Origin of the sequence: Pseudomonas sp. DTU12.1 (genome assembly GCF_009873475.1) — a bacterium.
Taxonomy (GTDB): Bacteria; Pseudomonadota; Gammaproteobacteria; order Pseudomonadales; family Pseudomonadaceae; genus Aquipseudomonas; species Aquipseudomonas proteolytica.
Genome location: NZ_CP045254.1, coordinates 5,641,115 through 5,753,957 on the forward strand (window position 1 = coordinate 5,641,115; position 112,843 = coordinate 5,753,957).

The window sequence follows — 112,843 nt, forward strand, 5'->3', positions numbered from 1 at the left end:
CATCCAGGCCCTGGTACTGGCGGTCGATGCAATAGTTGGCGCCGACGCACTGTTTGATCTGGTCGATCTGGCCCATCTTGATCTTGGCGATCAGGTGCGGGTCGGCCATGTGCGCACGGGTCATGCCGACCATGTCCACGTAGCCGCCTTCGAGGATGCGCGTGGCCTGGTTCGGGTCCTTGATGTTCTGCGCGTGCAGCACCGGGGACTTGACCACTTCCTTGATCCCGGCCGCCAGGTGCAGGAACGGCTCCGGCGGGTAACTCATGTTCGGGATCACGTTGGCCAGGGTGTTGTGGGTGTCGCACCCCGAGCCGACCACCCCGATAAAGTCGAGCATGCCGGTGTCGTCGTAGTACTTGGCGATCTGCTTCATGTCCTCGTGGGACAGGCCGTCCGGATGGAATTCATCCCCGCACAAACGGATGCCCACGCAAAAATCCGGGCCGACTTCCGCACGCACGGCCTTGAGCACTTCGAGGCCGAAACGCATACGGTTTTCGAAGCTGCCGCCCCATTCATCGGTCCGTTTGTTGACCCGTGGGCTCCAGAACTGGTCGATCATGTGCTGGTGCACCGCCGACAGCTCCACGCCATCCAGGCCACCGGCCTTGGCCCGGCCTGCAGCGCTGGCGTAGTTGCCGATCACCCGCCAGATTTCTTCCGGCTCGATGGTCTTGCACGTCGCACGGTGTACCGGCTCGCGCACCCCCGACGGCGACATCAGGGTCGGCCAGTTGAAGCCATCCCAACGCGAGCGACGGCCCATGTGGGTAATCTGGATCATGATCTTGGCGCCATGCTTGTGCATCGCGTCAGCCAGGTTCTGGAAGTGCGGGATGATGCGGTCGGTGGACAGGTTCACCGAACTCCACCACTCCTGCGGGCTGTCGATCGCCACCACCGAGGAGCCGCCACAGATCGCCAGGCCAATGCCGCCCTTGGCTTTCTCTTCGTAATACTTCACATAGCGGTCGGTGGTCATCCCGCCGTCGGTGGCATACACCTCGGCGTGGGCGGTACTGAGCACGCGGTTGCGGATGGTCAGTTTGCCGATCTGGATCGGCGCAAACATTGCTTCGAAAGCCATGGCACGGTCCTCGGCTTACAACGGCTTGACGGTGAACAGACCGTCGTCATGGCCCTCTTCGGAGCCTCCGTAGACTTGTTCGGCGACGGTGCGGATGTTGCTGCCGCGCGCCTGCAGAATCTGGTCCATGGCGCCGGCAAACCAGCCGGTGAACATGTAGTCGACCTTGCGCCCGACCTTGCCGTACACGTAGACGAATGCCGAGTGTTCGAGCTTGACGCTGGCGGTGCCTTTATCCAGGTCGATGTCCTGGATCTTGAACAGGCCCCAACCGCGCTGCGACAGGCGCTTCATGTAGTGCTCGAACACTGCGACGCCTTCCAGGCCGTGGCATTCGGCTTCTTTTTCACACCAGTGCCAGGCGGATTTGTAGCCGGCCTTGTAGAGGATTTCGGCGTAGGCATCAGCGCCCAGCACCTCTTCGATGCCCATGTGATTGTTGACGAAGAAATGACGCGGTACGTACAGCATCGGCAAGGCGTCGGAGGTCCAGACACCGGTTTCGCTGTCGACTTCGATTGGCAATTGCGGGGCGATCTTGGCCATGGAAACTTAACTCCAGAAAATTCTTGGTAATGCCCCGGCACGAATGGCCGGGGGAGAAAAAACGGTGGCTTATTCGCCCCAGACGTCTTTCAACACGTTGACCCAGTTCTCGCCCATGATCTTGCGTACTACGCGCTCGCTGTGGCCGCGCTTGAGCAGGGTCTCGGTCAGGTTGGGGAACTCGCCCACGGTGCGGATGCCCAGCGGGTTGATGATCTTGCCGAAGCTGGTCAGGCGGCGGGCGTAGCCCTTGTCATGGGTCAGCATTTCGAAGAAATCCTGGCCATGGCCCTGGGTGAAGTCGGTACCGATGCCGATGGCGTCTTCGCCGACAATGTTCATGGTGTATTCGATGGCTTCGGCGTAGTCGTCGATGGTCGAATCGATGCCCTTGGCCAGGAATGGCGCAAACATGGTCACACCGACAAAACCACCGTGGTCGGCAATGAACTTGAGTTCTTCATCGGACTTGTTGCGCGGGTGCTCTTTCAGGCCGGACGGCAGGCAGTGGGAGTAGCACACTGGTTTTTTCGATTCGAGGATGACTTCTTCACTGGTCTTGGAGCCGACATGGGACAGGTCGCACATGACACCGACGCGGTTCATCTCAGCGACGATTTCGCGCCCGAAGCCCGACAGGCCGCCGTCGCGCTCATAGCAGCCGGTGCCCACCAGGTTCTGGGTGTTGTAGCACATCTGCACCACGCCGACGCCGAGCTGCTTGAAGATCTCGACGTAGCCGAGTTGGTCTTCAAACGCGTGGGCATTCTGGAAGCCGAAGATGATGCCGGTCTTGCCCTGCTCCTTGGCGCGGCGGATATCGGCGGTGGTTTTCACCGGGATCACCAGGTCGCTGTTCTCGCGGATCAGGGTCTGGCTGGCCACGATGTTATTGATCGTGGCCTGGAAGCCTTCCCACACCGACACCGTGCAGTTGGCGGCCGTCAGGCCACCCTTGCGCATGTCCTCGAACAGGTCGCGGTTCCACTTGGCAATGATCAGCCCGTCGATAACGATGCTGTCGGCGTGCAGTTCGGCTGGGCTCATCAGGCGTCCCCTTATTGGCGATTCATGCGCCGAATCGTCTGCCGGCGCTTTGGGGCCAGCATATGCCCAGGGACTGAGCGAGCCGGGTGCAAAAACGACAGGGGAATTGCCGAAAGCGTCAATCCACGACAAAGGGTGCACGGACGTGTCTGTCGTGCATCTGTTCTTTGGCCTACGCTTGAGCCAGAATTCGACCCATCCACCGATATGAGAAGGCGCAATGAAACCGATTTTCCTGGCTTTGGCACTCCTCGCCACTGGCGTCCACGCGGCCGAAGACACCGACAGCACCCCGTGTGATGGCATCGAAAACGACAAACAGACCCTGGAATGCGCCTCCTACAACAAAACCACCGCCGAGCAGTTGTTGAAAGACAACTATCAAGGCCTGCTGGAACGCATGGGTTCTACCTACGGCAGCGACAAGACCAAACTGGCGGACATTACCGCTCGTCTGAAGGATGCCCAGCAGAAGTGGGAAAAACTGCGGGATGCCGATTGCGCGGTGGACACCTTCCCGGCAGTGACCGGCACCAAGGCCTACGCCATTGCGCAGAATGACTGCCTGGCGCGGATGAGTGATGAGCGGTCGGAGTTTTTGGAGTCGATTGGCCAGGAATAAGCGACAATCGCGCGCATCCTTTCCTCTGAACCAAGGCTACCCATGACTCTGTGCGGCATCGAAATCAAAGGCAGCGAAGCCATCATCGCCGTTGCCGCCCCGGACCTGACCCACGTCACCATGGCCACCAAGAAAATCGCCCTTGAGGACGATGACGAGGCCGCCAACGTCAAAGCCTTCGCCAGCCAAGTGGCCGCGTTTGTGCGCGATAACGGCATCACCCGCATCGCGATCAAGAAGCGCAGCAAGAAAGGCGAATTCGCCGGCGGCCCGACCACGTTCAAGATCGAAGGCGTGTTGCAACTGCTGGACGGCGTTGAAGTGACCCTGCTGTCGCCGCAGACCATCAATGCGCAGTACAAGAAGCACAGCTTCGAGCTGCCGGCGACGCTGAACAAATATCAGCATGAAGCCTTTAAAACCGCGTGCTCGGCGTTGGTAAAAAAATAAGCCACCCCATACGTCCAATGTGGGAGCTGGCTTGCCTGCGAAAGCCATGAGTATCTACACAACTCGCTCTTCTGGGTATGTGTACATATCCGTTGCCGCGGTCGCGGCGGGTATGGGTTCCGCCCTTACGGCGGCTCACTTTTGAACAGCGCAAAAGTAAGCAAAACGCTCTTGCCCCACCACTCGGCACCTCGCCTAGGCTCGGTGTGCCCGTAATCCGACATTGATTTGGGGGGCCGCCGCGATGGGCCATCCATGGCCCAGCGCGGCTAAACCGGCGTCCTGCCGGTTTACCCCCCAAATCAATATCGGATGACGGCCAGCGTGGTTCAACGGGGCGCTAAGATCAAAATCACAAGCAAAGCGAGGCGGCCTGACAGCCGACCTGATCGTCGAATCGTGCGCGTACCCCTGTGGGAGCGGGCTTGCTCGCGAATGCGGTGTATCAGTCAATATATCCATCACTGACCCACCGCATTCGCGAGCAAGTCGAATCGTCGCACCGCCGCTCCCACAGGGGAATGCAGCTTCGCGCTCTGGCGTTGCTGTTGATCTGGCTTTTGATCTTAGGCGCCCCGTTAAACCACGATGGCCGCAGGCAGGTATTGCGCAGTGGGCACCCCGGCAGGATGCCGGGGTAGCCGCGACACGGCCATGGATGGCCGATCGCGGCGGGCCCACGGAGCAATGCCTGACTGCGGGCATGCCGAGCCTAGGCGAGGCACCGAGTGGTGGGGCAAGAGCGTTTTGCTTACTTTTGCGCTGTTCAAAAGTGAGCCGCCGTAAGGGCGGAACCCATGGCCGCCGTTACCGCAGCAATGGATATGCCCCCTACATCAGCCCAAAACCCAGAGCCCAGAGCCCAGAAGTATCAGAGAGTCGTGTAGATACTCATGCTGCGATAGCGGTGTATCAGTTGGCAGATAAGTTGCTGACCCACAGCGATCGCAGGCAAGCCAGCTCCCACATTTTGTGTCGGCGTATGCCCTACCGCCGCCGATCCTCCCGCGGGCACTTGGCAAACCGCGCCCGGTAGCTTCGGGTGAAGTACGACGGTGACTCAAACCCGCAGGCAATGCTCACTTCCAGCACGCTCATGCCGCTCTGGCGCAGCAGTTTTCGGGCTTTTTCCAGGCGCAGGCCGAGGTAGAAGGTGCTCGGTGTTTCGTTCAAGTGCAGGCGAAACAGGCGCTCCAGTTGGCGCCGTGTGACCTTGATCATCTGCGCCAGCGCCAGGGTGCTCAGGGGCGGTTCGGTGTGCTGTTCCATCTCGCCGATCACCTGCACCAGCTTCTGGTTGTTGATCCCGTAGCGAGTGGCGATCTGCATGCGCTGGTGGTCTTTGCGCGGGCGGATGCGGCCCAGCACAAACTGTTCGGAGACCTGGATCGCCAGTTCCGGGCCGTGGGCCTGGCTGATCAGGTCAAGCATCAAGTCGATGGAGGCGGTGCCACCGGCGCAGGTGATGCGCCGACGGTCGATTTCGAACAGTTCCTGGGTCACGGCCAGCGCGGGATAGGATTCCTTGAAGGCATCGATGGCTTCCCAGTGCAGGGTCAGACGGTAGCCATCGAGCAGGCCGGCCTGGGCCAGGACGAAGCTGCCGGTGTCGATGGCGCCCAAGGGCACACCGTCATGATCGAGGCGGCGCAGCCAGTGCTCCAGGGCTGGCGTGACGAACTCCAGCGGTTCGAAGCCGGCGACCACCAGCAAAGTCGCGCCCTTTTTCAGTGGCGCCAGCCCCTCGTCCGCGTTGACGGACATGCCATTGCTCGCCAGCACCGCGCCGCCATCCGCACTCAATACGTGCCAGCGATACAGCTCGCCGCGAAAACGGTTGGCCACGCGCAGCGGTTCAATGGCAGAGATAAAGCCGATGGCGGAAAACCCCGGCATCAGCAGAAAGTAGAAATCCTGGGACATGGTGCGCACTCGTGGGACGGGTAGCGTGGTCACTGTGATACGTCAGTTCCAACGCCCATTCAAGGGCACAGGTCGCCACAGTGCAAGATCGGGTCGCCGCCGTGCGTTTTACCGGGCATCAAGGTGGGTAACTTGGCGACACGGTGCACAAAGACGCCGGAACCCACAATAACGACCTGCCGAGGGATCCATCATGAACCGACTGATCAGCCGCTGCGTGCTCGCGCTCAGCGCCGTCCTGAGCACCAGCCTGTGGGCCGCCGATGCCGCCTCCTGTAAAAACGTGCGCATGGGTGTAGTGAACTGGACCGATGTGATCGCCACCAGCGCCATGACCCAGGTGCTGCTCGACGGCCTCGGCTACACCACCAAGCAAACCAGTGCTTCCCAGCAAATCATCTTCTCCGGCATTCGCGACCAGCGCCTGGACCTGTTCCTCGGCTACTGGAACCCGTTGATGACCCAGACCATCACCCCGTTCGTCGACGCCGGCCAAGTGAAAGTCCTCGACACGCCCAGCCTCAAGGACGCCCGCGCCACCCTCGCAGTGCCGAGCTACATGGCCGACAAGGGCCTGAAAACCTTCGCCGACATCGCCAAGTTCCACAAAGAACTGGGCGGCAAGATCTACGGCATCGAGCCGGGCTCGGGGGCCAACACCCAGATCAAGGCGATGATCGCCAAGAACCAGTTCGGCCTGGGCAAGTTCCAACTGGTGGAGTCCAGCGAGGCCGGCATGCTCGCCGCCGTGGACCGCGCCGTGCGCCGCAAGGAGGCGGTGGTGTTCTTCGGCTGGGCGCCGCACCCGATGAACGTCAATGTGCAGATGACCTATCTGTCGGGCAGCGAGGACGCCCTGGGCCCCAACGAAGGCATGGCCACGGTCTGGACCGTCACCACGCCGACCTACGCCGAGCAGTGCCCGAATGTGCATAAGTTGCTGACCAACCTGACCTTCACCGCCGCCGACGAGAGCCGGATGATGCAGCCGCTGCTGGAGCACAAGGATGCCTTGGAATCCGCCAAACAGTGGCTCAAGGATCACCCCCAGGACCAGCAGCGCTGGCTGGAAGGCGTGACGACCTTCGATGGCAAGCCGGCGGCCGCCAACCTGCAATTGACCAGCAAGTAACTTCTCCTGAATCCCCGTTTCGCGGCCATCAACGGCCGCGAACAGCACCCTCACGCCTGCAAGGAACCCGCCCCATGAACCACGACGTCATCATCACCTGCGCACTCACCGGTGCTGGCGACACGACCGCCAGAAGCCCACACGTGCCGGTCACGCCCAAGCAAATCGCCGCTGCGGCGGTGGAGGCTGCCAAAGCCGGCGCCACCGTGGTGCACTGCCATGTGCGCGACCCGCAGACCGGCAAGTTCAGCCGCGACGTGGCGCTGTACCGCGAAGTGATGGAGCGCATCCGCGAGGCGGATATCGACATCATCGTCAACCTCACCGCCGGCATGGGCGGCGACCTGGAAATCGGTGGCGGCGAGAACCCCATGGAGTTCGGCCCCAACACCGACCTGGTCGGCCCGTTGACCCGCCTGGCCCACGTCGAAGAACTGCTGCCGGAAATCTGCACCCTGGACTGCGGCACCCTGAACTTCGGCGATGGCGACACCATTTACGTCTCCACCCCGGCCCAACTGCGGGCGGGCGCCAAGCGCATCCAGGAACTGGGGGTGAAGGCCGAGCTGGAGATTTTCGATACCGGCCACCTGTGGTTCGCCAAGCAGATGATCAAGGAAGGCCTGCTCGATAACCCGTTGTTCCAGCTGTGCCTGGGCATCCCCTGGGGCGCCCCGGCCGACACCACCACCATGAAAGCCATGGTCGACAACCTGCCGGCTGATGCGGTGTGGGCCGGCTTCGGGATTGGGCGCATGCAGATGCCGATGGCGGCGCAAGCCGTGCTGCTGGGCGGCAATGTGCGGGTCGGGCTGGAAGACAACCTGTGGTTGGACAAGGGCGTACTGGCGACCAATGGGCAACTGGTGGAGCGCGCTGGGGAAATCCTCAGCCGCCTGGGCGCACGAGTGCTGACCCCGGCTGAAGGCCGCATAAAAATGGGCCTGACCAAACGCAGCTGATCCCCCTGCCGCAACCCGCTCAAAAATGTAGGAGCTGGCTTGCCTGCGATAGCGGTGCATCAGTTGATACATATGGCACTGACCCACCGCTATCGCAGGCAAGCCAGCTCCCACAATGAACCTCTTTAGCACTGGAAATTACCCAAATGAGCTTTATCACCGAGATCAAAACCTTCGCCGCCCTGGGCAGCGGTGTCATCGGCAGCGGCTGGATATCTCGCGCCCTAGCCCACGGCCTGGATGTGGTGGCCTGGGACCCGGCGCCAGGCGCCGAAGCGGCCCTGCGCAAACGTGTCGCCAATGCCTGGGGCGCCCTGGAAAAACAGGGCCTGGCACCGGGCGCCAGCCAGGACCGCCTGCGGTTTGTGGCGACCATCGAGGAGTGCGTGCAAGACGCCGACTTCATCCAGGAAAGCGCCCCGGAACGCCTGGAACTGAAACTGGAGTTGCACAGTAAGATCAGTGCCGCGGCCAAGCCCGATGCGCTGATCGGCTCCAGCACCTCGGGCCTGCTGCCCAGTGAGTTCTATGAGAGCGCCACCCACCCGCAGCGCTGCGTGGTCGGTCACCCATTCAACCCGGTGTACCTGCTGCCGCTGGTAGAAGTGGTGGGCGGTAAACACACCGCCCCCGAAGCGATCCAGGCGGCCATAAAAGTCTACGAGTCCCTCGGCATGCGCCCCTTGCATGTGCGCAAGGAAGTCCCGGGATTTATCGCCGACCGCTTGCTCGAAGCGCTGTGGCGCGAGGCGCTGCACCTGGTCAACGACGGTGTGGCGACCACCGGCGAGATCGACGATGCGATCCGCTTTGGCGCCGGTTTGCGCTGGTCGTTCATGGGCACGTTCCTGACCTACACCCTGGCCGGCGGCGATGCCGGCATGCGGCATTTCATGGCGCAATTCGGCCCGGCACTGCAACTGCCGTGGACGTACCTGCCGGCACCGGAACTGACGGACAAACTGATTGATGATGTGGTCGATGGCACCCGCGAGCAGTTGGGCAGCCATAGCATTTCAGCGCTGGAGCGCTATCGTGATGATTGTTTGCTGGCGGTACTGGAAGCGGTGAAGACCACCAAGGCCAAACACGGCATGAGCTTCACTGAATAACCCTGTGGGAGCGGGCTTGCTCGCGAAAGCGATGCATCAGCACCGAATGCACCAACTGACACACCGCTTTCGCGAGCAAGCCCGCTCCCACATTTTGACTGCGTACACCTTGGGATTCATGACATGCCAACGTTGACCACCTACACCACCAAAATCATCCCCGACTGGGTCGATTACAACGGCCATCTGCGCGATGCGTTCTACCTGCTGATTTTCAGCTACGCCACCGATGCGTTGATGGACACCCTGGGCCTGGACAGCGACAACCGCGAAGCCAGCGGCCATTCGCTGTTCACCCTGGAACTGCACCTCAATTACCTGCACGAAGTGAAGCTGGGCGCCGATGTTGAAGTGCACACCCAACTGATCGCCCATGACAGCAAGCGCCTGCATCTCTATCACAGCCTGCATCGGGTCGGCGAAGCACGGGAACTGGCGGGCAATGAACAGATGCTGCTGCATGTCGACCTGGCCGGGCCACGCTCGGCACCGTTCAGCGAGGCGGTTGCGCAGCGGTTGGCGATGCTCAGCGCCGAGCAAGCAGACCTGCCCCGGCCTGCCCTGCTCGGACGCGTCATCGGCCTGCCCCAACGCTAACCGTGTAGGAGCGAGCTTGCTCGCGAAGAACGTCAACGATAACGCGCGCTGCCTGGTTAGACGCGGCGTCCTTGAGTTTTTCGCGAGCAAGCTCGCGCCTACAAAAAAGCAGGCATAAAAAAGCCCCGATCAAGCCGTGACAAGATCGAGGCAGAGTGCTTTGTGTGAGCGTGCGTCCCGAGGGTGACCAAACCGTCAAACCGCTTGCTTGAACCTAAGTGTGCCCGCAACGCTGCCCGGTAACTGGCCCGAAAACGACCTGCTCATAGTCGTTCCAGCCATTGCGTCATTCAGCCCTTGCCGACCCGCTGGCAGCCCACCAGAATCAAAGGCTCCCCTAACCAGGATGAACATCATGATGCACGCGGATTTGATTGATCAGGATGACCTGTTGAGCCAACTGCGCTCCCTGGGTTTCGAGGTGCCCAACGGCGCCACCGCCGAGCAGGCCTGTGAATGCGCGGTACGCGGCTTGAGTGAAGCGCGGGCCAAGGCGCTCAAGGGCATGGTTGAGCAGATGTACACCGGCAGCGCGACGATTCTGCCGGCGGTGCGCCAGGCGATTGATAAGCAGTTGTTCCCGGCCCTGGTGCAGTTCAAGCAGAACTCCGGGGCCTGATACACCGCATTCGCGAGCAAGCCCGCTCCCACATTTGACTGCATTTCAAAGGTGGAACTCGGTCAAATGTGGGAGCGGGCTTGCTCGCGAATACAGACGCCTCGGTCTACAGCCTTACACTGGCAAACGTCGACTCATTGCGCGCCTGGCTCAACGCCGACATCGGCCCGGCCAACGGTGACAACACCAACGCCTGCGGGATCGGCATCATCGCCACTTGCTGGGTGGTGTTGGAACCTACGCGTTCATCCCGTGGCGGAATGCCGAAGTATTCGCGGTAGCACTTGGAGAAGTGCGGCGTGGACACAAACCCGCACACCGAGGCCACTTCGATGATCGACATCGGCGTTTGCTTGAGCAACTGCCGCGCACGAATCAGGCGCAGCTTGAGGTAGTAGCGCGACGGCGAGCAGTGCAGGTATTTCTGGAACAGCCGCTCCAGTTGACGCCGCGAGACGGCGACGTACACGGCCAGTTCATCGAGGTCGATCGGCTCCTCCAGGTTGGCTTCCATCAGCGCGACAATTTCCTGCAGCTTCGGCTGGTTGGTGCCGAGCATGTGCTTGAGCGGCACGCGCTGGTGATCCTGTTCGTTGCGGATGCGCTCGTACACGAACATCTCGGAAATCGCCGCCGACAGCTCACGACCGTGGTCGCGGCTGATCAGGTGCAGCATCATGTCCAGCGGCGCGGTGCCGCCCGAACTGGTGAAGCGATTGCGGTCGAGGGTAAACAAGCGCGTGCTCATCGACACCCGTGGGAAGGCTTCCTGCATCGATGCCAGGCATTCCCAGTGCACGCTGCAATCAAACCCGTCGAGCAGGCCGGCGCAGGCCAGGGCCCAGCTACCGGTGCACACCGCGCCGAGGCGACGGGACTGGCGCGCCTGGCTTTGCAGCCACGACACATGTTCGCGGGTCACGGTGCGCTGGATACCCACGCCACCGCAAACAATCACGGTGTCCAGGGCTGGGGCTTTGTGCATGGAGCAATCGGGGGTGATTTGCAGGCCATCGCTGGCCCATACCTGGTTGCCGTCGACGCTCAAGGTGGTCCAGCGATACAGCTCGCGGCCAGACAATTGGTTGGCCATGCGCAGCGGTTCGACTGCGGACGCCAGGGAAATCAGCGTGAAATTGTCCAGCAGCAAAAAGCCGATGGATTGAGGCGCACGGTTCTGGGGTTGGGCCCCGGAGTTGAACGACGTCATCGCGGTATCTCCTCACACAAAGCAGGTGATGGCCTCAGGCGAGGCTCTTGTTATTGCACTCTTCATCCATCAGGAGAGAGGCTTTGGATTGATAGAGCAAATGCCATGCCTAAAGTTGAATAGGTATTCAATAACTCCTGAAAACGACCTGTTGAGGTGTCTATATAAGCCCACGCCCGGCGTGAGGATATGACTCGGAAAAAGCCTACGCTCAAGGTCTGTGAGCAGATCGGTAGCACTTGTGGGAAGGCGCTTTCAGGGCGTAGGAAAAGTGTGTCACCACACGCACAGGTGACGGGTGGTAGGGAGGGAGATCGTTCGCAAGCTACTTATCTATTTGCGACGCGCTAAAAGGTGGCGATTTTGGTTGGAGTGTTCACTTTATGAGCAGTGTTGTTTGAACTACCGCCATCGCGGGCAAGCCCACTCCCACATTTGAATGTATTCACAAATTACTTTTGTGGGAGCTGGCTTGCCTGCGATGCAGGCGACTCGGTCTCAGCATTCGACGGCACTCACCGCCAACCCACCCCGCGATGTTTCCTTGTACTTGTCATGCATGTCCGCGCCGGTATCGCGCATGGTGCGGATCACTCGGTCCAGGGAGATAAAGTGCTGGCCGTCGCCACGCAAGGCCATCTGCGCCGCGTTGATCGCCTTGACCGCCGCTATCGCGTTGCGCTCGATGCACGGCACTTGCACCAGGCCGCCCACCGGGTCGCAGGTCAGGCCCAGGTTGTGTTCCAGGCCGATTTCGGCGGCGTTGCACACCTGCTCCGGGGTTGCGCCAAGAATCTCGGCCAGCCCCGCCGCGGCCATGGCGCAGGCCGAGCCGACTTCACCCTGGCAACCCACTTCGGCACCGGAGATCGAAGCGTTCTTTTTACACAGGATGCCGATGGCCGCCGCACCGAGGAAGTAGTCCACCACGTTGGCCTCGGTGACTTGCTCACTGAACTTCATGAAGTAATGCAGCACCGCCGGAATGATCCCCGCCGCGCCATTGGTCGGTGCGGTGACCATGCGCCCACCGGCGGCATTTTCTTCGTTGACCGCCAGGGCGAACAGGTTGACCCATTCCATGGCGCTCAAGGTCGAGCCGATCACATTCGGCTTGCCCAATTCCTGCAGGCTGCGGTGCAACTTGGCAGCGCGGCGGCGCACATTCAGGCCGCCGGGCAGGATGCCTTCGTGCTTGAGTCCCTGCTCGACGCAGTCCTGCATGGCGCGCCAGAGCTTCATCAGGCCACTGCGGATTTCTTCCTCCGAGCGCCAGACCTTTTCGTTGGCCAACATCAATTGCGCAACGCGCAGGTTGTGGGTGTTACACAACTGCAACAGCTCTACCGCGCTGGAAAAATCATAGGGCAACTCGGTGCGGTCCATATCGGCCACGCCGCTGCGCGCCTGGGCTTCATCCACCACAAAACCGCCCCCCACCGAATAGTAGGTATCGCGATGCAATTCGGTCTGGGCGCCGTAGACCACCAGGGTCATGGCATTGGGATGGAACGGCAGGTTTTCGTCGATCAGGCGCATGTCCCGCGCCCATACAAAGGGCACCGGCACGCGGTTGTCCAGCAGCAGCGTCTGCGTCTGGCGCAGGGTCTCGATGCGCAGGCCGATCTGCGACGGATCAATCGCGTCCGGCCACTCGCCCATCAGCCCCATGATCACCGCGTTGTCGCTGCCATGGCCGATGCCGGTGGCCGACAGCGAGCCATACAGCTGAACTTCGACGCGCTGCACCTGTTCCAAAAGAGCACGTTCACGCAGGTTTTGCACAAACAACGCCGCGGCACGCATGGGGCCGACGGTGTGGGAACTGGACGGCCCGATGCCAATCTTGAACAGGTCGAAAACGCTGATAGCCATTGCGCGAAACTCCTCGATAGCACAGTCCAGGCGCAATAACGCCTGGTGGCGGAGCTGCTACGCTCAAGTCGCCCAGATGGCCGCATCATCAAGCTTTCGCTGCGCCGTCCGGCGTCTCACACCGACATACCCATGCTCACCAGCGTCGTCCCCGCGCAATGGGGCGTAATCGCCGTTTTTGGCGGTGCAGATCGAGAAAAAGTGCAGTTTTGCCTGTGGAAAAACCTGTAAGCGACGTCACCGACACTGGATACGACCATCCCTGTACTGGATACGACGCACCCTGTAGGCGTCAGATTTTCACTGGTACATGATCAGTCTCGACTCGTTTGCAAGGCACCGAGGCGGCACCTAGCTCGCACGCCCCAACTGCAACACTTATAAGCGCGGTCAAGCACCGCCGGAAAAACACCAGGAGTCCAAACCCATGAAAGGTTCCCCCCCGTTGTTGTTGGCCGCCATGCTGAGTCTTCCCCTTGCGGCTCACGCTGCTGATCCCGAGCAGTGCAGTACCGTCAACTTCTCCGATGTCGGCTGGACCGATATCACCGTCACTACCGCCACCACCAGTGAGATCCTCAAGGGCCTGGGCTACAAGCCCCGCACCACGATGATTTCCGTACCCGTGACCTACAAGTCCCTGGCCGACGGCAAGAACATGGATATCTTCCTCGGCAACTGGATGCCGACCATGGAGAACGACATCAAGCAGTACCGTGATGCCGGCACCGTGGAAACCGTGCGCGCCAACCTGGAAAACGCCAAGTACACCCTGGCAGTGCCACAAGCGCTGTACGACAAGGGCCTGAAAGACTTCGCCGATATCACCAAATTCAAGGACGAGCTGGATGGCAAGATCTACGGCATCGAGCCGGGCAATGACGGCAACCGCACCATTCAGACGCTGATCGACAAGGATGCCTTTGGCTTGAAATCGGCCGGTTTCAAGATCGTCGAATCCAGCGAAGCCGGAATGCTCTCCCAGGTCGAACGTGCCAGCAAACGCGACAAGGCCATCGTGTTCCTCGGCTGGGAACCGCATCCGATGAACACGCGCTTCAAGATGAAATACCTGACCGGCGGTGACGATTCGTTCGGCCCCAACTACGGCCAGGCCACCATCTACACCAACACCCGCAAGGGCTACTCAGAGGAATGCAGCAACGTGGGCCAGTTGCTGAAAAACCTGGTGTTCACCCTGGACATGGAAAGCACCCTGATGGGTAACGTCCTCGACGACAAAATCAAACCCGATGCCGCCGCCAAGGCCTGGCTGAAGAAAAACCCACAAGTACTCGACACCTGGCTCGCCGGGGTCACCACCCTTGATGGCAAACCAGGACTTGCCGCCGTAAAAGCCTATCTCGACAAGTAATCGCTGACCCTGGGCCGGCGTGCCGGCCCAGGATGTTTTCCCTCTTCGCATGTGGACATTCACTACCATGCTGACTGAACAGAAAATCCCACTAGGCCAGTACATCGCTGCCTTCGTCGAATGGTTGACGCAGAACGGCGCCGATTATTTCGACGCGATCGCATCGACACTGGAAACGATGATCCACGGCGTGACGTTCGCGCTGACCTGGTTCAATCCGCTGGCATTGATCGGTCTGATTGCGCTGCTTGCACACTACATTCAACGTAAATGGGGGCTGACTGTTTTTGTCATCGTCTCCTTCCTGTTGATCCTCAACCTGGGGTACTGGCAGGAAACCATGGAGACCCTGGCCCAGGTGCTGTTCGCCACCCTGGTTTGCGTGTTGATCGGCGTGCCGCTGGGCATCGTTGCCGCGCACAAACCGATGTTCTACACGATGATGCGCCCGGTGCTCGACCTTATGCAGACCGTGCCGACCTTCGTCTACCTGATCCCGACCCTGACCCTTTTCGGGCTGGGGGTGGTACCCGGGCTGATCTCCACGGTGGTGTTCGCGATCGCCGCGCCAATCCGCCTGACCTACCTGGGCATCCGCGATGTACCGCAAGAACTGATGGATGCCGGCAAGGCCTTTGGCTGCTCGCGCCGCCAACTGCTCTCGCGCATCGAACTGCCCCACGCCATGCCGAGCATTGCTGCCGGTATTACCCAATGCATCATGCTGTCGTTGTCGATGGTGGTGATCGCAGCCCTGGTGGGCGCCGACGGCCTCGGCAAACCCGTGGTCAACGCGCTGAACACCGCCGACATTTCCCTGGGCTTTGAAGCGGGCCTGGCGATTGTGCTGCTGGCCATCATGCTCGACCGTATCTGCAAACAACCCGATGCCAAAGTAGGGGGTGATGCATGAGCATTATCCGATTCGACAATGTCGATGTGATCTTCTCCAAAGACCCACGCGAAGCCCTCAAGCTGTTGGACGAGGGGATGCACCGCAACGAAATCCTGAAAAAGACCGGGCAGATTGTCGGCGTGGAAAAAGCCAGCCTGGATATCGAGAAAGGCGAGATCTGCGTGTTGATGGGCCTGTCCGGTTCCGGCAAGTCGAGCCTGTTGCGCTGTATCAACGGCCTTAACACCGTGAGCCGTGGCCAGTTGTTTGTGGAGCATGAAGGTCGCCAGATCGACATCGCTTCGTGCACTCCGGCAGAGCTGAAAATGATGCGCACCAAGCGCATCGCTATGGTGTTCCAGAAGTTCGCCCTGATGCCTTGGCTGACTGTGCGCGAAAACATCAGCTTTGGCCTGGAGATGCAGGGTCGCCCCGAGAAGGAGCGGCGCAAGCTGGTGGACGAAAAGCTCGAACTGGTCGGCCTGACCCAATGGCGCAACAAGAAGCCCGACGAACTCTCAGGCGGTATGCAACAGCGCGTCGGCCTGGCCCGCGCCCTGGCGATGGACGCCGACATCCTGTTGATGGACGAACCGTTCTCGGCCCTCGACCCGCTGATCCGCCAGGGCCTGCAGGACGAATTGCTGGAGCTGCAACGCAAGCTGAGCAAGACCATCGTGTTCGTCAGCCACGACCTCGACGAGGCACTCAAGCTGGGCAGCCGTATCGCGATCATGAAAGACGGCAAGATCATCCAGTACAGCGTGCCGGAAGAGATCGTGCTGAACCCGGCGGATGACTATGTGCGCACGTTCGTCGCCCATACCAACCCGCTCAACGTTTTGTGCGGCCGCAGCCTGATGCGCACCCTGGACAACTGCAAGCGGGTCAACGGTTCGGTATGCCTGGATCCGGGCGGCGACTCGTGGCTGGACCTGGCCGAAGGCAACACCATCCAGGGCGCGCGGCAAAATGGCGTAGCGATGAACCTGCAGAACTGGGCGCCGGGCCAAGCCGTGGAAGGCCTGGGGCGGTTGCCGACCTTGGTGGATTCGAATATCGGCATGCGTGATGCGTTGCAGATTCGCTACCAGACCGGCAACAAGCTGGTGCTGCACGACAACAACAAGGTGGTGGGGATTCTGGGGGACAGCGAGCTGTACCACGCCCTGCTGGGCAAGAACCTGGGCTGAAGACCCAAGTGAAGGAACTGGATCAATGTAGGAGCGAGCTTGCTCGCGAAAAACTCACAGGCACCGGGTTCCTCCAGGAAACACGCGTTATCGTTGACGTTTTTCGCGAGCAAGCTCGCTCCTACATTTGACCGCATTGCCAAGTTTGAACAGGCGGTGTCAGTGACGACACCACCGGCTTTTATCAGCTATAGACACGGCCAAGGAGCTGCCGATGGCTTTCAAACTGATCGAGCACATCCCGGGTGATCTGTTCCTGGGTGAAGCCCATCAGGTCGTATTCCTGACCGCCGTTGTGCAGGTAGACCTCGGCGCGGTAGTAGCGCGCACGCTCCTCGTGCGCTTCGATCGACTCACTCGGCGCCGCCAGGTAGCCATCCAGGCTCACCTCGTAGACAAACGGGTTGCCTTCCATCTCGATCCGCACGCCAATGCAGCGCTTGGATTTACCCAACAGCGTCTGCACATCCAGCCCCTGGGCGCGCAACGCCACGGCCGCTTCTTCCAGCGCCGGGGTGACTTTCTTGTCCATGAAGCGCTGCACCACAGCCTGGCTCGGTTGCAGGTCCTGGGCAGTCAGGCGCTCGCTGAAACCACGACGGCCACGTTCGGCCAATTGCGCCTGCTCCTGTTCGATGGCCACGTCCTGGCGCATGGCCTTGTGCAAACCGAACATAAAGAAGATCAGCACCACCGAGAACGGCAAGCCCGCCAGCACCACCATGGTCTGCATGGCTTCGAAGTTACCGGCAAACAGCAAACCGATGGTCACCAGGGTGATCACCGCCGACCAGAAGATCCGCAGCCAGTGCGGCGCATCCTCATCCACGTTGCCGCCTTTGCACGACAGGTTGGCCATCATCACCGCGCCGGAATCCGCCGGCGTCAGGAACAGCACAAAGCCGACAAAGATCGACACGCCGATCACCACTTTCGACGCCGGGTAGTATTCCAGCAGCTGGTAGATCGCCATGGAGGGTTGCTCCAGCGCGGTCTTGCCCAGCTCCACGGCCCCATGGTTGAGCACCAGGTCCAGGGCCGAGTTGCCGAAGATCGACAGCCACGCCAGGGTAAAGCCCAGCGGGATCAGCAGTACGCCCGCCACCAGTTCGCGTACGGTACGGCCACGGGAAATACGCGCGATGAACATGCCCACGAATGGCGCCCAGGAAATCCACCAGGCCCAGTAGAACAGGGTCCACAGGCCCATCCAGCGCTCGGATTTCTCGCCATCGCCTTCGTACACGTACAGGTCGAAGGTCTTGAGCACCAGGCCGTTCATGTAGTCGCCGATGTTCTGCACAAAGCCGTTGAGCAGGTGCAGGGTCGGGCCAAACAGCAGCACAAAAATCAGCAGGCCGCTGAACAACACAATGTTGAGGTTGGACAGGCGGCGAATGCCGTTCTCCACGCCCGACACGGCAGCGATGGTCGCCACGGTGCTCATCACGATGATCACGATCAGCAGGTTGGTGTTGCTGTGCTCCATGCCGAACAGGTTTTCCAACCCGGACGACACTTGCATCGAACCAATCCCCAGGTTCGTCACCAGGCCCAGCAGGGTCACGAACATGCCGAAGCCGTCCACCGCGTGACCGGCCGCGCCTTTGACCCAGCGCTCGCCCATCAATGGGTACAGCGCCGAACGCAGCGCCAGCGGCTGGTTATGCCGGTAGGCAAAGTACGCCACGGCCAGGCCGACCAGCGCGTAGATCGCCCAGCCATGCAGGCCCCAGTGCAGGAAGGTCAACTGCAACGCCTGGCGCGCGGCCATATGGGTGGCGGCGGCGCCTTCAGGCGGGTTGAAGTAGTGGTCCAACGGCTCGGACGCGCCGAAGTACAGCAACGAAATGCCGATGCCCGAAGAGAACAACATGCCGGCCCAGGCGCCGTAGCTGAAGTCTGGAGTGTCGGCCTTGCTGCCCAGCTTCAATTTGCCGTAGGAGGAAAACGCCAGGCCCACCACGAATACCAGGTAGGCGGCGATGACCACCATGTAGTACCAGCCAAAGCTTTTCGAGAGCCAGGTCTGGGCGACTCCCAGCATTCTGCCGGCCTCTTGCGGGGCGATGATCAGAACGGCGGTCAACAACAGGATCAACGCGGTGGAGGTGTAGAACACCCAACCGTTGACCCGCACCTTTTCCGGTGGGGTCTTTATAAGAGAGGCAGAACTCATGGCACAGAGGCTCCGGGCAGTGCGAGAGAGGACACAAGGCAGCGCTTGACCCGCGCCATCGATTTTTCGGCAGTCGACGGACGGGTGTTATAAAGACATCCCGAAAAACCCCGAACCCCAGCCAAGCGCTGTGACGGGCTGTTTCAGGGGTTTTTACGGATGTCAGATGTGCCTGCCGACACGTAGGAAATACCTGTAGGCAGCGACCATTTGTCGCAGATCTTATTCTTTGTTGATTGAACGTTCAATCAAAACAAAATAGACTGGCCCTCAAGCCGACGAACGTTTACGCCCGTCGGCAGGCCTAAGGAGAGGTGCTACATGCCCAAGGTCGGTATGCAACCCATACGCCGCCAACAGTTGATCGAAGCCACATTGACGGCCATCGATCAGGTTGGGATGGGAGATGCCAGCATTGCGCTGATCGCCCGTCTGGCCGGCGTTTCGAACGGCATCATCAGTCACTACTTTCAGGACAAGAATGGCCTGATCGCCGCAACGATGCGGTACCTGATGAATGTGCTGATCGAGAACGTCCACGAACGCAGGCTTGCGCTGAAGGACGACAGCCCACGGGCGCACCTTCGGGTGATCATCGAGGGCAACTTCGACGCCAGCCAGGTCAACGGACCGGCAATGAAAACCTGGCTGGCCTTCTGGGCCACCAGCATGCACCACCCGTCTTTGCACAGGTTGCAGCGGATCAACGATCAACGTCTGTATTCCAACCTGTGCTGCCAGTTCCGCCGAGTGCTACCGCTGCCGCACGCACGCAAAGCAGCCCGAGGCCTGGCGGCCCTGATCGACGGCTTGTGGTTGCGCGGCGCCCTGTCGGGAGACGCTTTCGACACGGAGCAGGCGCAACGGATCGCTTACGAATACATGGATTTCCAATTGGCCAAGCAGGTGAGTTAGAGCACACATAAACGCTCAACCCCTGAACGGCTACTGAGTGGGCTGCGCCCCTCAGTGGTTAACGCCAACCACTTATGCACTTGCGAGGACTTTATGGCCCGTTTCGAACTGCAAAAACTCTACATTGACGGCGGCTACAGCGACGCTGGCAGCGATGCCACCTTCGAAGCCATCAACCCGGCTAACGGTGAAGTTCTCGCCAACGTGCAACGCGCCACTTTCGAAGACGTCGAGCGTGCCGTGGTCAGCGCCGAAAAGGGCCAGAAAATCTGGGCCGCGATGACTGCCATGGAGCGTTCGCGCATCCTGCGTCGCGCCGTGGAAATCCTGCGCGAGCGCAACGATGAACTGGCTGCCCTGGAAACCCTGGACACCGGTAAATCCTTCTCCGAAACCAAGTACGTCGACATCGTCACCGGTGCCGACGTGCTGGAATACTACGCCGGCCTGGTGCCTGCCATCGAAGGCGAGCAGATCCCGCTGCGCACCACCTCCTTCGTCTACACCCGCCGCGAGCCGCTGGGCGTGGTCGCCGGCATCGGCGCGTGGAACTACCCGATCCAGATCGCCCTGTGGAAGTCCGCCCCAGCCCTGGCTGCCGGCAACGCAATGATCTTCAAGCCAAGTGAAGTGACGTCGCTGACCACCCTGAAACTGGCCGAGATCTACACCGAAGCCGGCGTTCCGGATGGCGTGTTCAACGTCCTGACCGGCAGCGGCCGTGAAGTCGGCACCTGGCTGACCGAGCACCCGCGCATCGAAAAAATCTCCTTCACCGGCGGCACCGACACCGGCAAGAAGGTCATGGCCAGCGCTTCGAGCTCCTCGCTCAAAGACGTGACCATGGAACTGGGCGGCAAATCCCCGCTGATCATTTTCGACGACGCCGACCTGGATCGCGCCGCCGACACCGCGATGATGGCCAACTTCTACAGCTCCGGCCAGGTCTGCACCAACGGCACTCGCGTGTTTATTCCAAAGCACCTGCAAGCCGCCTTTGAAGCCAAGATCGTCGAGCGTGTTGCGCGCATCCGCGTCGGCAACCCAGAAGACGAAAACACCAACTTCGGCCCGCTGGTCAGCTTCGCCCACATGGAAAGCGTGCTCGGCTACATCGCCAAAGGTAAAGAAGAAGGCGCACGCCTGCTGTGCGGCGGCGACCGTCTGACCGACGGCGACTTCGCCAAGGGCGCGTTCGTGGCACCGACTGTGTTCACTGACTGCACCGACGAAATGACCATCGTGCGTGAAGAGATCTTCGGCCCAGTGATGAGCATCCTCACCTACGAGACTGAAGAAGAAGTGATCCGTCGTGCCAACGACACCGACTTCGGCCTGGCTGCTGGCCTGGTGACCAAGGACTTGAACCGCGCCCACCGCGTGATTCATCAGCTCGAAGCGGGTATCTGCTGGATCAACGCCTGGGGCGAGTCCGACGCCAAGATGCCGGTTGGCGGCTACAAGCAGTCGGGTGTTGGCCGTGAGAACGGGATCAGCTCGCTGAACAACTTCACCCGCATCAAATCGGTACAGGTTGAGCTGGGCGACTACGCCTCGGTGTTCTAAACCCGAGTTCTGTATTGCCTGCGAGGCCGCCATCGCAGGCAAGCCAGCTCCCACATTGGAATGCGTTCCCCTGTGAGAGCGGGCTTGCCCGCGATGGAGCCCGACCTGACCATCTCCAAAGAGGGTGCATTTATGTCCCAAGAATACGACTACATCATTGTGGGTGCCGGCTCTGCCGGTAACACCCTGGCGACCCGTCTGACCGAAGACGAAGGCGTCACCGTCCTGCTGCTGGAAGCCGGCGGCCCGGACTACCGTCTCGATTTCCGTACCCAGATGCCAGCTGCCCTGGCGTTCCCGCTGCAAGGCCGCCGCTACAACTGGGCCTATGAAACCGATCCAGAGCCACACATGGACGGCCGCCGCATGGAATGTGGTCGCGGCAAGGGCCTGGGTGGCTCCTCGCTGATCAACGGCATGTGCTACATCCGTGGCAACGCCATGGACTACGACAACTGGGCGAAACTGCCAGGCCTGGAAAACTGGAGCTACCTCGACTGCCTGCCGTATTTCCGCAAGGCCGAAACCCGCGACATCGGCCCTAACGATTACCACGGTGGCGAAGGCCCGGTCAGCGTGACCACGCCCAAGGCCGGCAACAACCCGCTGTTCCACGCCATGGTCGAAGCCGGCGTGCAGGCCGGCTACCCGCGCACTGAAGACTTGAACGGCTATCAGCAGGAAGGCTTCGGCCCGATGGACCGTACCGTCACGCCGAACGGCCGTCGCGCCAGTACCGCCCGTGGCTACCTGGACACCGCCAAGAAGCGCTCGACCCTGACCATCGTCACCCATGCCCTGACCGACAAAGTGTTGTTCGAAGGCAAGCGTGCGGTCGGCGTGCGTTACCTGATCGGTGCCGCCGAAGAACGTGTTGAAGCCCGTGCGCGCAAGGAAGTGCTGGTGTGCAGCGGCGCAATCGCCTCGCCACAACTGCTGCAACGTTCCGGTGTCGGCCCGGCCAAACTGCTGGAAAGCCTCGACATCCCGGTGGTCCACGACCTGCCAGGCGTCGGCGAAAACCTGCAGGACCACCTGGAGCTGTACCTGCAATACGCCTGCACCCAGCCAGTCTCGCTGTACCCGTCGCTGCTCTGGTACAACCAGCCGGCGATCGGTGCCGAATGGCTGTTCAACGGCACCGGCATCGGCGCCAGCAACCAGTTCGAAGCGGGCGGCTTTATTCGTACCCGTGAAGAATTCGAGTGGCCGAACATCCAGTACCACTTCCTGCCGGTAGCGATTAACTACAACGGCAGCAACGGTGTGAAAGAGCACGGTTTCCAGGCGCACATGGGCTCCATGCGTTCGCCAAGCCGTGGCCGCGTGCAAGTGAAGTCGAAGAACCCACGGGACTACCCGAGCATCCTCTTCAACTACATGGCCACCGAGCAGGACTGGCAGGAGTTCCGCGATGGCATCCGCCTGACCCGTGAAATCATGCAGCAGCCGGCACTGGACCAGTACCGTGGCCGCGAAATCAGCCCGGGCATCGAGGTGCAAACCGACGAGCAACTGGACAAGTTCATCCGCGAGCACGCCGAAACCGCGTTCCACCCGTCCTGCTCGTGCAAGATGGGCACCGACGAAATGGCCGTGGTCGATGGCGAAGGCCGCGTGCATGGCATGCAGGGCCTGCGGGTGGTCGATGCGTCGATCATGCCGATCATCACCACCGGTAACCTGAACGCGCCAACCATCATGATCGCCGAGAAAATCGCCGACAAGATGCGTGGCCGCCAGTTGCCGCGCAGCACCGCCGACTACTACGTGGCCGGCGATGCGCCAGTGCGTGGCAAGCCGTTGCGTGAAGTGGGTCCTAGCGCGCAGTAATCGTTACACCGCGGCGCCCCTTTCGCGGGCAAGCCCGCTCCCACATTTGAATGTGTTCACACATCAAAATGTGGGAGCGGGCTTGCCCGCGATGAGGCCCGTCCAGCCTACACACACCTTCCCAGACTCTTCGTACAGCGCCCCACCCTTGATCCCACCCCCCGCGCCGGCCTAATCTAGTCCCTCGCGCAAACGTTTCACCTCCCTACCGACACGCCGGCTTCTGCCTGGCCACGAGGCTTTCTCATGTTTGATGTCGTTTCTTCGAGCAAATGGCCTACCGGCTTCCTGATCAATCCAAACGTTGAACCGCTGGACCCGAAATGGCTGAAGGAATTCAGCAAGATCCCGGCCGCGGCCGTCAGCGACTGCCTGGGCCGTAACGTCGGTGGCCTGGGCCTCAAGGCCTTCCACGGCAATGCACCGATGCTCGGCAGCGCCCTGACCGTACGTGTGCGTCCCGGTGACAACCTGATGATTCTCAAAGCCATGCAAATGGCCCGCCCGGGCGATGTGCTGGTGATCGACGGCAGCGCCGACCTGACCCGCGCCGTGTTCGGCGGCATCATGCGTGCCATGGCCCTGAAGGCCGGCATTGTTGGCGTGGTGATCAACGGCGCCCTGCGCGACCTCGACGAATGGCAAACCGGCGAGCTGCCGGCCTACGCCATCGGCGGCGTACATCGGGGGCCGAGCACCGACGGCGGCGGCGAGATCAACGTACCGATCTCGTGCGCTGGCATGCTGGTAGCCCCTGGCGACCTGATGATCGGCGATGGCGACGGCGTGGTCGCCGCCTCACGCAGCGAACTGCCGGAGTTGCTGGTGCGCTGCCATGACCTGCTGGCCCGCGAGAAAGCCACACTGGCCGCTATCGAAGCCGGCACCCTGGACCCTGATCGCTTTGACGCCATCCTGCGCGCCAAGGGTTGCCCGGTCTAACCCTGTAGGAGCGAGCTTGCTCGCGAAAAACCCAAGAGCGCGGCATTTATCCAGAATGCCCGCGCCATCGTTCGCGACCTTCGCGAGCAAGCTCGCTCCTACAGCGATGAGGGCCTCCGGGCCACCGCTGCCAACAAGGAGGTCCCCATGTTCGACAAACACCCGCAACTCAAACAACATTTCGCCGCCCTGCGCACCCACGCCGAGTTCTTCTCGTTGCGCTACGTGCGCGAGTCCGGCCAGTACCTGTCGGTGCGCAAGAACGTCGCCGAGCCGCCGCACCTGAGCCGCGACGAAGGCGCCATGCTCACCGTGCGTCTCAACGGTGTCGAAGCCTACGCCGCCACCCATGATATTTCCCTGGCCGGCCTGCAAGCCGCGCTGGAGCGGGCCGAACAGCAAGCCCGTCGCATCAGGCCCCATGCCCTGCTCGACCTGCGCGACCAGCCGGTATCCAGCGACATCGCCGACTATCTGTCGCCAGAACTCGACCAACCCTTCCCGTCCCTGAGCGACTGCTACCAACTGCTCGGCGCCGAATCGGCTGCCGTGCCCAAAGATGAGCGCCTGGTGAACTGGGAGGTCAGCCTGGGCACCACTCACGTCGAGCAGATCTACCTCAACAGTGCCGGCGCCGAGTTGCGCCAGGCCCAGCGTTTTGTGTTCCCCGGTGTCGATGTCACGGCCTACGACGGCAACGACAGCCAGACCCGCACCCTGGGCGGCAGCAACTTTGGCCAGCAAGGTGGCTTTGAGGTGATCAGCCGTTTCGGCCTGGTCGGCGCCGCGCCACGGATTGCCGACGAGGCCCTGCAACTGCTGCTGGCCCCCAACACGCCCCAAGGCCCGCGCGACCTGCTGCTGATGCCTGACCAGATGATCCTGCAGATCCACGAGTCCATCGGCCACCCGCTGGAACTGGACCGCATCCTCGGCGACGAGCGCAATTACGCCGGCACCAGCTTCGTCAAGGCCAGCGACTTCGGCCACCTGCAATACGGTTCCAACCTGCTGAACGTGACCTTCGACCCCAACATTCCCGAACAACTGGCCAGCTACGCCCATGACGATGACGGCACGCCCGCCAACAAGCAGTTCCTGATCCGCAACGGCCTGCTGCTCAAACCCTTGGGCGGGGCGCTGTCGCAATACCGCTCGGGCCTGGGCGGCGTGGCCAACAGCCGCGCCAGCAGTTGGAACCGCGCGCCCATCGACCGCATGGCCAACCTCAATATCGAGGCCGGCGACCAAAGCCTGGCGCAACTGATCGGCGGTATCGAGCACGGCATCCTGATGTCGACCAACCGTTCCTGGTCAATCGACGATGCGCGCAACAAGTTCCAGTTCGGTTGCGAATGGGGCCAGTTGATCGAGAACGGCGAGCTCAAGGGCGTGGTCAAGAACCCCAACTACCGGGCGATTTCCGCGCAGTTCTGGCGCAAGCTCAGTGCCGTGGGCGATGCCAGTACCTTCAAGGTGCTGGGCACGCCCAACTGTGGCAAGGGCGAGCCGAACCAGGTGATCCGCGTCGGCCATGCTTCGCCTGCGTGTGTATTCAGCGATGTAGATGTGTTTGGGGGAGATGCCTGATGAATGCTTTCAAGGAACTGGTGGAGTGGCTCAAACAGGCCATCACCGCCGAGGAACAGTTTCATCTGGGCTACGCGGCGGAGTCGTCCGAATTCGTGCGTTTCAATCACGCCAAGGTACGCCAGGCCGGCCAGGTGCAGCAGGCCAGCCTCAACCTCAAGCTGATCAATGATGGCAGGCATGCCGACCTTGGCATCACCCTGGCCGGATCCCCCGAAGTCGACCGCCAGCGCCTGGCCGAGGGCCTGCAGCAATTGCGCGAAACCCTGCCCTTGCTGCCCAAGGATCCTTACCTGCTGCTCAATCACACGGCTTGGCAGAACATGAGCGAGCAGGCCCAGGCGTTGCCAGACCTCGATCAGGTTCTGGCCGACATCAGCCACGGCGCCCAAGGCCTGGACTTGGTCGGAATCTATGCCGCCGGGCCGATCAGCCACGGGTTCGCCAGCTCGTCGGGGGCCTTTGGCTGGCACCAGGCCAATAGCTTCAACTTTGACTTCAGCTTGTTCCATGCCAATGGCGAGGCGGTAAAGGCCAGCTACGCCGGTGATGCCTGGGACAGCGCGGCGTTTGCCCAGCGCTTGCAGCACGCCCGCGAACAACTGGAGTTCCTGGGCCGACCATTGCACGCCCTGGCGCCCGGCCAATACCGTGCCTACCTGGCGCCGGCGGCTCTGGAAGAAATCGTCGACATGCTCACGTGGGGCGGTTTTTCTGCACAGGCCATCGCCAGCAAGGGCAGCCCATTGCAACGCCTGTATGCCGGTGACCAGGCTCTGAGCCCGCTGGTGGGCATGAGCGAACAGATCACGGCCTCCCTGAGCCCGGCGTTCTCCCGTGACGGTTATCCGCGCAGCGACGTGACCTTGATCGCCGATGGCCGGGCGCAAGGGCGCCTGGTCAACTCACGCAGCGCCGCCGAATACGGCTTGAGCACCAACGGCGCCAGCGGCGATGAGTCCCCCAGCGCCTTGCAGATGACCGCCGGCAACCTGACCCAGGCCGATATCCTCAAGCAACTGGGCACTGGGCTGTATATCAGCAACCTGTGGTACCTGAACTACTCCGACCAGCCGGCGGCGCGCCTGACGGGCATGACCCGCTTCGCCACGTTCTGGGTGGAAAACGGCGAGATCAAGGCGCCGGTCAGCACCATGCGTTTTGACGACAGCGTGTACCACCTGCTGGGATCGCAGTTGGAAGCGCTGACTGCCGAGCGCGAGCTGCGGCTGTCGGCCAGCACCTACGGCGCGCGCAACACTTCATCCAGCTTGCTGCCCGGCGCTTTGGTCAAGCGTCTGACCCTGACCTTGTAAACCTTGGGCCGAGTGTGGTGAAGGCAAGCTTGTTGTGGCGAGGGGGCTTGTCCCCCGCTGGGCTGCGAAGCAGCCCCAAAACCAGCCCCCGCGGTCAACCTGACACAACTCGGTGCACCTTACTGGGGCTGCTTCGCAGCCCAGCGGGGGACAAGCCCCCTCGCCACAACAAGCTCCCTGAGAACACAGCAAGCTCCTTGGCCACACCAAACTCCCTACCCACGTTTTAGGCCGGCTCCTACAGGGCAATCCCCCGCACGCTGATGAACCTTCCCTGACAGCGCCCCGTTGGTTGGCGGGCTGTTGTCGACTCTCCAAAAGCTCGTTATAACAGTTAGTGGCATCCCGCCACCTTTCAACCCGCTTGCCCGCAAGCGATGCATGACCTCGCCCGGGATAGGGCGAGCCGGAGCGTTGACATGTACCAAGGAAGTTTTGTCATTGATAAGTTGTTCAAGCACTACAACGTTCACGTAGAGCAATTGGGTAACGATCCGCAACGCAAGACCGTGCTGTTGGTCAACGGCGCGCTGTCCACCACCCGCTCATTCGCCCGCACCAGCAAGTGCCTGGCCGAGCATTTCAATGTGCTGATGTTCGACCTGCCGTTTTCCGGCTATTCGCGCCCGCACAACACCGATCTGGACCTGGTGACCAAGGACGACGAAGTCGAGATCCTGCGGGCGCTGGTGGAGCGCTTCGAGGTCAACCATCTGGTGTCGGCCTCCTGGGGTGGCATCTCGACCCTGCTGACCCTGGCACGCAACCCGCCTTCGATCGAAAGCTCGGTGGTGATGGCCCTGGCGCCCAACCTCAACCAGGCGATGCTCGAATATGTGGAGCGGGTGCGGGTGCTGATCGAGGCCGATGACAAGTCCGCCGTCGGCCACCTGCTCAATGAAACCGTCGGCAAATTCCTCTCCAGCCGGCTCAAGCGCAACAACCATCGGCACCTGTCGACCATGGCCACCACCGAATACCGCCAGGCACGCTTTCATATTCATCAGGTACTGGCCCTGGGCGATGGCAACTACCTGCCGCAACTACGCCAGATCGAGACGCCGGTGCATTTCCTCAACGGCACCCTGGATGAGTACACGCCGGCCAATGAGGCCCAACTGTTCAAGCACTATGTGGGGCGCAGCAGCTTCGCCAGTGCCGAACACACCGGCCATTTGCTCGACCTGGAGTCGCGGGAGGCGGCGCTCGCAGTGCATCGGGCACTGATCGATTTCCTGGTGGGCAAACACGTAGCCATCGCCGATATAGACGAACCGCCAGTGGGAAAACCGGCCGAGGTTGGCGCATAATCGGCAACACATAGCCTGCTAACAAAAAGGGATCTCATGCCGAATCGTGTCGTGCTCGATGCCAAGACCGCCCGCTGGTTGCCCTGGGTGGTAGCGATTGCCTTCTTCATGCAGTCGCTCGACGGCACGATTCTCAACACGGCCCTGCCCGCCATGGCCGAGGACCTGGCGGAAAACCCGCTGCGCATGCAGGGTGTGATCATCGCCTACATGCTCACCGTGGCCTTGCTGATCCCGGCCTCGGGCTGGATCGCCGACCGTTTCGGCACCAAGAAGATTTTCTTCGGCGCGATCATGCTGTTCAGCATCGGCTCGCTGCTGTGCGCCCTGTCCAGCAGCCTGACCATGCTGGTGGGCGCCCGGGTGATCCAGGGCCTGGGCGGCGCGCTGATGCTGCCCGTCGGCCGGCTGGTGGTGCTGCGCGCCTACCCGCGCTCGGAGCTGGTGCGGATCATGGGCTTTATCACCATTCCCGGCCTGCTCGGCCCCCTGCTCGGCCCGACCATGGGCGGTTGGATGGTGCAGTACCTGACCTGGCACTGGATTTTCCTGATCAACCTGCCGGTGGGCATGATCGGCTGCTACGCCGTGTGGAAATTCATCCCCGACCTGCGCGGCACTGAGCGCACGCGCTTCGACAGCCTGGGCTTTTTGCTGTTTGGCGCGGCGATGGTGCTGATCACCATTGCCATGGAAGGCCTGGGTGAGCTGCACCTGCCGCACTTGCGCGTGATGTTGCTGCTGTTCGGCGGCATGGCGTGCCTGGCGGCCTACTGGCTGCGCGCCGGGCATATCGAAAACCCGCTGTTCTCGCCGGTGCTGTTCAAGACCCGGACCTTTGCCGTGGGCATTCTCGGCAACCTGTTCGCCCGCCTGGGCAGCGGCGCCCTGCCGTTCCTCGTGCCCTTGCTGTTGCAGATCGCCCTGGGCTATTCGCCGTCCCAGGCCGGGATGAGCATGTTGCCCCTGGCGGCGGCGGCCATGGTCGCCAAGTCCATCGCCCGGCCGCTGATCGAGCGCCTGGGCTATCGCATCGTGCTCACCGGCAATACGTTGCTACTGGGCATGATGCTGGCGAGCATGGGCCTGGTCAGCGAGCAGACGCCGTACCCGCTGCTACTGGCCATGCTCGCGGTGCTGGGGGCGATCAACTCCCTGCAATTTACCGCGATGAACACCGTGACCCTGATCGACCTCGACGATGCCCAGGCCAGCAGCGGCAACAGTTTGCTGTCAGTGGTGGCGCAACTGGCCCTGAGCCTGGGGGTGGCCTGCGCCGGCGCCCTGCTGGGCGGGTTTACCGCCGAAGCCGGTAACGATGGGGTCAATACCGTGCTTGAGGCATTCCAGTTGACGTTCCTCACCGTGGGCATCATGGCGATGCTGGCGGCGGCGATCTTCCTGCAATTGTCGCCAAAAGACGGCAAACGGATGGTCAGCCGCGAGCATGACATCGAGCATTAAGCGGCGTCTCGTCTAGAACTTGCAGGGAAATTCCCACGGGGCTGGTACACTGCGCGACATTTTGTTTTTGCAGAGCCAGTCCCGTGACCACCATCGCCACCGCTTTTAATACTTTGCCGCTCTCCGCCGCCATGCTGGCTAACCTCGACTCGCTGGGTTATGCCGAGATGACGCAGATCCAGGCGCAAAGCTTGCCGGTGATCCTCAAGGGGCTGGACCTGATCGCCCAGGCCAAGACCGGCAGCGGCAAGACCGCCGCCTTTGGCATCGGCCTGTTGAACCCGATCAACCCGCGCTACTTCGGTTGCCAGGCCCTGGTGATGTGCCCGACCCGCGAGCTGGCTGACCAGGTTGCCAAGGAAATCCGCCGCCTGGCCCGCGCCGAAGACAACATCAAGGTCCTGACCCTGTGCGGCGGCGTGTCCCTCGGCCCGCAGATCGCCTCCCTGGAACATGGCGCCCACGTCATCGTCGGCACCCCCGGCCGCATCCAGCAGCATCTGCGCAAGGGTTCGCTGGTGCTGGACGGCCTGAACACACTGATCCTCGACGAAGCCGACCGCATGCTCGACATGGGTTTCTACGACGCCATCGAAGACATCATCAGCAAGACCCCGGCCCGTCGCCAGACCCTGTTGTTCTCGGCCACCTACCCGGTGAGCATCAAGCAACTGGCCTCCAAATTCATGCGCGCGCCGCAGCAGGTCAAGGCCGAAGCGTTCCACTCCGACGAGCAGATCGAGCAGCGTTTCTACGAAATCTCCCCGGAAGAACGCATGGACGCGGTGACCAAGGTGCTGTCGCACTTCCGTCCGGCCTCCTGCGTAGCGTTCTGCTTTACCAAGCAGCAAGTGCAGGAAACCGTGGATCACCTGACCGCCAAGGGCATTTCTGCAGTCGGCCTGCATGGCGACCTGGAACAGCGCGACCGTGACCAGGTGCTGGCGATGTTTGCCAACCGCAGTACTTCGGTGCTGGTGGCCACCGACGTGGCGGCCCGTGGCTTGGACATCGACTCGCTGGACATGGTGATCAACGTCGAACTGGCCCGCGATTCGGAAATCCACATTCACCGCGTGGGCCGTACCGGTCGTGCCGGTGAGACCGGGATCGCCATCAGCCTGGTAGCACCGTCCGAAGCACACCGTGCCCAGGCCATCGAACTGCTGCAAAAAGCCCCGCTGAACTGGGACCAACTGAGCAACCTCAAATCCCAGGGCGGCGCGCCGCTGCTGCCGGTGATGAGCACGTTGTGCATTGCTGCCGGTCGTAAAGACAAGGTTCGCCCAGGCGACATCCTCGGCGCACTGACCGGTGAAGCCGGGATCCCGGGCGCCCAGGTCGGCAAGATTGCGATCTTCGACTTCCAGGCCTACGTGGCAGTGGAGCGCAGCGTCGCCAAGCAGGCGTTGCAGCGCTTGAACGATGGCAAGATCAAGGGCCGTTCGTTGCGCGTGCGGATCCTGTAAAGCTCTTCGATTCAATGGAGATCCAATGTGGGAGCGGGCTTGCTCGCGAATGCGGTGTACCAGTCGCCAGATCGGTTGGCTGACAGTGCGCATTCGCGAGCAAGCCCGCTCCCACATTTTTGATTGCATTTCAGATCAATATTTTGTGAGGACACCGTTTTGCGCTCGACCGAAGTTGTGATCATTGGCGCCGGCGCCGCAGGCTTGATGTGCGCGCTGACCGCCGCCGGGCGTGGGCGCAAGGTGATGTTGATCGACCATGCAAACAAGGCCGGCAAGAAGATCCTGATGTCCGGCGGTGGTCGCTGTAACTTCACCAATATGTACACCGAGCCTGCCAACTTCCTCTCGCACAACGCACACTTCTGCAAATCCGCCCTGGCCCGCTACACCCAGTGGGATTTCATCGGCTTGGTGGCCAAGCACGGCGTGCCGTACCACGAGAAAAAACTCGGCCAGCTGTTCTGCGATAACAAATCCAGCGACATCCTCGGCATGCTGCTCGACGAGTGCATCCAGACCGGCGTGAGCCTGCACCTGGACACCTCGATCCAGCAGATCAGCAAACTCGACAGCGGCTATCAGTTGCAGACCACCCTCGGCGAGTTGCGCTGCGAGTCGTTGGTGATTGCCACCGGCGGCCTGTCGATTCCGACCCTGGGCGCCACCGGCTTTGGCTACCAGGTGGCCAGGCAATTCGGCCATGAGCTGCTGCCGACCCGCGCCGGCCTGGTGCCGTTTACCATCACCGATCAGCTCAAGGATTTGTGTGGCGAGTTGTCCGGCACCTCGGTCGATTGCCTGGTGAGCTGTAACGACCAGAGCTTTCGCGAGAACATTCTGTTTACCCATCGCGGCCTGAGCGGGCCGGCGATTTTGCAGATTTCCTCTTATTGGGAACCTGGCGACACCGTGCAAATCAACCTGTTGCCCGACCACGACGCCCACGCCTGGCTGCAACAGCAACAGGCCGAGCGCCCCAACAGCGAGCTCAAGACCCTGCTGGGCGAGATCTTCACCAAGAAGATGGCCAACCTGCTGGCCGAGACGTGGTTTGTGTCCAAGCCGATGAAGCAGTACACCCACGCCGAACTGGCAGACATCGCCACCAAACTGGGCGACTGGCAGTTGGTCCCGGCCGGTACCGAAGGCTACCGCACCGCCGAAGTCACCCTGGGCGGGGTGGATACCCGGGAAGTGTCGTCCAAGACCATGGAATCGCTGAAAAGCCCCGGCCTGTACTTTATCGGCGAAGTGCTGGACGTGACCGGGCACCTGGGTGGGTTCAACTTCCAATGGGCCTGGGCGTCGGGCTATGCGGCGGCGCAGTACGTCTGAACCCCGCCCTCTAGAACGGTAATGCGATCACCTGTGGGAGCGGGCTTGCTCGCGAATGCGCAGTACCAGTCAACTGATCCGGTGGCTGGCACACCGCATTCGCGAGCAAGCCCGCTCCCACATTTTGATTGGGGTGTGCCAAAAACATTTTTTGCTTATGAATGTGATTGCCGCGCTTGCCGTGGCGTCATTACTGGCTCAATTTAGCGGCATCGTCCCGGAAGACCCCAGACTTCATGTCCTCGACCTCGTTCAAGCAGTCCATGCGGCGCCTTTGGGCACTGGATAAGTTCAGTTACAGCGTAAGGGTGTTTATCGCCCTCACCGGCAGCATGGCGCTGTGCTGGTACCAGGATGAAATGTCGCTGCTGATCCCGCTGTTCCTGGGGATCATCGCCAGCGCCCTGGCCGAGACCGATGACAGTTGGCAAGGCCGCCTCAACGCCCTGGCGGTAACGCTGGTGTGTTTCAGCGTGGCGGCGCTGTCGGTGGAGTTGCTGTTTCCCTACCCGTGGATTTTCGCCATCGCCATCGCCCTGGCGAGCTTCTGCCTGACCATGCTCGGCGCCTTGGGCGAGCGCTATGGGGCGATCGCCTCGGCCACCTTGATTCTGTCGGTCTACACCATGATCGGCGTGGATCAGCGCGGTGGCGCCGTCACCGATTTCTGGCACGAGCCCTTGCTGCTGGTGGCCGGTGCCGCCTGGTATGGCGCGCTGTCGGTGCTGTGGCAGGCGATGTTTTCCAACCAGCCGGTGCAGCAGAGCCTGGCCCGGCTGTTTCGCGAATTGGGGCGTTACCTCAAGCTCAAGTCGTCGTTGTTCGAGCCTATTCGCCAACTGGACGTAGAAGCGCGGCGCCTGGAACTGGCCCAACAAAATGGCCGGGTGGTGGCGGCGCTCAATGCGGCCAAGGAAATCATCCTGCACCGTGTCGGCAATGGCCGGCCGGGGTCCAAGGTCAGCCGCTACCTCAAGCTGTACTTCCTGGCCCAGGACATCCACGAACGCGCCAGTTCCTCCCACTACCCCTACAACGCGCTGGCCGAGGCGTTCTTCCACAGCGACGTGCTGTTCCGCTGCCAGCGCCTGCTGCGCCAGCAAGGCAAGGCCTGCCAGGCCCTCGCCGAGTCGATCCAGTTGCGCCAGCCGTTTGTCTACGACGCCAGCTTCGCCGAGGCCCTGGGCGACCTGAATGCATCCCTGGAACACCTGCGTATCCAGAGCAACCCGGCCTGGCGCGGCCTGTTACGCTCGCTGCGGGCGCTGGCGGCCAACCTGTCGACCCTCGACCGCCTGCTCAGTGACGCCAGCAACCCCGACAGCCTGGCCGATGCCAGCGACAGCAGCCTGCTGGACCGTTCGCCGCGCAACCTCAAGGAAATGTGGACGCGCCTGCGCACCCAACTGACCCCGACTTCGCTGCTGTTCCGCCACGCCCTGCGCCTGCCCCTGGCGCTGAGCGTGGGCTACGGCATGGTGCATTTGATCCACCCGTCCCAAGGCTACTGGATCATCCTTACCACCCTGTTTGTCTGCCAGCCCAACTACGGCGCGACGCGGCGCAAGCTCGGCCAGCGGATCATCGGCACGGCCATCGGCCTGACGGTGGCCTGGGCGCTGTTCGATCTGTTCCCAAGCCCCCTGGTGCAATCGATGTTCGCCATCGCCGCCGGGCTGGTGTTCTTTATCAACCGCACCACCCGCTATACCCTGGCCACCGCCGCCATTACCCTGATGGTGCTGTTCTGCTTCAATCAGGTGGGCGATGGCTACGGGCTGTTCCTGCCGCGCCTGTTCGATACCCTGCTCGGCAGCCTGATTGCCGGGCTGGCGGTGTTCCTGTTCCTGCCAGACTGGCAGGGCCGGCGCCTGAACAAGGTGCTGGCCAACACCCTGACCTGCAACAGCATCTACCTGCGCCAGATCATGCAGCAATATGCCGCCGGCAAGAGCGACGACCTGGCCTACCGCCTGGCCCGACGCAACGCGCACAACGCCGACGCTGCGCTGTCCACCACCCTGGCCAATATGCTGATGGAGCCGGGGCATTTTCGTAAGGAAGCCGACGTGGGCTTCCGCTTCCTGGTGCTGTCCCACACCCTGCTCAGCTACCTGTCGGGGCTCGGTGCGCACCGCGATACCCAACTACCGGCCGACATGCGCGAACACCTGATCGAAGGCGCGGGCAAGACCCTCGCCACCAGCATCGACGAAATTGCCACGGGGCTGGCGAACAAACAGCCGATCGCGGTGCAAAGCGATGCCGAGGAGGCGCTGGCGGTAGAGTTGGAGCAGATGCCCGATGAGATCGATGAGGCGCAAAGGCTGGTGCAGACGCAATTGGCGTTGATTTGCCGGCAGTTGGGGCCGTTGCGCACATTGGCCGCGCATTTGATCAAGGAAACCAGCGCGAGCAGATAGGGCTGTTGTGGCGAGCGGGCTTGCCCCGCGCTGGGCTGCGAAGCAGCCCCGGTAAGCCGAATGCGGTATATCAGAGACTCCGTAGCGGCTGGTTTTGGGGCTGCTTCGCAGCCCAACGCGGGGCAAGCCCGCTCGCCACAGGGGGGGCGTTCGTCATTGCGATGGGGCGCTGAAGCTCCCTACATCCCATGCTGTTTCAGCAGCCGCGCATAACTGCCATCCGCCTTCATCCTGCTGATCTCCCGGTCAAACCCGGCAACAATCTGCTCATGCTTGGGGTTTTTCAGGCTGACCAGGATATGCAGGCTGTTCTCACTCAATGGCTGGGGCAGGAACTCCACGGCATTGCGCACCCTGGGCGATTCCCGCGCCAGGTAAAAGCGCGCGACATACTCATCCTCGACCGTCATCCGCACGCGCTGGGCAGCCAACATGCGCACGGCCATGGCGAAGTTATGCACCGGGACTTTTTGCAGTTTGGGATCGGCATCGAAATCCGCCGAATAGGCATAGCCGCGCACTACCGCGATGGGATAGGCATGCAGTTGCTGCAAGTTCTGGTACTCAATGGGATCGTCGCGGCGCTTGATAAACCGCACGCGGTTAAGCAGATACTCGGCGGAAAACTGCCCCAACTGCGTGCGCGCCTCGTCGTACCAGGCGTTGACCAGCACGTCGTAACGCCCGTCCCCCACCCCCATCAACGCCCGTGCCCATGGCACCTGCTCGAAATCACTGGCATAGCCGGCACGCGCCAGGGCGGTGCTGACGATATCGGTGGCCAGGCCACCATTGATCAGGGTCGCATCGGTAAACGGCGGCCACGCATCCGCCACCAGGCGCAAGCGTTCCGCGGCCACCGTCGGGGCCAGCAACAGCAATACGATCAAAGCAACGGCACGAGACAATCGCAGCATGCTTAATGTCCTTGCACAGCGGGCAATTCGTTGCGGGCGATGACGCTGGCGGGAGTACTTCCAGGTTCTGACTGTAGCTTATCGCTCGAGGTGTATCGCAGATTACACAAAGAACCAGGCCGAGAAAGCACTCAATGATGGCAAATTGACGTCACTCACAAAAAACAGCGTTTTCCAGGTGTTTGCACTACCGCCCAAGACAGTCGGCGGCCAGGGCTTTACTATCCGGGTCAGGTCTTTATGTGAGATGGAACGATGACTGTCGATTGGGTTTGCAAGCACCACAATGATCTGGGCAAAGAACAGCTCTACGCCATTTTGCGTCTGCGGGCAGCGGTGTTTGTGGTCGAGCAGAAATGCGTCTACCAGGACATCGATGATCAGGACCTGGAGGGCGATACCCACCACCTGATGGCCTGGCAGGACAATCAACTGGTGGCCTACCTGCGCCTGTTGGACCCGGAGCTGAATGGCGGCGACGTGGTTATCGGCCGCGTGCTGGTGGCCGAGGCCGCGCGAGGCACCGGCCTGGGCCACCAGATGCTGGCGGAAACCCTCAAGCAGATCGACGATATCTGGCCGCAGACGCCGATCTTTCTCTCAGCCCAGGCGCATTTGCAGGGGTACTACGCAAGATATGGGTTCAAGGTCGAGGGTGAGGTCTACCTTGAAGACGACATTCCACATATTGGTATGCGGCGCGCTTGAGATCGACATCGCGGGCAAGCCCGCTCCCACATTTGATCGTTATCGACCTGTGGGAGCGGGCTTGCCCGCGATAGCGGCCCAATTTCACGGGTAACCCAACACCTGCTTGACCTGCATCAGGTTGCGCTCGATCCAGCCCCGGTCAATCGCCCCCCAGTCGCGAATCCGGTAGTGCCCGGCATGGTTGCGGGCGCCATCCTCCTGCTCGAATTCACAGACGATATCCAGGTCCGCCAACGCCGCGATGGTGTCCTGGGCCGTGCGCCGGGGCATGCCCGTCACCTCGGTCAACGCCGGGACGCTGCTGGCCAATTGGCTGTCGATCAGGTACGCCACATACAGGCGGCGGTAGAAACTGCTCTTGGTCTTGCTCACATCCATGATCGGTCGCCTTGTGTTTAGCACTTGCCCTGCAAGTCGCGATAAGTCAGGTACACCCGCAGGTCGAATTCCACCTGATGGTAGCCGGGCATCATGTATTCGCAGAGTTTATAGAACGCCTTGTTGTGGTCCGATTCCTTGAAGTGCGCCAGTTCGTGGACGACGATCATTTTCAGGAATTGCGGCGCGGCCTCCTTGAACAACGCAGCGATGCGGATCTCTTTCTTGGACTTGAGGTTGCCACCCTGCACCCGCGAGATCGTGGTGTGCAGGCCCAGGGCGCGGTGGGTCAGGTCCAGGCGGTTGTCGAACAGCACTTTGTCGATGGCTGGCGCGTTGCGCAGGTGTTCCTGCTTCAGGGCCTGGGCGTAGCTGTACAGCGCCTTGTCACTCTGCACCGCATGGCGCTCGGGGTAACGCTGGTGCAGGTAGTCACCCAGTTGATCCTTGGCGATCAATTGGCGCACTTGCTCTTGCAGGGCGGCGGGATAGGCCTGGAGGTATTTCAGCGCAGTCATGGGCTCGAACGGCAGGGGCGTGAGGCCGCCAGTGTAGCGAATTCAGCAGGGGCCTGCGCGCAGCGCGAAAGGCTGCGGCCACAGGGAAATATCTTCGGCGGTCAGGGGCAGGGCCACCAGCGGCCCCTGGATAAACTGGCAGCCATTGGCCTGCAGCCAGTGGCATTGCTCAAGGGTTTCTACACCTTCGGCAATCACCAACAAGCCGAAGTGCCCGCACAGTTCGATAATGCTGCGGGCCAGCGCGGCCTCCCGTGGCGAGCCGAGCACGCGGGCCACCAGGCCGGGGTCGAGCTTGAGGGTGTCGAACTCCAGGTCACGCAGATGGGCCAGGGAGCAGTTGCCCAAGCCGAAGTCATCCAGGGCAATGCGCACCCCCAGGCGGCGCAGCTGCTTGAGTTGCTTGATGGACTCTTCAATATTGTGCATCAGGCTTTCTTCAGCGATTTCCACCTCCAGTTGCCGCCCGTGCAGCCCATGTCGCTCCATTGCCTGCTGCATTTGAGGCGCCAGGTTGGGCATATTGAACTGGCTGCTGCTCAGGCTCACGCTGAGCACCCAGTCGTCGCTCATGACCGAGGCCCAGGCCTGGCGCGCCAATGCCACCTGATGGTAAATCCAACTGCTGAGCTGGCTGATCAGGCGCGCCTCCTCCAACAGAGGCATGAACAACCCCGGCGGCACATCGCCCACACTCGGGTGCTGCCAGCGCAACAAGGCTTCGACACCGCGCAGGTGCCCGTCCAGCAGGGACACCTGGGGCTGGTAAACCAACGTCACCTGCTTGTTGTCGATGGCCTCGCGTACGCTGCTTTCAAGCATCAGGCGCGAGCGGGCCCGGCCGTTCATTTCCTGATCGTAATAGCGATATTGCTGACGCCCTGCCCGCTTGGCTTCGTACATGGCGATATCGGCGGCACGCAGCAGGCCGGACAAATCGCGACCGCAATCGGGGAAGGTGGCAATGCCGATACTGACCCCCAGCATGACCTCCAGGCCGTCCACCTGCTGGCAGATCGACACCCGCTCGATCAACTGTTCGGCGAGCTTGGCGGCCTGTTCCGGGTATTCCAACTCCAGCAGCGCGACGAACTCATCGCCGCCAAGGCGGCCAAGAATGTCACAACTGCGCAGGCACAGTTCCAACTGCTCCGAGACCCAGCGCAGCACCCGGTCGCCGGCGTCGTGCCCCACCGAATCGTTGACCCGCTTGAAACCGTCCAGGTCCATGTAGAGCAGCACTGTGGAATGTTCGCTGCGCTCGTTGCGCAGCAGGATCGTCTCCACGGTCTGGTAGAAACCACGCCGGTTGAGCAAACCGGTGAGCGGATCGGTGACGGCCTGGGATTCCAGTTGCTGATGCAGATGGCGCACCTGGGACATGTCTTGCACCGTCACCACCATGGCCTTCTGCTCCCGGGGCAGTGGCGCACAGGACATCGCCACCGGCAACTGCTGGCCGGGTGCGGTGCGCAGGATTGCATCATGCAGGCGCCAGGTTTCGCCACGCAGGTAGCCGGTATACAGCTCGCAGCTGAACCAGTCAGGCATATGGGGTTCTTGCAGGAAGCCCAGGAACGCCTGGCCTTGCAACTCGTCCACAGTGGCATTGAGCAACCGTGAAATGGCCGGATTGGCGTAGCTGACGACTCCGTCCTCGCCCACCACCAGAATGCCCTCGGCGGCATTGTCGAGCACCGAGGCATTAAAGGCCCGGGCCGCCTCCAGGTCATGACTCAGGCGCTGCAAGGCGCGGCGGTTGCGCTGATGCTCCAGCAAGGCCTGGACCTTGGGCTTGAGAATATGCGGGTCGAAGGGTTTGAACAGATAGTCGATGGCGCCACTGGCATAGCCTTCGAGCACCGCGGCGGGCGACTGCTCAGTAGCACTCAGGAAGATGATCGGCGTCATGCGGGTGCGCTGGCTGCCGCGCATCAAGCGCGCCACTTCGAAGCCATCCATGCCCGGCATGCGCACATCCAGCAGCACCAGGTCGACATCACGCGCCAGTAGCAGCCCCAGGGCTTCCTCGCCGGAACCCGCAGTCAACACCTGCCAATCCTCGCGCTGCAGGAGCGCGCGCATGCTGATCAGGTTTTCCGGGTAGTCGTCGACTACCAGGAGCACTGAAGAGCCTTCGGCCAGGGTTGGAACGGATTCCATACTGCGTCTCTTCCTTGAGGGTTCACTCCGGTCAATTTTGAGATAAAACCGGACACTTAATGTGGAGTCACTCTAGCCTCGGATCATTTAAAGCAGAAGGCACGACCGGGCCATCATTGCGCCAAAGAGCACACAACCGACTAACGGTCAGGCGCTACAGCCCCCGAACTACGGGAAAGATGGCTTTTTGACAGACTATTGGCGCCAACAAACCGCCTAAAACTTATTAACAAACAGTTACCAGCCGCTTATAAAGAACGCGCCAACCCATGGGCCAAAGCCTTTTGACCCTTCTTCCGTACAGCAAAGGCGCACTCCATGATTGATCTGTCCACCTGGAACCTGAGCATCCCTGTTGGCACTCCGCCCGCCACCATCGACACCCCTAAACTGCTCAGCGGCTTCAAGGGCAAGTACTTCCAGGCCGAAGGCAGCAGCGTGCAATTCTGGTCCCCCGTCACTGGTACCCGTACCGAAAACGCCATCTACCCGCGCAGCGAACTGCGCGAAACCTATGCCGATGGCCGGCTGCGCAACTGGACTTACCCCGAAGCCGACAACTACCTGCGCGCCACCCTGGCCATCAACCAGGTGCCCTCCTCGGGCAAGATTGTCATCGGTCAGATCCACGCCTATGACAGCCAGAAACCGCTGGTCAAAGTCGAATACCAGTACAAGGAAAAAACCCAGACCGGCAACATCGTCGCCAAAGTGCGCATGCGCCCGGATGACAGCAAGGGCCGGGTAATTATCGTGGCCGAGAATGTGCCACTGGCGCGCAACTTCACCTACGTCATCCACCTGAACAAGGCCGGCCTGTTGAGCGTGGAGGCCGCCAACGGCCAATGGAACGAACGCCTCGGCGCGGCCTGGGGCAAAAAACCGTTGTACTTCAAGGCCGGCGTGTATGTGCAAGACAACAGCGGCGACAGCAAAGAGGGCGGCAAAGTGACATTTGCCAAGCTGGATATCGATCACAACTGACAGTCCGATCATTCTCACGACGCTTTAGGACAGAACCGCGACCCTGGGTCTCGACTTTCTTGTAGGACAATTCGAGTATGGCGCCGCGCACGCGCAATGCTTCCCTATAAGAAAGTCATGGAGACTCACCAATGCCCTTCACTCGCACCCTACTCGCCCTTTCCATGGGCATGGTTATGCTGCAAAACCCGGCCTTTGCGGCCCCGCCGTTGTCGATGACCGACGGGGTGGCCCAGGTCAATATCCAGGACAGCAACGCCTGGGTTGAAATCAGCAAAGCCGCGTTCGAACACAACATCCGCACCCTGCAAACCAGCCTCGCCGACAAGTCGAAAATCTGTGCCGTGCTCAAGGCAGACGCTTATGGCCACGGTATCGGCCTGCTGATGCCGTCGGTGATCAAGCTGGGCGTGCCTTGCGTCGGCGTAGCCAGCAATGAAGAAGCCCGCGTGGTACGTGAAAGCGGCTTCAAGGGCCAACTGATCCGCGTGCGTACCGCCGCGCTGAGCGAGCTGGAAGCGGCGCTGCCGTACAACATGGAAGAGCTGGTGGGCAACCTCGACTTCGCCGTGCGCGCCAGCCTGATCGCCGAACATCATGGCCGCCCGTTGGTGGTACACCTGGGCCTGAACTCCAGCGGCATGAGCCGCAACGGCGTGGAAATGACCACTGCCCAAGGCCGGCGCGATGCCGTAGCCATCACCAAGGTGCCGAACCTGGAAGTGAAGGCGATCATGACCCACTTCGCCGTCGAAGACGCCGCCGACGTGCGCGCCGGCCTCAAGGCCTTCAACGAGCAAGCCAACTGGCTGATCAACGTCGCCCAACTGGACCGCAGCAAAATCACCCTGCACGCCGCCAACTCCTTCGCCACCCTGGAAGTGCCCGAGTCGCGCCTGGACATGGTGCGCCCCGGCGGCCTGCTGTTCGGCGACACCGTACCGTCGTTCACCGCCTACAAGCGCGTGATGCAGTTCAAATCCCACGTGGCCTCAGTCAACAGCTACCCGAAAGGCAACACCGTCGGCTACGACCGCACCTACACCCTGGCGCGGGATTCAAAACTGGCCAATATCACCGTTGGCTATTCCGACGGCTACCGCCGGGCGTTCACCAATAAAGGCATCGTGTTGATCAATGGGCATCGCGTGCCGGTGGTGGGCAAAGTGTCGATGAACACCTTGATGGTCGACGTCACCGATGTGCCGGCCGTAAAAAGTGGCGATGAAGTGGTGTTGTTTGGCAAGCAGGGGAATGTGCAGACGACCCAGGCCGAGGTTGAGGATATTAATGGGGCGCTGTTGGCCGATCTCTACACCGTCTGGGGCAACTCGAACCCCAAAGTGCTGGTTGATCAATAAGCACCGCAAATCAAAGGTGGGAGCGGGCTTGCTCGCGATGGCGGTGGGTCAGGCAAATGTATTGGCTGAACCACCGCAATCGCGAGCAAGCCCGCTCCCACATTATTTTTCAGTGCTTGGAAGGTCGGGCTCGGCTATAAGCCGCTCATAAAAAACCCGCATCGCTGCGGGTTTCTTTTTAAACGCTTTAGGCTTAGTTCACCTTGGCGTTCAACTCACCTTTCAAATACCGCTGGTACATCGCTTCCAACGACACCGGCTTGATCTTCGAAGCATTGCCGGCAGTGCCGAACGCTTCGTAACGCGCGATACACACATCACGCATCGCGGTCACGGTGGCGCCGAAGAATTTACGCGGGTCGAACTCGCTCGGGTTGGTGGCCATCAGGCGACGCATTGCACCGGTGGACGCCAGGCGCAGGTCGGTGTCGATGTTGACCTTGCGTACGCCGTGCTTGATACCTTCGACGATTTCTTCAACCGGTACGCCGTAGGTTTCTTTGATGTCGCCGCCGTACTGGTTGATGATTGCCAGCCACTCTTGCGGTACCGAGGAAGAACCGTGCATCACCAGGTGGGTGTTGGGGATGCGTTTGTGGATTTCCTTGATGCGGTCGATCGCCAGCACGTCGCCGGTAGGTGGCTTGGTGAACTTGTAGGCACCGTGGCTGGTACCGATGGCGATGGCCAGGGCGTCGACCTGGGTGCGCTTGACGAAGTCAGCGGCTTCTTCCGGGTCGGTCAGCATCTGGCTGTGATCCAGCACGCCTTCGGCGCCGATGCCGTCTTCTTCACCGGCCATGCCGGTTTCCAACGAACCCAGGCAGCCCAGCTCGCCTTCTACCGACACACCGCAGGCGTGGGCCAGGGCTACGGTTTGTTGGGTGACGCGTACGTTGTAGTCGTAGTCGGTCGGGGTCTTGCCGTCTTCGCCCAGGGAGCCGTCCATCATCACCGAGCTGAAGCCCAGTTGGATGGAGCGCTGGCATACATCAGGGCTGGTGCCGTGGTCCTGGTGCATGCACACCGGGATATGTGGGAATTCTTCGATTGCCGCGAGGATCAGGTGACGCAGGAACGGGGCACCGGCGTATTTACGCGCACCGGCAGAAGCCTGGACGATCACTGGGGAGTCGGTCTTGTCAGCGGCTTCCATGATGGCGCGCATCTGCTCAAGGTTGTTGACGTTAAAGGCTGGAACGCCGTAGCCGAACTCGGCTGCGTGGTCCAGCATTTGACGCATGCTGATAAGTGCCATTGTGTTGTCTCTCCCGGTCGAGGGTCGTTAATCGTGCAAGCCTGCCGTAGCGGCGGCTGCTATTCAAGTTATTGCAGATCAAGGAATTGGACCTTGGCCTGCTGAATCGTTATTGCTAGTGGGCCTGACCCAACTTCCAATCTGGAACCGAATCATGTGGGAGCTGGCTTGCCTGCGATCGCGGCGTACCAGACACCGAATTCGCCAACTGACCCAGCGCTTTCGCGGGCAAGCCCGCTCCTACATGAGATTTTCAGTTCTGTATTACTGAGCCTTGCAGCCTCGGCCGATCAAATCGTCGGTGGCGACCCAATAAACCAGGCCTTCCTCACCTTTGGTATGAAATGCCAACTGCTCATTGCTATACAGCGCCCCGGAGGCCGCCACGTCTTCCTTGAGGCGATATACCTGATCGGAGCCGCCGAGGCGGACATCCACCTGCTTGCGGTCAGTATCGACAAACCGCCAGTTAACCTGGGCCTGGCTGTCGCATACCCAGGTGGTCCATGTGTCTTGCTGGGGCTCTGCCTTGTTGAACATGTTCAGGTTGGCACAACCGGCCAATAGAGCCAGTGCTGCCAGGGCGATAACGCCTTTCATTGCCAATCCTCGAACGGCGGCCTGGGGCCGCCGGTGCTATCGGTTAGTGAATCAGACCCGTCAAGGGCAACCCTGTTCCTTACCTTTGGGCGGGGAGTCGTATTTCTCCAGCCCGTCAGGCCCTATGCGCTTGCTGATCACCGGCATGGTCTCCGCCTGCCAGTCGGCCTGGTAACAGCCCTTGTGCGGCGCAGCCCCTGGGGCCTCTGCTGGCGCCTTGGGCGCGCTGCCGCAGCCGGCCAACAGGCCTGCTGCAATCACCAGCGCGAATGGCTTGATCATGGGAATGCTCCTTTTCCAGGCCGTGGGCCTCAGCCCTTGGCTCGGCTTTCCAGCACTTCAACGGCAGGCAGCACCTTGCCTTCGACAAACTCAAGAAACGCGCCGCCACCGGTAGAAATGTAGGAGATCTGCTCAGCAACGCCATATTTATCGATGGCCGCCAGGGTGTCGCCACCACCGGCAATGGAGAATGCCGAGCTTTCGGCAATCGCCTTGGCCAGCACTTTGGTGCCGTTGCCAAACTGGTCGAACTCGAACACACCGACCGGGCCGTTCCACAGGATGGTCTGGGAGGCTTTCAGCAGTTCAGCGAAGTTCGCCGCAGTTTGCGGGCCGATATCCAGGATCATATCGTCAGCGGCCACGTCAGCAATCAGCTTGACGGTGGCTTCGGCGCTTTCGGCGAACTCCTTGGCCACTACCACGTCCACCGGCAGCGGCACGCTGACCTTGGCGGCGATGGCGCGAGCGGTGTCCAGCAGGTCCGGCTCGTACAGGGACTTGCCGACCGGGTGGCCAGCAGCGGCCAGGAAGGTGTTGGCAATGCCGCCGCCAACGATCAGTTGGTTGCAGATCTGGCTCAGGCTGTTGAGCACGTCCAGCTTGGTCGACACCTTGGAGCCAGCCACGATGGCGGCCATTGGCTGGGCCGGTGCGCCCAGGGCCTTGCCCAGTGCATCCAGCTCGGCAGCCAGCAGCGGGCCAGCAGCGGCGACCTTGGCGAACTTGGCCACGCCATGGGTCGAACCCTCGGCGCGGTGCGCGGTGCCAAAGGCGTCCATCACAAACACGTCGCACAGGGCTGCGTATTGCTGGGCCAGTTCGTCGCTGTTCTTTTTCTCGCCCTTGTTGAAGCGCACGTTTTCGAACAACACGATGTCGCCGGCCTTGACCTCGACGCCGCCCAGGTAATCAGCCACCAAAGGCACTTCGCGGCCCAGGGCCTTGCTCAGGTAGTCGGCTACAGGCTTGAGGCTGTTTTCGGCAGAGAACTCACCTTCGGTCGGACGACCCAGGTGGGAGCAGACCATCACGGCCGCGCCTTTTTCCAGGGCCAGCTTGATGGTCGGCAGCGAGGCCAGGATTCGCGCATCGCTGGTGACTACACCGTCCTTGACTGGGACGTTGAGGTCTTCGCGGATCAGTACGCGCTTACCTTGCAGATCGAGGTCGGTCATCTTCAACACGGTCATGGGTCGCAGTTCCTGAATTACTGTTGAGGTTGTTTAGTAGCGATGTGCAGATAGTGCTCTGCTACGTCGAGCATGCGGTTGGCAAAGCCCCATTCGTTATCGAACCAGGCCAGGATATTCACCAGCCTTGGCCCGGAAACACGGGTCTGGCTGGCATCCACGATGGCCGAATGCGGGTCGTGGTTGAAATCACAACTGGCGTGCGGCAACTCGGTGTAGGCCAGCAAGCCTTTGAGCGGGCCGCGGGTGGCGGCGTCGCGCAGGATCCGGTTGACCTCGGCGGCATCGGTATCGCTGACGGTTTGCATGGTGATATCCAGGCACGACACGTTCACCGTCGGCACGCGCACTGCTTTGGCCTGGATTCGCCCGGCAAGTTCCGGCAGCAGGCGTTCGATACCGCGGGCCAGGCCGGTGGACACCGGAATCACTGACTGGAACGCCGAACGGGTGCGGCGCAGGTCTTCATGGTGGTAGGCGTCGATCACCGGCTGGTCGTTCATCGCCGAGTGAATGGTGGTAATCGACACATACTCCAGGCCAATCGCCTGGTCCAGCAGGCGCAACAGCGGCACGCCGCAATTGGTGGTGCAGGAGGCGTTGGACACCAACACCTCGTCACCGGTCAGGCAGTCCTGGTTGACGCCGTAGACAATGGTGGCGTCGACATCCGCCTCGCTGGCCATCGGCTGGGAAAACAGCACGCGCGGTGCGCCGGCGTCGACGAATCGCTGGCCATCGGCACGGGTGTTATAGGCACCGGAGCATTCCAACACCAGGTCGACGCCCAGCGCCGCCCAGTCGATGCCCTCGGGCGTGGCACTGCGCAAGACCTTCACGCAGTTGCCATTGATATGCAGACAATCGCCGTCGATCCGCACTTCGCCGGGGAACCGGCCGTGGGTGGAGTCGAAGCGTGTCAGGTATTCGATGCTGGCCATGTCGGCCAGATCGTTGATTGCCACAATTTCAAACCCAGCCGCCGCCCCTCGCTCGAACAGAGCACGCAAGACGCAACGACCAATGCGGCCGTAGCCGTTGAGTGCAACTTTGTAGGGACGGGGTTGAGGCATGGGGTTCTCGATTACCTTGGGTAATGGGGTGAATGTGCCGCCGCCTTCGCGAGCAAGCCCGCTCCCACAGTTGAAATGCATTCCAAATGTGGGAGCGGGCTTGCTCGCGAAGGCGTCAGTACAGCTACCCCAATCTACAGCCTTAGTCTTCCAGCAGCTCTTCAGCCTGACCCAGGATGTTTTCCAGGGTGAAACCGAACTCTTCGAACAACGCTGGCGCCGGCGCCGACTCACCGTAGGTGGTCATGCCGATCACGCGGCCTTCCAGGCCCACGTACTTGTACCAGTAGTCGGCGTGAGCTGCTTCGATGGCGATACGCGCGCTGACCTGCAACGGCAGGACCGATTGCTTGTAGTCCGCGTCCTGGGCTTCGAACACGCTGGTGCACGGCATGGACACGACACGCACGTTACGGCCCTGGGCAGTCAGCTTGTCGTACGCCTGAACGGTCAGGCCCACTTCGGAACCGGTGGAGATCAGGATCAGCTCCGGCTCGCCGATGCAGTCCTTGAGCACGTAGCCGCCACGGCTGATGTCGGCGATCTGCGCGTCGGTACGCACTTGGTGCTGCAGGTTCTGACGCGAGAAGATCAGCGCCGAAGGGCCATCCTTGCGCTCGATCGCGTGCTTCCAGGCCACGGCCGATTCCACCGCGTCGGCTGGGCGCCAGCAATCCAGGTTCGGCGTGGTGCGCAGGCTGGTCAGTTGCTCGACCGGCTGGTGCGTCGGGCCGTCTTCGCCCAGGCCGATGGAGTCGTGGGTGTACACATGGATCACACGCTTCTTCATCAGCGCAGCCATGCGCACGGCATTGCGCGCGTATTCCATGAACATCAGGAAGGTCGCGCCGTACGGCACCAGGCCGCCGTGCAGGGCAACGCCGTTCATGATGGCGCTCATGCCGAACTCGCGCACGCCGTAGTACATGTAGTTGCCGCTGGCGTCTTCAGCCGAGACACCTTTGCAACCTTTCCACAGGGTCAGGTTGGAACCGGCCAGGTCAGCCGAACCGCCGAGGAACTCAGGCAGCAACGGGCCAAAGGCGTTGAGGGTGTTCTGGCTGGCTTTACGGCTGGCGATGGTCTCGCCCTTGGCCGCGACTTCGGCGATGTAGGCCGAGGCTTTTTCCGAGAAATCGGCAGGCAGGTCGCCAGCCAGGCGGCGTACCAGTTCGTTGGCAAGTTGTGGGAACTCGGCGGAGTAGGCAGCAAAGCGCTGGTCCCACTCGGCTTCTGCGGCGCGGCCGGCTTCCTTGGCGTCCCACTCGGCGTAGATATCAGCCGGGATTTCGAACGGGCCATGGTTCCACTTCAGCGCTTCGCGGGTCAGGGCGATTTCCGCGTCACCCAGTGGGGCACCGTGGCAGTCTTCCTTGCCTTGCTTGTTCGGCGAACCGAAGCCGATGGTGGTCTTGCAGCAGATCAGGGTCGGCTGCTCGCTTTTGCGCGCGGTTTCGATGGCGGTCTTGATCTCTTCCGGATCGTGGCCGTCGACGTTGCGGATCACCTGCCAGTTGTAGGCTTCGAAACGCTTTGGCGTGTCGTCGGTGAACCAGCCTTCGACTTCACCGTCGATGGAGATGCCGTTGTCATCGTAGAAGGCAATCAGTTTGCCCAGGCCCAGGGTACCGGCCAGGGAGCTGACTTCGTGGGAAATGCCTTCCATCATGCAGCCATCACCCAGGAACACATAGGTGTGGTGGTCGACAACGTTGTGGCCGGGACGGTTGAACTGCGCCGCCAGGACTTTTTCTGCCAGGGCAAAACCCACGGCATTGGCCAGGCCTTGGCCCAGGGGACCGGTGGTGGTCTCGACGCCTGGGGTGTAGCCGAATTCCGGGTGGCCCGGGGTGCGGCTGTGCAGTTGGCGGAACTGCTTGAGGTCGTCGATGGACAGGTCGTAACCGGTCAGGTGCAGCAACGAATAGATCAACATCGAGCCATGGCCGTTGGACAGCACGAAGCGGTCACGATCGGCAAACGATGGGTTGCTCGGGTTGTGTTTCAGGTAGTCACGCCAAAGTACCTCGGCGATATCCGCCATGCCCATCGGGGCACCGGGATGGCCGCTGTTGGCTTTTTGCACGGCATCCATGCTGAGGGCACGAATGGCGTTGGCACGCTCACGACGGCTGGGCATCGCTGATCTCCTGGGGGTTGAATAAAAGAAACGGAAAAAAGGACCGGCATTTTCCCTCAGCCAAGGCCTCAGGGGCAATGACAGATACCGACTTATGTGGGTTTTTCCTGTGGTTTGGACTGCATTGACAGCAAGAACACTTCCCGCCGTTCGTCTAAAGGTTATAGCGCCTGCTTATAACCACCGATTATCGACCAATATCAAAACTTTTTGATATTGGCCTTGCGGGGATTTGACCTCATCACTAGACTGCTGGCCTTATGAACTTACCTGCGCCTTCCATTCGCCCCGACGATTGCGATGAGCTGGCGGCCCTGTGCAAGGCCGGCGGTGATCCGCTGCGCCTGAATGTACTGCGCGCCCTGGCCAACGACTCGTTTGGCGTGCTGGAACTGGCGCGGATCTTTGCCATCGGCCAGTCCGGCATGAGCCACCATTTGAAGGTGCTGGCCCAGGCCGACCTGGTAGCCACCCGCCGTGAAGGCAATGCGATTTTTTACCGTCGCGCCCTGCCCCACAACGATTTGCTGGGTGGCAAGCTGCACGCTGCATTGCTTGAAGAAGTAGACAACCTGGCCCTGCCGGCTGACGTGCAATCGCGGATCGCTCAGGTCCACGGGCAACGCGCCGCCGCCAGCCAGGACTTTTTCTCACGGGTGGCGGACAAGTTTCGCGCCCAGCAGGACCTGATTGCCGGGCTGCCTCAATACCGCGAAAGCGTGCTGGCGCTGCTCGACAAGCTGGGCTTCAACCCAGGTGCCACGGCGCTGGAAGTCGGGCCGGGCGATGGCGGGTTCCTGCCGGACCTGGCACGGCGCTTCCACCAGGTGACGGCGCTGGACAACAGCCCGGCCATGCTGGAGCTGGCGCGCCAGCTGTGCGAGCGCGAGCACTTGGGCAACGTCAGCCTGCGGCTGGCCGATGCCTTGAATGATGTAGAGCTGCAAGCCGACTGCGTGGTGTTGAACATGGTCCTTCACCATTTCGCCGCACCGGCCGATGCGCTCAAGCAGATGGCCGGTTTGCTGCAACCGGGCGGTAGCCTGCTGGTAACTGATTTATGCAGCCACAACCAGAGTTGGGCCAGGGAGGCCTGCGGTGATCTATGGTTGGGGTTTGAACAGGACGATCTGGCCCGTTGGGCCACCGCTGCGGGACTCGTTCCCGGGGAAAGCCTCTATGTAGGCTTACGTAATGGTTTCCAGATTCAGGTCCGCCACTTTCAGCGGCCATCTGGCGACACTCACCATCGGTAAATATCAGGAAAACATCGAGATGAGCGAATATTCCCTTTTCACCTCCGAGTCCGTGTCTGAAGGGCATCCGGACAAAATCGCCGACCAGATTTCTGATGCGGTGCTGGACGCCATCATTGCTGAAGACAAGTTCGCCCGCGTGGCGTGCGAGACGCTGGTGAAAACGGGCGTGGCGATCATCGCCGGTGAAGTCACCACCTCGGCCTGGGTCGACCTGGAGCAGATCGTCCGTGACGTGATCACCGACATCGGCTACACCAGCTCCGACGTCGGCTTCGACGGCGCGACCTGCGGCGTGATGAACATCATCGGCAAGCAGTCGCCTGACATCAACCAGGGCGTCGACCGTGCCAAGCCAGAAGACCAGGGCGCCGGCGACCAGGGCCTGATGTTCGGCTACGCCAGCAACGAAACCGACGTGCTGATGCCGGCGCCGATCACCTTCTCCCACCAGTTGGTCAAGCGCCAGGCCGAAGCCCGTAAATCCGGCCTGCTGCCTTGGCTGCGCCCGGACGCCAAGTCCCAGGTGACCTGCCGTTACGAAGGCGGCAAAGTGGTGGGCATCGACGCCGTGGTGCTGTCGACCCAGCACAACCCGGAAGTCTCCTACAAAGACCTGCGCGAAGGCGTCATGGAGCTGATCGTCAAGCACGTGCTGCCTGCCGAACTGCTGACCAAGGACACCCAGTTCCACATCAACCCGACCGGCCAGTTCATCATTGGTGGCCCGGTGGGCGACTGCGGCCTCACCGGGCGCAAGATCATCGTCGACAGCTACGGCGGCATGGCCCGTCACGGCGGTGGCGCATTCTCCGGCAAGGATCCTTCCAAGGTTGACCGCTCGGCAGCCTACGCCGGTCGTTATGTGGCCAAGAACATCGTCGCTGCCGGCCTGGCCGAGCGTTGCGAGATTCAGGTTTCCTACGCCATTGGTGTGGCACAGCCTACGTCGATCTCGCTGAATACCTTCGGTACCGGCAAGATCAGCGACGACAAGATCGTCAAGCTGGTGCGTGAGATCTTCGACCTGCGTCCGTACGCAATCACCACCATGCTCGACCTGCTGCACCCGATGTACCAGGAAACCGCGGCCTACGGCCACTTCGGTCGTACCCCTGAACAGAAGACCGTCGGCGACGACACCTTCACCACGTTCACCTGGGAAAAAACCGACCGCGCCGACGACCTGCGTACCGCTGCCGGCCTGTAATCGCAGCACGTAGCACCCAAAGCCCCGCCGGGTTTTCCCGGCGGGGCTTTTTATTGCCTTAAATTGTAGGAGCGAGCTTGCTCGCGAAAATCTCCAAAACCCCACGGCGCATCAGGCTTCCCGCGTTATTGTCGACGCCCCTCGCGAACAAGCTCGCCCCCTACAAGCTCACATTAATTGGATCCAACCCTTGCAGGCTAAATGATGGCCCTCTAGAATCCGCGCCCTCCCGAGCGCTCAACCACATTGGATATTGCATTGCGCCTGCTCGGGACAGCCAAGTGCGCAGGCAATCGAACATTGAGGTTTTTCATGCGTATTTCCACGTTCGCCCCTGCTGCCGTCCTGTTCAGCCTGTTCGCCCTGCCAGTGCAAGCCGCTGACCTGAGCGGCCTGACTGGCGCCCTGACGTCCCAGCTGGGCGGCGCTACCGGCAACTGCGAAAAACAGAGCCAGGAGCTGCAAGCCAAAGTCGACGCCGCCAAAGCCAACGGCGAAGACCTGAAAGTGAAGGCCATGCAGGCTGCACTGGACCAGGTAAACAAAGGTTGCAAAAAAGTCGGCGAGTCCCAAGGCAAGCTCGACGAAGCCTCGCAAAAGCAGCAGGCCAAGGCTGACAGCAACGACACCGTGAAAGCTCTGGGCGGTCTGTTCAAGTAAGCAGAAACACCCGGTAAAAAGCCTCGCGACTGCGGGGCTTTTTTATGGGCGTTTGCTTGCTTTAGGCTGGGCGCCCCTTCAGAGCAAGGATGCTCGTGATGACGCCCCGCCTGCTGCACTACCTGCTGTTGATGCTCTTCCCTATCGTCGCCTGGGCGCAGGGCTGCCCGGACTGGCCAGCCGACAAGGCCCGGGACGAAATCGCCGCCCTGCAACGGCAAATCGGCCTGTGGGATGACAGCTACCACCGGCTCGGCCAATCCCTTATCAGCGACGAGCTGTACGACCAGGCTCGCATACGCCTGGAGCAATGGCGCCGGTGCTTTGCACAGGTGGCGCCGTCTGCCGACAGCCCCCTTTCCAGCGCCGGTGGCACCATCCCCCACCCAGTGCCGCACACGGGCCTTGCGAAGCTGGTCAACGACCGCGCCGTGGAAGACTGGGTCCGCACTCGCAGCGACCTGTGGATACAACCCAAGGTCGATGGCGTCGCCATAACCCTGATCTACCGTGGGGGGCGCCTGGCCCAGGTCATCAGCCGTGGCGATGGCCTGCTCGGCCAGGACTGGACGACGTCGGCCCGCAAAATCCCCGGCATCGTGCAACGGCTGCCCGAAGCCATCGACCTGCTTTTGCAGGGCGAGCTGTACTGGCGCCTGGATGCCCATATACAAGGTGAGACGGGGGGCATGAACGCCCGCAGCAAAATCTCCGGGCTGATGAACCGTCACCAACTGAGTGACGCCGACGCCGCAGGTATCGGCCTGTTTGTCTGGGCCTGGCCCCAGGGGCCGGCGGACCTCAGGCAGCAACTGGGCACCCTCGCACGCTGGGGTTTTAGCGACAGCCAGCGCTACAGCCAACCCATCGAGAACTTCGAACAGGCGCGGCACTGGCGCACCTTCTGGCATGGGCATCCATTGCCCTTCGCCACCGACGGAGTGGTGCTGCACCAAAGCCAGCGCGCTCCGGCCGAACGCTGGCAGGCCAGTACGCCGTATTGGGCGGTTGCCTGGAAATACCCGGTGATCAAAGCCCTGGCCCATGTGCGCCAGGTGCAGTTCAAGATCGGCCGCACCGGGCGTATCACGCCGATCCTGGAACTGCACCCGGTGCTGCTCGACGACCGCCAGATCCGGCGCGTCAGCATCGGCTCCTTGAAGCGTTGGCAGGAGTTGGATATCCGTCCCGGTGACCAGATATCCATCAGCCTTGCCGGCCAAGTGATCCCAAGGCTCGACCAAGTCATCCTGCGCAGCCACCCACGCGCGGATATCACCGTGCCTGCGGCGAGCGATTTCCATCACCTGAGCTGCTGGCGACTGACCCCTGCCTGTGAGGAACAGCTGCTGGCCCGGCTGGCCTGGCTCAGTGGCAAGCAGGGGCTGGATCTGCCACACATCGGCCGCGAGACCTGGAACAGTTTGATCCAGGCCGGTCAAATCAGCGGTTTGGTGGATTGGTTGAACCTTGATGAGACAGAGCTTGCTACCATTGACGGATTCGGCGAGCGCAGCAGTGCGCGCCTGCTTGCGGGCTTGCGAGTTGCGCGCCAGCGACCGTTCGCGCAATGGCTGATGGCGCTGGGGGTTCCACCGACCGCCCGGAACAACCTCGCGGGCGGCTGGCAGGCCCTGGCCGCGCGAGACACTCAAGCCTGGCAAGCCGAAGCGGGAATCGGCCCGGGACGCGCGGCGCAGTTGAGCGCCTTTTTTCGCGACCCTCAGGTGGTGGCCATGAGTGAAACACTGCGGGCTGCCGGGATAGACGGCTTTTAGTCCCGGGCCCGTTACATTAATCGGTGCCGGCAGAAATCATCCTGCCCACCTGACAACGATCTTGTTTAATTTGGAGTCTTTATGAAGTTTCTTGCACCGCTTGCCCTGCTGACCGTCACCAGCTTAATGACCACGCCATTGATGGCTGCCGAGACGGCCCCGCAACTGACCGGCTGCGCCGCCAAGCGTCAAGCCATCAGCCTGCAGATCGAACAAGCCAAGGTCCACGGCAACAGTGAGCAACAAGCCGGCCTGGAAAAAGCCTTGAGCGAAGTCACCGCCCATTGCACCGACGCCTCCCTGAAAAAGGAACGCGAGAACAAGGTGCTGGATGCCAAACACGAAGTCAGCCGCCGTCAGGCCGACCTCGACAAGGCCATGAAAAAGGGCGACTCCGAGAAGATCAACAAGCGTAAGGACAAGCTCGCCGAATCGCGCAAAGAGTTGCAGGAAGCCCTCGACGACCTGGACAAGTAAGGCGCATTCGGCGTTCTTGCCCGATCAGGCTCAGTGGTCGCGAAACTGCTTATGACAGGCGCTGCAGGCATCTTCGACTTTCTGCACGGCCGGCCCCAGGTTACTGGCCTTGTAAGGCTGAACCTGGCTGGCGATCACCAATTCACCGGTGGCCGCCTCAAGGTTGCGCGCCAGTTCCTGGAACTGCGCCTGTTTTTGCCAGACCTCATCCTTGGCGCTGGTGTGGTCTTCTTCGCGCACCGTTGGAAAGTGCTTCCACGGCTCATGGGACAGAGCGTCGAGCTTGACCGCACCTTCGGCAAATTTCGCCCCGTCGAACGGGATGCGACCGCGCAGCATGCCACCCAGGTCTTCGCCGGTCTTGAGCATCTGCTTGAAAATAGCCTTGCGCTGGCCCAGTGGCGAGTTTGGATCAACGCCACCGCAGGCAGTCAGCGTCAGGCAGGCCAGCAATACAACAGTCAGTTTTTTAAAAGTCATGGTGGCTCAGGGTCACGGGAAACGGCGGCCAGTATCCTCGCCCCGCCCGCAAAGACCAATAGCCCTATTAATAATATGGATGCTTGCGCCACAACCTGCGCGGGCAATCGCCTTGGGAATTTACTTGCATGAATAACCTGTTGAACCCCTGGAGTCGCCGACTGGCGTGGGCTCTGCCGATGATCGCGCTGCTCGCAGGATGCGACGGCGGCAACACTCCGGCCCCCACACCTGCGCCCGAAAAACCCCACGCCGTAGCGACCTATGTCAGCGCCACCTGGGACGCCCTGCCCGTGGTTTCGGACAGCGACCTGCAAGCCGGTTTCGAATCCTGGCGCAGTGCCTGCCAACGCCTGAAGAACGATCCGATATGGGGCACCACCTGCGCGGCAGCGGTCAATGTGCCGGGCAATGCCGGCGACATCCGCGGCTTCCTCAAGCAACAGTTGGACGTCTACGGCTTGCGCTCGGCGGACAACACGCCCAATGGCCTGATCACTGGCTACTACGAGCCGGTCTATCCAGGCAGCCTCACCGAAACCAAAACCGCCCATGTCCCCGTGTTTGGCGTGCCGGACGACCTGATCATCGTCAACCTCGAAAGCATCTACCCCGAACTCAAGGGCAAACGCCTACGCGGGCGCCTGGAAGGCCGGGTCCTCAAGCCCTATGACGATGCCGGCACCATCAACCAACAAGGCTCCAGTGCCAAGCCGATTGCCTGGCTGACCCACCCGATGGACCTGCAATTCCTGCAAATCCAGGGTTCTGGCCGCATCCAGCTGGCTGATGGCCGACAACTGCGCGTGGGCTACGCCGACCAGAACGGTTTCCCCTATCGCCCGATCGGCCGCTGGCTGGTGGAGCAAGGCGAGTTGAAGAAAGAAGAAGTCAGCATGGGCGCGATCAGTGCCTGGGCCAAGGCAAACCCGCAGCGCATCCCGGAACTGTTGGCGAGCAACCCCAGCTACGTCTTCTTCAGCACCCGGCCCGATAGCAACGAAGGCCCGCGCGGCTCGCTGAACGTGCCGCTGACTGCAGGCTACAGCGTGGCGGTGGACCGCAAGGTCATCCCGCTGGGCAGCCTGTTGTGGCTGTCGACCACCCGGCCCGACGGCTCGCCAGTGGTACGACCGGTAGCGGCCCAGGACACTGGTGGTGCGATTGTCGGTGAGGTACGTGCGGACCTGTTCTGGGGCACGGGTGATGCTGCGGGCGAGTTGGCCGGGAATATGAAACAGCAGGGCCAGATCTGGATGCTGTGGCCCAAGGGCGCAGCGCTACCCAAAGTGCCGGACGCTCCCCTGTAGGAGCCGGCTTACCGGGGCAAGCGGGCTACTACTGGGGCAAGCGAGCTCACTGTGGCAAGGGGGCTTACTGTGGCGAGCGGGCTTGCCCCGCGCTGGGCTGCGAAGCAGCCCCAGTAAGTCGAATACGGTGTATCAGATAATCCGTAGCGGGTGGTTTTGGGGCTGCTTCGCAGCCCAGCGCGGGGCAAGCCCGCTCGCCACAACAAGCCTGCTCGCCACAGCAAGCGGGCGCCGACCCAGTGCTTTACATCGAGACGAAGAAAAAGCTCGCAATCAACACCATGCCCACAAACCACACCAGCGAACGCAAGATCGCCCAGTCCGCCAAATAGCAGATGATGTACAACAAGCGACTGGTGATAAACAGCACCGCCAGGACGTTGATGGTCACCAGTTCCGCGTTGCCCGCCAGGTGGGCAATGATCACCGCCGCCGCAAACGCCGGGGTCACTTCAAAGCTGTTGAGCTGTGCGCTATGGGCGCGTTTGGCAAAACCTTCCAGGGTCTCCAGGAAGGCCCGGGGGTCGTGGTTCTGCCGGGGCCCGAATTTGCCGCCACTGAACTTGGCCACGCCGGTACACAGGTAAGGCAGAAAAATTGCGATCAACACACACCAGAAAGCGACAGTCATCACTCATTCCTTTTTTAGTTTTATCCACTGGTTAGAGTTTCATCACGAGCATGCCGATCAGTACCAACCCACAGGCTAAGAGCCGGGAGCGGCCGAAAGGTTCTTTCAGATAGCGCATACCGAACAACACCACCAGGATCACGCTGACTTCCCGCAGCGCGGCGGCCTCGGCAATCGAGCCCAACTGCATGGCCCAAAGCACCAGAGCGTAGCTCAACAACACGCACAATCCCACGCTCAGCCCCAACCGCCATTGCGTGCGCCAGAACAGGCTGAACGCGGCCCGCTTGCGCACCATGGCCAGCAATGGAAAAGGCCAGGCGCTGAGCAGCGTCAGCCAGACCAGGTAGTCCAAAGGGTGCGACCAGCGCCGCAGCGCCTGCCCGTCGAGGAAGGTATAGCAGCCGATGCACAAGCCGATCAGCGCCACCACCGGCAGCATCGACCAGGGCAACCTGTCCCCGCCACCGCCCTGCCACAACAGGCACAGCATGCCGAACGGGATCAGCAGGATGCCGACAATCTGCTGGGTACTGAGCACTTCACCAGCAAACACCAGGGTCAACGCCAGCACCACCAGCGGTGATAAGCCACGCATCAACGGGTACACCAGCCCCAGGTCGCCGACGCGATAGGCCTGGATCAACAGGTACCGGTAGAGCAACTCGAACAACGCCGAAGCGATGATCCACGGCCAGATTTCCAGGGGCGGCAGTGAAACAAATCCCACCGCCAGCAGAACAAACAACAGCGCAACGCTGTCCATGCAGGCGATCACCAACAGGCGTTCGCCGCTGAATTTGATCAAGGTGTTCCACGTCGCATGCAACAACGCCGCTACCAGGACAAGGGCCGTCGCAAGCAATGGAACCTCCTTAATTGATTCGGGATGTATCAGCACATGTTTATACTAAACGCCGCTTCGGCGCACCTAGCATGCCTATGACGGCTGCCATTTCCCCTATCTGCTCTTATTTCAACCGCCTTCCAAAGGACCCCGGATGCTTGAACTTGTTGCCGCCTTCATATGCCTCACCACCCTGCTCACTTATGTGAACTTCCGGTTTATCGGCTTGCCACCGACCATCGGCGTAATGGTCACCGCGCTGATGTTTTCCCTGTTACTCCAAGGCCTGAGCTTTATCGGTTACCCCGGCCTTGAAGAGCGCGTCCAGCAATTGATCGGCCAAATCGACTTCGGCGACTTGCTGATGAACTGGATGCTGTCGTTCCTGCTGTTCGCCGGCGCCTTGCACGTCAACCTGAACGACCTGCGCAGTTATCGCTGGCCCATCGGCCTGCTGGCAACCTTTGGCGTATTGATCGCCACCGTAGTGATCGGCAGCCTGGCGTATTACATCTTTGCCCTGTTTGGCTGGCATGTGAGCTTCCTCTACTGCCTGCTGTTCGGCGCACTGATCTCGCCCACCGACCCGATTGCGGTGCTCGGCGTGTTGCGTACCGCCAATGCGTCAAAACCGCTGAAGACCACGATTGTCGGCGAATCGCTGTTCAACGACGGTACGGCGGTGGTGGTGTTTACCGTACTGCTGGGCATCGCGCAGCTCGGCGAGACGCCCACCGTAGGCGCCACTGCCATGCTGTTTGCCCATGAGGCGATTGGCGGCGTGGTGTTTGGCGGGCTGATCGGCTACCTGGTGTACCTGATGATCAAGAGCATCGAGCAGCATCAGATCGAAGTCATGCTGACCCTGGCACTGGTGATCGGCGGCTCGGCGATGGCCTCCGAGCTGCACGTATCGGCGCCGATTGCGATGGTGGTGGCCGGGCTGATCATCGGCAACCTGGGACGCAAGCTGGCGATGAACGACATGACCCGTCGCTACCTGGATGGCTTCTGGGAGTTGCTCGACGACATGCTCAACGCACTGCTGTTTGCACTGATCGGCATGGAACTACTGCTGTTGCCGTTCAACTGGCTACATGTACTTGCCGCCAGCCTGCTGGCGGTAGCGATCCTGCTGTCTCGCCTGCTGACGGTGGCCCCGGCGATCCTGTTGCTGCGGCGCTGGCGCACGGTGCCGCGCGGCACCATCCGCATCCTCACCTGGGGCGGGCTGCGCGGCGGGGTTTCAGTGGCGCTGGCCCTGGCCTTGCCGTTGGGTCCGGAGCGTGACCTGCTGTTGAGCATCACCTATATCGTGGTGCTGTCGTCGATCCTGTTGCAGGGTTTGAGCATCGGCAGGCTGGTCAAGCGCGTGACCGAGGGCGAGCCCCAGGCCACGCCTGAACATCACTGATCCTTGTCGATCTGCTGCGGATGCCTGGGATCCGCAGCCTTTTTACCCGGCAAGCTGCTTTCGCTGCGAATCTGCGCATGGCTGATCAACGCGAAGATAAAACTGCCGCCGATGATGTTGCCGGCCAGGGTCGGGCCGGCAAATATCAGCCAGAAGTCCTTCCACGGCAGCTCGCCGGCAAATACCAGGTAGGACACCTCCGCCGAACCGACGACGATGTGGGTAAAGTCGCCCAGTGCCATCAGATAGGTGATCAGGATAATGATCCACATCTTGGCGCTTTCCATGGACGGGATCATCCATACCATGGTGGCGATCATCCAACCGGAGACAATGCCCTTGGCGAACATTTGGCCGGTGTCGTTCTCCATGATCTTGCGCCCGATCTCCAAGAAAGCCAGGTCGGTCTTGGTGTCGAAGATCGGTAAGTGCAACATCACATAGGCCACCAGCAAGGTGCCACACAGGTTGCCCACCAACACCACCGTCCACAGCCGCAACAGGCGCCCGGCATTGCCCAGGGTCGGCTTGCTCATCACCGGCAGCACGGCGGTCAGGGTGTTTTCGGTGAACAGTTGCTGGCGCGCGAGGATCACCGCCAAAAAACCCGCGCAGTAGCCCAGGCTGGCGATCACCTTAAAGCCTTCGCCGTCCGGCAGGCGTGAGTTGAGCAACCCCATGGCCATCAATGACAGGCCCATGGTCAGACCCGCAGCCAGCGCTGACCACCATAACGCCGCGACGCTGCGCTCCAGCTCCTGGTCGCCCTGGGTGCGGATGATTTCATGCAACACAGCCGCCCGGGGCGGCTGGTTTTTGTCCACGTCGTGCTGTTCTTCCTGCGACAGATTGGGAGTCTTGCCGTCTTTTTGCGTGGCCATGGGCGTACCTGAACGAGGGGGCGATTTCAGGTACGACCTGTGCGCCCTCAAGAGCGTTCAATGACCACCGCTACACGGCGGATCGTTACTCGCTGTCGTCCTGGAACTGATCCTTCACGTACTTGATCTCGGTACGCCCGTGGGGCGCCGGCAGGCCGTCTTCGCCGAGGTTGACGAAGACCATTTTTTCCACGGTCAGGATGCTTTTGCGCGTGATCTTGTTGCGCACTTCACAGGTCAGGGTGATGGAGGTGCGGCCAAATTCGGTAGCGGTGATGCCCAGCTCGATGATGTCGCCCTGGCGCGAAGCGCTGACAAAATTGATCTCGGAGATGTACTTGGTCACCACTCGCTGGTTGCCCAACTGGACAATCGCATAGATCGCCGCCTCTTCATCGATCCAGCGCAGCAGGCTGCCACCGAACAGGGTGCCGTTGGGGTTCAGGTCTTCGGGTTTTACCCACTTGCGGGTGTGGAAGTTCATGTTCACTCCAAAGCGTCTTGCGAAATGATGGGCAACATCATGGCAGAGCGCCGGCCCAAGCTCTATGAGCCATTGCCTATCACAGCCATGAGCGATCTTCATGAGCCCGACAGAAAGGCTTGGGAAGTCGGGCGCAGGCGGCTATAATCGCCACCGTTTCAAAACGGTCATCTGTGATTGATACCGTTCTCCCGCCACCTGTCCGAGGGGCGCTGCAGCAGGCCCTGGCCTGTCAGGCTCGGATGGGGCGTTGCCCAGCCAGGTTGTCCTGGTTGGATACTAAACGCACAACGGCGCCCATTCGCACACTACGAATGGAGGCTCTTCATGAGCGCTGTAATCACGCCTGCAGGTTTTACCGACTACAAAGTCGCCGATATGTCCCTCGCTGCCTGGGGCCGTCGCGAAACCTTTATCGCCGAATCCGAAATGCCAGCCCTGATGGGTCTGCGCCGCAAGTACGCCGCTGAACAGCCGCTCAAGGGCGCGAAGATTCTCGGCTGCATCCACATGACCATCCAGACTGCCGTGCTGATCGAAACCCTGGTTGCCCTGGGTGCCGAAGTGCGTTGGTCGTCCTGCAACATCTTCTCGACTCAAGACCAGGCCGCTGCCGCCATCGCCGCTGCCGGTATACCGGTGTTCGCCTGGAAAGGCGAGACCGAAGAAGAGTACGAATGGTGCCTGGAGCAAACCATCCTGAAAGATGGCGCGCCTTGGGATGCCAACATGATCCTCGACGACGGCGGCGACCTGACCGAGCTGCTGCACAAGAAATACCCGGCCATCCTGGACCGCGTCCACGGCGTGACCGAAGAAACCACCACCGGCGTACACCGCCTGCTGGACATGCTGGCCAAGGGCGAGCTGAAAATCCCGGCCATCAACGTCAACGACTCGGTGACCAAGAGCAAGAACGACAACAAATACGGTTGCCGTCACAGCCTCAACGATGCGATCAAGCGCGGCACCGACCACCTGCTGTCGGGCAAGCAAGCCCTGGTGATCGGCTACGGTGACGTGGGCAAGGGTTCGTCCCAGTCCCTGCGTCAGGAAGGCATGATCGTCAAGGTTTCCGAAGTTGACCCGATCTGCGCCATGCAAGCCTGCATGGACGGTTTCGAAGTGGTCTCGCCGTTCATCGATGGCGTCAATGACGGCACCGAAGCCAGCATCGACAAGGCCCTGCTGGGCAAGATCGACCTGATCGTGACCACCACCGGTAACGTGAATGTGTGCGATGCCAACATGCTCAAGGCCCTGAAAAAGCGCGCCGTGGTGTGCAACATCGGTCACTTCGACAACGAGATCGACACCGCTTTCATGCGCAAGAACTGGGCATGGGAAGAAGTCAAGCCACAGGTGCACAAGGTTCACCGTACCGGTGCTGGTGATTTCGACCCACAGAACGACGACTACCTGATCCTGCTGGCCGAAGGCCGCCTGGTTAACCTGGGCAACGCCACTGGCCACCCAAGCCGCATCATGGATGGCTCGTTCGCCAACCAGGTACTGGCACAGATCTTCCTGTTCGACCAGAAATACGCCGACCTGTCGCCAGCCCAGAAAGCCGAGCGCCTGACCGTGGAAGTACTGCCGAAAAAACTCGACGAAGAAGTGGCCCTGGAAATGGTCCGCGGCTTCGGCGGCGTAGTGACTCAACTGACCAAGACCCAGGCCGACTACATCGGCGTGACTGTCGAAGGTCCGTTCAAGCCGCACGCCTACCGCTACTGATTTGCCTGCTGCCTGCTCCCCATGTGGGGGCAGGCTTTTGTGGGAGCGGGCTTGCTCGCGAAGGCGGTGTGTCAGTCGACTTATCTACTACTGACATACCGCCTTCGCGAGCAAGCCCGCTCCCACATTGACGGTGTGCACCTTCTGGCTTTATGAGTTTCCATAGGTATTACCATGTCCCAAGACCGTCGCTACAGCTTCGAGTTCTTCCCGACCAAGACCGATGCTGGGCATGAAAAACTGATGGCAACTGCTAAGCAGTTGGCCAGCTACAACCCCGATTTTTTCTCCTGCACCTACGGCGCAGGCGGCTCGACCCGTGATCGTACGATCAACACCGTGCTGCAGCTGGAAAGCGAAGCCAAGGTGCCTGCGGCTCCGCACCTGTCTTGCGTGGGCGACAGCAAGGACGACCTGCGCGGCCTGCTGACCCAGTACAAGGCTGCCGGCATCAAGCGTATCGTCGCCCTGCGCGGTGACCTGCCATCCGGCATGGGCATGGCCAGCGGCGAGCTGCGCTACGCCAACGACCTGGTGAGCTTCATTCGTGAAGAAACCGGTGATCACTTCCATATCGAAGTGGCCGCTTACCCGGAAATGCACCCGCAGGCACGTAATTTCGAAGACGATCTCAACAACTTCGTACGCAAGGCCAATGCCGGCGCCAACAGCGCGATCACCCAGTACTTCTTCAACGCCGACAGCTACTTCTACTTCGTCGAGCGCGTGCAGGCCCTGGGCGTGAACATCCCGATCGTGCCGGGCATCATGCCAATCACCAACTACAGCAAGCTGGCGCGCTTTTCTGACGCCTGCGGTGCAGAAATCCCACGCTGGGTACGCAAGCAGCTGGAAGCCTACGGCGATGACGTCAAAAGCATCCAGGCCTTCGGCGAGCAGGTCATCAGCGAAATGTGCGAGACCTTGCTGCAAGGTGGCGCACCGGGGCTGCACTTCTACACCCTGAACCAGGCCGACCCGAGCCTGGCGATCTGGAACAACCTCAAGCTGCCACGCTGAGGCTGCCCGTTGTGCCGTCGCCCCGGATTCCTCGCGGGTCGGCGGCACAATAAAAATTCAGGTTTGCCGCCTGAAGATCCCCGATCCAGAGCTTCTCTTTAACCTGAGACAGTCGTAACCTCAGGGTATGCCCGTCATTCTCCAGTTGTTGACCGCTGTTATTTTCACTTGCCTGAGCCTGACCGCCCATGGCGAGAAACTGCGCATTGTCACCGAACCCTGGGCACCCTACGTCTACGAAGAAAACGGCCAGATGCGCGGGCTCGACTACGAGACCACCGTGATCGTGTTCCAGCGCCTGGGGATTGAGGTGCAATGGCAGTTCCTGCCCTGGAAACGTTGCCTGGCCATGCTCGACCAGGGCCTGGCAGATGGCGCGCTGGACATTTTTCACAGCCATGAACGCGACGCAGCACTGCTTTACCCCAGCGAACCGTTGTCCCAGGTTGAGTTTGTGATGTTCTACGCCAACGAGCGCCCGCATCCATTCCGCACCCTCAACGACCTGAAAGGGCTGACCATCGGCACGTCCCCCGGTTACTTGTATAGCGCCGGGTTCAGCGAATCCTCCCTGTTTACCCGCGAGCCGGCCCCCAGCCATGAGGCCAACTTCGGCAAGTTGGCCCGTGGCCGGATCGATCTGGTGATCACCGACCGCCGGGTCGGCCAGCATGTGCTCAAGGAGTTGGGCCTGGAGCAACAAGTTACCCAGGCGTCGCCGGTGATCAGCAGCCAGAAGCAATTCCTGGCCGTACGCCGTGGCGCGGGCATGGACCTGCTGGTGCAGCGCTTTGGCGCCGAGCTCAAACGCTTCAAGCAAGAGCCCGCCTACGCGGCCCTGAGTGCAAAATATGCCGGTACCATGAGCCAAATCGCCCCGTCGCCCCTACTGGACGACACCGTTGAGCAGCAGGAAAGCAGCGCGCAGTGATTGCTCTGTTATACTCCGGCCTTTCCGCCAGGCTTACGCCCGGCCTCTGTGGTCGTATCACAGGTATCCAACCCCGCTACTGCGCAGCTTTGCAGCCCGCGCGAGCCGTTGGAGTGCCTGCCAACCCCAGCAGGACCGGACGGGATTGCGTTCCTCTAAACGCCATTCGCGCCCGGCAAGATTATCCCTTTGGGCCAAGCCCTAACTACAAACAGGATTACTCATGTCCTTTGCTTCCCTCGGTCTCTCCGAGGCTTTAGTCCGCGCCATCGAGGCAGCGGGCTATACCGAGCCTACTCCGGTGCAACAGCGGGCTATTCCCGCCGTGTTGCAAGGTCGCGACCTGATGGTCGCGGCTCAGACAGGTACTGGTAAAACCGGCGGCTTCGCCCTCCCGATTCTGGAGCGGTTGTTCCCCAATGGTCACCCGGACAAATCCCAGCGTCACGGCCCGCGCCAACCCCGCGTACTGGTCCTGACCCCTACCCGCGAACTCGCCGCACAGGTGCATGACAGCTTCAAGCTGTACGCCCGTGACCTGAAGTTCGTCAGCGCCTGCATCTTCGGCGGCGTCGGCATGAACCCACAGGTTCAGGCCATGTCCCGTGGGGTTGACGTGCTGGTCGCCTGCCCTGGTCGTTTGCTCGACCTCTGCGGCCAAGGCAGCGTCGATCTGTCCCACGTGGAAATCCTCGTGCTGGACGAAGCCGACCGCATGCTCGACATGGGCTTTGTCCATGACGTGAAGAAAGTCCTCGCGCGCCTGCCGGCCAAGCGTCAGAACCTGCTGTTCTCGGCAACGTTCTCCAACGACATCACCGCCCTCGCCGGCAAGCTGCTGCACAACCCCGAGCGCATCGAAGTCACGCCGCCCAACACCACGGTCGAGCGTATCGAGCAACGGGTGTTCCGCCTGCCAGCCAGCCACAAGCGCTCGTTGCTGGCCCACTTGATCACTGCAGGCGCCTGGGAACAGGTGCTGGTGTTCACCCGCACCAAACACGGCGCCAACCGCCTGGCCGAGTACCTGGACAAGCACGGCCTCACCGCTGTCGCCATCCACGGCAACAAGAGCCAGAACGCGCGGACCAAGGCCCTGGCCGACTTCAAGGCCGGCTCCGTGCGGATCCTGGTCGCCACCGATATCGCCGCCCGCGGCCTGGATATCGACCAACTGCCACACGTGGTCAACTTCGAGCTGCCAAACGTCGATGAAGACTACGTGCACCGTATCGGCCGGACTGGCCGCGCCGGTCGTTCGGGCGAGGCCATTTCCCTGGTCGCCCCGGATGAAGAAAAACTGCTGAAAAGCATCGAGCGCATGACCAAGCAGAAAATCGCCGACGGCGACCTGATGGGCTTCGATGCCAGCACCGTAGAAGCCGAAAAGCCGGAAGTGCGCGAGCGTCCGGATGTGCGTAACCCGCGCAACCCACGTGGTCCCAAGGGCGATGGCCCGAACGGCGGCGGTGGTGGCGGTGGTCGTCGCGACAAAGGCAAGGACAAGGGCGGCAAGGACAAGGCGCCTACCAACGGCCGTGGCGAACGCCCAGCCCGCGAGCAAAAGCCCCGCGAAGGCACCCCGGCCCGCGAACAGCGCCAGCCGAGCCAGCCACCACGCGCCGCAGCCGACCGCGCACCGGACGAGTTCCTCGACGATGATGTGGATAACTTCGGTAACCGCGTTGACTACGTGCCCCAGGCCAAACCGGCCCAGGGCCGTGGTCGCCGCCCAGGTGCCCCGGCACAGGGCGCAGGCGCCGGCGCTCCGCGCACCGGTGGTCAGCCGCAGGGTCGCCAGAATGGTCCACGCAGCAGCAACGGCGCCACCACTGGCACCCCGCCTGCCAAGCGCAATGGTCCGCGTAACGGCGCTCCGCGTGATGGCCAGGCCCGTCGCGAAGAGTCGCGCAACCGCCGCCCTGCCCGTGATGAGCAGCCACGCGCCTCCGAGCCGGCCGTGCAGAACCCGCGCAGCGGCACCACGCCGAAGATTATCCACAAGGAGTCGAAAAGCGATCGCTTCCCGACACCTGAGCAGTTGGATCAACTGCCAGGCCGCCCTCGTGGTGAAAAACCAGCGTTGCTGACCCGCAACCGCTGATTTTCATAGCGCCACGAAAAATGCCCCGGTTCGAAAGATCCGGGGCATTTTTTATGGACTGGGCATCGATCAACTGTGGGAGCTGGCTTGCCTGCGATGGCCATAGATATCTACACGACGTTGCCGCAACGCCTAAATCCATGCTGATAGCGCCGTTGTGGCGAGCGGGCTTGTCCCGCGCTGGGCTGCGAAGCAGCCCCAAAACCAGCTGCTGCGGTGTATCTGGTACAACGCATTCGGCTTATTGGGGCTGCTTCGCAGCCCAGCGCGGGACAAGCCCGCTCGCCACGGGGGAGTTCGTCAGTTTCTGAAAGTTGTGTAGATACCTATGGCCATCGCAGGCAAGCCAGCTCCCGCATTGACCGCGTTCCAGGCTAAAAAAAACCGGATCTCTCGATCCGGTTTTTTATGCAGCTTGCGAATTTACTTCGTTTTGACACCTTCCAGCGTGATATCCAGGTCTACAGTCTGGGAAGTCGGGCCTGGGCCTTTGATGCCGAAGTCACTCAGGTTCAACGTGGTCGTTGCGTTGAAGCCAGCACGTTCGCCGCCCCATGGATCCTTGCCTTCACCGTTGAAAACGGCTTTGAAGGTCACAGGCTTGGTTACACCGTGGAAGGTCAGGTCGCCGGTCACGTCAGCGGTTTTTTCGCCGGTTGGTTTAACCGCGGTCGAAACGAACTTGGCATCGGCGAACTTGGCAACGTCCAGGAAGTCCTTGCTGGCGATGTGCTTGTCACGTTCAGCGTGGTTGGACCACAGGCTGGCGGTTTTCACGTCGACGGCGATTTTGCTGGCCTCAGGCTTGGCGGCATCCCAGCTGAAAGTACCATCCCAGTCCTTGAACGTACCGTAGATGAAACTGTAGCCCAAGTGGCTGATTTTCCAATCGATGAAGGCGTGCTGGCCTTCCTTGTCGATTTTGTAATCAGCAGCCATCACCTGACCAGCAGACAGCAGAGCAGTACCGATTGCCAGAGCGGCGAGAGTTTTTTTCAACATGCTTTCTATTCCTTGTGAGTCGAGGTTGAACATCAGGCTTTGCGCCCCAGCATACGAACCAGGGTCGCGTCACGATCGATAAAGTGGTGTTTCAAGGCGGCCACGCCATGCAGGCCGGCAAACACCACCAGCACCCAGGCCAGGTACAAATGCACCAGGCCGGCTACGTCTGCCTGGTCCGGTAGACCGGAAACCACGGCAGGAATTTCAAACAGACCAAACACCGGGATCCCGACACCGTCTGCGGTGGAAATCAGGTAGCCGGCAATCATCACGGCAAACAGCCCGAGATACAGGAACGCGTGGCCAAACGCCGCGCCGATCCGGGTCATGCGGCTATAACTGGCCAGCGCTGGCGGCGGTGGGCTGAGCAGGCGCCAGACAATGCGCACCAACATCACCGCGAACAGCGTAATGCCGATGCTTTTATGCAGGTCCGGCGCGTCTTTGCGCCACATGCTGTAGTAATCCAGACCGACCATCCACAGGCCCAGCGCAAACAGACCGAACACCACCAGTGCCACGCTCCAGTGGATAACAATGCTGACCCAGCCGTAGCGGGTCGATGTGTTTCGTAGTTGCATTCCCCAAATCCCGTAAGAGCCGTGCCCAAGACTAGCGTTTTACCTATCGATATAAAGCGGAAAATTTTGCTGTGAAAGATCGATTTATCCGATCTTGAGCCTATGAACAGTAAATTAACTAAGGATTAAGGACTATTGAGCACAAACGTGACAGACCGTCCTGCATTTACTGCCAATTCATGGCTCATGGGTTGTGACACAGCCCGCCATTGCATAGGCTTGCGCGATTGTTTTGCCTGCGCAGGTCGTGGCAGCGCTTCGAGGAGACGCAAAGATGGGCTTGAATAACCAGTGGATGCAACGCGATCTTGCCGTGTTGTGGCACCCCTGCACCCAGATGAAAGACCACCAGCAACTGCCGTTGGTGCCGATCAAGCGCGGTGAAGGCGTATGGCTGGAAGACTTCGAAGGCAAGCGTTACCTCGATGCCGTCAGCTCCTGGTGGGTCAATGTGTTCGGCCACGCCAACCCGCGCATCAACCAGCGCATCAAGGATCAGGTGGACCAACTGGAGCACGTGATCCTCGCCGGTTTCAGCCACCAGCCGGTGATCGAACTGTCCGAGCGCCTGGTAAAGATCACGCCCGAGGGCCTGACGCGGTGCTTCTATGCCGATAACGGTTCGTCGTGTATCGAAGTCGCGTTGAAAATGAGCTTTCACTACTGGCTCAACCGCGGCCAGCCGAACAAGAAGCGCTTTGTCACCCTGACCAACAGCTACCACGGCGAAACCATCGCCGCGATGTCGGTCGGCGATGTGCCATTGTTCACCGAGACCTACAAGGCCTTGCTGCTGGACACCATCAAGGTGCCCAGCCCGGACTGCTACCTGCGCCCCGAAGGCATGAGCTGGGAAGAACACTCGCGCCACATGTTCCGGGCGATGGAACAGACCCTGGCCGACAACCACGACAGCGTCGCCGCCGTGATCGTCGAGCCGCTGATCCAGGGCGCAGGTGGCATGCGCATGTACCACCCGGTATACCTCAAGCTGCTGCGCGAAGCCTGCGATCGCTATGGCGTACACCTGATCCACGACGAAATCGCCGTAGGCTTCGGCCGTACCGGCCGCATGTTCGCCTGTGAGCAAGCGGGCATCCGCCCGGACTTCCTGTGCCTGTCCAAGGCCCTGACCGGCGGCTACCTGCCGCTGGCGGCCGTGGTCACCACCGAAGATGTGTACAGCGCCTTCTACGACGACTACCCGACCCTGCGCGCCTTCCTGCATTCCCACAGCTACACCGGCAACCCGCTGGCGTGTGCGGCGGCCCTGGCGACCCTGGATATTTTCGAAGAAGACAACGTCATCGAGAACAACAAGGCCCTGGCCCAGCGCATGGCTACGGCCACCGCGCACCTGGTGGACCACCCCCATGTCTCAGAAGTGCGCCAGACCGGCATGGTGCTGGCCATCGAGATGGTGCAGGACAAAGCCACCAAGACCGCCTACCCGTGGCAGGAACGGCGCGGCCTGAAAGTGTTCGAGCATGCCCTGGAGCGCGGTGCATTGCTGCGGCCCCTGGGCAGCGTGGTGTATTTCCTGCCGCCCTACGTGATTACCCCGGAGCAGATCGACTTCCTGGCCGAAGTGGCCACTGAAGGCATTGATATCGCCACCAACAGCAAAGTCAGCGTGGCAGTCCCGAAAGACTTTCACCCAGGCTTTCGCGACCCAGGCTAACCCTCAGCCCCCTGTAGGAGTCGGCTTGCCGGCGATGAGGCCCGCAAGTCTTGCGCAGACCTTGATGCCTCCATCGCCGGCAAGCCGGCGCCTACAGGAAAAGCGTCGCTCCCGCTGCATAGCAACACACACATTATTTGCAGAGAACAGAAATGAGACTGTCGCGTTTTTTCACCGATACCCCGCTAAGCCTTGGCGACCACGAACTGCCCGAAGCCCAGGCGCATTACATCAGCCGCGTGTTGCGCATGAACGAAGGCGATGGCGTGCAACTGTTTGACGGCTCTGGCCAGGAGTTTCGCGGCACGCTGCTGGAAGTCGGGAAAAAACGCGTGACCGTGCAACTCACCGAGGCCTTCGCCGGCCAGGTCGAATCGCCGCTGCACATTCATCTGGGCCAGGGATTGTCCCGTGGCGAGCGTATGGATTGGGCAATCCAGAAAGCCACCGAGCTTGGGGTCAGCGCCATTACGCCGATCTTCAGCGAGCGCTGCGAGGTGCGCCTCAAGGACGAACGCGCCGACAAACGTCTGCTGCACTGGCGCCAGGTGGCGATCAGCGCCTGTGAGCAATGCGGCCGCTCCACGGTGCCGGTGATTCACCCACCGCTGTTGCTGGCCGATTGGTTGAAACAGGCCGAGGCGGATTTGAAGCTGGTGCTGCACCCGGTGGCCGAGCCGCTGGTGAGCCATGCCAAGCCGTCGAGCCTGGCATTTTTGATCGGGCCGGAGGGTGGCTTGACCGATGGCGAAGTCGAAACTGCGAAACACGCTGGTTTCCACGCCGCACGACTGGGCCCACGGGTATTGCGCACCGAGACTGCACCGGTAGTCGCGTTATCAGTCGCTCAACAACTCTGGGGCGACTTCTAACCCTGCATGTAAACCCAATCAAAAATGTGGGAGCGGGCTTGCTCGCGATAGCGTTTTATCAGTCTGCGGATGTATTGACTGACACACCGCTTTCGCGAGCAAGCCCGCTCCCACAAGGGGATTGAGTGTTTACTCCACCGGATCACTCACCGGCTTGGCAATAATCGCCTTCAGCTCGCTGGTCATGGGGAATTCCAGGTTCAATCCCTTCGGCGGAATCGGCTGTTCAAACCAGCGCTGGTAGATCCCGTTGATTTCCCCCGAGCTGTACAGCTCGCCCAGGGTCTCGTTGACCACCGCCAGAAACTGCGGGTCGTCCTTGCGCACCATGCAGCTGTAGATTTCCCGCGACTGCTCCTCGCCCACCACCACCCACTTGTGCGGGTCCTTGGCCTTGGCGCGCTCGCCATAGAGCAACGCGTCATCCATATAGAACGCCACGGCCCGACCCGATTGCAGCATCTGGAACGCCTCGCCATGATCCTTGGCGCTGATCACCGACATATCCAGCTTGTGCTCATGGTTGTAGCTCTTGAGGAACCGCTCGTTGGTGGTGCCGGCGGTGGTCACCACGTTCTTGCCGCGCAGGTCGGCGAAGCGCTGGATACCGCTGTCGTTGGCGGTGAGCAACTGGCCCTTCACATAGATAAAGCCATAGGAAAACGCCACCTGCTTCTGCCGCTCGGCCGTCACCCCGGTGGAGCCGCACTCCAGGTCCACCGTGCCGTTGATCACCAGCGGAATACGCGTCTGCGAGGTGACCAGGTTGTACTTCACGTTGAGCTTGGGCACACCGGTCTTTTGTTGAATACGCTCGACAATCTTGCTCGCCAGGTCCACCGAATAGCCCATGGGTTTGCCGGTGTTATCGCCGACATAGGAAAACGGCACCGACGCATCGCGATAACCCAGGGTGATGCTCTTGGCATTCGCGACCTTGGCCAGGGTGCCCGTCAGCGGCGCTTCATTGGCCTGGGCCTGGGCCGTCAACAACAGCCCCAGTGCGGTACCGATCAACGTGATTTTTTGCATTGTTATTCTCCGTTGGTGTTCTTGTTATGGGCGGCGTACAGCAATCACGCTGATTTCCACCAGCACGCTCGGGCGTGCCAGTTCCGCCTGCAGGGTGGTGCGGGTCGGTGCCTGGCCGGGCGTGAGCCAGGCGGACCAGACATCATTCATCGGCGCAAAACCTTCCTGGATGTTCTTCAGGTAAATGGTCGCATTGAGCAGATGATCCTTGTCGCTGCCAGCTTGCGCCAGCAGCGCGTCAATCTTGGCCAGCACCTCGTGGGTCTGGGTGGTGACGTCCTGGCCCTGACCCGGCACTTGGCCGGAGAGGAATACCAGGTCCTGGTAGGTCACGGCGCCCGATAGGCGATTATTGCTGTCGATCCGGTTGATGGTCATTGCGGTGCCCTATGCGGCGCGGGGCGCGAGGCCCTGCATGTCAATGGAAGTGGTGTGCTGGCCGATCAGTTCGGCCAATACCTGGCCGCTGCCACAGGCCAGGGTGAAGCCCAGGGCGCCGTGGCCAAGGTTGAGCCACAAGTTGCGGTACACGCTGGCGCCAATCAGCGGCACACCGCTGGGGGTGGCCGGGCGCATGCCGGCCCATTCGATGGCCTGGCTATAGTCACCGGCCAAGGGGAACGTCTCACAGGCCTGGCGCTTGATCAGGGCCAGGCGCTTGGGCTCAAGGCCCGTATCAAAGCCGACGATGTCGACCATCGCCGCCACCCGCAGCTGTTCGCCGATCCGTGCGTAAACGATCTTGCGGTCATAGTCGGTGATGCTGATTTTCGGCGCGGCGTGCTGCTCGCCAATCGGCACACTCAGGCTGTAGCCCTTGAGCGGGTACAGTGGCAGCGCGATCCCCGGCAACGCCAGCTCAGGGCTGCGCACCCCCGCCGCCAACACCAGGTGCTGCACCGGCATCACCTCGCTACCCAACTCAATCGCCTGCACCGTGCCGTTGGCATGCCGGATACCCGTGACCTTGCGCCCCAGCACAAACCGGCAACGGCCCGACGCTTCAAGGCGCGCCGCCAGTTGCTGGCAGAAGCGGTGACAGTCCGCTACTTCTTCATTGGGCGTGTAGATCCCGCCGACAAAATCCTTCGCGCCCAGGGTCGGTTCCAGGCGCGTGCAATCGGCCGCCGACAGCACCTGTTGCTGCAGGCGATCCAGCACTTTGCCGCGGGCATGTTCGAAGGTGTGATGGCTGCGAAATGTCACCAGCTTGCCATTGCGCTGCCAGTCGAAGCCGTCCAGCCCATCCTCTTCGCGCCACTGCTGCAAGATGCCTTGGCTCAACGTGGCCAGGCGCAACAGATGGCCGGCGTTGCGCTTGTTCACCGAGGCCCGGCAAGCACCGAGGAACGCGGCCATCCAGCGCCATTGCGCGGGGTCCAGGCGCGGCCGCAGCTTCAACGGCGAATCACCGCGCAGCAGCCAGCCAATGGCTTGCAACGGCACGCCCTTGTCCGCCAGCGGCGCGACGTAGCGGTAGGACAACTGGCCGCCATTGGCAAAACTGGTCTCGCTGCCCAGGCTGTCGCGGGCCTCGACCACCGTCACGTCCATACCGGCGCGCACCAGGGCATAGGCGCTCGCCAGACCGATGACCCCACCGCCAATGATGCAAACCTGCTGAGCCATGTCGATTCCCGAGCGTTGTAATGAGCGTCCAAGGTTAGGGGCAGGTGACAGGCGCCGGACAATGAATAAAGATGGGCCACCTATAAACAAAGGTTATGGACTCGTCATGCGCTTGCGTCATATCGAAATTTTCCAGGCCATCCGCCAGACCGGCTCCGTCAGCGCCGCCGCGCAGTTGCTGCACGTCTCGCAACCGGCGGTGACCAAAGTGTTGCAACACGCCGAACTGCAACTGGGCTTCCCGCTGTTCCTGCGCATACGCGGCAAGCTGCAGCCCACTCCGGAAGCCCTGGCCCTGGAGCGTGAAGTCGATAAGGTCAGCGAAAGCCTGCAAGGCGTGCGGCGCCTGGCCCAGAACCTGCGGCGCGCGCCCGGCCAAAGCCTGCGCATCGGCGCCACGCCGGCCCTGGCCTTGTCATTGTTGCCGCCGGCAATTGGCGAGTGGACCCAGCGCTATCCGGACATTGCCTGCGAACTGTCCAGCGCCCACAGCCGTGAGCTGGTGCAGAACCTGTTGATGCGCGAGATGGATGTGGCGCTGACGCTCAAGTCCCCGGACCATCCCGGGCTCAAGGCCCAGGCGTTAGCCCACGGCGTACTGGTGGCCCTGGCGCCTCGGGGCTTCTGGCCTGCGACGGAGCTGGGCAAACCTTTGCCGTTGATGGCCCTGGCAGGCGCGCCGTTGATTGGCCTGTCCAGTGCCGACCCGCTGTCGGCGCGGCTCGACAGCTACCTTGAAGCGGTCGAGCCGCCGCCCAAGGTGCAGATCTCGGTGCAGACCTATTCCCTGGCCCGGGCCATGGTGGAGTCCGGCGCCGGCCTGGCGGTGATCGACCCCTTCACCGCCCTGGGCGCATCCACCGACAGCACCTGCATCCGCCCCCTGGCCCCGCCGCTGCCCATCACCCTGTACGCCCTGACCCGCGCGGATGAACCGCCGCCGCATATGTTGGCGAGCCTGCTGGAGATCTTTGGCAGCCGTGCCCAGGAGCAGCTAGACCGCCTCTAAAACACCGCAGAACCCTGTAGGAGCTGGCTTGTGTGGGAGCTGGCTTGTGTGGGAGCTGGCTTGCCTGCGATGCAGACACCTCGGTCCATCAGTCACACCCCAGTGATGCTATCGCAGGCAAGCCGGCTCCCACACAAAACCAGCGCCATGTGGTCTGTCAGAGCACGTAGCCCATGATCGCCACAAAGTGCAGCAGGCTGCCGCCGATCACGAACAGATGCCAGATCCCATGGGAGTGCCGCAGCCGGTGTTCCAGGGCGAAGAAGATAATCCCCACCGTGTACAACACCCCGCCCGACGCCAGCCAGATAAACCCGTCCATACCCAACGCGCCAATCAATGGCTTGACCGCCACCAACACAATCCAACCCATCACCGCATAGATCACAATCGACAAAATACGCGCCTCGGAGCGCGGCTTGATCTCCTGCAGGATTCCGATCACCGCCAGGCCCCAGACAATCCCGAACAACGTCCAGCCCCACGGCCCGTTCAGCGTCACCAGGCAAAACGGGGTGTAGCTGCCGGCGATCAGCAGGTAGATCGAGAAGTGATCGACCTTCTGCATGATTTCTTTTTTGCGCCCGCGCACGCTGTGATACACCGTCGAGGCGCTGTACAGCACCAGCAGGGTAAAGCCGTAGATCGCCACACTGACGATTTTCCACGGGCTGCCGTCCATACTCGCCACCACCAGCATCCACACCGCGCCGATAAAGGCCGCCACGGCGCCGAGCAAATGACTCCAGGCGTTGAATCGTTCTCCGTGATACATGTGTCGCCAACCTCCAAAACTGCTGCATCGACCCCGTAAGGCTCAGGCCTGACGGGCCAGAGTGCAAGACCGTTATGACGGTTGCGGCGCTTTAAGGGCACAATCGAGCGCATTCGAATAAGAGCCATCGCCATGCTGATCGACGAAGAGTTCACCCTCAAGAAGCTGGAAATCTTCCTGGCCTTCATGCGCACCGGCAACCTGGCCCGCGCCGCCGCCGAGTTGCAGACCAGCAATGTCAGCGTGCACCGGGCTATCCACTCCCTGGAGAATGCCCTGCGCTGCCCGCTGTTCAAGCACGAAGGGCGCAACCTCACCCCACTGGAAAGCGCCTACGTGCTCGAAGAGCGCGCGCAAAAACTGGTGCAGGACGTGGTCGACAGCGTGCGCCTGACCCGCGAAGCCGCTGGCTTTTCCGCCGAACGTTTCAAGCTTGGCGCCCTGTATTCGCTGACGGTCAAGACCGTGCCGCAACTGATCATGGGCCTGAAAATCCGCCGCAGCGAGCTCAATATCGACCTGATCCTGGGCTCCAACGTCGACCTGATGTACAAGCTCAAGAACATGGAAGTCGACGCGATCCTGATCTCCCTCGACGACCAGGTGATGGAGCCGGACTGCGCGCAGATCCAGCTGTTTTCCGATGACATCTTCCTCGCTACCCCCGCCGACTCGCCCCTGGACCGCGAACAGGAAATCGACCTGGCCCAGGTGCGCGACGCCACCTTCATCACCCTGACCCAGGGCTTCGCCACCCACCAGGACGGCGCACGGGTATTCAAGCAGGCGGGGTTCGAGCCGAAGGTGGCGATGCAGGTCAACGACATCTTCACCCTGCTGAGCATGGTCAGCTCGGGGGTGGGATATGCATTGCTGCCGGGAAGGATTGCGGCGGTGTATGAGAACCGCGTCAAGCTGATTCCATTGCAGGCGCGCTACCGGCTACAGCAGCACATTGGCGTGGTGTTCTTGAAGGCCAAGGAGCGCGACCCGAATTTGCTGGCGTTGTTGGCAGAGTGTCGGATGTATGCCAATCGGCAGGATTGAAACCGCGATGAGGCCCGAACATTCAATCGAGATTAGCGAATCAGCCCACCAACCCCCGCATCAGCAAAAACAACAACGAAGGCCCCAACAGACACCCCAGCGCCGTATAAAACGCCGCCGTCAGGCAGCCATAGGGCACCAGCTTCGGATCGGTCGCCGCCAACCCGCCGGCCACGCCGCTGGAGGTGCCCATCAGGCCGCCGAAGATCACCGCACTGCGCGGGCTGTTCAGGCCAATCAGCGGCGCCACGAACGGGGTCATCACCATCACCAAAATGGCCTTGATCAACCCCGCCGCAATGGACAGCGCCATCACCTCGGAACTGGCGCCAATCGCCGCCCCGGTCACGGGCCCGACGATATAGGTCACCGCCCCGGCGCCGATGGTGGTCAGGCTCACCGCATCGGTGTAGCCAAACGCCATGGCCACCCCAACGCCTGCGACAAATGACGAGCCGACGCCCACAAACAGTGCAAGCACCCCCACGTATCCGGCACGCTTGAGCTCATCGACGCTCACCCCAAACGCGGTCGCCACAATGGCAAAGTCGCGCAGCATCGCCCCGCCCAGCAGGCCGATGCCCGACAGCAGCGGGATATCCACCACGCCCTTGGCCCCGCCGGTAAACGCACCGCCCACATAGGACAGCACCAGCCCCAGCAGGATCGCGATGGCCGACCCATGCAAGCGGCCTTTGGTGAAGGTGTCGCTGATCCAGTAGGACACCCACATGGTCAGGCCGATCACCGCAAAACCACTGATCAGGCCGTAGCCGGTGATGACTTTCATCAAGGATTCGTACATGGCGCTCACCCTGCCGTCTTGGTAGGGATGACGGCATCCGGCTCACGGTTGCCGAGGCGTACCAGCACCGGCACCAGGGCAAATGCCACCACTACCGCGCAGGTGCCGGCGAGAATCGCCATGGGGCCGCCACTGATAGCGCCATAGACGTTTTGCTGGGCCGCCATGGCCACCACAATCGGGATGTACACCGCCGCCCAGAAGCTCACACCCTGCTCCGACTTGCCGGTAAACAGGCCACGCTTGCCCAGGTAACTGCCCAGGCCGATCAGCAGCAACATCGCGATGCCTACCCCGCCGACGTTGGCCGGGATGCCCATCCATTGGCCCAGCAGCTCGCCGACAAACAGGCCCGCCAGGGTACACAAGGCCAGAAACGCCACACCGTAAATAATCATGCTGGTAGTCCTCTTGATGCTTGATCGAAATTGTTGTTTTTGTGCTTCGAAAGCCAAGGTCATGCTTTATCGGTGATGGCGGCCCTCCTGCTCCAACAGGGCCTGCAAGGTGTCCAGGCGGGCACCTTCGAAGGCGATCACGGTGCCCTGTTCAAACACCCGCCGCGCCAGGCCGGTAAGCACCGCGCCCGGTGGCAGTTCGATCTGCAGGCGCACACCACGCTCATAGGCGCTTTGCACGGTGCCGCGCCAATCGACGATGCGGCACATGTTGAAGGCCAGGTCGTCGCGCAGTTGCGCGGGATCACGAATCGGCCGCGCCCGGGTGCTGCTCAGGTAGCTGATGGCCGGCGCCTTGAGCGCGACCTTGGCGAACGCCTCGGCCAGTGTTTGCGCAGGCGTGTCCAGCAGCGCGCAATGGGACGGCACGCTGACGGCCAGGCGCTTGGCCACGCCCTGGCCTTTGACGCGATCCGCGACCCGTTGCATGGCTGCGTCGCTGCCGGCAATCACGCACTGGTTGTCGGCATTGATATTGGCCAGGTACACCGGTGAATCGGGGCCATGGACTTCGGCCAGCACATTTTCGACGGTGGATAACTCCAGGCCGATCAGCGCGGTCATGCCGTAGCCCTGTGGATAAGCGCGCTGCATCAGCTCACCGCGCAGGCTGACCAGGCGCAGCGCATCGGCAAACCCCAGGGCGCCGGCGATCACCGCCGCCGGGTAAGCGCCGATGGACAGGCCCGCCACGTAGTCCGGCGTGTGCTGCAACTGACGAGCGTGGGCCACGCCTGCAATCAGCAAGCACAGTTGCACGGCGCGGGTACTGGCCAGGGCCTGTGCCGAATCGAGCTGGCGCACATCTTGCGCCAAGGCCTCGCTGGCTTCGTCGAGGACGCTGGCGGGCAACTGCTGGAGCATGCCCGGGCGCTGGGCGCCTTGCCCTGGGAACACCAAAAGGCTGCTCATACCACCGCCTGCCAAGGGTCGCTGACCAGGTGCGCGCCGCTGGCGCTTTTCAGTAGCACCCGCTGTGAAGGACCGGCCCATTCGCGCAAGGCCACCGCGCCATACGGGGTTTGCAGTTGCAGATCCACGGCACACGGCGCGGTGTCCAGCAGCGCCAGCAGATCCTTGGCATCGCCGCGATCAAGAGGCTCGAAAGTGCGCAACAACAAATCCAGATCGCTCTGGGCATGCAGCGCTTCAATGCCGGTGGCCAACTCGAAACCCGCGCTGCCCGTAATGCCCCAGACCGCCTTCGCCAGCACTGGCCGCAGTTGCGCGAGTGCCCGCAGCGCCGGCAGATCGCGGGGCGAAATCACTTCGCACAGCGCCTCGGGCACCACCCGCCGCTGCACGGCTGCAAGCGGCATCACGGCGCCAAAGCGCTGCTCACGCAGACGCCCGCGCACACCCACCGCCACATAGCCCGGTTCGGCCAGCGCCCGGCGCACCACCACCGGCTGCCCGGCACCGATCACCGCCAGTGCCCAGGCCGGTGCGTCAGCCGGCAGATGCGCCGGGGTCATGCCCCAGAGCAAGTCGTGAGCGTTCACCATTGCTCCCGCAGCAGCTCGCGTACACGGCTGGACGCCGCACGGTTGACGGCGCCCAGGCGCCCGCGCAAATCCCGCACGCCGCTGCTCTGTACGTCCTTGATCGCCTGCTGCAGGCAATCGCTGACCCGCGCCAGGTCATCGGCCGTGGGGTGTTCGATCTGGTTGACCGTGAGGGTTTCCCAGAGCAGACCGAGGCTGGCATAACTGTCGATGTCGTAGGCCATGGGCGGCACGCTGGCGGCCAGGGCCTCCAGTTCTTCGACACTGCGCAAGGTGACCCGCGCCGCCGACGCCTTGCCCATGGCGTGCACCATCACCCCAGGGTCGCGCAGGGCAATCAGGCGATTGGCTTGGTAGCCATGGGCAAGAAACGCCCCGGACATGGCCTTGCCCACCAGCAACCCGATCACCGGGTGCCCGGCCAGGCGCGCACGGGCATAACTGTCCGCCGCTGCCGCCAGGGCTTGATGAATCCCCAACGCTTCTTCGCGGCGGCCGTAGGCCTGGCTCGGTACGTCGACGATGGCAATGATCGGGCGTTGATCGCCGCTGGCGATGGCTTCATCCACCGCCTTGGCCAAACCCCAGCCTTCCAGCAAACCCACCTCACCCTGGCGCGCCCTTGGGAAGCGGTTGGCGGCATCCGGCACCACCGCGATAAACCGTACGGCTTGCTCGCCAAGCACGCCATCCGCCACTTTCAACGAAGCCGGCAGACCTGCTACCGGCGCCGCACCGGCGCTCAATGCGTTGAACCACTGCAAGCCTCTCATGGGCGTTCTCCCTGATACAGGTCACGAACCGTGGCCGGCTCGATCTGCGGTGCGGCGTCCAGCGCAGCCAGACGCGCCAGGTAATAGTCGGCCTGGCGGCTGCGTTGCGAGGCCGGTAAACCTTGCTGCAACAGTTCACTGATCTGTTGGCGGATCTGCGCCACGTCGTCCGCCACATAGCGGTCGGCCAGGCCACTGTTGAAGCGCTGCTCGCCGCCGGTCAGGCTCCAGATGAAGGGCCGGTCACGGGAGTCGTATTCTTCAAGGCCGGCTTCCTGTTCGATCACTTGCGGGCCGTTCAAGCCCAAGCGGGCTTCGCGGGTTACCAGCAGGTAACTGCACAGGCCAGCGGCAATCGACATGCCGCCAAAGCAGCCAACACTGCCGGCCACCACGCCGATCACTGGCTGGTACTGGCGCAGGTCGACAATTGCGGCGTGGATATCGGCAATCGCCGCCAGCCCGAGGTTGGCCTCCTGCAAGCGCACACCGCCGGTTTCCAATAGCAGCACAGCGCGGGTGGGGACGCCGTTGCGGTTGTCCTCGGCGGCCAGTTCCAGGGCCCCGGCGATTTTTGCCCCGCCGACTTCACCGAGGCTGCCGCCCTGGAAATTGCCTTCGATAGCGGCGATCACCAGCGGCAGGCCGTCGAGGGTGCCCTTGGCGATCACCACGCCATCGTCGGCCTGCGGGACCACACCCTGGCGGCTCAGCCACGGCGACATTACGCGCTGGAACGGGTCGATCAGTTCCCGATAGCTGCCGGCATCCAGCAACGCCTTGGCCCGCTGACGGGCGCCGAGCTCGACGAAGCTGTGTCGGTTGAGTAAGTCAGTCATGGCCAAGCTCCTCGAAACCTTGCTCCAGACGCAAGCGCACCACGCCGGGGGTGGCGCCAAAATCGTGGATCTGAATGTTCAAGGCCGGCGGTGTCTGTTCCTGGAAAAGCCGCTGGAACAGGTGTTGCCAGCGTTGCTCGGCGCCGTTGACCGAGGTTTGCACCTGGATGCTCAAGGTGCCCGCCGTGCCCGGTTCCAGCAGCACTTCAAGGTCGCCGGAACCGACGCAACCCACCAGCGCACGGCCTTTGGGCGGCTGCCCGGCGGGGAATTCAAAGGATAGGGTTTCCATCAAAACGCTCCGTCGCAAGACTCGATGCGGTCGATAAACAGGCAGGCGGCCAACAGGTCGGCGGCGCCACCGGGGGAGGCATTGAGTGCCAGCAGTTGTTGGTCCAATTCATTGAGGCGCCGCCGCCCGGCCAGGCTTGCACTGCCGCCTGCGTCCAGCACGGCCTGGGCCCCCAGTTGCATGGTCTGCAGGCCATCGGTGCCGGCGCGGTACAGCACGCAGGTATCGGCCAGTTGGGTCATGATCGCCAGCAGCGCATCGAGGCGTGCGTTCTGCTCGCCGTGTTGTTGCGCGCGGCTTGCGTGCAGTTGCGGCAGGCCACGTTGCAGTACCGCGGGGAAGCCCAGTTGCGCTTCTTCGCGGGCGCCGCGTGCGCCGTAGCGTTGGGCGACTTGTACGCCATGGCTCAACGGTTGCGGCGCATAGCGGTCGTTGAGCAAGGCCAGGCGCGCGGCGCGCAGGCTCACGGCACTGGCGTTGCGGGAGGTGGGATCCAGCGCGGTGGCAGCCACCAGCAGGCCGAGGGCCCAGATCGCGCCGCGATGGGTGTTCACGCCTTGGGTGGTGATCAGCATCGCTTGCTCACCCTCGCGCCCGATACGGCCCAGGGCTTCGCGCAGTGGCAGGCCGATTTCACCTGCCTCAATCGCCGCCTCGGCCATTTCCTTGAACGCCGGCCACAGGGACAGCGCCGAGGCATGCATCAGGCCCAGGTGCAGATCGTTGTGGGCGCCGTTGCCGCGCCGGTCCACCAACGCCGGCTTGGGCGACAGGTCCGCTTCGTCGATCAGCGCGTCGACCGCCAGGTCCGCCAGTTGCTCGGCCAGTGTCAATGTGTGCAGTTTGAGTGCGTGCATTTACCAGCTCCTGAACTTGGCGGGCGGGTTGTACAGGCCACCGGACCAGTCCACCAGGTCGGCCACGCTTTTGGCCGCCAGCAGTTCGCGGGTGGCGTCGGTGCGGCGGATGCCGAGGTCTTCGGGCAAGGCGATCAGGCCCTCGCGGCGCATGCGCGCGGTGTCCTTGGGGTTGTGGCGCAGGCCGATGGCGGTCACCCCGGCCACCGCCGCGATCATCGCCTGGCGTTCTTCCAGGGAGCGCGCCTTGTACAGGTAGGCGATGCCTTCTTCGGTGAGCAGGTGGGTCACGTCGTCGCCGTAGATCATGATCGGCGCCAGGGGCATGCCGCTTTTGCGCGCCACTTCCACCGCATCCAGGGTTTCGACGAAGGTCGGTTTGCCGCCCTCCTGGAAGGTCTCGACCATTTGCACGACGAGTTTTTTGCCGCGTTCCAGCAGGGCTTCGGGGGCATCGTCGTGGCGCATATCGAGCCAGGCCGGGGTGCCGTGACGGCGCCCGCGCGGGTCGTGGCCCATGTTCGGCGCGCCACCGAACCCGGCCAGCCGGCCGCGGGTCACGGTGGAGGAATGACCGTCGCCATCGACCTGCAAGGTGGCGCCGATAAACAGGTCCACCGCGTATTGGCCAGCCAATTGGCAGAACATCCGGTTGGAGCGCAATGAGCCGTCGCGGCCGGTGAAGAACACATCCGGGCGGGCGGCGATGTAGTGTTCCATGCCCAACTCGGTACCGAAGCAATGCACGCTTTCGACCCAGCCGCTTTCGATGGCGGGAATCAGCGTCGGGTGCGGGTTGAGGGTCCAGTTGCGGCAGATCTTGCCTTTGAGGCCCAGGGACTCGCCGTAGGTCGGCAGGATCAGTTCAATGGCGGCGGTGTTGAAACCAATGCCATGGTTCAGCGACTGCACGTTGTGTTTTTCGTAGATGCCACGGATCGCCATCATCGCCATCAACACATGCACCGGCTTGATATGCCGGGGGTCGCGGGTGAACAGCGGTTCGATATAGAAGGGCTTGTCGGCCACCACCACGAAATCCACCCAACTGGCCGGGATGTCTACGCGGGGCAAGTCGCTGACGTCGTCCACCAACTGGTTGACCTGGACGATGACGATGCCATCGCTGAAGGCCGCCGGTTCGATCAGCGCCGGGGTGTCTTCGGTACTGGGGCCGGTGTAGATATTGCCGGCGCGGTCGGCCATGAAGCCGGCGGACAGCACCACGTTGGGGATCAGGTCGACAACCAGCCGTGCATACAATTCGATGTAGGTGTGGATCGCGCCGACTTCCAGCAGGCCGTCTTCGAGCAACTGGCTGATGCGCAGGGATTGGGTGCCGGCGAAGGAAAAGTCGAGCTTGCGCGCGATGCCCTTTTCAAACAGGTCCAGGTGCTCGGAGCGCCCGACGCTGGGCATGATCATGTGCAAGTCGTGGAGCACAGCCGGGTCGGCCTTGGCCAGGGAGCGCGAGAGAAAGTCGGCCTGCTTCTGGTTATTGCCTTCCAGCACCACACGGTCGCCGGGCAGGATCAGGGCTTGCAGGGCCTCGACAATGCGTTCGGTGGGTAACACCACACCATCGGCCAGGGATGCCACCCGCGCCAGGCGCCGCTGTTTCTCATCGCGTCGCCGCGTCCAGCGCGAGTCGGGGGTTATTGTTGTTGTCATGATCGCTCCACGGGTTCGCTGTCGTGGGGCTCACCATAGGAGTGAATCGGGGGGGTATCAATCAAGCTCGGCGGCGAACCGTTACGGCTGGAGTAACGATCCCCCCTGTAGGAGCGATCTTGCTCGCGAAAAACGTCAACGATAACGCAGTGCTATCAGGTAACGCGCGGCGCCTATGCGTCCTTCGCGAGCAAGCTCGCTCCTACAACCATTCCATACGCTGGCGCCATACGGTCCAGCCCATGGCGATGCCTGCCACGGTATGAAACCCCAGCACCGCCGCCAGGCTCCAGCTCACCAGCCCCCAAATCGCCTGCACATACACCGGCAGCAGAAACAGCAATAGCCCAAACAACAGGCCCACGCCCCACTGCTCCCACTTCATTGACCGACGCAGGTAGGAAATGAACGCGCAACCCATCGCCGCGACCAGGAACACCAGCAACAAACCCGACACTGCATGCCCCGTCACCACAGGCCAACCGAAGAACCAAAAGAGCAGGCAGAGCGCAGACAAGGCGAGTGAGCACATGAGGATAAACACCAACAGGTATTCAAAGATCCTCAGGCCCCAGCCATGGATGAAATGGCGGGTCTGTTGAATGTCGGCCTTGCTCGGCCTTCGCGAGATAGCCACCGCCAGCAGGCCCGAGCCCAAGCCGCCCAGGCTCATGACCACCAGATTGATCACAACGTCCTTGAATTCTTTGTTTGTGGCGCTGAGCACCAGGGTTTCCAGATACCCCAAGATAAACACCGCGCCCACCGACGAGATCCCGAAGCCCGCGAGCTTTCCGCGCCGGGTCGGGCAATTCATCGTCACGCTGGCAGTAAGCACCAACACCAGGAACCACAACAGCAAGACGCCACTAAACGGGCTGGAGTTGTAAAACCGGACAAATACGTCAAATAGCCACATTGCGTTATTGCTTCCACCGAAATACTCCTCGGGTTATCGGCGGGTTTGCGTGGGGCTTTATCCGAGAAAGCATTTGAGCTGCGCATCCACATCACTCAACAACGCTTGTGTACTGTCGATAAGTTGCTTTAGCAGCGCCTCATCCTCATCCATATACCCTTCGTATTCCGCCAGGTTTCGCCGCTCATGACACAACGCAAACAGTCGAACCTGAACCTTTGTGGTATCGGTGGTATGAGCCAGGCATTGGAAGACCAGGTAGCGCTTGTCAGAGCGGTAACCTTGCAAGCGCAAGGCAGTCAGTGCGATGGCATGGGCGGCGTTGTAAGCCAGGTCAAAGCGACTCGAGAAGGATAGCTGCGCAGTACCCGCGTCCCTTAACCGATCCTTGCCCGAGCGCATCAAACCTTCACATTCCGTGCAATCCGGCGGCTCGGCCTTCAAGCCACCACTACGGAGCAGATTCTCCAGATTGGTTTTGCTGTCCAACCTTGGACTCCACGGGGTTCACCCCAATGAGATTGATCTTGTCTTGCTCCGCGACCCGCTGCACAAAACTGTTCCCGGCAGTCCATTTGCCAATCCAGTCCTCAGGGGTGTAGAGCGTTGGGTTGATGGTGCGGCCCAATTGTTCTTCCAGCGGCATGAGCTGCGCCATGACTTCACTGTAGTCGAGGCTTTCACCGATCAGCATCAGATCTATGTCACTGGATGAGTGCGCCTGCCCCTTGGCAATCGAGCCGTAGATAAAGGCCCAGCTCAACTGCTTGGCGAATGGCGCCAATGCGTTGCGCAGAGGTTCATCCAGGCTCAGGGTCTTGCGCACGATGTTCAGCAACTCAGCGTAAATCGGGCATTGCGGGTTGGCTTGGTAGTGGGTCTGGTTGCCCTGACGGGTCATGCTCAAGACACCCGCCCGTTGCAGGCGCTCCAACTCACGGGTCAGGCTGCCCTTGCCCACTTGGGCCCAGCGGGCTATTTCATTGGTGAAAAAGCTCTGGTCAGGTTTGCCAAAAAGCAGGCCCAGGACTTTTTGCTGGGTCACGGTAAACAGGGCTGTGCTGAGGGGCAGGGTTTGCATGGCGACGACCAAAGAGTCCCAAAAAGGGAACGATAGGTCCCTTTCTGGGACTGATCAAGTTTTACGCAGCGGGCGCCGGCGATATCTGCTCCAGCGCGTGCTCGATCAGCAGTTGGCCCCGCTCAATCATTTGTGGGATGGCGCGAAAATTTCGCGGGAAAAATCTGAAGACTGCATCCCCATCAATCATTCCTACAACCTTTTAGGGTTGTTGCTCGGATGTCGCCTCACTAGCCTTTGGGATTTGAATCATCTCACCAGCAGAACATCATGAATCTGACCCTGAAACCCGATACAAGGCCATTGCAGAGCGTGATGTATCACATCACAATCCATCCATGATCGTCAGCTGGAAACACAAGGGCTCCAGCATTTTTATGAAACAGGATCAACCAAAGGTATCAACGCGGGTCATGCGAAACGCTTGCGTCGTGTGCTGCTGATTCTGGATAGCGCAGGACACCCGAACGAATTGAATCTCCCAGGATGGCGCTTTCATCGTCTCAAAGGCGATCTGCTCGACTACTGTTCCGTCAGCATCAGCGGCAACTGGCGCATCATTTTTCGTATGCTGGATGATCACGTCGAACTGGTTGATTACCTTGACTACCACTGAACAGGGGCACGCACATGGGTATGCACAACCCACCACATCCCGGCGAAATCCTGCTTGAGGATGTGATGCCCAGCCTGGGTATCACCATTACCGAAATGGCCCGGCGGCTCGGCTTTGCCAGGGAAACATTCTCCAGGATCCTGCATGGTCACGCGCCAGTCAGCCCGGACCTTGCCGTGAGGCTGGAGCGGGCAGGCATCAGCAAAGCGCGGTTATGGCTGTCGATGCAAAGCACCTATGATCTTTGGCAAGCGGAGCACCGTGAACAACCGGTGATTGAGCGTTTTGCGCAGATTGAGTAGGGCTAGGCGCCAAGCACAATCCAATGTGGGAGCTGGCTTGTGTGGGAGCTGAGAACGGGTGTTCAGGCCAGGCCAGCCTCGACCAGCAGCGCTTCCAATCCCATCAGGTCCGGCACTTTCGCCACATGCTCGCCGACCTGTACCGCCGCCAGTTCCAGGGGCGATAGAGGCACGTCCACGTAACTCAACTGGCTGTCGAGTTTGTAGGACCGGGGAATGCCCTGGATCACCAGGGCAATGAACTTCAATGTGGGCCGCCCGCCCAGGGCGTTGAGCACGACGATCCGCGCGCGCTCGCTGACAACACTGGTGCCACCGCAGGCCGCTTCAAAGCTGATCAGCGGCAGGTGCTGGTCGCGCCAGGTCACTTGTCGCAGGTACCACGGTGGTGCGTCGCTGGCCGGTTCGCCGCGCTGGAAGTCGATCAGCTCTGCCACCGCGACGTTGGGTAGCAACAGGTGGCGGTCGGCCAGGGGCAGCAGCAAGCCGGTGAGTTGACTGGTGCGGTGGTCAAGCATGTTTCGGGCTCCAGTAGGCGATGCTTTCGAGCAACACCGACTCTTGATAGGGCTTGCCGAGGTAGTCGTTGACGCCGATCGCCATGGCTCGGTCGCGGTGTTTCTGGCCGGTGCGGGAGGTGATCATGATGATCGGCAGGCGCTTGAGCCGCGGGTCGTTGCGCACCTGGATCGCCACTTCAAAACCATCCATGCGCGGCATTTCGATATCCAGCAACATCAGGTCCGGGGTGTGTTCCTCGAGCAAGGCGATGGCGTCGATGCCGTCCTTGGCGGTCAGCACGTTCATGCCATTGCGCTCCAGCAGGCGGCTGGTGACTTTGCGCACGGTCACCGAGTCGTCCACCACCAGCACCAGCAAGCGCTGCTTTTTCTGCGGCTCGTTGACCGCCAGCACGCTGTCCGCCGCCTGGGCCGGCAAGGCCGGGGCCAGGGCGCGGATATGCGCCAGCAGGTCGATGATCAACACCACCCGGCCATCGCCAAGAATGGTCGCCCCGGACAGCCCTTGCACCGCCGCAAACTGCGGGCCCAGGCCCTTGACCACGATTTCGCGGGTGCCGGCCATGTCGTCCACCTGCACCGCAATGTGCCGCTCGTTGCATTGCATCAGCAGCACCGGCAGCGGCTGGTTTTGCCCCAGCAGCTTGGGCCGGGCCACGGTGTGCAGCAACTCGCCCAGGTAATACAGCTCGTAGCGCTGGCCCGCGTACTCATACACCGGCGGATCCAGTTGGTAGTGCCCCTCCAGCTCATTGGGCAATACGCGCACCAGGCCCTGGATGGTGTTCAGCGGAATCGCGTACTGGTCCTCCGCACACTGCACCATCAACGCCCGGTTGACCGACACGGTAAACGGCAGGCGAATACGGAAATGCACGCCCACGCCCGGCGTAGAGTCAATGAACATGCTGCCGCCCAGTTGGCGCACTTCTTCGTGCACCACGTCCATGCCCACGCCACGCCCGGAAATCTGGGTGATTTTTTCGGCGGTGGAGAACCCTGGCTGCAAGATGAACTGCAACACGTCGCGGTCGCTGATCTCCATTTCCGGGTCCAGCAGGCCGCGCTTGATCGCCTTGCGCCGCACTGCATCCAGTGGCACGCCGGCGCCGTCGTCGCGCATATCGAAGATGATGTCGCCGCCTTCGTGGCTCAGGTCCAGGGTGATCCGGCCCTTCTCCGGCTTGCCCGCCAACAGCCGTGCATCCCGCGACTCCAGGCCATGGTCGACGGCGTTGCGCAGCATATGCTCCAGGGGCGCCGCCATGCGCTCCAGCACGTTGCGGTCCATCTCGCCCTCGGCATTGCCGACGACGAATTCCACATCCTTGCCCAGCTCACCGGCCACCTGCCGCACGATGCGTTTGAGGCGCGGCAGCATGCGTTCGAACGGCACCATGCGCGTGCGCATCAGGCCTTCTTGCAACTCGGTGTTGATGCGCGCCTGTTGCTGCAACAGGTTCTGCGCGTCCTGGTTACGCTGGTCGAGGGTTTCCTTGAGGTCCAGCAAGTCCGAGGCCGACTCGGACAACGCGCGGGACAACTGTTGCAACTGGGAATGGCGATCCATTTCCAGGGGGTCGAATTCTTCGTAGCCCAGGCGCTCGGTTTCCGCGTGCTGGCGGCTGACGATCCGCCCCTGGGTCTCGGTTTCGAGGCGACGCAGTTGGTCGCGCATGCGCTCGATGGTGGTTTGCACCTCGGTGAGGGCGCTGCGGGCGTCGTTGACCTGCTGCTCGATACGCCCACGGAAAATCGAGGTTTCACCGGCGAGGTTGACCAGGTCATCCAGTAGCTCGGCGGATATTTTCACCATGTCCGCGCCCGGCTCGCTGGCCGCTGGCGCTTCGGGTTTGCCGGCGGGCATCGCGACCGGGGCAGCCTGGGTTTCGGTGGGCTGGACCAGGCTCTTGATGCGCTCGATCAGACGCTCTACGGAGCCGACCGGCAACCCCGCTGCCACCGCCTCGACCATCTGTGCCAGGCGGTCGTGGCAGCCTTGCAACAATGCAAACAGCTCGGCCGTGGGCGCCAGCAGCCCCGCCGAAAGGCCTTCGTAGAGAAATTCCAGTTCGTGGGCCAGGTCGCCGATGGGCGCAATTTCGACCATACGCGCGCCGCCCTTGAGGGTATGCAGGTCGCGCAGCAAGGTCTCGACCTCCTGGCGGTTCTGCGGCTCGGCCTGCCAACGCAACAGCGCCGCGCCGGAGCTGTCGAGGATATCGGCCGCTTCTTCAAGAAAAATATCCAGCAGTTCGGGATCGCTGCCGGCGCCCTGCGCCTCGGGTGGCGTGGGGACGGCCACCGGCGCGGCGTTCTGGCGTACCTCGCGCAAGCGGCCTATCAGGGCGCTGGAATCACTCAAGGGTTGCTGCTCTTGCAACTGCTCCAGTTGCAAGGCCAGGTGTTCATGGCTGTCCATCAACACTTGGGCCATTTGCGCGGAGTAGCTGTAGCGCCGGTCCACCAGGCCTTCGTAAAGGCTTTCCAGTTCCTGGGCCAGATCGCCCACCGGGCCGATTTCGGCCATGCGCGCGCCGCCGCGCAGGGTGTGCAGGTCGCGCTGCAGGGACGACAGCGGTGCCACGCCGTCGGGGTCCAGCAACCAGCGCTTGAGGGACTGCCCGGCGCTGTCGAGGATATCGACCGCTTCCTCAAGGAAGATCTCGACGATCTCATCGTCCACCGCCCAGTCCTGTTGCAACTGTGTGGTGGCAGCGCCCAGTTCGGCAATGCTCAGGGCGCGACTGCCATCACTTTTGATCAGGCCGGTGGCGCTGGGGTCGAGCCCTTCATCGAGCAGCTCGCGCAAGGCTTTCATACGCGCCGGCGCCGGGCTGACTTCCTGGCCGGCGGCCAGTTGGTCGAGCATGTTGATCAGGGCTTCATGGGCCAGCTCGGCCTCATGGAAAAACCGCTCGCTGACTGCCAGGCTGCTCTCTTCCACCGCCCCATACAGGTCGAGCAACGCTTCGCACAGCTCATCCATCGGGTGCAGGTCGGCCAGGTGCGCGCCCTCGCCCAGGGTGGTCAACTCGTCCAGCAATGCGCTGAGTTCCTGGCGCTCGCCGGGGTGTTGCTGCCAGCGCCGCAGCAGGCTTTCGGCGTCCAGCAGGATGTCCATGCCCTGGGCCAGGAAATTGCTGATCAACTGTGGGTCGCGCTTGACCCGCAGGCCCTCGCTCGGGGCGTTGAGGAAGGCTTCAAGCTGGCTGTCGAGACGCGCCTGGGTGCGCTCGATCAACGACTGCGCGCCGTCGATGGGTGCCAGGGGATCACTGTCCAACTGGCGCAAGCCGCGCTGGAACAGGGCTTCACCCTCCAGCAGCAGGTCGATTTCATCCAGGTCCAACGCCAGGCGATGGGCCTTGTACTCACGGGTCAGGTGGTCCAACGGCCGCGCCAGCTCGGCGATGGGCAGGACGCCCGCCATGTAGGCGCTGCCCTTGAGGGTATGCAAGGCACGTTGCAGTTCATCGCTGACGTGCAGCGGCATCTGTTCGGTGGCCTGGTGCAAAAACCGATTGAGGCTGTCCAGGTGGCTCAACGCTTCGTTGCGGAAGATCTCCAGCAGCAGCGGGTCGAGCGTGCTGTCCTCCGGTTCCACGGCAGGCGGTAACGGCGCGCCACTGGCCAGGGCATGGGCGCGTGCGGCAAGCAGGTCGACATCATCACGCTGGCGCTGGGCATCGGCGGCGAACTCGGCAATCAATGCCGGCAGCAGCAGCAATACATCATCCAGTACGGCCTGGACTTCGGCGCCCGGCGCGACCACCCGCTCCAGCACGCGGTTAAGCAGGTTTTCCACGGCCCACGCCAGTTCCGCCAACACCAGGGCACGCACCATGCGCCCGCTGCCCTTGAGGGTATGGAAGGCGCGGCGCATGTCGCTCAGGGCGGTCTTGTCTTCGAGGCTGGCGGCGCCTTGGGGTACCAGGCGCTGCAGCACTTCCAGCACTTCGGCGGTTTCTTCGAGGAACACTTCGCGCAGTTCATCGTCCACCGACTCTTCGTCGGCCGGCGGCGGCAACAGGCTGCCCGGGCGCTGCAGGGCCGGCGGGTTGAGACGTGGGGTCGGGCTGGCCAGGGCCTGCGCCAGTGTCTGGGAATCGGCCGGCAACTCATCGTGTGGTGCCGAGCGTTCCTGGCGCCAGGCTTGCTGCGCTGGCACGGGTGCGTAACCCAGGGCCGCGAGCCCTTCAAAGGCGATGTCCAGCACCCGCTCGCCCGGGGCATCCGGGTCCTGCAGCATGCGTTCCAGGTAGTGTTCCAGGCTGGTGAGCACATCGGCGCAATGTTCAAGCTGCGCCGCCGGCGGCGCCGTGTCATGGCCCATCCACTGTTCATCGACGTAAATCTTGAAGCCACGCACCAGGCCCGCCGCGCGCGGCAGCGGGATCATCGCCAGGGCACCGCGCACCTGGGTCAGCAGTTGCGGCAGGGATTCCAGGCGCTGCGTATCCCACTGCGCCTCCAGGCAATCGATGACCAACTCCCGCGCCTGCTTGAGGCACTGGCATGACTCCTTGATCACCAACTGGTGGATCTGGGTCAGGTCGGTGGTGGGCAGGCGGCTGTCTTCACGGTTTTGCGGTTCGACGGTGCCCACCATCCCGGCCAGAGTCGCTTCGACATAGAGCAACGCTCCGGCCACATCCATCAGCACTGCATCATTGGGTTCGCGCTGCCCCTGGGCCAGGCCCTGGACCACCGCCAACTGGTCGATGATCACTTTGCGCGGCTGGCCAAACCCCAATACCGCCAGGGTATCGGCGATCTGGCGCAACGGCGCTAGCAGGCTGTCCAGGGCAGAGATGTGCTGGCGGTCGCTGCGCACAAACAGGTCCAGGCGTTCCTTGACCCGCACCAACTCTTCACACAGCGCGCCGAGCACCGAGCCCATGGCGTTGCGGTCCGGGCCGGCCAGGCGCGCGCGCTCGGCATCGACCACGGTGCTGTCGGGCAAGGCTTCATCCAGGCCGTAGCGTTCCTTGAGGCTTTGCATGCGCGGCGTCGGCCGGGTGACTTTGGCGATGTAAAACAGCAGGCTCTTGAGCAGTTGATCCGGCGCCGGGGTGTTGATCCCTTCGATGCCCTGGATCTGCAGGCGCTTGAGCACCTTGTCACAGCTTTTAAGCAGGCTGCGCAACGCCGGGCTATTGGCGATAACGCCGGTGAGCATGCCTTCGGCCAATGCCGAGGTGACTTGCCACAACGCCAGCAACGGCGCGCCGTGGCATAGCGCTTCCAGTTGGGCGAAGACCCGCGCCATGTCTTCCAGGTTGCTGGGGCCATGATCCTCACGCAGCAGCCCGGCCAAACCTTGTTGCAGCATTTGCCGCCACTGCTGCAGTTGCTCGGCAAAATCCGCCGGCGCACGTTGGGCCAGGGCTTCATCCGGCAACGGTGCGATCACCAGCAGTTGCGGGCTGAACAGGCTGGTTTCCGAGAGCAGGCTTTTACCGTGCACGCTGCGCAGGTCGTTGAGCAGCGGCAACACCACCAGCGGCAGGTCGCGCCGCGCGCTGTGCACACGGTCCAGGTACAACGGCAGTTGCCCAAGGGCCTGTTGCAGCAGGCGAATGCCTTCTTCGCGCTGGCTGACATGCCCCGCTTGCAGGGCCAGGGCCAGGTGTTCCATTTCTTCGGCGAGCAGTGCCGCGCCGTAGAACTCGACCATCTGCAGGGCGCCGTGGACCTGGTGAATGCCCGCAAGGCACTGCGCGAGGGGCGCATCGCTGGAGTCGTCGGTGTAGGCGTCCAGCGCCGCACGGGCCTGTTTCAGGGTGTCGGCGATCTCGCCCTTGACCCATTCGAGGGCGACGTAGTCGTGCCGGTCAACCATAACGACTCCCGTCTGAATGGGTGAAAAGTGAGAATCCATGTGGGAGCGGGCTTGCTCGCGAAAGCGCTGGGTCAGTCGGCACATTAGGTGACTGACCCAGCGCTTTCGCGAGCAAGCCCGCTCCCACATTTAGATTGCGGTGGTTTTGGGTGGGCATGTCATTCATTGGTCTTGCGCACGGGCGGCAAGGTGAAGCCCGACACCGAACGGCGCAACTGGCTGGCCATTTTGGCCAGGTTGCCGATGCTCTCGGCGGTGGCCGTGGAGCCCGATGAGGTCTGGCTGGTGATCTGCTGGATCACGTTCATGGTCAAGGAGATCTGCCCCGCCGACGAGGTTTGCTGCTGCGCGGCGTTGGAGATGCTCTGGATCAGCGCGGCCAGGGTCTTGGACACCCCTTCGATTTCTTCCAGGGCCACCCCGGCGTCCTGGGCCAGCCGCGCGCCACGCACCACTTCGGTGGTGGTCTGCTCCATGGAGATCACGGCTTCGTTGGTATCGGTCTGGATCGCCCGCACCAGGTTCTCGATCTGCCGGGTGGCCGCCGACGAGCGTTCGGCCAGGCGTTGCACTTCATCGGCCACCACTGCAAAGCCGCGCCCGGCATCGCCGGCCATGCTCGCCTGGATCGCGGCGTTGAGGGCGAGGATGTTGGTCTGCTCGGCAATGTCGTCGATCAGGCTGACGATATCGCCAATCTCCTGGGATGACTCACCCAGGCGTTTGATGCGCTTGGCGGTGTCCTGGATCTGTTCGCGAATGTTGTCCATGCCGTGGATGGTGTTGTGCACCACCTCGTTGCCCTTGTTGGCGATCTCCACCGAACGTTCGGCCACGGCCGAGGACTCGGCGGCATTGGCCGATACCTGGTCGATGGATTGGGCCATCTGATTGATCGCCGTCGAGGCTTCGGCGATCTGCTGGGCCTGGTGTTCCGAGGCCTGGGCCAGGTGCATGGCGGTGGCCTGGGTTTCCTGCACGGCGCCGGCCACTTCACCGGCGGTGAGGTTGATGGTCGCCACCAGGTCGCGCAACTGGTCCACCGAATAGTTGATGGAATCGGCGATGGTGCCGGTGAAGTCTTCGGTCACCGAGGCGGTCACGGTAAGGTCGCCGTCGGCCAGGTCTTCGATTTCGTCCAGCAGGCGCATGATCGCGTTCTGGTTGCGTTCGTTTTTCTCGGCGGTTTCGCGCAGTTGGCGATTGGTTTCGCGCACCATCACCAGGCCGATCAGGATGATTGACGCCAGCGCCAGCAAGCCCAGGACATAGCCACCGATGGTGTCGAGGGTGCGCCCGCCCGCCAGGTTTTCAAAACCGGTGGCCAGGTGCGAAGCCTCATCGAGCAGGGTTTGCGAGAGGCTGAAGATATTGCTCGCCGAAGCGCGCACCTGGAACAGTTGCGGCGAGGTTTCGAGGATTTCATCCACGGAGCCGGAGACAAACTCGAACAGCTCGGCAATCTCCGCCAGGCGCGCACGGGCGTCCGGGTCTTGCACCTCGCTGATCTTCAGGCCAGCACTGCCCTGGAGCATACCGGCCAGGACCTGGCCAAAGCGGTTGGCATCACGGCCAAAGGCGTCGGCGGCCTTGACCGCCGTGTCATCCCCGGCCAGCACCGTGTTGACTGCTCCCAAAATGCGCTCGGCCAACAACGATTGGCGCTGGGCCACGGCCACCTGGCTGGCAGGTGCACCGCGCTGCAGCAGGATCTCGACTACCTTTTCCGACTCCAGCTGCAATTGCGGCACGGTTTCGGCCAGGGTCGCCGCCACTTGATGCAGGGACAGCACCGTCTGCTCACTGGCCAGGATCACATCGGTGTTCTTCAGCAAGGCTTCCCAATCATGCTGCACGGCGCGCATTTCGCTGCGCACGGCGCTGGGCGCGGCAGGCAGGCCGGTGGCCGGGTCGCCTTTTTTCAGGTAGCCCCAGCGCTGGGCAAAATCATTGCGCGCCTCGCTCAACAGCCTGAACGCAGCGGCCTTGCCGGCCGCAGCCTCGGTGGCGTTCTTGGCAATGCGCTGGGACAGCACCCGCAGCTCGCCGGCGTGGCCGATGTACTGCTTGTCATAGGTGGACTGGGTGTTGAGGTACGCGAAGTTGGCGAACAGCAGCATGATGAAGATGATCAGCGCAATAAACAGCACGATGATCTGCGAACGGCTACGGGAGGCTTCCTGCGGTTTGACGGGCGTGGCGGTGCTCATGCGGCAACATCCAGAAAGCCCGGGGCCTGGGCCAGGGCGAAAGGGCTGAAGACCTGCCACAGCGGCTCGCCGCTGAACTGGCCTTGGATAAATGCAGCGCTGGCGGCGGGCACACTGGCGGATACCGGGCGCAACAGGTCCTGGGCAAAATGCTGCAGGCCGACCACTTCATCCACCAACAGGCCGACAAAGGTGTCTTCGTGTTCAATCACCAGCACCCGGCGCTGCTTGCGTGCGGTCGACAGCTCATAGCCGAAAAACCCGCACAGGTTGATCACCGGCAGCAAGCGCCCGCGCAGGTTGGCCACGCCCCGGACCCAAGGCTTGACCCCGGGCATCAGGGTGCAACGCGGCTCATGCAGCACTTCGGCAACTTCGCCCATGGGCGCTACATACCAATGCCCGCCCAGGCGAAAGCCGATGCCGCTCCAGCTGTGCGAGCGGGTTTCCTGGGACGGCAGGTCGGCGGCCAGCAGGCGGCAGCGGCGGTCGATGTCCAGCAGCAGCTCAAAGGCGGTTTGCGACTCGGTCATGGGAGCGTGCCGTCAGGGTTTGAGCACCGAGTTCAGGACTTCGATCAGCTTGTCTTCTTCCACCGGTTTGGTCAGGTACGCCTTGGCGCCCTGGCGTGCGCCCCAGATCTTGTCGGTTTCCTGGTCTTTGGTGGTGACGATGATGATCGGGATGCCGTTGGTTTCCGGCTCCTTGGACAACTGGCGCGTGGCCTGGAAGCCATTGAGGCCGGGCATGACGATGTCCATCAACACCGCATCGGGTTTTTCCTGGCGGGCCAGGGCCACGCCGTCGGCGCCATTTTCGGCCTTGAGGACCTGGTGCCCGTGCTTTTCCAGCATGCCGGTCAGTTTGTACATTTCAGTCGGCGAATCGTCGACGATCAGAACGCGTGCCATGGTTTTCCCCACTACATTGGTTGACGCAAGCCCTGGGGGCTGGGTCAATGTGCTTGTTCTACTGCGGCGAAACCCGGCACGTAGGCCTTGATCGCACTCAGCAGTTCTTCCTTGCTGAAAGGCTTGGTCAAAAATTGATCGACGCCGACGATGCGCCCCTTGGCCTTGTCGAACAGGCCATCCCTGGACGACAGCATGATCACCGGGATGTCCTTGAACGCCGGGTTGTTCTTGACCAGGGCGCAGGTCTGATAGCCATCCAGGCGCGGCATCATGATGTCGACAAAGATGATGTGCGGGTGATGGTCAACGATCCTGGCCAGGGCATCAAAACCGTCGATGGCCGTGATGACTTCGCACCCTACGTTCTTCAACAGCGTTTCAGCGGTGCGGCGAATCGTTTTCGAATCGTCGATCACCATCACTTTCAAGGCGTTGGAATGCTGTTCCATATCTGCTCTACCATCGCCACAGCGAATCGGTTTTCGGTGTGTACTGCCGGGTGCTGCCTGGGACGAGCGCCAAAACCCTTGCCGTGCAAGGGCCGACACGCCATGGCAGCCTTTTTAGCACAGACTGGGGAGGCAATCTATCGGCCGACCGGCAAGGTGGTTTTTCCTTGACCCACAACAGCCGCAGCGCCACTCTGACGCCACTTTTATGCGCCCTTATTTGCTAGAGGAAATCCCCCATGAGCGTTCGCGTCGGCATTGTCATGGACCCTATCGCCAGCATTTCCTATAAAAAGGATAGCTCGCTGGCCATGCTGCTGGCCGCCCAGGCCCGCGGCTGGACCCTGTTCTATATGGAACAGCGCGACCTTTACCAGGGCGACGGCGAAGCGCGGGCGCGGATGCGTCCCCTGCAGGTGTTCGCCAACCCTGAAAAGTGGTTTGAACTGCAAGACGAGATCGACAGCCCCCTGAGCGACCTGGACGTGATCCTGATGCGCAAGGATCCGCCGTTCGACATGGAGTTCGTCTACTCCACCTACCTGCTGGAGCAGGCCGAGCGTGCCGGTGTGCTGATCGTCAACAAGCCCCAGAGCCTGCGCGACTGCAACGAGAAGTTGTTCGCCACGCTGTTCCCGCAGTGCACGCCGCCCACCGTGGTCAGCCGCCGCGCCGACGTGCTGCGTGAATTTGCCGCCAAGCACGGCGATGTGATCCTCAAGCCGCTGGACGGCATGGGTGGCACCTCGATCTTCCGTCACCGCGCAGGCGACCCCAATCTGTCGGTGATCCTTGAGACCCTGACGGCCCTGGGCACCCAGCAGATCATGGGCCAGGCCTACCTGCCGGCGATCAAGGATGGCGACAAGCGCATCCTGATGATCGACGGCGAGCCAGTGGATTACTGCCTGGCACGTATCCCGGCGGCCGGCGAGACCCGTGGCAACCTCGCGGCGGGTGGGCGTGGCGAGGCCCGTCCGCTGAGCGACAAGGACCGCTGGATCGCCGCCCAGGTTGGCCCGACCCTGCGGGAGAAAGGCCTGCTGTTCGTAGGACTTGACGTAATTGGTGAGCACCTCACGGAAATCAACGTCACCAGCCCGACCTGTATCCGTGAAATAGACAACGCGTTCGGCACCAACATCGGCGAAATGCTCATGGCAGCGATTGCCGACAAGCTACAAGCCAAGTGACATAGAACAGCCGGAGGTCAGCCAACATTGCGCTATCATGCCCCACCTGTGAAACGCGCGATGTTGGTTTTCCTGTTATGACGCTTCCGTCCGACCTGCCCCCCGAATTCAGCAACAGCGGCGTACGCCCGGCTGATCGGCTCGGATTTACCCTATTTCTGGCAGCGCTGATTCATTTGGCGTTGATCCTCGGCCTGGGCTTCACGTTCGTCGAACCCCAGCAAATCAGCAAGACCCTGGAAATCACCCTCGCCACCTTCAAAAGTGAGAAGAAGCCCGAAAAGGCTGACTTCCTGGCCCAGGACAATCAGCAGGGCAGCGGCACCCTGGACAAAAAGGCAGTGCCCAAGACCACCGAAGTGGCGCCCTTCCAGGACAACAAGATCAATAAGGTCACGCCGCCTCCGGTGGCCAAGCCCGAGGTCAAGCAGGCCGCGCCCAAGGCCGCCGTCGCCACCATTGCGCCAAAACCCCAGAAGGCCGCGACCCAGCGCGAAGCCGTGAAGACTGAGCCTGCGCCAAGCAAACCCGCACCGACTTTCGACAGCTCGCAACTTTCCAGCGAAATCTCCAGCCTGGAGGCCGAACTGGCCAACGAGCAACAGCTGTATGCCAAGCGCCCGCGCATCTACCGGCTCAACGCCGCCTCCACCATGCGCGACAAAGGCGCCTGGTATAAGGACGAATGGCGCAAGAAGGTCGAGCGCATCGGCAACCTGAACTACCCGGACGAGGCCCGGCGCCAGCAGATCTACGGCAACCTGCGCCTGCTGGTGTCGATCAACCGCGACGGCTCCTTATATGAAGTGCTGGTGCTGGAGTCGTCCGGCCAGCCCTTGCTGGACCAGGCGGCGCAACGCATCGTGCGCCTGGCCGCACCGTTCGCCCCGTTTACCGGCGATCTGAATGATATCGACCGCCTGGAAATCATCCGCACCTGGCGCTTTGCCAAGGGCGACCGCCTTTCCAGCAACTGATCAGCCCAGCGGTGCAGGAGCGAGCTTGCTCGCGAAGAACCTGAGGCCACCGCGTGCATTCTGACTGCCCGCGTTGTCGTTGACGATCTTCGCGAGCAAGCTCGCTCCTACAGCCCAAGCAAACCCGCCAACCGATTTCCTACACATCCCCAGCTTGTCAGTTCGCCCCTCCAACGCCACACTAGCGGACATGAAAAATGTCAGCCCGACTTACCTCAAGCACCAATTCCTGATCGCCATGCCCCATATGGCCGACCCGAACTTTGCGCACACCTTGACCTATATCGTCGAGCACACGGCCAATGGCGCCATGGGGTTGGTGGTCAACCGCCCGCAGGACTTGAACCTGGCCGATATCCTTGAGCAACTGCGCCCGGAGATCGACCCACCCGCCAGTTGCCAGGCGGTGCCGATCTATTTCGGTGGCCCGGTGCAGACTGACCGGGGCTTTGTCCTGCACCCCAGCGGCCCGACGTTCCAGGCAACCGTCGATCTGGATGGCGTGTCCTTGTCCACCTCCCAGGACGTGCTGTTTGCCATCGCTGATGGCGCCGGCCCGCAGCAGAGCCTGATCACCCTGGGTTACGCAGGGTGGGAAGCCGGGCAACTGGAAGAAGAGTTGGCCAACAATGCCTGGCTGACGTGCCCCTTCGATGCCGACATTCTGTTCAATACTGCCAGCGAGCTGCGCCTCAATGCCGCTGCAAAACAACTGGGGATCAACCTCAACCTGCTGACCAGCCAGGCGGGGCACGCCTGATGGCCCTGCGACTGATCCTCGGGTTTGACTACGGCACCAAGCAGATTGGCGTTGCCGTGGGCCAGGTCATTACCGGCCAGGCCCGCGAGCTGTGTACCTTGAAGGCGCAGAACGGCATCCCGGACTGGAATCAGGTCGAAGCCCTGATCAAGGAGTGGAAGCCCGACGCGGTGGTGGTCGGCCTGCCGCTGAACATGGACGGCACCCCCAGCGACATGTGCTTGCGCGCCGAAAAATTCGCCCGCCGCCTCAACGGCCGCTACAACCTGCCCTTCTATACCCACGATGAGCGCCTGACGACCTTCGAGGCCAAGGGTGAGCGTCGCGACCGTGGCGGGCAGAAAGGCAGCTACCGCGACAACCCGGTCGACGCCATTGCCGCCGCCTTGCTGCTGCAGGGCTGGCTGGATGAAAACACCGCTTTATTTGAATCCTGACTGACGCGGCTTGCCGCGTCTTCTTACGTTTGAGCCCGGACTTTGCCAGCGTCACGCTGCCCGAGCCCTTGAAGGAGCCACCATGAGCCTGCCCAATCCCGCCGAACTGATCCGTCAGATGGCGACGAGCCTCACGACCCATCTGCAACACCGCGCCATCAGCGAGCCGCGTTTCATCGGTATCCGTACCGGTGGCGTGTGGGTCGCCCAGGCGTTGCTGCAAGAGCTGGGCAGTGACTCGCCCCTGGGCACCCTGGATGTGTCCTTCTACCGCGATGACTTCAGCCAGAACGGCCTGCACCCGCAAGTGCGCCCGTCTGCGCTGCCCTTTGAAATCGAAGGCCAGCACCTGGTACTGATCGATGACGTGCTGATGAGCGGGCGTACCATCCGTGCAGCCATGAACGAGCTGTTCGACTACGGCCGCCCGGCCAGTATCACCCTGGTCTGCCTGCTCGACCTCGAGGCTGGCGAACTGCCGATCAGCCCGGATGTGGTGGGTGCCACCCTGTCGCTTTCAGCCCAACAGCGGGTAAAATTGTCCGGTCCCACGCCGCTCGAACTCGAACTGCAAGACCTCGCCCTTTAAACCGCCTTGTAAAGAGTCCCCGCGATGACGCCTCTAGATGCCAAGCGCCCGCTGCAGCTCAACGCTCAGGGCCAGCTGCAACACTTCCTGTCCCTCGACGGCCTGCCCCGCGAATTGCTCACCGAAATCCTCGACACTGCCGACTCGTTCCTTGAAGTCGGCGGCCGGGCGGTGAAGAAAGTCCCGCTGCTGCGCGGCAAAACCATTTGCAACGTGTTCTTCGAGAACTCGACACGCACCCGCACCACCTTCGAGCTGGCGGCCCAACGCCTGTCAGCCGACGTGATCACCCTGAACGTCTCCACCTCGTCGGCGAGCAAGGGCGAAACCCTGCTCGACACCCTGCGCAACCTGGAGGCCATGGCGGCCGACATGTTCGTGGTGCGCCATGGCGACTCGGGCGCGGCGCACTTTATTGCCGAGCACGTGTGCCCACAGGTGGCGATCATCAACGGCGGCGATGGCCGTCACGCCCACCCGACCCAGGGCATGCTCGACATGCTCACCATCCGTCGGCACAAGGGTGGCTTCGAAAACCTCTCGGTGGCCATCGTTGGCGACATCCTGCACTCGCGGGTGGCGCGCTCGAACATGCTGGCCCTGAAAACCCTCGGCTGCCCGGATATCCGCGTGATCGCGCCGAAAACCCTGCTGCCTATCGGCATCGAGCAATACGGGGTCAAGGTCTACACCGACATGACCGAAGGCCTGAAGGACGTGGATGTGGTGATCATGCTGCGCCTGCAACGCGAGCGCATGGCCGGTGGCCTGCTGCCCAGCGAAGGTGAGTTCTACCGCCTGTTCGGCCTGACCACCGCGCGCCTGGCAGGCGCCAAGCCGGATGCGATTGTCATGCACCCTGGCCCGATCAACCGTGGGGTGGAGATTGAGTCGGCGGTGGCCGACGGCCCGCACTCGGTGATTCTCAACCAGGTCACCTACGGCATCGCGGTACGCATGGCCGTACTGTCCATGGCCATGAGCGGGCAAACTGCCCAACGTCAATTCGAGCAGGAGAAGGCCCAGTGAAGCTCAGCATTCTCGGCGCCCGAGTCATCGATCCGGCCAGCGGCCTGGATCAAGTTACGGATCTGCACCTGGAAGCCGGCAAGATCATTGCCATCGGCGCCGCCCCCAGTGGTTTCAGCCCGGTCGAGAGCATCGACGCCAAAGGCCTGGTGGCCGCGCCCGGCCTGGTAGACCTGAACGTCGCCCTGCGCGAGCCGGGCTACAGCCGCAAAGGCAGCATCGCCAGCGAAACCCGCGCCGCCGCCGCAGGTGGTGTCACTAGCCTGTGTTGCCCACCGCAAACCAAACCGGTGCTGGACACCTCGGCCGTGGCCGAGTTGATCCTCGACCGCGCCCGCGAGGCCGGCAATTGCAAAGTGTTCCCCATCGGCGCCCTGAGCAAAGGCCTGGATGGCGAGCAACTGGCCGAGCTGATTGCCCTGCGTGACGCCGGCTGCGTAGCCTTCGGCAATGGCCTGGAGAGTTTTCGCAGCACCCGCACCCTGTGCCGGGCCCTGGAATACGCCGCCACCTTCGATCTGACCGTGATCTTCCACTCCCAGGACCACGACCTGGCCGAAGGCGGCCTGGCCCACGAAGGCCCCACCGCCAGCTTCCTCGGCCTCGCGGGCATCCCGGAAACCGCAGAAACCGTGGCCCTGGCCCGTGACCTGCTGTTGGTGGAGCAAAGCGGCGTACGCGCGCACTTCAGCCAACTGACCAGCGCCCGTGGCGTAGCCCTGATTGCCCAGGCCCAGGCCCGTGGCCTGCCGGTAACCGCCGATGTGGCGTTGTACCAGCTGATCCTGACGGATGAGGCGCTGATCGACTTCTCCAGCCTGTACCACGTACAACCACCCCTGCGCACCCGCGCCGACCGTGACGGTTTGCGTGCGGCGGTGAAGTCGGGGGTGGTTTCGGCGATCTCCAGCCATCACCAACCCCACGAACGGGATGCCAAGCTGGCACCGTTTGGCGCGACAGAGCCTGGGATCAGCAGCGTCGAACTGCTGCTGCCGCTGGCGATGACGCTGGTGGAGGATGGTTTGCTGGACCTGCCAACGTTGCTCGCACGCCTGAGTTCAGGCCCGGCGCAAGCGCTGCGCCTGCCGGCGGGCAAGCTGGCGGTGGGTTCGGCGGCGGATCTGGTGCTGTTTGATCCGGCCAGTTCCACTGTCGCCGGCGAGCAATGGTTGTCCAGGGGTGAAAACTGCCCGTTCATCGGCCATAGCTTGCCGGCGAATGTGCGTTACACCCTGGTGGATGGGCGGATCAGCTACCAGGCTTGATCCAGAACTGAAGCGGGCACAGTCAAATGTGGGAGCGGGCTTGCTCGCGAAAGCGGTGTATCAGTTAACAAATAGGTCGACTGATACACTGCTTTCGCGAGCAAGCCCGCTCCCACAATTAGATCCTCACAAGGCTGGAGATGATCAGCGACCGCCCAACCGCTCGGCATTGCGCACCGAAATCTGCGTGTTCAGCGTCCAGAAGTCATACAGCACGCCAATCAGGAACAAGCCTCCGGTCACCAGGTACAACAGGCCGGTGAGCCATTTGCCCTGATACATGCGGTGCAAGCCAAACACCCCAAGAAACGCCAACAGAATCCAGGCCACGTTGTATTCAATGGGCCCGGCGGTAAAACGCAGGTCGGCTTCGCGGTCCATTGCCGGGATCAGAAACAGGTCGATCAACCAGCCAATGCCCAGCAAACCAAAGGTGAAGAACCAGATCGTCCCGGTCACCGGCTTGCCGTAATAAAAGCGGTGCGCCCCGGTGAATCCGAAGATCCACAGCAAGTAACCGATCATCTTGCTGTGGGTGTCCTGTTGCGAAACGCCCTGTCGATAGGTGTTCATGAATGACCTCTTTTGCCTCGATAGATAAATATTTCTGGTTTCTTTGTGACTTTTTTACAGGCACCCGACGTACGGCAAATGGTATCGTCCCTTCCCTCAAAGCCTTATGCCACCTGACTTGTGTAGGACAATTGCGACAGTTCGTCGCGGTTTTCCTGATTTTGACGTCAAGGTTCAGTCGACAAACGGCCTGAGAAAGACACTAAAAGCTGTTATAAAGTTGCGCGCAAACCAACAAGAGCCTGCCTTATGCGACCATTTTTAAAGACATGGCTAACCATTTGCCTATTGATGCCACTGGCCGCCCACGCCACCAATCGTGAGCAACGACTTCCGAACGTTAATGGTTTCACCCCTAAAGTTCATGCCACTACCAACGCTGCCAAATCGGTAAAACTCACGGTCAAGCGCCCAGCTCAACTGAGCAAGGCCAACGTTAAAGCAGTTCCTGGCCTGGTAGCGAGCAATAACCAGCAAAGCAGCAAAGTCCTCAGCCGTGCCGTCAACGTGCTCGGTACGCCTTATCGTTGGGGCGGTAGCAGCCCAAGTAAAGGTTTTGATTGCAGCGGCCTGGTGAAATACGCCTTCAACGATGTAGCTGCGGTGGATTTGCCACGCACCTCCAATGCCATGGCCAGTGGCCACGGGCAGAAGGTTGATCGCAAGGATTTGAAGCCCGGCGACCTATTGTTCTTCAAGCTCAAGAGCCGCCAGGTCAACCATGTAGCCATCTACCTGGGCAACGACCGTTTTATCCACGCGCCGCGCCGTGGCAAGTCGGTCAGCATCGACACCCTGAAAAAGCCGTTCTGGAACAAGAACTACGTGATTGCCAAGCGCGTGCTGCCTAAAGAGCAGAACAACCTGCGCATTGTGCAACGCTGATTCAAGGCTGAAAGGCGGTAAACATGTGGGAGCGGGCTTGCTCGCGAATGCAATAGATCAGCCACCAAAGAGGGTGACTGACACACCGCATTCGCGAGCAAGCCCGCTCCCACATTTGATTTTTATTGCCCGCAAGACCTCACATGTCGGTAGGCACCCTCGCCTTCTGCTGCGCCTCTTCGCGGCTGACCAGCCCCTGACTGACCAGCCCCTTCAAGCTCATATCCAACGTCTTCATCCCCAACGCCCCACCCGTCTGGATCGCCGAATACAACTGCGCCACCTTGTCCTCGCGGATCAGGTTACGGATCGCCGGTGTACCGAGCATGATTTCATGGGCCGCCACGCGCCCGCCGCCGACTTTTTTCAGCAGCACCTGGGAAACCACCGCCTGCAGCGACTCAGAGAGCATCGAGCGGACCATGGCCTTTTCCCCCGCGGGGAACACATCCACCAGCCGATCCACAGTCTTTGCCGCCGAACTGGTGTGCAGGGTGCCAAACACCAGGTGCCCGGTTTCAGCCGCCGTCAGGGCCAGGCGGATGGTTTCCAGGTCGCGCAACTCGCCGACCAGGATCACATCCGGGTCTTCGCGCAGCGCAGAACGCAGGGCGGCGGAGAAACTGTGGGTATCGCGATGCACCTGGCGCTGGCTGATCAGCGCCGTGCGCGGTTCATGGACAAATTCGATAGGGTCTTCAAGGGTCAGGATGTGTTGCTGACGGGTGTTGTTGAGGTAATCGATCATCGCCGCCAGGGTGGTGGACTTGCCCGAGCCCGTGGCCCCGGTCACCAGCACCAGCCCCCGAGGCAGTTCGGCGATGCGCCGGAACACGTCGCCCAGCCCCAGGCTTTCCAGGCTCTGTACCCGGGAGGGAATCGCGCGAAACACCGCGCCCATCCCTCGGTGCTGCTGGAACACATTGGCGCGAAAGCGCGCTACACCGGGCAACTCGAAGGAAAAATCCGTTTCAAGAGATGTTTCGAAATCCTTTTGCTGGTGTTTATTCATGATCGGGCTGAGTAAGTCCGCTACTTGCGTAGCACTCAATGGGGGCCAGTCGAGTGGCACAACCTCACCATCGACTCGCATCCTCGGCGCCAACCCTGCCGACAGATGCAGGTCGGAGGCGCCCCGGCTGACGCTGGCGGTCAGCAGTTCAGTGATGTCCATAGGGCTATCCATTTCCAGTAGAATGCCGCGGACTCCATATCCACGGGCGCAACTTGAATGTCGACCATAGCAGACAATATTGGCCTGGTTAGTCAGCGGATCCGTGCTGCGGCCCAGGCCGTGCAGCGCGATGAATCCAGCGTGCATTTGCTGGCGGTCAGCAAGACCAAGCCGGCGCAAGCCGTGCGCGAAGCCTATGCCGCCGGGATGCATGACTTCGGTGAAAACTACTTGCAGGAAGCCCTCGGCAAACAAGCCGAATTAACCGACCTGCCCTTGAGTTGGCACTTCATCGGCCCCATTCAATCGAACAAGACGCGCGCTATCGCCGAGAACTTCGCTTGGGTGCATTCCGTGGACCGCCTGAAAATCGCCCAACGCCTGTCGGAGCAACGCCCGGCCGACCTGCCGCCGCTCAATATCTGCGTTCAGGTCAATGTCAGTGGCGAAGCCAGCAAGTCCGGCTGTACACCCGCCGATTTGCCAGCGCTGGCCGAGGCGATCCAGGCCCTGCCGCGCTTGAAGCTGCGTGGCCTGATGGCGATCCCCGAGCCCACCGACGACCGTGCCCAGCAAGATGCGGCGTTTGCGAAGGTGCGTGACTTGCAAGCGAGCCTGAACCTGGGGCTCGACACACTTTCCATGGGCATGAGCCATGACCTTGAGTCTGCCATTGCCCAAGGGGCCACGTGGGTGCGGATCGGTACCGCCCTGTTTGGTGCCCGCGACTACGGCCAGCCATGAAATGGCTGACTTCCATCTGAGTAAGGACCTGTCATGAGCAGCACGCGTATAGCCTTTATCGGCGCCGGTAACATGGCGGCCAGCCTGATCGGCGGCCTGCGGGCCAAGGGCCTGGACGCTTCGCAGATTCGCGCCAGCGATCCGGGCGCCGAGACCCGCGCCCGGGTGAGCGCCGAGCACGGTATCGAAACCTTTGCCGACAACGCCGAAGCCATCCAGGGCGTCGACGTGATTGTGCTGGCGGTCAAGCCACAGGCCATGAAAGCCGTGTGCGAAGCGTTGCGCCCAAGCCTGGCACCGCAACAACTGGTGGTGTCGATTGCCGCCGGCATCAATTGCGCCAGCATGAACAACTGGCTCGGCGCCCAGCCCATCGTACGTTGCATGCCCAACACGCCATCACTGCTGCGCCAAGGCGTCAGCGGCCTGTACGCCACCACCCAAGTGAGCGCCGAGCAACGTGAGCAGGCCCAGGAGCTGTTGTCGGCCGTGGGTGTGGCCCTGTGGCTGGACGAAGAACAGCAACTGGACGCCGTCACCGCTGTGTCCGGCAGTGGCCCGGCGTATTTCTTCCTGCTGGTCGAAGCCATGACCGCGGCTGGCGTGAAGCTGGGCCTGCCACGGGAAATCGCCGAGCAACTGACTCAGCAAACCGCCCTCGGCGCCGCGCATATGGTGGTGTCCAGCGATGTGGACGCGGCCGAGTTGCGTCGTCGCGTGACCTCGCCCAATGGCACCACGCAGGCTGCCATCGAATCGTTCCAGGCCGGGGGCTTTGAAGCCCTGGTCGAAAAAGCACTGGGTGCCGCCGCGCACCGCTCGGCCGAACTGGCCGAACAACTGGGTCAATAAGGAGCCAATATGATTGGTTTGAACACCGCAGCCGTCTACGTGCTGCAAACCCTCGGCAGCCTGTATCTGCTGATCGTACTGTTGCGTTTTGTCCTGCAACTGGTACGCGCCAACTTCTATAACCCGCTCTGCCAATTCGCCGTGAAGGCCACCCAGCCGCTGCTCAAGCCCTTGCGCCGGGTGATCCCGAGCCTGTTCGGCCTGGACATGTCGTCGCTGGTCCTGGCGATCCTGGTCCAACTGGCGCTGATGGCCCTGACGCTGCTGCTGACCTACGGCACCACCGGCAACTTCCTGCAACTGCTGGTCTGGGCCTTGATCGGCGTGACCGCGCTGTTCCTGAAGATTTTCTTCTTCGCCCTGATCATCAGCGTGATCCTGTCCTGGGTCGCACCGGGCAGCCATAACCCTGGCGCCGAGCTGGTCAACCAGATCTGCGAGCCGGCCCTGGCGCCGTTCCGCAAGATCCTGCCGAACCTGGGCGGCCTGGATATCTCGCCGATCCTCGCGTTCATGGTACTCAAGCTCCTGGACATGCTGGTGATCAACAACCTGGCGGCGATGACCATGATGCCGGACATCCTGCGCCTGCTGATCTGACCTTTGTAGGAGCCGGCTTGCCGGCGATGGCACCCGCGAAAACGCCATCGCCGGCAAGCTGGCTCCCACAGAAACAAGCCGTCATCAGCCAGGACAAGGTTCGCTTGCCGCTGGCCCCCCCGCTCTTTAGACTTACGCCTCATTTAAACGAGAGCAGGGTCGATGCCAGCTGCCTTCCCCCCCGATTCTGTTGGACTGGTCGTGCCCCAAGTGGCGCACTTCAGCGAACCCCTGGCCCTGGCCTGCGGTCGATCGCTGCCGGCCTATGACCTGATCTATGAAACCTACGGCCAGCTGAACGCCACGGCGAGCAATGCCGTGCTGATCTGCCACGCCCTTTCTGGCCATCACCACGCCGCCGGCTACCACAGCGCCGACGAGCGCAAGCCCGGCTGGTGGGACAGTTGCATCGGCCCCGGCAAGCCCATCGACACCAATAAGTTCTTTGTGGTCAGCCTGAACAACCTCGGCGGCTGCAACGGCTCCACCGGCCCCAGCAGCCTCAACCCGGAGACCGGCAAGCCGTTCGGCGCCGACTTCCCGGTGCTGACCGTGGAAGACTGGGTGCACAGCCAGGCGCGCCTGGCCGACCTGCTCGGCATAAGCCAATGGGCAGCGGTGATCGGCGGCAGCCTGGGCGGCATGCAGGCGCTGCAATGGACCATCACTTACCCCGACCGCGTGCGCCATTGCCTGGCCATCGCCTCGGCCCCCAAGTTGTCGGCGCAGAACATCGCGTTCAACGAAGTGGCGCGCCAGGCAATCCTCACCGACCCCGAGTTCCACGGTGGTTCGTTCCAGGAAGCCGGGGTGATCCCCAAGCGCGGCTTGATGCTGGCGCGGATGGTCGGGCATATCACCTACCTGTCGGATGACTCCATGGGCGAGAAATTCGGCCGCGGGCTCAAGAGCGAGAAGCTCAACTACGACTTCCACAGCGTCGAATTCCAGGTCGAAAGCTACCTGCGTTACCAGGGCGAGGAGTTCTCCGGGCGTTTCGACGCCAACACCTACCTGCTGATGACCAAGGCCCTGGACTACTTCGACCCGGCGGCAAACTTTGATGACGACCTGGCGAAGACCTTCGAGGGTGCCACCGCCAAGTTCTGCGTGATGTCGTTCACCACCGACTGGCGCTTCTCCCCGGCCCGCTCGCGGGAACTGGTGGATGCGCTGATGGCCGCCCGCAAAGACGTGTGCTACCTGGAGATCGATGCACCACAAGGCCACGACGCCTTCCTGATCCCGATCCCGCGCTACCTGCAGGCGTTCAGCAACTACATGAACCGCATTACATTGTGAGAAAGCCATGAGAGCCGACCTGGAAATCATCCAAGACTGGATCCCCGCCGGCAGCCGCGTGCTCGACCTGGGTTGCGGCGATGGCGAACTGCTGAGCTGGCTGCGCGACAACAAGCAAGTCACCGGCTATGGCCTGGAAAACGACCCGGACAACATCGCCCAGTGCGTGGCCAAGGGCATCAACGTGATCGAGCAGGACCTGGACAAGGGCCTGGGCAACTTTGCCAGCAACAGCTTCGATATCGTGGTGATGACCCAGGCCCTGCAGGCCGTGCACTACCCGGATCGGATTCTCGACGAGATGTTGCGCGTCGGCCGCCAATGCATCATCACCTTCCCCAATTTCGGCCACTGGCGCTGCCGCTGGTACCTGGCCACCAAGGGCCGCATGCCGGTATCGGATTTCCTGCCGTACACCTGGTACAACACGCCGAACATTCACTTCTGCACCTTCGAAGATTTCGAGGCGTTGTGCAGTGGGCGTGAAGCCAAGGTCATCAACCGCCTGGCCGTCGATCAACAGCATCGCCACGGCTGGGCGAGTAAGCTATGGCCTAATCTTTTGGGTGAAATCGGAATTTACCGGGTCAGCAGTCCTGGCCTGACCGATCATCAGATTGCCGTCTAACCATTTTCGAGGAGGACGATCATGAGTCGCCTGGCTATTTTTCTACTCACCGCCTGCCTGGGCGCCAGCGCCATGGCCGCCGGCCCTATCGACAGTAACCGGCAGAAGGCGTTTGGTGATATCACCGTGCACTACAGCACCTTCACCTCCAGCTTCCTGCAACCCGAGACGGCCCAGGCCGTGGGCGTGGTGCGCAGCAAGAACAAGGGCATGATCAATGTCTCGGTGATCAAGGGCGTGGAGCCTGTGGCCGCGCAAGTGACCGGCACGATCAAGGACTTGACCGGCAAGAGTGAAATGCTGACGTTCAAGCAGATCACCGAAAAAGGCGCGATCTACTACCTAGCCCCCTACTCGGTGCCGCAGCAGGAATTCCGCACCTTTACCATCAATGTTGAAACCGGCGGCAAGGCCCACGGTTTCAGTTTCACCCAAGAACTGTTCCCGGCCGAATAATGAACCTGACACAACTCGTACTGGCCAGCCACAACGCCGGCAAACTCAAGGAACTCCAGGCCATGCTCGGCGAATCGGTGCAATTGCGCTCGATTGGCGAGTTCAGCCAGGTGGAACCTGAAGAAACCGGCCTGTCGTTCGTCGAAAACGCCATCCTCAAGGCCCGCAATGCCGCGCGCATTTCCGGCCTGCCGGCACTGGCCGACGATTCTGGCCTGGCCGTGGACTTCCTCGGCGGCGCCCCTGGCATCTATTCGGCGCGGTATGCCGACGGCAAAGGCGACGCGGCGAACAATGCCAAGTTGCTGGACGCGCTCAAGGATGTACCGGACGCGATGCGTGGCGCGCAGTTTGTGTGCGTGCTGGCCCTGGTGCGGCATGCCGATGACCCGCTGCCGATTCTCTGCGAAGGCCTGTGGCACGGGCGCATCCTGCATGCCGCCAGTGGCGAGCATGGGTTTGGCTATGACCCGCTGTTCTGGGTGCCGGAGCGCAATGTCTCCAGCGCCGAACTGAGCCCGGCCGACAAGAACCAGATCAGCCACCGCGCCCGCGCAATGGCTTTGCTGCGCCAGCGTCTGGGCTTGAAATGACCCAGAACACCTCCGCGCAGCCACTGATCCTCGGTGGCGCGCAAACACCTCGGGCGGCCCTGCCAGTGCTGCCGCCCCTGGCGCTGTACATCCACATCCCGTGGTGCGTGCGTAAATGCCCCTATTGCGACTTCAACTCCCACACCGCCAGCAAGGTGCTGCCGGAGCAAGAGTATGTCGATGCGTTGCTGGCGGACCTGGATCAGGATCTGCACGCGGTGTATGGCCGCGAGTTGAGCTCGATCTTCTTTGGCGGCGGCACGCCAAGCCTGTTCAGTGCTGCGGCGCTGGGTCGATTGCTGGAGGGCGTGGAGCAACGCATACCGTTTGCCCGCGACATCGAGATCACCCTGGAAGCCAACCCCGGCACCTTCGAGCAAGAGAAGTTCGTCGCCTACCGCAAGCTGGGGATCAATCGCCTGTCCATCGGCATCCAGAGCTTCCAGCAGGAAAAGCTCAAGGCCCTGGGCCGCATTCACAACGGCGACGAAGCCGTGCGCGCCGCCGGCATGGCGCGCCAGGCCGGGTTCGATAACTTCAACCTGGACCTGATGCACGGTTTGCCCGATCAATCCCTGGACGATGCCTTGAGCGACCTGCGCCAGGCCATCGCCCTCAAGCCGACCCACCTGTCGTGGTACCAGCTGACCCTGGAACCCAACACAGTGTTCTGGAACCAGCCGCCGACGCTGCCGGAAGACGACACCCTGTGGGATATCCAGGAAGCCGGCCAAGCCCTGCTCGCCGCCCACGGATACGCCCAGTACGAAGTTTCGGCCTATGCCCAGCCGGGTCGCCCCGCACGGCATAACCTCAACTACTGGAGCTTTGGCGACTTTATTGGCATCGGTGCCGGCGCCCACGGCAAGCTCAGCCATCCTGACGGGCGCATCGTGCGCACCTGGAAGACTCGCGCACCAAAGGACTACCTCAACCCGGCCAAAAGCTTTCAGGCAGGCATGAAAGAGCTGACCAACGAAGAGTTGCCTTTCGAGTTCCTGATGAACGCCCTGCGCCTTACCGACGGCGTTGAAGCCAGGCTTTACGCCGAACGCACGGGCCTGGACCTGGCCAGCCTGGATGAGGCCCGGCGCGAGGCAGAACAAAGTGGCTTATTGCAGGTCGAACCGTCACGCCTGGCGGCCACCGACCGTGGGCAACTCTTTCTCAATGACCTGTTGCAGAAGTTTTTGAGCTGATCGCTCTAAGGAAATCCCATGGATCTGGTACTCGACCTGCTTGCCACCGTATCCCGCTGGAGCCGCAGTAACCTGTCAGAAATATCCCTGGCGCTTGTCGGCTGCTTGCTGGTGCTGTTCGGCGCCGACATCAAGGGCTGGGTCGAAGCGCGCCTGGGCAACATCGCCGGCGCCTTGCGCGTACCGTTGATGGCCCTGCTGTGCATGATCGGCAGCGGTGCCGCGCTGATCTACGCCACGCCGTGGATTGTGCGGGGGTTGAGCCAGTTCAATAACTACAGTTTGGCGCCGGTGTTGCTGGTGGTGCTGGTGTTGATTGGCGTGGTTGCCGACCGCCGCTGACTAAAAGCCCACCACCAAAAAACTGTAGGAGCGAGCTTGCTCGCGAAGAACGTCAACGATAACGCCGAGCTATCAGGTAGCCCGCGTTGCCTGTCCGTTTTTCGCGAGCAAGCTCGCTCCTACAGTTGATCGCATTTCAGTCTTCTAGCTGATCAAGCCAGCTTTTCGAACTTCAAATCCCATGCTGGTGATCGGGCACTCGGCCGGGACTGACTAAAAGCCCAACACCAAAAAACTGTAGGAGCGAGCTTGCTCGCGAAGAACGTCAACGATAACGCCGAGCTATCAGGTAGCCCGCGTCGCCTGTCCGTTTTTCGCGAGCAAGCTCGCTCCTACAGTTGATCGCATTTCAGTCTTCTAGCTGATCAAGCCAGCTTTTCGAACTTCAAATCCCATGCTGGTGATCGGGCACTCGGCCGGGACTGACTAAAAGCACACCACCAAAAAACTGTAGGAGCGAGCTTGCTCGCGAAGAACGTCAAGATAACGCCGAGCTATCAGGTAGCCCGCGTCGCCTCTCCGTTTTTCGCGAGCAAGCTCGCTCCTACAGTTGATCGTATTTCAGTCTTCTAGCTGGTCAAGCCAGCTTTTCGAACTTCAACTCCCATGCTGGTGATCGGGCACTCGGCCGGGACTGACCAAAAGCCCAACACCAAAAAACTGTAGGAGCGAGCTTGCTCGCGAAGAACGTCAACGATAACGCCGAGCTATCAGGTAGCCCGCGTTGCCTGTCCGTTTTTCGCGAGCAAGCTCGCTCCTACAGTTGATCGCATTTCAGTCTTCTAGCTGATCAAGCCAGCTTTTCGAACTTCAAATCCCATGCTGGTGATCGGGCACTCGGCCGGGACTGACTAAAAGCCCAACACCAAAAAACTGTAGGAGCGAGCTTGCTCGCGAAGAACGTCAACGATAACGCCGAGCTATCAGGTAGCCCGCGTCGCCTGTCCGTTTTTCGCGAGCAAGCTCGCTCCTACAGTTGATCGCATTTCAGTCTTCTAGCTGATCAAGCCAGCTTTTCGAACTTCAAATCCCATGCTGGTGATCGGGCACTCGGCCGGGACTGACTAAAAGCCCAACACCAAAAAACTGTAGGAGCGAGCTTGCTCGCGAAGAACGTCAACGATAACGCCGAGCTATCAGGTAGCCCGCGTCGCCTGTCCGTTTTTCGCGAGCAAGCTCGCTCCTACAGTTGATCGCATTTCAGTCTTCTAGCTGATCAAGCCAGCTTTTCGAACTTCAAATCCCAAACCCCATGCCCCAATCGCTCGCCACGGCGTTCGAACTTGGTGATCGGGCGCTCGGCCGGGCGTGGCACGCATTGACCGTCTTCGGCCAGGTTGCGGTAGCCAGGGGCGACGTTCATCACTTCCAGCATGTACTCCGCGTAAGGTTCCCAGTCGGTGGCCATGTGCAGGATGCCGCCCACTTTCAGCTTGCTGCGTACCAGTTCCGCGAAGGAGGCCTGGACGATACGGCGCTTGTGGTGGCGGCTCTTGTGCCATGGATCCGGGAAAAACAGCATCAGGCGGTCGAGGCTGTTGTCGGCAATGCAGCGGTTGAGCACTTCGATCGCGTCGCAGTCGTAGACACGCAGGTTTTTCAGGCCCTGAGTCAGCACGCCGTTAAGCAATGCACCTACGCCCGGACGGTGGACTTCCACGCCGATAAAATCTTGCTCGGGCGACGCGGCGGCCATTTCCAGCAAGGAATGGCCCATGCCGAAGCCGATTTCCAGGGAGCGCGGGGCCGAACGGCCAAACACC

107 protein-coding genes and 1 riboswitch (2 of these 108 cut by a window edge) are annotated in these 112,843 nt (G+C 61.7%); of the genes, 58 read left to right on the forward strand and 49 right to left on the reverse strand.

Annotated features, from left to right (window positions below):
• From dgcA to GDV60_RS25100, 3 genes are all read right to left on the reverse strand, one after another.
• Positions 1-1,090, reverse strand: partial view of a dimethylglycine demethylation protein DgcA gene (gene dgcA, locus GDV60_RS25090; protein ID WP_029296994.1) — the 5' portion only. 971 nt of this gene lie to the left of the window's left edge; the window shows 1,090 of its 2,061 coding nt (coding positions 1-1,090); the start codon lies at positions 1,088-1,090; the stop codon falls past the left edge of the window.
• 15 nt (positions 1,091-1,105) lie between these two features.
• Positions 1,106-1,636 (reverse strand): DUF5943 domain-containing protein, encoded by a 531-nt coding sequence (locus GDV60_RS25095; RefSeq protein ID WP_003194877.1) that lies wholly within the window; start codon positions 1,634-1,636, stop codon positions 1,106-1,108.
• Between the two features lie 69 nt (positions 1,637-1,705).
• Complete coding sequence (locus GDV60_RS25100; protein WP_029296997.1) at positions 1,706-2,683, reverse strand: dipeptidase; 978 nt, start codon at positions 2,681-2,683, stop codon at positions 1,706-1,708.
• A gap of 220 nt (positions 2,684-2,903) precedes the next feature.
• Here GDV60_RS25100 and GDV60_RS25105 point away from each other — a divergent pair, with 220 nt between their 5' ends.
• Together GDV60_RS25105 and GDV60_RS25110 are read left to right on the forward strand one after the other, a co-directional pair.
• The gene (locus GDV60_RS25105) at positions 2,904-3,305 is read left to right on the forward strand and encodes a lysozyme inhibitor LprI family protein (RefSeq protein ID WP_029296999.1); all 402 of its coding nucleotides are present in this window, start codon (positions 2,904-2,906) and stop codon (positions 3,303-3,305) included.
• Between the two features lie 42 nt (positions 3,306-3,347).
• Positions 3,348-3,755: a DUF3010 family protein gene (locus GDV60_RS25110; protein ID WP_029297002.1), complete on the forward strand. Its 408-nt coding sequence runs from the start codon at positions 3,348-3,350 to the stop codon at positions 3,753-3,755.
• Between the two features lie 987 nt (positions 3,756-4,742).
• On the opposite strand, the gene GDV60_RS25115 is transcribed toward GDV60_RS25110, so the two are convergent.
• Positions 4,743-5,678 carry a GlxA family transcriptional regulator gene (locus GDV60_RS25115; RefSeq protein WP_092231006.1) on the reverse strand — a complete coding sequence of 312 codons (936 nt, stop codon included), beginning with the start codon at positions 5,676-5,678 and terminating at the stop codon, positions 4,743-4,745.
• Positions 5,679-5,871: 193 nt separating this feature from the next.
• Here GDV60_RS25115 and GDV60_RS25120 point away from each other — a divergent pair, with 193 nt between their 5' ends.
• The 5 genes from GDV60_RS25120 to GDV60_RS25140 all read left to right on the forward strand — a co-directional run bounded on the left by GDV60_RS25120 (position 5,872) and on the right by GDV60_RS25140 (position 10,100).
• Positions 5,872-6,810 (forward strand): choline ABC transporter substrate-binding protein, encoded by a 939-nt coding sequence (locus GDV60_RS25120; RefSeq protein ID WP_092231009.1) that lies wholly within the window; start codon positions 5,872-5,874, stop codon positions 6,808-6,810.
• Positions 6,811-6,884: 74 nt separating this feature from the next.
• Positions 6,885-7,772, forward strand: coding sequence for a 3-keto-5-aminohexanoate cleavage protein (locus GDV60_RS25125; protein WP_092231012.1), 888 nt, complete (start codon positions 6,885-6,887; stop codon positions 7,770-7,772).
• Between the two features lie 146 nt (positions 7,773-7,918).
• The gene (locus GDV60_RS25130; protein ID WP_092231014.1) at positions 7,919-8,884 is read left to right on the forward strand and encodes an L-carnitine dehydrogenase; all 966 of its coding nucleotides are present in this window, start codon (positions 7,919-7,921) and stop codon (positions 8,882-8,884) included.
• Positions 8,885-9,007: 123 nt separating this feature from the next.
• Complete coding sequence (locus GDV60_RS25135; protein ID WP_070993946.1) at positions 9,008-9,481, forward strand: thioesterase family protein; 474 nt, start codon at positions 9,008-9,010, stop codon at positions 9,479-9,481.
• A gap of 355 nt (positions 9,482-9,836) precedes the next feature.
• Positions 9,837-10,100 carry a hypothetical protein gene (locus tag GDV60_RS25140; RefSeq protein ID WP_092231017.1) on the forward strand — a complete coding sequence of 88 codons (264 nt, stop codon included), beginning with the start codon at positions 9,837-9,839 and terminating at the stop codon, positions 10,098-10,100.
• A 106-nt stretch (positions 10,101-10,206) separates the two neighbouring features.
• On the opposite strand, the gene GDV60_RS25145 is transcribed toward GDV60_RS25140, so the two are convergent.
• Together GDV60_RS25145 and GDV60_RS25150 are read right to left on the reverse strand one after the other, a co-directional pair.
• Positions 10,207-11,310, reverse strand: coding sequence for a GlxA family transcriptional regulator (locus GDV60_RS25145; RefSeq protein ID WP_029300670.1), 1,104 nt, complete (start codon positions 11,308-11,310; stop codon positions 10,207-10,209).
• Positions 11,311-11,808: 498 nt separating this feature from the next.
• Positions 11,809-13,185: an L-serine ammonia-lyase gene (locus tag GDV60_RS25150; protein WP_029300672.1), complete on the reverse strand. Its 1,377-nt coding sequence runs from the start codon at positions 13,183-13,185 to the stop codon at positions 11,809-11,811.
• Between the two features lie 427 nt (positions 13,186-13,612).
• Between GDV60_RS25150 and GDV60_RS25155 the strand changes: the two genes are divergently transcribed.
• From GDV60_RS25155 to choV, 3 genes are all read left to right on the forward strand, one after another.
• Positions 13,613-14,560 carry a choline ABC transporter substrate-binding protein gene (locus GDV60_RS25155; protein WP_029300674.1) on the forward strand — a complete coding sequence of 316 codons (948 nt, stop codon included), beginning with the start codon at positions 13,613-13,615 and terminating at the stop codon, positions 14,558-14,560.
• A 67-nt stretch (positions 14,561-14,627) separates the two neighbouring features.
• Complete coding sequence (choW, locus tag GDV60_RS25160) at positions 14,628-15,473, forward strand: choline ABC transporter permease subunit (protein ID WP_029300676.1); 846 nt, start codon at positions 14,628-14,630, stop codon at positions 15,471-15,473.
• Positions 15,470-16,648: a choline ABC transporter ATP-binding protein gene (choV, locus tag GDV60_RS25165; RefSeq protein ID WP_029300678.1), complete on the forward strand. Its 1,179-nt coding sequence runs from the start codon at positions 15,470-15,472 to the stop codon at positions 16,646-16,648. Before choW ends, choV begins: the two co-directional genes overlap by 4 nt.
• 184 nt (positions 16,649-16,832) lie before the next feature.
• Here the strand turns inward: choV and GDV60_RS25170 are convergent, their stop codons facing one another.
• The gene (locus tag GDV60_RS25170) at positions 16,833-18,770 is read right to left on the reverse strand and encodes a BCCT family transporter (RefSeq protein ID WP_224791161.1); all 1,938 of its coding nucleotides are present in this window, start codon (positions 18,768-18,770) and stop codon (positions 16,833-16,835) included.
• Between the two features lie 378 nt (positions 18,771-19,148).
• Here GDV60_RS25170 and betI point away from each other — a divergent pair, with 378 nt between their 5' ends.
• From betI to yccS, 11 genes are all read left to right on the forward strand, one after another.
• Positions 19,149-19,742, forward strand: coding sequence for a transcriptional regulator BetI (gene betI / locus GDV60_RS25175; RefSeq protein ID WP_010207128.1), 594 nt, complete (start codon positions 19,149-19,151; stop codon positions 19,740-19,742).
• Positions 19,743-19,835: 93 nt separating this feature from the next.
• Positions 19,836-21,308, forward strand: a complete 1,473-nt coding sequence (gene betB, locus GDV60_RS25180; RefSeq protein ID WP_092231023.1) for a betaine-aldehyde dehydrogenase — start codon at positions 19,836-19,838, stop codon at positions 21,306-21,308.
• Positions 21,309-21,440: 132 nt separating this feature from the next.
• Positions 21,441-23,141, forward strand: coding sequence for a choline dehydrogenase (gene betA / locus GDV60_RS25185; protein ID WP_029300684.1), 1,701 nt, complete (start codon positions 21,441-21,443; stop codon positions 23,139-23,141).
• Between the two features lie 246 nt (positions 23,142-23,387).
• The gene (locus GDV60_RS25190; RefSeq protein WP_029297314.1) at positions 23,388-24,083 is read left to right on the forward strand and encodes an RraA family protein; all 696 of its coding nucleotides are present in this window, start codon (positions 23,388-23,390) and stop codon (positions 24,081-24,083) included.
• 147 nt (positions 24,084-24,230) lie between these two features.
• Complete coding sequence (locus GDV60_RS25195) at positions 24,231-25,673, forward strand: TldD/PmbA family protein (RefSeq protein ID WP_159909034.1); 1,443 nt, start codon at positions 24,231-24,233, stop codon at positions 25,671-25,673.
• Complete coding sequence (locus GDV60_RS25200) at positions 25,673-26,989, forward strand: TldD/PmbA family protein (protein WP_159909036.1); 1,317 nt, start codon at positions 25,673-25,675, stop codon at positions 26,987-26,989. Before GDV60_RS25195 ends, GDV60_RS25200 begins: the two co-directional genes overlap by 1 nt.
• Positions 26,990-27,408: 419 nt before the next feature.
• Positions 27,409-28,299 (forward strand): alpha/beta fold hydrolase, encoded by an 891-nt coding sequence (locus GDV60_RS25205; RefSeq protein WP_092231032.1) that lies wholly within the window; start codon positions 27,409-27,411, stop codon positions 28,297-28,299.
• A gap of 36 nt (positions 28,300-28,335) precedes the next feature.
• Positions 28,336-29,763, forward strand: a complete 1,428-nt coding sequence (gene mdtD / locus GDV60_RS25210) for a multidrug transporter subunit MdtD (protein ID WP_029297321.1) — start codon at positions 28,336-28,338, stop codon at positions 29,761-29,763.
• Between the two features lie 131 nt (positions 29,764-29,894).
• Positions 29,895-31,232, forward strand: coding sequence for an ATP-dependent RNA helicase DbpA (dbpA, locus tag GDV60_RS25215; RefSeq protein ID WP_232545553.1), 1,338 nt, complete (start codon positions 29,895-29,897; stop codon positions 31,230-31,232).
• 159 nt (positions 31,233-31,391) lie between these two features.
• Positions 31,392-32,570 carry an NAD(P)/FAD-dependent oxidoreductase gene (locus GDV60_RS25220; protein WP_159909038.1) on the forward strand — a complete coding sequence of 393 codons (1,179 nt, stop codon included), beginning with the start codon at positions 31,392-31,394 and terminating at the stop codon, positions 32,568-32,570.
• Between the two features lie 236 nt (positions 32,571-32,806).
• Complete coding sequence (yccS, locus tag GDV60_RS25225; protein WP_092231036.1) at positions 32,807-34,993, forward strand: YccS family putative transporter; 2,187 nt, start codon at positions 32,807-32,809, stop codon at positions 34,991-34,993.
• Between the two features lie 179 nt (positions 34,994-35,172).
• Here yccS and GDV60_RS25230 read toward each other — a convergent pair whose 3' ends face one another.
• Positions 35,173-35,910 (reverse strand): ABC transporter substrate-binding protein, encoded by a 738-nt coding sequence (locus tag GDV60_RS25230; RefSeq protein ID WP_029297330.1) that lies wholly within the window; start codon positions 35,908-35,910, stop codon positions 35,173-35,175.
• Between the two features lie 255 nt (positions 35,911-36,165).
• Here GDV60_RS25230 and GDV60_RS25235 point away from each other — a divergent pair, with 255 nt between their 5' ends.
• Complete coding sequence (locus GDV60_RS25235) at positions 36,166-36,618, forward strand: GNAT family N-acetyltransferase (RefSeq protein ID WP_104911063.1); 453 nt, start codon at positions 36,166-36,168, stop codon at positions 36,616-36,618.
• Positions 36,619-36,702: 84 nt separating this feature from the next.
• On the opposite strand, the gene GDV60_RS25240 is transcribed toward GDV60_RS25235, so the two are convergent.
• Genes GDV60_RS25240 through GDV60_RS25250 form a run of 3 tightly spaced genes read right to left on the reverse strand, consistent with a single transcriptional unit; the run spans position 36,703 to position 39,680 of the window.
• Complete coding sequence (locus GDV60_RS25240) at positions 36,703-36,999, reverse strand: helix-turn-helix domain-containing protein (protein ID WP_159909040.1); 297 nt, start codon at positions 36,997-36,999, stop codon at positions 36,703-36,705.
• Between the two features lie 17 nt (positions 37,000-37,016).
• Complete coding sequence (locus tag GDV60_RS25245) at positions 37,017-37,517, reverse strand: M48 family metallopeptidase (RefSeq protein ID WP_070993951.1); 501 nt, start codon at positions 37,515-37,517, stop codon at positions 37,017-37,019.
• Positions 37,518-37,559: 42 nt separating this feature from the next.
• Complete coding sequence (locus GDV60_RS25250; RefSeq protein ID WP_159909042.1) at positions 37,560-39,680, reverse strand: bifunctional diguanylate cyclase/phosphodiesterase; 2,121 nt, start codon at positions 39,678-39,680, stop codon at positions 37,560-37,562.
• A 318-nt stretch (positions 39,681-39,998) separates the two neighbouring features.
• Between GDV60_RS25250 and GDV60_RS25255 the strand changes: the two genes are divergently transcribed.
• Together GDV60_RS25255 and alr are read left to right on the forward strand one after the other, a co-directional pair.
• Positions 39,999-40,664 (forward strand): polysaccharide lyase family 7 protein, encoded by a 666-nt coding sequence (locus GDV60_RS25255; RefSeq protein ID WP_029297342.1) that lies wholly within the window; start codon positions 39,999-40,001, stop codon positions 40,662-40,664.
• Positions 40,665-40,795: 131 nt separating this feature from the next.
• The gene (gene alr, locus GDV60_RS25260) at positions 40,796-42,025 is read left to right on the forward strand and encodes an alanine racemase (RefSeq protein WP_159909044.1); all 1,230 of its coding nucleotides are present in this window, start codon (positions 40,796-40,798) and stop codon (positions 42,023-42,025) included.
• 193 nt (positions 42,026-42,218) lie between these two features.
• Here alr and fba read toward each other — a convergent pair whose 3' ends face one another.
• The 6 genes from fba to tkt form a co-directional block, all read right to left on the reverse strand.
• Positions 42,219-43,283, reverse strand: coding sequence for a class II fructose-bisphosphate aldolase (gene fba / locus GDV60_RS25265; RefSeq protein WP_029297347.1), 1,065 nt, complete (start codon positions 43,281-43,283; stop codon positions 42,219-42,221).
• A gap of 264 nt (positions 43,284-43,547) precedes the next feature.
• On the reverse strand, positions 43,548-43,883 hold the full coding sequence (locus GDV60_RS25270; RefSeq protein WP_029297350.1) for an MliC family protein: 336 nt from the start codon (positions 43,881-43,883) through the stop codon (positions 43,548-43,550).
• A gap of 60 nt (positions 43,884-43,943) precedes the next feature.
• Positions 43,944-44,165: a hypothetical protein gene (locus tag GDV60_RS25275; RefSeq protein WP_070993952.1), complete on the reverse strand. Its 222-nt coding sequence runs from the start codon at positions 44,163-44,165 to the stop codon at positions 43,944-43,946.
• A 29-nt stretch (positions 44,166-44,194) separates the two neighbouring features.
• Positions 44,195-45,358, reverse strand: a complete 1,164-nt coding sequence (locus GDV60_RS25280) for a phosphoglycerate kinase (protein WP_029297354.1) — start codon at positions 45,356-45,358, stop codon at positions 44,195-44,197.
• A gap of 17 nt (positions 45,359-45,375) precedes the next feature.
• Entirely contained in the window at positions 45,376-46,431 is a 1,056-nt protein-coding gene (gene epd / locus GDV60_RS25285; RefSeq protein WP_159909046.1) for an erythrose-4-phosphate dehydrogenase, read from the reverse strand.
• Between the two features lie 142 nt (positions 46,432-46,573).
• On the reverse strand, positions 46,574-48,571 hold the full coding sequence (gene tkt / locus GDV60_RS25290) for a transketolase (RefSeq protein ID WP_070993954.1): 1,998 nt from the start codon (positions 48,569-48,571) through the stop codon (positions 46,574-46,576).
• A gap of 260 nt (positions 48,572-48,831) precedes the next feature.
• Between tkt and GDV60_RS25295 the strand changes: the two genes are divergently transcribed.
• The 5 genes from GDV60_RS25295 (at position 48,832) to GDV60_RS25315 (ending at position 53,952) form a co-directional block, all read left to right on the forward strand.
• Entirely contained in the window at positions 48,832-49,827 is a 996-nt protein-coding gene (locus tag GDV60_RS25295; protein WP_159909048.1) for a metalloregulator ArsR/SmtB family transcription factor, read from the forward strand.
• Between the two features lie 19 nt (positions 49,828-49,846).
• Positions 49,847-51,037, forward strand: coding sequence for a methionine adenosyltransferase (gene metK / locus GDV60_RS25300; protein WP_029297363.1), 1,191 nt, complete (start codon positions 49,847-49,849; stop codon positions 51,035-51,037).
• A 312-nt stretch (positions 51,038-51,349) separates the two neighbouring features.
• The gene (locus tag GDV60_RS25305; protein WP_070993955.1) at positions 51,350-51,697 is read left to right on the forward strand and encodes a DUF1090 family protein; all 348 of its coding nucleotides are present in this window, start codon (positions 51,350-51,352) and stop codon (positions 51,695-51,697) included.
• A gap of 98 nt (positions 51,698-51,795) precedes the next feature.
• Positions 51,796-53,475, forward strand: a complete 1,680-nt coding sequence (gene ligB / locus GDV60_RS25310; protein WP_256679347.1) for an NAD-dependent DNA ligase LigB — start codon at positions 51,796-51,798, stop codon at positions 53,473-53,475.
• Positions 53,476-53,556: 81 nt separating this feature from the next.
• Positions 53,557-53,952: a DUF1090 domain-containing protein gene (locus GDV60_RS25315; RefSeq protein WP_159909050.1), complete on the forward strand. Its 396-nt coding sequence runs from the start codon at positions 53,557-53,559 to the stop codon at positions 53,950-53,952.
• A gap of 30 nt (positions 53,953-53,982) precedes the next feature.
• Here GDV60_RS25315 and GDV60_RS25320 read toward each other — a convergent pair whose 3' ends face one another.
• Positions 53,983-54,432, reverse strand: a complete 450-nt coding sequence (locus tag GDV60_RS25320; RefSeq protein WP_029297371.1) for a cytochrome c — start codon at positions 54,430-54,432, stop codon at positions 53,983-53,985.
• Positions 54,433-54,560: 128 nt separating this feature from the next.
• On the opposite strand from GDV60_RS25320, the gene GDV60_RS25325 reads away from it, so the two are divergent.
• The gene (locus GDV60_RS25325; RefSeq protein WP_104911068.1) at positions 54,561-55,742 is read left to right on the forward strand and encodes a murein transglycosylase A; all 1,182 of its coding nucleotides are present in this window, start codon (positions 54,561-54,563) and stop codon (positions 55,740-55,742) included.
• A 244-nt stretch (positions 55,743-55,986) separates the two neighbouring features.
• Here GDV60_RS25325 and GDV60_RS25330 read toward each other — a convergent pair whose 3' ends face one another.
• Both GDV60_RS25330 and GDV60_RS25335 read right to left on the reverse strand, forming a co-directional pair.
• The gene (locus GDV60_RS25330; RefSeq protein WP_070993958.1) at positions 55,987-56,373 is read right to left on the reverse strand and encodes an MAPEG family protein; all 387 of its coding nucleotides are present in this window, start codon (positions 56,371-56,373) and stop codon (positions 55,987-55,989) included.
• A gap of 31 nt (positions 56,374-56,404) precedes the next feature.
• Positions 56,405-57,238 (reverse strand): EamA family transporter, encoded by an 834-nt coding sequence (locus GDV60_RS25335; RefSeq protein ID WP_029297377.1) that lies wholly within the window; start codon positions 57,236-57,238, stop codon positions 56,405-56,407.
• Positions 57,239-57,374: 136 nt separating this feature from the next.
• On the opposite strand from GDV60_RS25335, the gene GDV60_RS25340 reads away from it, so the two are divergent.
• The gene (locus tag GDV60_RS25340) at positions 57,375-58,634 is read left to right on the forward strand and encodes a sodium:proton antiporter (RefSeq protein ID WP_159909052.1); all 1,260 of its coding nucleotides are present in this window, start codon (positions 57,375-57,377) and stop codon (positions 58,632-58,634) included.
• Here GDV60_RS25340 and GDV60_RS25345 read toward each other — a convergent pair.
• The gene (locus tag GDV60_RS25345) at positions 58,628-59,515 is read right to left on the reverse strand and encodes a formate/nitrite transporter family protein (RefSeq protein ID WP_029297381.1); all 888 of its coding nucleotides are present in this window, start codon (positions 59,513-59,515) and stop codon (positions 58,628-58,630) included. The two genes, GDV60_RS25340 and GDV60_RS25345, sit on opposite strands and share 7 nt — an antisense overlap.
• A gap of 85 nt (positions 59,516-59,600) precedes the next feature.
• Positions 59,601-59,999: an acyl-CoA thioesterase gene (locus GDV60_RS25350; RefSeq protein ID WP_029297383.1), complete on the reverse strand. Its 399-nt coding sequence runs from the start codon at positions 59,997-59,999 to the stop codon at positions 59,601-59,603.
• A 198-nt stretch (positions 60,000-60,197) separates the two neighbouring features.
• Positions 60,198-60,305: riboswitch (S-adenosyl-L-homocysteine riboswitch) on the forward strand.
• A gap of 21 nt (positions 60,306-60,326) precedes the next feature.
• Between GDV60_RS25350 and ahcY the strand changes: the two genes are divergently transcribed.
• From ahcY to GDV60_RS25370, 4 genes are all read left to right on the forward strand, one after another.
• Positions 60,327-61,736, forward strand: coding sequence for an adenosylhomocysteinase (ahcY, locus tag GDV60_RS25355; protein WP_029297385.1), 1,410 nt, complete (start codon positions 60,327-60,329; stop codon positions 61,734-61,736).
• 174 nt (positions 61,737-61,910) lie between these two features.
• Positions 61,911-62,756, forward strand: coding sequence for a methylenetetrahydrofolate reductase [NAD(P)H] (gene metF / locus GDV60_RS25360; protein ID WP_029297387.1), 846 nt, complete (start codon positions 61,911-61,913; stop codon positions 62,754-62,756).
• Between the two features lie 127 nt (positions 62,757-62,883).
• Positions 62,884-63,687, forward strand: a complete 804-nt coding sequence (locus GDV60_RS25365; RefSeq protein ID WP_092231065.1) for an ABC transporter substrate-binding protein — start codon at positions 62,884-62,886, stop codon at positions 63,685-63,687.
• 223 nt (positions 63,688-63,910) lie between these two features.
• Positions 63,911-65,791: a DEAD/DEAH box helicase gene (locus GDV60_RS25370; RefSeq protein WP_159909054.1), complete on the forward strand. Its 1,881-nt coding sequence runs from the start codon at positions 63,911-63,913 to the stop codon at positions 65,789-65,791.
• A 423-nt stretch (positions 65,792-66,214) separates the two neighbouring features.
• Here the strand turns inward: GDV60_RS25370 and GDV60_RS25375 are convergent, their stop codons facing one another.
• On the reverse strand, positions 66,215-66,793 hold the full coding sequence (locus GDV60_RS25375; protein ID WP_092231068.1) for a YceI family protein: 579 nt from the start codon (positions 66,791-66,793) through the stop codon (positions 66,215-66,217).
• A gap of 32 nt (positions 66,794-66,825) precedes the next feature.
• Complete coding sequence (locus GDV60_RS25380) at positions 66,826-67,377, reverse strand: cytochrome b (protein ID WP_159909056.1); 552 nt, start codon at positions 67,375-67,377, stop codon at positions 66,826-66,828.
• Positions 67,378-67,651: 274 nt separating this feature from the next.
• On the opposite strand from GDV60_RS25380, the gene GDV60_RS25385 reads away from it, so the two are divergent.
• Positions 67,652-69,058, forward strand: a complete 1,407-nt coding sequence (locus GDV60_RS25385; protein WP_159909058.1) for an adenosylmethionine--8-amino-7-oxononanoate transaminase — start codon at positions 67,652-67,654, stop codon at positions 69,056-69,058.
• Between the two features lie 152 nt (positions 69,059-69,210).
• On the forward strand, positions 69,211-69,930 hold the full coding sequence (locus GDV60_RS25390; protein ID WP_159909060.1) for a 16S rRNA (uracil(1498)-N(3))-methyltransferase: 720 nt from the start codon (positions 69,211-69,213) through the stop codon (positions 69,928-69,930).
• Between the two features lie 129 nt (positions 69,931-70,059).
• Here GDV60_RS25390 and GDV60_RS25395 read toward each other — a convergent pair whose 3' ends face one another.
• The 3 genes from GDV60_RS25395 to GDV60_RS25405 are packed head-to-tail and all read right to left on the reverse strand — an operon-like array spanning position 70,060 to position 72,591.
• A complete protein-coding gene (locus GDV60_RS25395; protein WP_029297402.1) occupies positions 70,060-70,962 on the reverse strand; it encodes a transporter substrate-binding domain-containing protein in 903 nt (300 codons plus the stop codon).
• A gap of 24 nt (positions 70,963-70,986) precedes the next feature.
• Positions 70,987-71,340 (reverse strand): RidA family protein, encoded by a 354-nt coding sequence (locus tag GDV60_RS25400; protein WP_029297404.1) that lies wholly within the window; start codon positions 71,338-71,340, stop codon positions 70,987-70,989.
• A gap of 9 nt (positions 71,341-71,349) precedes the next feature.
• Complete coding sequence (locus tag GDV60_RS25405) at positions 71,350-72,591, reverse strand: D-amino acid dehydrogenase (protein ID WP_029297406.1); 1,242 nt, start codon at positions 72,589-72,591, stop codon at positions 71,350-71,352.
• Positions 72,592-72,697: 106 nt separating this feature from the next.
• Here GDV60_RS25405 and GDV60_RS25410 point away from each other — a divergent pair, with 106 nt between their 5' ends.
• Positions 72,698-73,600: a LysR family transcriptional regulator gene (locus tag GDV60_RS25410; protein WP_104911112.1), complete on the forward strand. Its 903-nt coding sequence runs from the start codon at positions 72,698-72,700 to the stop codon at positions 73,598-73,600.
• Positions 73,601-73,757: 157 nt separating this feature from the next.
• On the opposite strand, the gene GDV60_RS25415 is transcribed toward GDV60_RS25410, so the two are convergent.
• Positions 73,758-74,375 carry a hemolysin III family protein gene (locus GDV60_RS25415; RefSeq protein WP_029300416.1) on the reverse strand — a complete coding sequence of 206 codons (618 nt, stop codon included), beginning with the start codon at positions 74,373-74,375 and terminating at the stop codon, positions 73,758-73,760.
• Between the two features lie 132 nt (positions 74,376-74,507).
• Here GDV60_RS25415 and GDV60_RS25420 point away from each other — a divergent pair, with 132 nt between their 5' ends.
• The gene (locus GDV60_RS25420) at positions 74,508-75,422 is read left to right on the forward strand and encodes a LysR substrate-binding domain-containing protein (protein ID WP_029300417.1); all 915 of its coding nucleotides are present in this window, start codon (positions 74,508-74,510) and stop codon (positions 75,420-75,422) included.
• Between the two features lie 40 nt (positions 75,423-75,462).
• On the opposite strand, the gene madM is transcribed toward GDV60_RS25420, so the two are convergent.
• From madM to GDV60_RS25480, 12 genes are all read right to left on the reverse strand, one after another.
• Positions 75,463-76,227: a malonate transporter subunit MadM gene (gene madM / locus GDV60_RS25425; protein WP_029300419.1), complete on the reverse strand. Its 765-nt coding sequence runs from the start codon at positions 76,225-76,227 to the stop codon at positions 75,463-75,465.
• Positions 76,228-76,232: 5 nt separating this feature from the next.
• A complete protein-coding gene (madL, locus tag GDV60_RS25430) occupies positions 76,233-76,625 on the reverse strand; it encodes a malonate transporter subunit MadL (protein WP_029300421.1) in 393 nt (130 codons plus the stop codon).
• 66 nt (positions 76,626-76,691) lie between these two features.
• On the reverse strand, positions 76,692-77,597 hold the full coding sequence (gene mdcH / locus GDV60_RS25435; protein WP_159909062.1) for a malonate decarboxylase subunit epsilon: 906 nt from the start codon (positions 77,595-77,597) through the stop codon (positions 76,692-76,694).
• Positions 77,594-78,190 carry a malonate decarboxylase holo-ACP synthase gene (locus GDV60_RS25440; protein WP_104911114.1) on the reverse strand — a complete coding sequence of 199 codons (597 nt, stop codon included), beginning with the start codon at positions 78,188-78,190 and terminating at the stop codon, positions 77,594-77,596. The genes mdcH and GDV60_RS25440 overlap by 4 nt, the downstream gene beginning before the upstream one ends.
• A complete protein-coding gene (gene mdcE, locus GDV60_RS25445) occupies positions 78,184-78,963 on the reverse strand; it encodes a biotin-independent malonate decarboxylase subunit gamma (RefSeq protein WP_104911115.1) in 780 nt (259 codons plus the stop codon). The genes GDV60_RS25440 and mdcE overlap by 7 nt, the downstream gene beginning before the upstream one ends.
• Positions 78,960-79,802, reverse strand: a complete 843-nt coding sequence (locus tag GDV60_RS25450; RefSeq protein ID WP_070993967.1) for a biotin-independent malonate decarboxylase subunit beta — start codon at positions 79,800-79,802, stop codon at positions 78,960-78,962. Before GDV60_RS25450 ends, mdcE begins: the two co-directional genes overlap by 4 nt.
• Positions 79,795-80,094: a malonate decarboxylase subunit delta gene (locus GDV60_RS25455; RefSeq protein WP_029300430.1), complete on the reverse strand. Its 300-nt coding sequence runs from the start codon at positions 80,092-80,094 to the stop codon at positions 79,795-79,797. Before GDV60_RS25455 ends, GDV60_RS25450 begins: the two co-directional genes overlap by 8 nt.
• Complete coding sequence (locus GDV60_RS25460) at positions 80,094-80,951, reverse strand: triphosphoribosyl-dephospho-CoA synthase (protein ID WP_159909064.1); 858 nt, start codon at positions 80,949-80,951, stop codon at positions 80,094-80,096. Before GDV60_RS25460 ends, GDV60_RS25455 begins: the two co-directional genes overlap by 1 nt.
• Positions 80,952-82,622, reverse strand: a complete 1,671-nt coding sequence (gene mdcA, locus GDV60_RS25465) for a malonate decarboxylase subunit alpha (RefSeq protein WP_029300435.1) — start codon at positions 82,620-82,622, stop codon at positions 80,952-80,954.
• A gap of 202 nt (positions 82,623-82,824) precedes the next feature.
• Positions 82,825-83,541: a hypothetical protein gene (locus GDV60_RS25470; RefSeq protein WP_159909066.1), complete on the reverse strand. Its 717-nt coding sequence runs from the start codon at positions 83,539-83,541 to the stop codon at positions 82,825-82,827.
• 57 nt (positions 83,542-83,598) lie between these two features.
• Positions 83,599-84,030: a hypothetical protein gene (locus GDV60_RS25475; RefSeq protein WP_159909068.1), complete on the reverse strand. Its 432-nt coding sequence runs from the start codon at positions 84,028-84,030 to the stop codon at positions 83,599-83,601.
• Positions 83,993-84,622: a transcriptional regulator gene (locus GDV60_RS25480; protein ID WP_159909070.1), complete on the reverse strand. Its 630-nt coding sequence runs from the start codon at positions 84,620-84,622 to the stop codon at positions 83,993-83,995. Before GDV60_RS25480 ends, GDV60_RS25475 begins: the two co-directional genes overlap by 38 nt.
• Positions 84,623-85,022: 400 nt before the next feature.
• Between GDV60_RS25480 and GDV60_RS25485 the strand changes: the two genes are divergently transcribed.
• Positions 85,023-85,238: a type II toxin-antitoxin system RelE/ParE family toxin gene (locus tag GDV60_RS25485; protein ID WP_256588156.1), complete on the forward strand. Its 216-nt coding sequence runs from the start codon at positions 85,023-85,025 to the stop codon at positions 85,236-85,238.
• A gap of 14 nt (positions 85,239-85,252) precedes the next feature.
• Complete coding sequence (locus GDV60_RS25490) at positions 85,253-85,540, forward strand: HigA family addiction module antitoxin (protein ID WP_029300442.1); 288 nt, start codon at positions 85,253-85,255, stop codon at positions 85,538-85,540.
• 62 nt (positions 85,541-85,602) lie between these two features.
• On the opposite strand, the gene GDV60_RS25495 is transcribed toward GDV60_RS25490, so the two are convergent.
• The 6 genes from GDV60_RS25495 to pilG form a co-directional block, all read right to left on the reverse strand.
• Positions 85,603-86,058, reverse strand: a complete 456-nt coding sequence (locus GDV60_RS25495) for a chemotaxis protein CheW (RefSeq protein ID WP_133715508.1) — start codon at positions 86,056-86,058, stop codon at positions 85,603-85,605.
• A complete protein-coding gene (locus GDV60_RS25500) occupies positions 86,051-91,906 on the reverse strand; it encodes an Hpt domain-containing protein (protein WP_159909072.1) in 5,856 nt (1,951 codons plus the stop codon). The genes GDV60_RS25495 and GDV60_RS25500 overlap by 8 nt, the downstream gene beginning before the upstream one ends.
• Positions 91,907-92,064: 158 nt before the next feature.
• A complete protein-coding gene (locus GDV60_RS25505; protein WP_029300448.1) occupies positions 92,065-94,116 on the reverse strand; it encodes a methyl-accepting chemotaxis protein in 2,052 nt (683 codons plus the stop codon).
• Positions 94,113-94,649 carry a chemotaxis protein CheW gene (locus GDV60_RS25510; protein WP_029300451.1) on the reverse strand — a complete coding sequence of 179 codons (537 nt, stop codon included), beginning with the start codon at positions 94,647-94,649 and terminating at the stop codon, positions 94,113-94,115. The genes GDV60_RS25505 and GDV60_RS25510 overlap by 4 nt, the downstream gene beginning before the upstream one ends.
• A gap of 12 nt (positions 94,650-94,661) precedes the next feature.
• Positions 94,662-95,027 carry a twitching motility response regulator PilH gene (gene pilH / locus GDV60_RS25515; protein ID WP_029300454.1) on the reverse strand — a complete coding sequence of 122 codons (366 nt, stop codon included), beginning with the start codon at positions 95,025-95,027 and terminating at the stop codon, positions 94,662-94,664.
• Positions 95,028-95,071: 44 nt separating this feature from the next.
• Positions 95,072-95,479, reverse strand: a complete 408-nt coding sequence (gene pilG, locus GDV60_RS25520) for a twitching motility response regulator PilG (protein ID WP_029300456.1) — start codon at positions 95,477-95,479, stop codon at positions 95,072-95,074.
• A gap of 239 nt (positions 95,480-95,718) precedes the next feature.
• On the opposite strand from pilG, the gene gshB reads away from it, so the two are divergent.
• The 7 genes from gshB to GDV60_RS25555 all read left to right on the forward strand — a co-directional run bounded on the left by gshB (position 95,719) and on the right by GDV60_RS25555 (position 101,732).
• Positions 95,719-96,672 carry a glutathione synthase gene (gene gshB / locus GDV60_RS25525; protein ID WP_029300457.1) on the forward strand — a complete coding sequence of 318 codons (954 nt, stop codon included), beginning with the start codon at positions 95,719-95,721 and terminating at the stop codon, positions 96,670-96,672.
• Between the two features lie 77 nt (positions 96,673-96,749).
• On the forward strand, positions 96,750-97,649 hold the full coding sequence (locus GDV60_RS25530) for an energy transducer TonB (RefSeq protein ID WP_159909074.1): 900 nt from the start codon (positions 96,750-96,752) through the stop codon (positions 97,647-97,649).
• Positions 97,650-97,839: 190 nt separating this feature from the next.
• A complete protein-coding gene (locus GDV60_RS25535; RefSeq protein WP_029300463.1) occupies positions 97,840-98,409 on the forward strand; it encodes a YqgE/AlgH family protein in 570 nt (189 codons plus the stop codon).
• A complete protein-coding gene (gene ruvX / locus GDV60_RS25540) occupies positions 98,409-98,846 on the forward strand; it encodes a Holliday junction resolvase RuvX (RefSeq protein WP_005792259.1) in 438 nt (145 codons plus the stop codon). Before GDV60_RS25535 ends, ruvX begins: the two co-directional genes overlap by 1 nt.
• Before the next feature lie 82 nt (positions 98,847-98,928).
• Positions 98,929-99,435 (forward strand): bifunctional pyr operon transcriptional regulator/uracil phosphoribosyltransferase PyrR, encoded by a 507-nt coding sequence (pyrR, locus tag GDV60_RS25545; RefSeq protein ID WP_029300467.1) that lies wholly within the window; start codon positions 98,929-98,931, stop codon positions 99,433-99,435.
• Between the two features lie 24 nt (positions 99,436-99,459).
• Positions 99,460-100,464 (forward strand): aspartate carbamoyltransferase catalytic subunit, encoded by a 1,005-nt coding sequence (locus GDV60_RS25550; RefSeq protein ID WP_029300469.1) that lies wholly within the window; start codon positions 99,460-99,462, stop codon positions 100,462-100,464.
• Entirely contained in the window at positions 100,461-101,732 is a 1,272-nt protein-coding gene (locus GDV60_RS25555; protein ID WP_104911123.1) for a dihydroorotase, read from the forward strand. Before GDV60_RS25550 ends, GDV60_RS25555 begins: the two co-directional genes overlap by 4 nt.
• Before the next feature lie 144 nt (positions 101,733-101,876).
• On the opposite strand, the gene GDV60_RS25560 is transcribed toward GDV60_RS25555, so the two are convergent.
• Positions 101,877-102,305, reverse strand: coding sequence for a TM2 domain-containing protein (locus GDV60_RS25560; RefSeq protein WP_029300473.1), 429 nt, complete (start codon positions 102,303-102,305; stop codon positions 101,877-101,879).
• 249 nt (positions 102,306-102,554) lie between these two features.
• Here GDV60_RS25560 and GDV60_RS25565 point away from each other — a divergent pair, with 249 nt between their 5' ends.
• Complete coding sequence (locus GDV60_RS25565) at positions 102,555-103,190, forward strand: C40 family peptidase (RefSeq protein ID WP_159909076.1); 636 nt, start codon at positions 102,555-102,557, stop codon at positions 103,188-103,190.
• Positions 103,191-103,329: 139 nt separating this feature from the next.
• Here the strand turns inward: GDV60_RS25565 and GDV60_RS25570 are convergent, their stop codons facing one another.
• The gene (locus GDV60_RS25570) at positions 103,330-104,364 is read right to left on the reverse strand and encodes a type IV pilus twitching motility protein PilT (RefSeq protein ID WP_092231125.1); all 1,035 of its coding nucleotides are present in this window, start codon (positions 104,362-104,364) and stop codon (positions 103,330-103,332) included.
• Between the two features lie 57 nt (positions 104,365-104,421).
• Here GDV60_RS25570 and GDV60_RS25575 point away from each other — a divergent pair, with 57 nt between their 5' ends.
• From GDV60_RS25575 to GDV60_RS25615, 9 genes are all read left to right on the forward strand, one after another.
• On the forward strand, positions 104,422-105,108 hold the full coding sequence (locus tag GDV60_RS25575) for a YggS family pyridoxal phosphate-dependent enzyme (protein ID WP_029300479.1): 687 nt from the start codon (positions 104,422-104,424) through the stop codon (positions 105,106-105,108).
• A 33-nt stretch (positions 105,109-105,141) separates the two neighbouring features.
• Positions 105,142-105,960, forward strand: coding sequence for a pyrroline-5-carboxylate reductase (gene proC, locus GDV60_RS25580; protein WP_029300480.1), 819 nt, complete (start codon positions 105,142-105,144; stop codon positions 105,958-105,960).
• Positions 105,961-105,969: 9 nt separating this feature from the next.
• Positions 105,970-106,560: a YggT family protein gene (locus GDV60_RS25585; RefSeq protein ID WP_029300481.1), complete on the forward strand. Its 591-nt coding sequence runs from the start codon at positions 105,970-105,972 to the stop codon at positions 106,558-106,560.
• Positions 106,561-106,722: 162 nt separating this feature from the next.
• A complete protein-coding gene (locus GDV60_RS25590) occupies positions 106,723-107,862 on the forward strand; it encodes a homoserine O-acetyltransferase (protein WP_092231136.1) in 1,140 nt (379 codons plus the stop codon).
• Positions 107,863-107,869: 7 nt separating this feature from the next.
• The gene (metW, locus tag GDV60_RS25595) at positions 107,870-108,490 is read left to right on the forward strand and encodes a methionine biosynthesis protein MetW (protein WP_029300485.1); all 621 of its coding nucleotides are present in this window, start codon (positions 107,870-107,872) and stop codon (positions 108,488-108,490) included.
• A gap of 21 nt (positions 108,491-108,511) precedes the next feature.
• Positions 108,512-108,946, forward strand: a complete 435-nt coding sequence (locus GDV60_RS25600) for a DUF4426 domain-containing protein (RefSeq protein WP_029300487.1) — start codon at positions 108,512-108,514, stop codon at positions 108,944-108,946.
• Positions 108,943-109,539 carry an RdgB/HAM1 family non-canonical purine NTP pyrophosphatase gene (gene rdgB / locus GDV60_RS25605; RefSeq protein ID WP_029300489.1) on the forward strand — a complete coding sequence of 199 codons (597 nt, stop codon included), beginning with the start codon at positions 108,943-108,945 and terminating at the stop codon, positions 109,537-109,539. Before GDV60_RS25600 ends, rdgB begins: the two co-directional genes overlap by 4 nt.
• The gene (gene hemW / locus GDV60_RS25610) at positions 109,536-110,738 is read left to right on the forward strand and encodes a radical SAM family heme chaperone HemW (protein ID WP_029300492.1); all 1,203 of its coding nucleotides are present in this window, start codon (positions 109,536-109,538) and stop codon (positions 110,736-110,738) included. The genes rdgB and hemW overlap by 4 nt, the downstream gene beginning before the upstream one ends.
• 18 nt (positions 110,739-110,756) lie before the next feature.
• Entirely contained in the window at positions 110,757-111,080 is a 324-nt protein-coding gene (locus GDV60_RS25615; RefSeq protein ID WP_029300493.1) for a DUF3392 domain-containing protein, read from the forward strand.
• 1,216 nt (positions 111,081-112,296) lie between these two features.
• Here GDV60_RS25615 and trmB read toward each other — a convergent pair.
• Positions 112,297-112,843 carry the 3' portion of a tRNA (guanosine(46)-N7)-methyltransferase TrmB gene (gene trmB / locus GDV60_RS25620; RefSeq protein WP_029300750.1) on the reverse strand. It continues 179 nt past the right edge of the window, so 547 of the gene's 726 nt are visible here — the last part of the coding sequence; the start codon falls outside the window, past its right edge; the stop codon is at positions 112,297-112,299.

Bases quoted from the DNA above. Each gene is read 5' to 3' on its own strand.
- GDV60_RS25095 (WP_003194877.1), bottom strand. From the start codon at position 1,636: ATGGCCAAGATCGCCCCGCAATTGCCAATCGAAGTCGACAGCGAAACC.
- GDV60_RS25100 (WP_029296997.1), bottom strand. From the start codon at position 2,683: ATGAGCCCAGCCGAACTGCACGCCGACAGCATCGTTATCGACGGGCTG.
- GDV60_RS25105 (WP_029296999.1), top strand. From the start codon at position 2,904: ATGAAACCGATTTTCCTGGCTTTGGCACTCCTCGCCACTGGCGTCCAC.
- GDV60_RS25110 (WP_029297002.1), top strand. From the start codon at position 3,348: ATGACTCTGTGCGGCATCGAAATCAAAGGCAGCGAAGCCATCATCGCC.
- GDV60_RS25115 (WP_092231006.1), bottom strand. From the start codon at position 5,678: ATGTCCCAGGATTTCTACTTTCTGCTGATGCCGGGGTTTTCCGCCATC.
- GDV60_RS25120 (WP_092231009.1), top strand. From the start codon at position 5,872: ATGAACCGACTGATCAGCCGCTGCGTGCTCGCGCTCAGCGCCGTCCTG.
- GDV60_RS25125 (WP_092231012.1), top strand. From the start codon at position 6,885: ATGAACCACGACGTCATCATCACCTGCGCACTCACCGGTGCTGGCGAC.
- GDV60_RS25130 (WP_092231014.1), top strand. From the start codon at position 7,919: ATGAGCTTTATCACCGAGATCAAAACCTTCGCCGCCCTGGGCAGCGGT.
- GDV60_RS25135 (WP_070993946.1), top strand. From the start codon at position 9,008: ATGCCAACGTTGACCACCTACACCACCAAAATCATCCCCGACTGGGTC.
- GDV60_RS25140 (WP_092231017.1), top strand. From the start codon at position 9,837: ATGATGCACGCGGATTTGATTGATCAGGATGACCTGTTGAGCCAACTG.
- GDV60_RS25145 (WP_029300670.1), bottom strand. From the start codon at position 11,310: ATGACGTCGTTCAACTCCGGGGCCCAACCCCAGAACCGTGCGCCTCAA.
- GDV60_RS25150 (WP_029300672.1), bottom strand. From the start codon at position 13,185: ATGGCTATCAGCGTTTTCGACCTGTTCAAGATTGGCATCGGGCCGTCC.
- GDV60_RS25155 (WP_029300674.1), top strand. From the start codon at position 13,613: ATGAAAGGTTCCCCCCCGTTGTTGTTGGCCGCCATGCTGAGTCTTCCC.
- choW (WP_029300676.1), top strand. From the start codon at position 14,628: ATGCTGACTGAACAGAAAATCCCACTAGGCCAGTACATCGCTGCCTTC.
- choV (WP_029300678.1), top strand. From the start codon at position 15,470: ATGAGCATTATCCGATTCGACAATGTCGATGTGATCTTCTCCAAAGAC.
- betI (WP_010207128.1), top strand. From the start codon at position 19,149: ATGCCCAAGGTCGGTATGCAACCCATACGCCGCCAACAGTTGATCGAA.
- betB (WP_092231023.1), top strand. From the start codon at position 19,836: ATGGCCCGTTTCGAACTGCAAAAACTCTACATTGACGGCGGCTACAGC.
- betA (WP_029300684.1), top strand. From the start codon at position 21,441: ATGTCCCAAGAATACGACTACATCATTGTGGGTGCCGGCTCTGCCGGT.
- GDV60_RS25190 (WP_029297314.1), top strand. From the start codon at position 23,388: ATGTTTGATGTCGTTTCTTCGAGCAAATGGCCTACCGGCTTCCTGATC.
- GDV60_RS25195 (WP_159909034.1), top strand. From the start codon at position 24,231: ATGTTCGACAAACACCCGCAACTCAAACAACATTTCGCCGCCCTGCGC.
- GDV60_RS25200 (WP_159909036.1), top strand. From the start codon at position 25,673: ATGAATGCTTTCAAGGAACTGGTGGAGTGGCTCAAACAGGCCATCACC.
- GDV60_RS25205 (WP_092231032.1), top strand. From the start codon at position 27,409: ATGTACCAAGGAAGTTTTGTCATTGATAAGTTGTTCAAGCACTACAAC.
- mdtD (WP_029297321.1), top strand. From the start codon at position 28,336: ATGCCGAATCGTGTCGTGCTCGATGCCAAGACCGCCCGCTGGTTGCCC.
- dbpA (WP_232545553.1), top strand. From the start codon at position 29,895: ATGCTGGCTAACCTCGACTCGCTGGGTTATGCCGAGATGACGCAGATC.
- yccS (WP_092231036.1), top strand. From the start codon at position 32,807: ATGTCCTCGACCTCGTTCAAGCAGTCCATGCGGCGCCTTTGGGCACTG.
- GDV60_RS25230 (WP_029297330.1), bottom strand. From the start codon at position 35,910: ATGCTGCGATTGTCTCGTGCCGTTGCTTTGATCGTATTGCTGTTGCTG.
- GDV60_RS25235 (WP_104911063.1), top strand. From the start codon at position 36,166: ATGACTGTCGATTGGGTTTGCAAGCACCACAATGATCTGGGCAAAGAA.
- GDV60_RS25240 (WP_159909040.1), bottom strand. From the start codon at position 36,999: ATGGATGTGAGCAAGACCAAGAGCAGTTTCTACCGCCGCCTGTATGTG.
- GDV60_RS25245 (WP_070993951.1), bottom strand. From the start codon at position 37,517: ATGACTGCGCTGAAATACCTCCAGGCCTATCCCGCCGCCCTGCAAGAG.
- GDV60_RS25250 (WP_159909042.1), bottom strand. From the start codon at position 39,680: ATGGAATCCGTTCCAACCCTGGCCGAAGGCTCTTCAGTGCTCCTGGTA.
- GDV60_RS25255 (WP_029297342.1), top strand. From the start codon at position 39,999: ATGATTGATCTGTCCACCTGGAACCTGAGCATCCCTGTTGGCACTCCG.
- alr (WP_159909044.1), top strand. From the start codon at position 40,796: ATGCCCTTCACTCGCACCCTACTCGCCCTTTCCATGGGCATGGTTATG.
- fba (WP_029297347.1), bottom strand. From the start codon at position 43,283: ATGGCACTTATCAGCATGCGTCAAATGCTGGACCACGCAGCCGAGTTC.
- GDV60_RS25270 (WP_029297350.1), bottom strand. From the start codon at position 43,883: ATGAAAGGCGTTATCGCCCTGGCAGCACTGGCTCTATTGGCCGGTTGT.
- GDV60_RS25275 (WP_070993952.1), bottom strand. From the start codon at position 44,165: ATGATCAAGCCATTCGCGCTGGTGATTGCAGCAGGCCTGTTGGCCGGC.
- GDV60_RS25280 (WP_029297354.1), bottom strand. From the start codon at position 45,358: ATGACCGTGTTGAAGATGACCGACCTCGATCTGCAAGGTAAGCGCGTA.
- epd (WP_159909046.1), bottom strand. From the start codon at position 46,431: ATGCCTCAACCCCGTCCCTACAAAGTTGCACTCAACGGCTACGGCCGC.
- tkt (WP_070993954.1), bottom strand. From the start codon at position 48,571: ATGCCCAGCCGTCGTGAGCGTGCCAACGCCATTCGTGCCCTCAGCATG.
- GDV60_RS25295 (WP_159909048.1), top strand. From the start codon at position 48,832: ATGAACTTACCTGCGCCTTCCATTCGCCCCGACGATTGCGATGAGCTG.
- metK (WP_029297363.1), top strand. From the start codon at position 49,847: ATGAGCGAATATTCCCTTTTCACCTCCGAGTCCGTGTCTGAAGGGCAT.
- GDV60_RS25305 (WP_070993955.1), top strand. From the start codon at position 51,350: ATGCGTATTTCCACGTTCGCCCCTGCTGCCGTCCTGTTCAGCCTGTTC.
- ligB (WP_256679347.1), top strand. From the start codon at position 51,796: ATGACGCCCCGCCTGCTGCACTACCTGCTGTTGATGCTCTTCCCTATC.
- GDV60_RS25315 (WP_159909050.1), top strand. From the start codon at position 53,557: ATGAAGTTTCTTGCACCGCTTGCCCTGCTGACCGTCACCAGCTTAATG.
- GDV60_RS25320 (WP_029297371.1), bottom strand. From the start codon at position 54,432: ATGACTTTTAAAAAACTGACTGTTGTATTGCTGGCCTGCCTGACGCTG.
- GDV60_RS25325 (WP_104911068.1), top strand. From the start codon at position 54,561: ATGAATAACCTGTTGAACCCCTGGAGTCGCCGACTGGCGTGGGCTCTG.
- GDV60_RS25330 (WP_070993958.1), bottom strand. From the start codon at position 56,373: ATGACTGTCGCTTTCTGGTGTGTGTTGATCGCAATTTTTCTGCCTTAC.
- GDV60_RS25340 (WP_159909052.1), top strand. From the start codon at position 57,375: ATGCTTGAACTTGTTGCCGCCTTCATATGCCTCACCACCCTGCTCACT.
- GDV60_RS25345 (WP_029297381.1), bottom strand. From the start codon at position 59,515: ATGGCCACGCAAAAAGACGGCAAGACTCCCAATCTGTCGCAGGAAGAA.
- GDV60_RS25350 (WP_029297383.1), bottom strand. From the start codon at position 59,999: ATGAACTTCCACACCCGCAAGTGGGTAAAACCCGAAGACCTGAACCCC.
- ahcY (WP_029297385.1), top strand. From the start codon at position 60,327: ATGAGCGCTGTAATCACGCCTGCAGGTTTTACCGACTACAAAGTCGCC.
- metF (WP_029297387.1), top strand. From the start codon at position 61,911: ATGTCCCAAGACCGTCGCTACAGCTTCGAGTTCTTCCCGACCAAGACC.
- GDV60_RS25365 (WP_092231065.1), top strand. From the start codon at position 62,884: ATGCCCGTCATTCTCCAGTTGTTGACCGCTGTTATTTTCACTTGCCTG.
- GDV60_RS25370 (WP_159909054.1), top strand. From the start codon at position 63,911: ATGTCCTTTGCTTCCCTCGGTCTCTCCGAGGCTTTAGTCCGCGCCATC.
- GDV60_RS25375 (WP_092231068.1), bottom strand. From the start codon at position 66,793: ATGTTGAAAAAAACTCTCGCCGCTCTGGCAATCGGTACTGCTCTGCTG.
- GDV60_RS25380 (WP_159909056.1), bottom strand. From the start codon at position 67,377: ATGCAACTACGAAACACATCGACCCGCTACGGCTGGGTCAGCATTGTT.
- GDV60_RS25385 (WP_159909058.1), top strand. From the start codon at position 67,652: ATGGGCTTGAATAACCAGTGGATGCAACGCGATCTTGCCGTGTTGTGG.
- GDV60_RS25390 (WP_159909060.1), top strand. From the start codon at position 69,211: ATGAGACTGTCGCGTTTTTTCACCGATACCCCGCTAAGCCTTGGCGAC.
- GDV60_RS25395 (WP_029297402.1), bottom strand. From the start codon at position 70,962: ATGCAAAAAATCACGTTGATCGGTACCGCACTGGGGCTGTTGTTGACG.
- GDV60_RS25400 (WP_029297404.1), bottom strand. From the start codon at position 71,340: ATGACCATCAACCGGATCGACAGCAATAATCGCCTATCGGGCGCCGTG.
- GDV60_RS25405 (WP_029297406.1), bottom strand. From the start codon at position 72,591: ATGGCTCAGCAGGTTTGCATCATTGGCGGTGGGGTCATCGGTCTGGCG.
- GDV60_RS25410 (WP_104911112.1), top strand. From the start codon at position 72,698: ATGCGCTTGCGTCATATCGAAATTTTCCAGGCCATCCGCCAGACCGGC.
- GDV60_RS25415 (WP_029300416.1), bottom strand. From the start codon at position 74,375: ATGTATCACGGAGAACGATTCAACGCCTGGAGTCATTTGCTCGGCGCC.
- GDV60_RS25420 (WP_029300417.1), top strand. From the start codon at position 74,508: ATGCTGATCGACGAAGAGTTCACCCTCAAGAAGCTGGAAATCTTCCTG.
- madM (WP_029300419.1), bottom strand. From the start codon at position 76,227: ATGTACGAATCCTTGATGAAAGTCATCACCGGCTACGGCCTGATCAGT.
- madL (WP_029300421.1), bottom strand. From the start codon at position 76,625: ATGATTATTTACGGTGTGGCGTTTCTGGCCTTGTGTACCCTGGCGGGC.
- mdcH (WP_159909062.1), bottom strand. From the start codon at position 77,597: ATGAGCAGCCTTTTGGTGTTCCCAGGGCAAGGCGCCCAGCGCCCGGGC.
- GDV60_RS25440 (WP_104911114.1), bottom strand. From the start codon at position 78,190: ATGGTGAACGCTCACGACTTGCTCTGGGGCATGACCCCGGCGCATCTG.
- mdcE (WP_104911115.1), bottom strand. From the start codon at position 78,963: ATGAGAGGCTTGCAGTGGTTCAACGCATTGAGCGCCGGTGCGGCGCCG.
- GDV60_RS25450 (WP_070993967.1), bottom strand. From the start codon at position 79,802: ATGACTGACTTACTCAACCGACACAGCTTCGTCGAGCTCGGCGCCCGT.
- GDV60_RS25455 (WP_029300430.1), bottom strand. From the start codon at position 80,094: ATGGAAACCCTATCCTTTGAATTCCCCGCCGGGCAGCCGCCCAAAGGC.
- GDV60_RS25460 (WP_159909064.1), bottom strand. From the start codon at position 80,951: ATGCACGCACTCAAACTGCACACATTGACACTGGCCGAGCAACTGGCG.
- mdcA (WP_029300435.1), bottom strand. From the start codon at position 82,622: ATGACAACAACAATAACCCCCGACTCGCGCTGGACGCGGCGACGCGAT.
- GDV60_RS25470 (WP_159909066.1), bottom strand. From the start codon at position 83,541: ATGTGGCTATTTGACGTATTTGTCCGGTTTTACAACTCCAGCCCGTTT.
- GDV60_RS25480 (WP_159909070.1), bottom strand. From the start codon at position 84,622: ATGCAAACCCTGCCCCTCAGCACAGCCCTGTTTACCGTGACCCAGCAA.
- GDV60_RS25490 (WP_029300442.1), top strand. From the start codon at position 85,253: ATGGGTATGCACAACCCACCACATCCCGGCGAAATCCTGCTTGAGGAT.
- GDV60_RS25495 (WP_133715508.1), bottom strand. From the start codon at position 86,058: ATGCTTGACCACCGCACCAGTCAACTCACCGGCTTGCTGCTGCCCCTG.
- GDV60_RS25500 (WP_159909072.1), bottom strand. From the start codon at position 91,906: ATGGTTGACCGGCACGACTACGTCGCCCTCGAATGGGTCAAGGGCGAG.
- GDV60_RS25505 (WP_029300448.1), bottom strand. From the start codon at position 94,116: ATGAGCACCGCCACGCCCGTCAAACCGCAGGAAGCCTCCCGTAGCCGT.
- GDV60_RS25510 (WP_029300451.1), bottom strand. From the start codon at position 94,649: ATGACCGAGTCGCAAACCGCCTTTGAGCTGCTGCTGGACATCGACCGC.
- pilH (WP_029300454.1), bottom strand. From the start codon at position 95,027: ATGGCACGCGTTCTGATCGTCGACGATTCGCCGACTGAAATGTACAAA.
- pilG (WP_029300456.1), bottom strand. From the start codon at position 95,479: ATGGAACAGCATTCCAACGCCTTGAAAGTGATGGTGATCGACGATTCG.
- gshB (WP_029300457.1), top strand. From the start codon at position 95,719: ATGAGCGTTCGCGTCGGCATTGTCATGGACCCTATCGCCAGCATTTCC.
- GDV60_RS25530 (WP_159909074.1), top strand. From the start codon at position 96,750: ATGACGCTTCCGTCCGACCTGCCCCCCGAATTCAGCAACAGCGGCGTA.
- GDV60_RS25535 (WP_029300463.1), top strand. From the start codon at position 97,840: ATGAAAAATGTCAGCCCGACTTACCTCAAGCACCAATTCCTGATCGCC.
- ruvX (WP_005792259.1), top strand. From the start codon at position 98,409: ATGGCCCTGCGACTGATCCTCGGGTTTGACTACGGCACCAAGCAGATT.
- pyrR (WP_029300467.1), top strand. From the start codon at position 98,929: ATGAGCCTGCCCAATCCCGCCGAACTGATCCGTCAGATGGCGACGAGC.
- GDV60_RS25550 (WP_029300469.1), top strand. From the start codon at position 99,460: ATGACGCCTCTAGATGCCAAGCGCCCGCTGCAGCTCAACGCTCAGGGC.
- GDV60_RS25560 (WP_029300473.1), bottom strand. From the start codon at position 102,305: ATGAACACCTATCGACAGGGCGTTTCGCAACAGGACACCCACAGCAAG.
- GDV60_RS25565 (WP_159909076.1), top strand. From the start codon at position 102,555: ATGCGACCATTTTTAAAGACATGGCTAACCATTTGCCTATTGATGCCA.
- GDV60_RS25570 (WP_092231125.1), bottom strand. From the start codon at position 104,364: ATGGACATCACTGAACTGCTGACCGCCAGCGTCAGCCGGGGCGCCTCC.
- GDV60_RS25575 (WP_029300479.1), top strand. From the start codon at position 104,422: ATGTCGACCATAGCAGACAATATTGGCCTGGTTAGTCAGCGGATCCGT.
- proC (WP_029300480.1), top strand. From the start codon at position 105,142: ATGAGCAGCACGCGTATAGCCTTTATCGGCGCCGGTAACATGGCGGCC.
- GDV60_RS25585 (WP_029300481.1), top strand. From the start codon at position 105,970: ATGATTGGTTTGAACACCGCAGCCGTCTACGTGCTGCAAACCCTCGGC.
- GDV60_RS25590 (WP_092231136.1), top strand. From the start codon at position 106,723: ATGCCAGCTGCCTTCCCCCCCGATTCTGTTGGACTGGTCGTGCCCCAA.
- metW (WP_029300485.1), top strand. From the start codon at position 107,870: ATGAGAGCCGACCTGGAAATCATCCAAGACTGGATCCCCGCCGGCAGC.
- GDV60_RS25600 (WP_029300487.1), top strand. From the start codon at position 108,512: ATGAGTCGCCTGGCTATTTTTCTACTCACCGCCTGCCTGGGCGCCAGC.
- hemW (WP_029300492.1), top strand. From the start codon at position 109,536: ATGACCCAGAACACCTCCGCGCAGCCACTGATCCTCGGTGGCGCGCAA.
- GDV60_RS25615 (WP_029300493.1), top strand. From the start codon at position 110,757: ATGGATCTGGTACTCGACCTGCTTGCCACCGTATCCCGCTGGAGCCGC.